Origin of the sequence: Variovorax sp. LjRoot130, from assembly GCF_964253755.1 — a bacterium.
In the GTDB taxonomy this organism is placed as follows: Bacteria; Pseudomonadota; Gammaproteobacteria; order Burkholderiales; family Burkholderiaceae_C; genus Variovorax.
On sequence record NZ_CAXURM020000001.1, the window covers coordinates 3407439 to 3518886 of the forward strand.

Annotated in this window: 110 protein-coding genes (1 of these 110 running past the window's edge); 39 read left to right on the forward strand and 71 right to left on the reverse strand. The window is 66.8% G+C overall.

What is annotated here, in order from left to right; translation table 11 throughout:
• Positions 1-278 carry the beginning of an RraA family protein gene (locus tag ACSQ86_RS16940; RefSeq protein WP_436309248.1) on the reverse strand. The gene continues 391 nt to the left of window position 1, outside the view, so the window shows 278 of its 669 coding nt (coding positions 1-278); the start codon lies at positions 276-278; the stop codon falls past the left edge of the window.
• Between the two features lie 105 nt (positions 279-383).
• On the opposite strand from ACSQ86_RS16940, the gene ACSQ86_RS16945 reads away from it, so the two are divergent.
• Positions 384-1313, forward strand: coding sequence for a LysR family transcriptional regulator (locus ACSQ86_RS16945; protein WP_436309249.1), 930 nt, complete (start codon positions 384-386; stop codon positions 1311-1313).
• A 27-nt stretch (positions 1314-1340) separates the two neighbouring features.
• Here ACSQ86_RS16945 and ACSQ86_RS16950 read toward each other — a convergent pair whose 3' ends face one another.
• A complete protein-coding gene (locus ACSQ86_RS16950; RefSeq protein ID WP_436309250.1) occupies positions 1341-2237 on the reverse strand; it encodes an amino acid ABC transporter substrate-binding protein in 897 nt (298 codons plus the stop codon).
• Between the two features lie 343 nt (positions 2238-2580).
• Here ACSQ86_RS16950 and ACSQ86_RS16955 point away from each other — a divergent pair, with 343 nt between their 5' ends.
• Genes ACSQ86_RS16955 through ACSQ86_RS16975 form a run of 5 tightly spaced genes read left to right on the forward strand, consistent with a single transcriptional unit; the run spans position 2581 to position 6678 of the window.
• Positions 2581-3387 carry an NAD(P)H-dependent oxidoreductase gene (locus ACSQ86_RS16955; protein ID WP_436309251.1) on the forward strand — a complete coding sequence of 269 codons (807 nt, stop codon included), beginning with the start codon at positions 2581-2583 and terminating at the stop codon, positions 3385-3387.
• Positions 3388-3420: 33 nt separating this feature from the next.
• Positions 3421-4596: an NAD(P)/FAD-dependent oxidoreductase gene (locus ACSQ86_RS16960; protein WP_436309252.1), complete on the forward strand. Its 1176-nt coding sequence runs from the start codon at positions 3421-3423 to the stop codon at positions 4594-4596.
• Between the two features lie 12 nt (positions 4597-4608).
• Entirely contained in the window at positions 4609-5382 is a 774-nt protein-coding gene (locus ACSQ86_RS16965) for an SDR family NAD(P)-dependent oxidoreductase (RefSeq protein WP_093107912.1), read from the forward strand.
• Positions 5383-5386: 4 nt separating this feature from the next.
• Positions 5387-5839, forward strand: a complete 453-nt coding sequence (locus ACSQ86_RS16970) for a VOC family protein (protein WP_436309253.1) — start codon at positions 5387-5389, stop codon at positions 5837-5839.
• Positions 5836-6678: a LamB/YcsF family protein gene (locus tag ACSQ86_RS16975; RefSeq protein WP_436309254.1), complete on the forward strand. Its 843-nt coding sequence runs from the start codon at positions 5836-5838 to the stop codon at positions 6676-6678. Before ACSQ86_RS16970 ends, ACSQ86_RS16975 begins: the two co-directional genes overlap by 4 nt.
• A 67-nt stretch (positions 6679-6745) precedes the next feature.
• On the opposite strand, the gene ACSQ86_RS16980 is transcribed toward ACSQ86_RS16975, so the two are convergent.
• A complete protein-coding gene (locus tag ACSQ86_RS16980; RefSeq protein ID WP_436309255.1) occupies positions 6746-7471 on the reverse strand; it encodes a helix-turn-helix domain-containing protein in 726 nt (241 codons plus the stop codon).
• Between the two features lie 81 nt (positions 7472-7552).
• On the opposite strand from ACSQ86_RS16980, the gene ACSQ86_RS16985 reads away from it, so the two are divergent.
• The gene (locus ACSQ86_RS16985; protein ID WP_436309256.1) at positions 7553-8224 is read left to right on the forward strand and encodes a GntR family transcriptional regulator; all 672 of its coding nucleotides are present in this window, start codon (positions 7553-7555) and stop codon (positions 8222-8224) included.
• A gap of 22 nt (positions 8225-8246) precedes the next feature.
• Here ACSQ86_RS16985 and ACSQ86_RS16990 read toward each other — a convergent pair whose 3' ends face one another.
• Entirely contained in the window at positions 8247-8525 is a 279-nt protein-coding gene (locus ACSQ86_RS16990) for a tautomerase family protein (RefSeq protein ID WP_436310282.1), read from the reverse strand.
• A 150-nt stretch (positions 8526-8675) separates the two neighbouring features.
• Here ACSQ86_RS16990 and ACSQ86_RS16995 point away from each other — a divergent pair, with 150 nt between their 5' ends.
• The gene (locus tag ACSQ86_RS16995; RefSeq protein WP_436309257.1) at positions 8676-9623 is read left to right on the forward strand and encodes a Bug family tripartite tricarboxylate transporter substrate binding protein; all 948 of its coding nucleotides are present in this window, start codon (positions 8676-8678) and stop codon (positions 9621-9623) included.
• A gap of 11 nt (positions 9624-9634) precedes the next feature.
• On the forward strand, positions 9635-10645 hold the full coding sequence (locus ACSQ86_RS17000) for an Ldh family oxidoreductase (RefSeq protein WP_436309258.1): 1011 nt from the start codon (positions 9635-9637) through the stop codon (positions 10643-10645).
• 19 nt (positions 10646-10664) lie between these two features.
• Here the strand turns inward: ACSQ86_RS17000 and ACSQ86_RS17005 are convergent, their stop codons facing one another.
• The gene (locus ACSQ86_RS17005; protein ID WP_436309259.1) at positions 10665-11546 is read right to left on the reverse strand and encodes a transporter substrate-binding domain-containing protein; all 882 of its coding nucleotides are present in this window, start codon (positions 11544-11546) and stop codon (positions 10665-10667) included.
• Between the two features lie 90 nt (positions 11547-11636).
• Here ACSQ86_RS17005 and ACSQ86_RS17010 point away from each other — a divergent pair, with 90 nt between their 5' ends.
• On the forward strand, positions 11637-12815 hold the full coding sequence (locus ACSQ86_RS17010) for an NAD(P)/FAD-dependent oxidoreductase (RefSeq protein WP_436309260.1): 1179 nt from the start codon (positions 11637-11639) through the stop codon (positions 12813-12815).
• A 12-nt stretch (positions 12816-12827) separates the two neighbouring features.
• On the forward strand, positions 12828-13451 hold the full coding sequence (locus tag ACSQ86_RS17015; protein WP_436309261.1) for an aldehyde dehydrogenase family protein: 624 nt from the start codon (positions 12828-12830) through the stop codon (positions 13449-13451).
• On the opposite strand, the gene istB is transcribed toward ACSQ86_RS17015, so the two are convergent.
• Together istB and istA are read right to left on the reverse strand one after the other, a co-directional pair.
• Positions 13432-14196: an IS21-like element helper ATPase IstB gene (gene istB, locus ACSQ86_RS17020; protein ID WP_436303544.1), complete on the reverse strand. Its 765-nt coding sequence runs from the start codon at positions 14194-14196 to the stop codon at positions 13432-13434. The genes ACSQ86_RS17015 and istB overlap by 20 nt on opposite strands.
• Positions 14193-15800 (reverse strand): IS21 family transposase, encoded by a 1608-nt coding sequence (gene istA, locus ACSQ86_RS17025; RefSeq protein WP_436303543.1) that lies wholly within the window; start codon positions 15798-15800, stop codon positions 14193-14195. The genes istB and istA overlap by 4 nt, the downstream gene beginning before the upstream one ends.
• A 139-nt stretch (positions 15801-15939) precedes the next feature.
• Here istA and ACSQ86_RS17030 point away from each other — a divergent pair, with 139 nt between their 5' ends.
• From ACSQ86_RS17030 to ACSQ86_RS17040, 3 genes are all read left to right on the forward strand, one after another.
• A complete protein-coding gene (locus ACSQ86_RS17030; RefSeq protein ID WP_436310283.1) occupies positions 15940-16860 on the forward strand; it encodes an aldehyde dehydrogenase family protein in 921 nt (306 codons plus the stop codon).
• Between the two features lie 68 nt (positions 16861-16928).
• The gene (locus tag ACSQ86_RS17035) at positions 16929-17720 is read left to right on the forward strand and encodes a helix-turn-helix domain-containing protein (protein WP_436309262.1); all 792 of its coding nucleotides are present in this window, start codon (positions 16929-16931) and stop codon (positions 17718-17720) included.
• Between the two features lie 164 nt (positions 17721-17884).
• On the forward strand, positions 17885-19282 hold the full coding sequence (locus ACSQ86_RS17040) for a GMC family oxidoreductase N-terminal domain-containing protein (protein WP_436309263.1): 1398 nt from the start codon (positions 17885-17887) through the stop codon (positions 19280-19282).
• 153 nt (positions 19283-19435) lie between these two features.
• Here the strand turns inward: ACSQ86_RS17040 and ACSQ86_RS17045 are convergent, their stop codons facing one another.
• A complete protein-coding gene (locus ACSQ86_RS17045) occupies positions 19436-20413 on the reverse strand; it encodes an IS5 family transposase (protein ID WP_436309264.1) in 978 nt (325 codons plus the stop codon).
• Between the two features lie 57 nt (positions 20414-20470).
• On the opposite strand from ACSQ86_RS17045, the gene ACSQ86_RS17050 reads away from it, so the two are divergent.
• The 5 genes from ACSQ86_RS17050 (at position 20471) to ACSQ86_RS17070 (ending at position 24756) form a co-directional block, all read left to right on the forward strand.
• Entirely contained in the window at positions 20471-20779 is a 309-nt protein-coding gene (locus ACSQ86_RS17050; RefSeq protein WP_436309265.1) for a GMC oxidoreductase, read from the forward strand.
• 51 nt (positions 20780-20830) lie between these two features.
• Positions 20831-21976 carry a branched-chain amino acid ABC transporter substrate-binding protein gene (locus ACSQ86_RS17055; protein ID WP_436309266.1) on the forward strand — a complete coding sequence of 382 codons (1146 nt, stop codon included), beginning with the start codon at positions 20831-20833 and terminating at the stop codon, positions 21974-21976.
• A gap of 26 nt (positions 21977-22002) precedes the next feature.
• Positions 22003-22851: a pyrroline-5-carboxylate reductase gene (gene proC / locus ACSQ86_RS17060; protein WP_436309267.1), complete on the forward strand. Its 849-nt coding sequence runs from the start codon at positions 22003-22005 to the stop codon at positions 22849-22851.
• 74 nt (positions 22852-22925) lie between these two features.
• The gene (locus ACSQ86_RS17065) at positions 22926-24236 is read left to right on the forward strand and encodes an NAD(P)/FAD-dependent oxidoreductase (RefSeq protein ID WP_436309268.1); all 1311 of its coding nucleotides are present in this window, start codon (positions 22926-22928) and stop codon (positions 24234-24236) included.
• A gap of 142 nt (positions 24237-24378) precedes the next feature.
• The gene (locus tag ACSQ86_RS17070) at positions 24379-24756 is read left to right on the forward strand and encodes a PH domain-containing protein (RefSeq protein WP_093107968.1); all 378 of its coding nucleotides are present in this window, start codon (positions 24379-24381) and stop codon (positions 24754-24756) included.
• A gap of 35 nt (positions 24757-24791) precedes the next feature.
• On the opposite strand, the gene ACSQ86_RS17075 is transcribed toward ACSQ86_RS17070, so the two are convergent.
• The 19 genes from ACSQ86_RS17075 to ACSQ86_RS17165 form a co-directional block, all read right to left on the reverse strand.
• Positions 24792-25127, reverse strand: a complete 336-nt coding sequence (locus tag ACSQ86_RS17075) for a hypothetical protein (protein WP_436292791.1) — start codon at positions 25125-25127, stop codon at positions 24792-24794.
• 42 nt (positions 25128-25169) lie between these two features.
• Positions 25170-26012 (reverse strand): ATP adenylyltransferase family protein, encoded by an 843-nt coding sequence (locus ACSQ86_RS17080; RefSeq protein ID WP_436292790.1) that lies wholly within the window; start codon positions 26010-26012, stop codon positions 25170-25172.
• 45 nt (positions 26013-26057) lie between these two features.
• A complete protein-coding gene (locus tag ACSQ86_RS17085) occupies positions 26058-27422 on the reverse strand; it encodes a sigma-54-dependent transcriptional regulator (RefSeq protein WP_093107974.1) in 1365 nt (454 codons plus the stop codon).
• Positions 27419-29251, reverse strand: a complete 1833-nt coding sequence (locus tag ACSQ86_RS17090) for a sensor histidine kinase (protein ID WP_436309269.1) — start codon at positions 29249-29251, stop codon at positions 27419-27421. Before ACSQ86_RS17090 ends, ACSQ86_RS17085 begins: the two co-directional genes overlap by 4 nt.
• A gap of 91 nt (positions 29252-29342) precedes the next feature.
• Positions 29343-30338 (reverse strand): cytochrome d ubiquinol oxidase subunit II, encoded by a 996-nt coding sequence (locus tag ACSQ86_RS17095; protein WP_436309270.1) that lies wholly within the window; start codon positions 30336-30338, stop codon positions 29343-29345.
• Complete coding sequence (locus ACSQ86_RS17100) at positions 30335-31753, reverse strand: cytochrome ubiquinol oxidase subunit I (protein ID WP_436309271.1); 1419 nt, start codon at positions 31751-31753, stop codon at positions 30335-30337. Before ACSQ86_RS17100 ends, ACSQ86_RS17095 begins: the two co-directional genes overlap by 4 nt.
• 46 nt (positions 31754-31799) lie before the next feature.
• Entirely contained in the window at positions 31800-32453 is a 654-nt protein-coding gene (locus ACSQ86_RS17105; RefSeq protein WP_436309272.1) for a DUF6781 family protein, read from the reverse strand.
• 10 nt (positions 32454-32463) lie between these two features.
• A complete protein-coding gene (gene phbB / locus ACSQ86_RS17110; RefSeq protein ID WP_214699133.1) occupies positions 32464-33216 on the reverse strand; it encodes an acetoacetyl-CoA reductase in 753 nt (250 codons plus the stop codon).
• A gap of 39 nt (positions 33217-33255) precedes the next feature.
• Positions 33256-34440 (reverse strand): acetyl-CoA C-acetyltransferase, encoded by a 1185-nt coding sequence (locus ACSQ86_RS17115; RefSeq protein WP_436309273.1) that lies wholly within the window; start codon positions 34438-34440, stop codon positions 33256-33258.
• A gap of 48 nt (positions 34441-34488) precedes the next feature.
• Entirely contained in the window at positions 34489-35958 is a 1470-nt protein-coding gene (locus tag ACSQ86_RS17120) for a PHA/PHB synthase family protein (protein WP_436309274.1), read from the reverse strand.
• 12 nt (positions 35959-35970) lie between these two features.
• Positions 35971-37305, reverse strand: a complete 1335-nt coding sequence (locus ACSQ86_RS17125; protein ID WP_436309275.1) for an NAD(P)/FAD-dependent oxidoreductase — start codon at positions 37303-37305, stop codon at positions 35971-35973.
• 32 nt (positions 37306-37337) lie between these two features.
• Complete coding sequence (locus tag ACSQ86_RS17130; protein WP_093107992.1) at positions 37338-38681, reverse strand: dicarboxylate/amino acid:cation symporter; 1344 nt, start codon at positions 38679-38681, stop codon at positions 37338-37340.
• An 18-nt stretch (positions 38682-38699) separates the two neighbouring features.
• Positions 38700-39644, reverse strand: a complete 945-nt coding sequence (lipA, locus tag ACSQ86_RS17135) for a lipoyl synthase (RefSeq protein ID WP_436310284.1) — start codon at positions 39642-39644, stop codon at positions 38700-38702.
• Between the two features lie 10 nt (positions 39645-39654).
• Positions 39655-41937 (reverse strand): NADP-dependent malic enzyme, encoded by a 2283-nt coding sequence (locus ACSQ86_RS17140; RefSeq protein ID WP_436309276.1) that lies wholly within the window; start codon positions 41935-41937, stop codon positions 39655-39657.
• 42 nt (positions 41938-41979) lie between these two features.
• A complete protein-coding gene (locus tag ACSQ86_RS17145; protein WP_436309277.1) occupies positions 41980-42774 on the reverse strand; it encodes an alpha/beta fold hydrolase in 795 nt (264 codons plus the stop codon).
• 11 nt (positions 42775-42785) lie between these two features.
• Positions 42786-44552, reverse strand: a complete 1767-nt coding sequence (gene lpdA, locus ACSQ86_RS17150) for a dihydrolipoyl dehydrogenase (RefSeq protein ID WP_436309278.1) — start codon at positions 44550-44552, stop codon at positions 42786-42788.
• Between the two features lie 13 nt (positions 44553-44565).
• Positions 44566-46161: a dihydrolipoyllysine-residue acetyltransferase gene (gene aceF / locus ACSQ86_RS17155; RefSeq protein ID WP_436309279.1), complete on the reverse strand. Its 1596-nt coding sequence runs from the start codon at positions 46159-46161 to the stop codon at positions 44566-44568.
• A gap of 13 nt (positions 46162-46174) precedes the next feature.
• Positions 46175-48847, reverse strand: coding sequence for a pyruvate dehydrogenase (acetyl-transferring), homodimeric type (gene aceE, locus ACSQ86_RS17160; protein ID WP_436309280.1), 2673 nt, complete (start codon positions 48845-48847; stop codon positions 46175-46177).
• 301 nt (positions 48848-49148) lie between these two features.
• A complete protein-coding gene (locus tag ACSQ86_RS17165; protein WP_436309281.1) occupies positions 49149-49373 on the reverse strand; it encodes a hypothetical protein in 225 nt (74 codons plus the stop codon).
• A 172-nt stretch (positions 49374-49545) separates the two neighbouring features.
• Here ACSQ86_RS17165 and ACSQ86_RS17170 point away from each other — a divergent pair, with 172 nt between their 5' ends.
• Positions 49546-50214 (forward strand): nitroreductase, encoded by a 669-nt coding sequence (locus ACSQ86_RS17170; RefSeq protein ID WP_436309282.1) that lies wholly within the window; start codon positions 49546-49548, stop codon positions 50212-50214.
• Positions 50215-50223: 9 nt separating this feature from the next.
• On the opposite strand, the gene ACSQ86_RS17175 is transcribed toward ACSQ86_RS17170, so the two are convergent.
• Positions 50224-51048, reverse strand: coding sequence for a crotonase/enoyl-CoA hydratase family protein (locus ACSQ86_RS17175; RefSeq protein WP_436309283.1), 825 nt, complete (start codon positions 51046-51048; stop codon positions 50224-50226).
• 97 nt (positions 51049-51145) lie between these two features.
• Here ACSQ86_RS17175 and ACSQ86_RS17180 point away from each other — a divergent pair, with 97 nt between their 5' ends.
• A complete protein-coding gene (locus ACSQ86_RS17180; protein ID WP_436304447.1) occupies positions 51146-51538 on the forward strand; it encodes a DUF488 domain-containing protein in 393 nt (130 codons plus the stop codon).
• Positions 51539-51631: 93 nt separating this feature from the next.
• On the opposite strand, the gene ACSQ86_RS17185 is transcribed toward ACSQ86_RS17180, so the two are convergent.
• Positions 51632-52534: an SDR family oxidoreductase gene (locus ACSQ86_RS17185; protein WP_093108013.1), complete on the reverse strand. Its 903-nt coding sequence runs from the start codon at positions 52532-52534 to the stop codon at positions 51632-51634.
• 103 nt (positions 52535-52637) lie between these two features.
• Here ACSQ86_RS17185 and ACSQ86_RS17190 point away from each other — a divergent pair, with 103 nt between their 5' ends.
• Positions 52638-53513: a CoA transferase gene (locus ACSQ86_RS17190; RefSeq protein ID WP_436309284.1), complete on the forward strand. Its 876-nt coding sequence runs from the start codon at positions 52638-52640 to the stop codon at positions 53511-53513.
• A 9-nt stretch (positions 53514-53522) separates the two neighbouring features.
• On the opposite strand, the gene ACSQ86_RS17195 is transcribed toward ACSQ86_RS17190, so the two are convergent.
• The gene (locus tag ACSQ86_RS17195) at positions 53523-54503 is read right to left on the reverse strand and encodes a Bug family tripartite tricarboxylate transporter substrate binding protein (protein ID WP_436309285.1); all 981 of its coding nucleotides are present in this window, start codon (positions 54501-54503) and stop codon (positions 53523-53525) included.
• Between the two features lie 94 nt (positions 54504-54597).
• Between ACSQ86_RS17195 and ACSQ86_RS17200 the strand changes: the two genes are divergently transcribed.
• Positions 54598-55107 (forward strand): hypothetical protein, encoded by a 510-nt coding sequence (locus ACSQ86_RS17200; protein WP_436309286.1) that lies wholly within the window; start codon positions 54598-54600, stop codon positions 55105-55107.
• Positions 55104-56456: a GAF domain-containing protein gene (locus ACSQ86_RS17205; protein WP_436309287.1), complete on the forward strand. Its 1353-nt coding sequence runs from the start codon at positions 55104-55106 to the stop codon at positions 56454-56456. Before ACSQ86_RS17200 ends, ACSQ86_RS17205 begins: the two co-directional genes overlap by 4 nt.
• On the opposite strand, the gene ACSQ86_RS17210 is transcribed toward ACSQ86_RS17205, so the two are convergent.
• The 3 genes from ACSQ86_RS17210 to ACSQ86_RS17220 all read right to left on the reverse strand — a co-directional run bounded on the left by ACSQ86_RS17210 (position 56453) and on the right by ACSQ86_RS17220 (position 59421).
• The gene (locus ACSQ86_RS17210; protein ID WP_436304451.1) at positions 56453-57169 is read right to left on the reverse strand and encodes a hemerythrin domain-containing protein; all 717 of its coding nucleotides are present in this window, start codon (positions 57167-57169) and stop codon (positions 56453-56455) included. The two genes, ACSQ86_RS17205 and ACSQ86_RS17210, sit on opposite strands and share 4 nt — an antisense overlap.
• A gap of 144 nt (positions 57170-57313) precedes the next feature.
• Positions 57314-59062 (reverse strand): esterase-like activity of phytase family protein, encoded by a 1749-nt coding sequence (locus ACSQ86_RS17215; protein WP_436309288.1) that lies wholly within the window; start codon positions 59060-59062, stop codon positions 57314-57316.
• Complete coding sequence (locus ACSQ86_RS17220) at positions 59059-59421, reverse strand: hypothetical protein (RefSeq protein WP_436304453.1); 363 nt, start codon at positions 59419-59421, stop codon at positions 59059-59061. The genes ACSQ86_RS17215 and ACSQ86_RS17220 overlap by 4 nt, the downstream gene beginning before the upstream one ends.
• A 183-nt stretch (positions 59422-59604) precedes the next feature.
• On the opposite strand from ACSQ86_RS17220, the gene ACSQ86_RS17225 reads away from it, so the two are divergent.
• Positions 59605-60051: a universal stress protein gene (locus ACSQ86_RS17225; protein ID WP_436304454.1), complete on the forward strand. Its 447-nt coding sequence runs from the start codon at positions 59605-59607 to the stop codon at positions 60049-60051.
• A gap of 18 nt (positions 60052-60069) precedes the next feature.
• Here ACSQ86_RS17225 and ACSQ86_RS17230 read toward each other — a convergent pair whose 3' ends face one another.
• Both ACSQ86_RS17230 and ACSQ86_RS17235 read right to left on the reverse strand, forming a co-directional pair.
• Positions 60070-60942, reverse strand: coding sequence for a hypothetical protein (locus ACSQ86_RS17230; protein WP_436309289.1), 873 nt, complete (start codon positions 60940-60942; stop codon positions 60070-60072).
• 130 nt (positions 60943-61072) lie between these two features.
• The gene (locus ACSQ86_RS17235) at positions 61073-63415 is read right to left on the reverse strand and encodes a YgiQ family radical SAM protein (RefSeq protein ID WP_436309290.1); all 2343 of its coding nucleotides are present in this window, start codon (positions 63413-63415) and stop codon (positions 61073-61075) included.
• Between the two features lie 165 nt (positions 63416-63580).
• Between ACSQ86_RS17235 and ACSQ86_RS17240 the strand changes: the two genes are divergently transcribed.
• Positions 63581-64534 carry a bifunctional helix-turn-helix transcriptional regulator/GNAT family N-acetyltransferase gene (locus ACSQ86_RS17240; protein ID WP_093108033.1) on the forward strand — a complete coding sequence of 318 codons (954 nt, stop codon included), beginning with the start codon at positions 63581-63583 and terminating at the stop codon, positions 64532-64534.
• Here the strand turns inward: ACSQ86_RS17240 and ACSQ86_RS17245 are convergent.
• The 3 genes from ACSQ86_RS17245 to ACSQ86_RS17255 all read right to left on the reverse strand — a co-directional run bounded on the left by ACSQ86_RS17245 (position 64524) and on the right by ACSQ86_RS17255 (position 67103).
• Positions 64524-65306: a 3-hydroxybutyrate dehydrogenase gene (locus tag ACSQ86_RS17245; protein WP_436309291.1), complete on the reverse strand. Its 783-nt coding sequence runs from the start codon at positions 65304-65306 to the stop codon at positions 64524-64526. The two genes, ACSQ86_RS17240 and ACSQ86_RS17245, sit on opposite strands and share 11 nt — an antisense overlap.
• 103 nt (positions 65307-65409) lie before the next feature.
• A complete protein-coding gene (locus ACSQ86_RS17250; protein ID WP_436309292.1) occupies positions 65410-66609 on the reverse strand; it encodes a patatin-like phospholipase family protein in 1200 nt (399 codons plus the stop codon).
• 44 nt (positions 66610-66653) lie between these two features.
• Positions 66654-67103, reverse strand: coding sequence for a CHRD domain-containing protein (locus tag ACSQ86_RS17255; RefSeq protein WP_436309293.1), 450 nt, complete (start codon positions 67101-67103; stop codon positions 66654-66656).
• A 106-nt stretch (positions 67104-67209) separates the two neighbouring features.
• Between ACSQ86_RS17255 and ACSQ86_RS17260 the strand changes: the two genes are divergently transcribed.
• Positions 67210-67755 carry a DUF924 family protein gene (locus ACSQ86_RS17260; protein WP_436309294.1) on the forward strand — a complete coding sequence of 182 codons (546 nt, stop codon included), beginning with the start codon at positions 67210-67212 and terminating at the stop codon, positions 67753-67755.
• Here the strand turns inward: ACSQ86_RS17260 and ACSQ86_RS17265 are convergent.
• The gene (locus ACSQ86_RS17265; RefSeq protein ID WP_436309295.1) at positions 67752-68642 is read right to left on the reverse strand and encodes a YihY/virulence factor BrkB family protein; all 891 of its coding nucleotides are present in this window, start codon (positions 68640-68642) and stop codon (positions 67752-67754) included. The two genes, ACSQ86_RS17260 and ACSQ86_RS17265, sit on opposite strands and share 4 nt — an antisense overlap.
• Before the next feature lie 77 nt (positions 68643-68719).
• On the opposite strand from ACSQ86_RS17265, the gene ACSQ86_RS17270 reads away from it, so the two are divergent.
• From ACSQ86_RS17270 to ACSQ86_RS17300, 7 genes are all read left to right on the forward strand, one after another.
• Positions 68720-69307, forward strand: a complete 588-nt coding sequence (locus ACSQ86_RS17270; RefSeq protein WP_436304463.1) for a chromate transporter — start codon at positions 68720-68722, stop codon at positions 69305-69307.
• Positions 69304-69903: a chromate transporter gene (locus ACSQ86_RS17275; RefSeq protein ID WP_436309296.1), complete on the forward strand. Its 600-nt coding sequence runs from the start codon at positions 69304-69306 to the stop codon at positions 69901-69903. Before ACSQ86_RS17270 ends, ACSQ86_RS17275 begins: the two co-directional genes overlap by 4 nt.
• Positions 69904-69923: 20 nt before the next feature.
• Positions 69924-70889: an aldo/keto reductase gene (locus ACSQ86_RS17280; RefSeq protein WP_436304465.1), complete on the forward strand. Its 966-nt coding sequence runs from the start codon at positions 69924-69926 to the stop codon at positions 70887-70889.
• A 91-nt stretch (positions 70890-70980) separates the two neighbouring features.
• Complete coding sequence (locus ACSQ86_RS17285; protein ID WP_139191699.1) at positions 70981-71151, forward strand: SoxR reducing system RseC family protein; 171 nt, start codon at positions 70981-70983, stop codon at positions 71149-71151.
• A 121-nt stretch (positions 71152-71272) separates the two neighbouring features.
• Positions 71273-71710, forward strand: coding sequence for an Hsp20/alpha crystallin family protein (locus tag ACSQ86_RS17290; RefSeq protein ID WP_436309297.1), 438 nt, complete (start codon positions 71273-71275; stop codon positions 71708-71710).
• Positions 71711-71724: 14 nt separating this feature from the next.
• Positions 71725-72105 carry an Hsp20/alpha crystallin family protein gene (locus ACSQ86_RS17295; protein ID WP_436304467.1) on the forward strand — a complete coding sequence of 127 codons (381 nt, stop codon included), beginning with the start codon at positions 71725-71727 and terminating at the stop codon, positions 72103-72105.
• A gap of 65 nt (positions 72106-72170) precedes the next feature.
• Positions 72171-72482: a hypothetical protein gene (locus ACSQ86_RS17300; protein ID WP_436304468.1), complete on the forward strand. Its 312-nt coding sequence runs from the start codon at positions 72171-72173 to the stop codon at positions 72480-72482.
• Between the two features lie 14 nt (positions 72483-72496).
• Here ACSQ86_RS17300 and rlmB read toward each other — a convergent pair whose 3' ends face one another.
• Both rlmB and ACSQ86_RS17310 read right to left on the reverse strand, forming a co-directional pair.
• The gene (rlmB, locus tag ACSQ86_RS17305) at positions 72497-73249 is read right to left on the reverse strand and encodes a 23S rRNA (guanosine(2251)-2'-O)-methyltransferase RlmB (RefSeq protein ID WP_093108057.1); all 753 of its coding nucleotides are present in this window, start codon (positions 73247-73249) and stop codon (positions 72497-72499) included.
• Positions 73250-73270: 21 nt separating this feature from the next.
• Positions 73271-73972, reverse strand: coding sequence for an ABC transporter ATP-binding protein (locus ACSQ86_RS17310; RefSeq protein ID WP_436304470.1), 702 nt, complete (start codon positions 73970-73972; stop codon positions 73271-73273).
• Positions 73973-73988: 16 nt separating this feature from the next.
• On the opposite strand from ACSQ86_RS17310, the gene ACSQ86_RS17315 reads away from it, so the two are divergent.
• Positions 73989-74642 (forward strand): arylesterase, encoded by a 654-nt coding sequence (locus ACSQ86_RS17315; protein WP_436309298.1) that lies wholly within the window; start codon positions 73989-73991, stop codon positions 74640-74642.
• Between the two features lie 77 nt (positions 74643-74719).
• On the opposite strand, the gene ACSQ86_RS17320 is transcribed toward ACSQ86_RS17315, so the two are convergent.
• Together ACSQ86_RS17320 and ACSQ86_RS17325 are read right to left on the reverse strand one after the other, a co-directional pair.
• Positions 74720-74923 (reverse strand): hypothetical protein, encoded by a 204-nt coding sequence (locus ACSQ86_RS17320; protein ID WP_093108061.1) that lies wholly within the window; start codon positions 74921-74923, stop codon positions 74720-74722.
• A gap of 69 nt (positions 74924-74992) precedes the next feature.
• The gene (locus ACSQ86_RS17325) at positions 74993-76186 is read right to left on the reverse strand and encodes a cystathionine beta-lyase (RefSeq protein WP_436309299.1); all 1194 of its coding nucleotides are present in this window, start codon (positions 76184-76186) and stop codon (positions 74993-74995) included.
• 48 nt (positions 76187-76234) lie between these two features.
• Between ACSQ86_RS17325 and ACSQ86_RS17330 the strand changes: the two genes are divergently transcribed.
• Both ACSQ86_RS17330 and ACSQ86_RS17335 read left to right on the forward strand, forming a co-directional pair.
• Positions 76235-77050, forward strand: a complete 816-nt coding sequence (locus ACSQ86_RS17330; protein WP_436304473.1) for a helix-turn-helix domain-containing protein — start codon at positions 76235-76237, stop codon at positions 77048-77050.
• Positions 77051-77121: 71 nt separating this feature from the next.
• Positions 77122-77565, forward strand: a complete 444-nt coding sequence (locus tag ACSQ86_RS17335) for a VOC family protein (protein WP_436309300.1) — start codon at positions 77122-77124, stop codon at positions 77563-77565.
• A gap of 4 nt (positions 77566-77569) precedes the next feature.
• On the opposite strand, the gene ACSQ86_RS17340 is transcribed toward ACSQ86_RS17335, so the two are convergent.
• The 20 genes from ACSQ86_RS17340 to ACSQ86_RS17435 form a co-directional block, all read right to left on the reverse strand.
• Positions 77570-78094 carry a phosphoribosyltransferase gene (locus tag ACSQ86_RS17340; RefSeq protein ID WP_436304475.1) on the reverse strand — a complete coding sequence of 175 codons (525 nt, stop codon included), beginning with the start codon at positions 78092-78094 and terminating at the stop codon, positions 77570-77572.
• Positions 78095-78243: 149 nt separating this feature from the next.
• Positions 78244-79575 (reverse strand): adenylosuccinate synthase, encoded by a 1332-nt coding sequence (locus ACSQ86_RS17345; RefSeq protein ID WP_214697900.1) that lies wholly within the window; start codon positions 79573-79575, stop codon positions 78244-78246.
• Between the two features lie 20 nt (positions 79576-79595).
• Positions 79596-80747: an ATP phosphoribosyltransferase regulatory subunit gene (locus ACSQ86_RS17350; protein ID WP_436304476.1), complete on the reverse strand. Its 1152-nt coding sequence runs from the start codon at positions 80745-80747 to the stop codon at positions 79596-79598.
• 44 nt (positions 80748-80791) lie between these two features.
• Positions 80792-80980: a DUF2065 domain-containing protein gene (locus ACSQ86_RS17355; RefSeq protein WP_093108272.1), complete on the reverse strand. Its 189-nt coding sequence runs from the start codon at positions 80978-80980 to the stop codon at positions 80792-80794.
• 94 nt (positions 80981-81074) lie between these two features.
• Positions 81075-81974 (reverse strand): protease modulator HflC, encoded by a 900-nt coding sequence (gene hflC / locus ACSQ86_RS17360; RefSeq protein ID WP_436304477.1) that lies wholly within the window; start codon positions 81972-81974, stop codon positions 81075-81077.
• 10 nt (positions 81975-81984) lie between these two features.
• Positions 81985-83322 carry an FtsH protease activity modulator HflK gene (hflK, locus tag ACSQ86_RS17365; RefSeq protein ID WP_436304478.1) on the reverse strand — a complete coding sequence of 446 codons (1338 nt, stop codon included), beginning with the start codon at positions 83320-83322 and terminating at the stop codon, positions 81985-81987.
• A gap of 76 nt (positions 83323-83398) precedes the next feature.
• The gene (hflX, locus tag ACSQ86_RS17370) at positions 83399-84568 is read right to left on the reverse strand and encodes a GTPase HflX (protein ID WP_436304479.1); all 1170 of its coding nucleotides are present in this window, start codon (positions 84566-84568) and stop codon (positions 83399-83401) included.
• Positions 84569-84622: 54 nt separating this feature from the next.
• Positions 84623-84868 carry an RNA chaperone Hfq gene (gene hfq, locus ACSQ86_RS17375; RefSeq protein WP_093108079.1) on the reverse strand — a complete coding sequence of 82 codons (246 nt, stop codon included), beginning with the start codon at positions 84866-84868 and terminating at the stop codon, positions 84623-84625.
• Between the two features lie 185 nt (positions 84869-85053).
• Positions 85054-86400 carry a ribosome biogenesis GTPase Der gene (gene der, locus ACSQ86_RS17380; protein WP_436309301.1) on the reverse strand — a complete coding sequence of 449 codons (1347 nt, stop codon included), beginning with the start codon at positions 86398-86400 and terminating at the stop codon, positions 85054-85056.
• A gap of 18 nt (positions 86401-86418) precedes the next feature.
• Positions 86419-87561: an outer membrane protein assembly factor BamB gene (gene bamB, locus ACSQ86_RS17385; protein WP_436304481.1), complete on the reverse strand. Its 1143-nt coding sequence runs from the start codon at positions 87559-87561 to the stop codon at positions 86419-86421.
• Positions 87558-88253, reverse strand: coding sequence for a YfgM family protein (locus ACSQ86_RS17390; protein ID WP_436304483.1), 696 nt, complete (start codon positions 88251-88253; stop codon positions 87558-87560). The genes bamB and ACSQ86_RS17390 overlap by 4 nt, the downstream gene beginning before the upstream one ends.
• Positions 88254-88259: 6 nt before the next feature.
• Positions 88260-89570 (reverse strand): histidine--tRNA ligase, encoded by a 1311-nt coding sequence (hisS, locus tag ACSQ86_RS17395; RefSeq protein WP_436309302.1) that lies wholly within the window; start codon positions 89568-89570, stop codon positions 88260-88262.
• Between the two features lie 8 nt (positions 89571-89578).
• Entirely contained in the window at positions 89579-90871 is a 1293-nt protein-coding gene (ispG, locus tag ACSQ86_RS17400; RefSeq protein ID WP_093108089.1) for a flavodoxin-dependent (E)-4-hydroxy-3-methylbut-2-enyl-diphosphate synthase, read from the reverse strand.
• Positions 90868-91806, reverse strand: a complete 939-nt coding sequence (locus tag ACSQ86_RS17405; RefSeq protein ID WP_436304485.1) for a helix-turn-helix domain-containing protein — start codon at positions 91804-91806, stop codon at positions 90868-90870. The genes ispG and ACSQ86_RS17405 overlap by 4 nt, the downstream gene beginning before the upstream one ends.
• On the reverse strand, positions 91799-92632 hold the full coding sequence (pilW, locus tag ACSQ86_RS17410) for a type IV pilus biogenesis/stability protein PilW (RefSeq protein ID WP_436309303.1): 834 nt from the start codon (positions 92630-92632) through the stop codon (positions 91799-91801). The genes ACSQ86_RS17405 and pilW overlap by 8 nt, the downstream gene beginning before the upstream one ends.
• A gap of 4 nt (positions 92633-92636) precedes the next feature.
• Positions 92637-93797 carry a 23S rRNA (adenine(2503)-C(2))-methyltransferase RlmN gene (gene rlmN, locus ACSQ86_RS17415; RefSeq protein WP_436304487.1) on the reverse strand — a complete coding sequence of 387 codons (1161 nt, stop codon included), beginning with the start codon at positions 93795-93797 and terminating at the stop codon, positions 92637-92639.
• Between the two features lie 19 nt (positions 93798-93816).
• Positions 93817-94236, reverse strand: coding sequence for a nucleoside-diphosphate kinase (ndk, locus tag ACSQ86_RS17420; protein WP_436292747.1), 420 nt, complete (start codon positions 94234-94236; stop codon positions 93817-93819).
• Between the two features lie 150 nt (positions 94237-94386).
• A complete protein-coding gene (locus tag ACSQ86_RS17425) occupies positions 94387-96021 on the reverse strand; it encodes a pseudouridine synthase (RefSeq protein WP_436304488.1) in 1635 nt (544 codons plus the stop codon).
• Positions 96018-96821, reverse strand: a complete 804-nt coding sequence (gene scpB / locus ACSQ86_RS17430) for an SMC-Scp complex subunit ScpB (RefSeq protein ID WP_436309304.1) — start codon at positions 96819-96821, stop codon at positions 96018-96020. The genes ACSQ86_RS17425 and scpB overlap by 4 nt, the downstream gene beginning before the upstream one ends.
• Before the next feature lie 129 nt (positions 96822-96950).
• Positions 96951-97967 (reverse strand): RluA family pseudouridine synthase, encoded by a 1017-nt coding sequence (locus tag ACSQ86_RS17435; RefSeq protein WP_436306312.1) that lies wholly within the window; start codon positions 97965-97967, stop codon positions 96951-96953.
• A 23-nt stretch (positions 97968-97990) separates the two neighbouring features.
• Between ACSQ86_RS17435 and ACSQ86_RS17440 the strand changes: the two genes are divergently transcribed.
• Positions 97991-98800 (forward strand): outer membrane protein assembly factor BamD, encoded by an 810-nt coding sequence (locus ACSQ86_RS17440; RefSeq protein WP_436304490.1) that lies wholly within the window; start codon positions 97991-97993, stop codon positions 98798-98800.
• Between the two features lie 37 nt (positions 98801-98837).
• On the opposite strand, the gene ACSQ86_RS17445 is transcribed toward ACSQ86_RS17440, so the two are convergent.
• Together ACSQ86_RS17445 and ACSQ86_RS17450 are read right to left on the reverse strand one after the other, a co-directional pair.
• Positions 98838-100838 (reverse strand): ATP-dependent DNA helicase, encoded by a 2001-nt coding sequence (locus ACSQ86_RS17445; protein WP_093108104.1) that lies wholly within the window; start codon positions 100836-100838, stop codon positions 98838-98840.
• Positions 100838-101041 (reverse strand): DUF465 domain-containing protein, encoded by a 204-nt coding sequence (locus tag ACSQ86_RS17450; protein WP_093108106.1) that lies wholly within the window; start codon positions 101039-101041, stop codon positions 100838-100840. Before ACSQ86_RS17450 ends, ACSQ86_RS17445 begins: the two co-directional genes overlap by 1 nt.
• Before the next feature lie 89 nt (positions 101042-101130).
• Between ACSQ86_RS17450 and ACSQ86_RS17455 the strand changes: the two genes are divergently transcribed.
• Positions 101131-101946: a PP2C family protein-serine/threonine phosphatase gene (locus tag ACSQ86_RS17455; protein ID WP_436309305.1), complete on the forward strand. Its 816-nt coding sequence runs from the start codon at positions 101131-101133 to the stop codon at positions 101944-101946.
• Positions 101947-101967: 21 nt separating this feature from the next.
• Here the strand turns inward: ACSQ86_RS17455 and ACSQ86_RS17460 are convergent, their stop codons facing one another.
• From ACSQ86_RS17460 to ACSQ86_RS17485, 6 genes are all read right to left on the reverse strand, one after another.
• Positions 101968-102618: a hypothetical protein gene (locus ACSQ86_RS17460; protein ID WP_436309306.1), complete on the reverse strand. Its 651-nt coding sequence runs from the start codon at positions 102616-102618 to the stop codon at positions 101968-101970.
• Positions 102615-103712, reverse strand: a complete 1098-nt coding sequence (gene zapE, locus ACSQ86_RS17465; protein ID WP_093108112.1) for a cell division protein ZapE — start codon at positions 103710-103712, stop codon at positions 102615-102617. Before zapE ends, ACSQ86_RS17460 begins: the two co-directional genes overlap by 4 nt.
• A 4-nt stretch (positions 103713-103716) precedes the next feature.
• Entirely contained in the window at positions 103717-105147 is a 1431-nt protein-coding gene (lpdA, locus tag ACSQ86_RS17470) for a dihydrolipoyl dehydrogenase (RefSeq protein ID WP_436304494.1), read from the reverse strand.
• 11 nt (positions 105148-105158) lie between these two features.
• Complete coding sequence (gene odhB / locus ACSQ86_RS17475; protein ID WP_436309307.1) at positions 105159-106433, reverse strand: 2-oxoglutarate dehydrogenase complex dihydrolipoyllysine-residue succinyltransferase; 1275 nt, start codon at positions 106431-106433, stop codon at positions 105159-105161.
• Between the two features lie 51 nt (positions 106434-106484).
• A complete protein-coding gene (locus ACSQ86_RS17480; protein ID WP_436304496.1) occupies positions 106485-109370 on the reverse strand; it encodes a 2-oxoglutarate dehydrogenase E1 component in 2886 nt (961 codons plus the stop codon).
• Between the two features lie 167 nt (positions 109371-109537).
• A complete protein-coding gene (locus ACSQ86_RS17485; protein ID WP_436304497.1) occupies positions 109538-111448 on the reverse strand; it encodes a propionate--CoA ligase in 1911 nt (636 codons plus the stop codon).

Here is a 111448-nt window from a genome sequence, read left to right on the forward strand (position 1 = left end):
TCGCCCCAGCAGGAGATTCCGTCGACGCCGCCGGCGATGACCAGCACCCGTTCGTTGCTCGTGACCTCCGCGATGACGGGGGAGATCAAGTGCACGGTGGGCTTGGCGTCGGTCTTCGGGCCGAGCTGGATGGTGCTGGCGCGGCCCACGATCTTCGGGCAGGACCACAGCGGACGCAGTCCGTAGGTGGCGCCGGGCAGTTGAAGGAAATCGAGCGCGTCGGAGACAGTGTTCGTGTCCAGCGCGGCCAAGCGAACAAGCAGGGAGGGAGGCGTCATGGAATAGCGGTGTGAAGCAATCGGAGCTCCACTTTCGGCCGATGCCATTCATCTGTAAATTCCGAATCTCGGAACCCATCCATACGATTAACCTATGACCCAGCCATGATCAACTTCCGCCTCATCCGCCATCTCTGGCTGTTCCTGATCGTGGCCGAGGAGAAGAACTTCACCCGCGCTGCAAAGCGCCTGGGCATGTCGCAGCCGCCCCTGACCGAGCAGATCCAGGTTCTCGAACAGTCGCTGAAGATGCGCCTCTTCGAGCGCTCACGCAAAGGAGCCCAGCTCACGCCGATGGGCGCGGCCATCCTGCCGGCCGTGCGCAAGTTCGCCGAGCAGCTGCAGCGGCTGGAGCTGGCCGTGCAGGAGGCGGCCGCGGGACAGACAGGCCTGCTCACCATCGGCGCCATCAGCTCGGCAATGGTGGATGTCCTGCCCGCACTCCTCGAGCAATTGAAGGCCGACCTCCCCTCGCTCACGGTGTCCGTGCGCGAGATCGACAGCGTGGATGCCATCCCCCTTCTGGAAGGCGGCGACATCGACCTGGCCTTCGCACGGCTGGAAGGGGACTTGGGCGCGGACATCGCATCGGTGCCCCTCACCCAGGATCGGCTGTCGGTGGCCCTGCCCAAATCGCATGCGCTGGCGCAGTTGCCGAGGATTCGCCTGGCCTCGCTCGCGCAGGAAGCCTTCGTGATGTTCTCCCGCCAGGTCAGCCCGGTCTACTTCGACAGCCTCGTCGCTGCCTGCCTGGCGAACGGCTTCTCGCCGCGCGTGATCCACGAGGTCCGATCGATCTCGTCCCAGGTCGCTTTCGTCGGATGCGGACAGGGCATCGCGCTGGTGCATTCGTCCTTCAAGCGCCTGGCGCCGGAGAACGTCGTTTTCCGGCCGCTCAAGGAGCGCCTGAACGTCGTCACCACGGCGGTTGCATGGAGCAGCACGCGTCCAAATCCGGTCGTCGACACCATCATCGCCAAGCTGGGCGCTGTCTCGGCGCCCTCTCGCAAGGCCGCCGGGGCTAAAGACTCCTGAGCTCGCTGAGTAGCCCGAGCTGCCGATTCAGACGCCCCGGTTGTTCGGGTTCCTGTAGGCCTCCTTGACGGCGTTCGGCATCGGGAGGTTGATGTTCGCTCCAGTCGGAGGCACTGGACGGGTGAACCACTTCGCATAGAGCTCATTGATCTCTCCATTCTTCATGAGCGAAGTGAGCGTCGCATCAACCAGCGCCTTGAACTGCGGATCGTCCTTGCGATACATGAACCCATAGGGCTCTTCTCGCAGACGCTCTTCAAGAATTTTGTACTCACCCGGATTGTTCGTTCGAGCGATCAAGCCCGCGAGCTGCACGTCTTCCACGATCATGGCCGCCGCGCGGTCGGAGGAAAGGAGCAGGAACGCATCTGCGGTGTCCTTCCCTGAGATCTCGTTGATCTCCAGCTTCTCGTTCTTGCGGTAAGCACGAAGCAGCTGGATCGAGGTGCTCCCGGTGACGGTGGCCACCGTCTTTCCCTCGAGTTGAGCCATGCTGCTGACTCCCGAGCTCTTCTTGACGGCGGCGGCCACGCTGGCCACGAAGTGCGTTGGTGCGAACTCCACCTGCTGCGCACGGGCGACGGTGTTCGTCGTCGTGCTGCACTCGAGGTCGACGGCGCCGTTCTGCACCAGTGGGATGCGGTTGGTCGGCGTGACGATGGTGTAGTGCACCTTCAGGTTCGGCATACCCAGCTTGGCCTTCACCGCGTCGACAACCTTCATGCAAAGGTCGGCAGAGAAGCCGACCGGGTTGTCGTCCGAACTCAGCTTGTACGAGAACGGAAACGATGCCTCGCGTCCACCGAGATTGATGACGCCTGTTTCCTTGATCTTCTGCAAGGTGTCCTTGGTCTGCGCATGCGCCGCACCCAGTGCCTGCAGCCCCACGATGGCAACGACGGTGATGGTCTCGAGAAGTTTCATGACGGCTTTCAGAAGTGGTTGACCTGCGGCGGGGCCAATGCCCTGTGGCCGACATTCTGAGATTTGATTGATGGAGTCATGAAATAGTTATTACTGATCCCTCGATCACGGATTGGTATCGCCATGCCGCCGGGCACGGCGATCAGTCGTGACCGTTGTAGTAGGCCTGCAACTGGACTTCGCTCTCGGGCGTGCACGACCCGCCGTCGACGACGATGCTCTGCCCGGTCACACGCAGATGGAGAGCCGCAGAGCGGCCGACGTTTTGACTATGCAGAAAACCGCGGCCGGGGTGCGTCATACCATCTAGCGGCGCCGATCCCCCGCCCGCACAATTTCCGGCATGAACTGTCTGATCGTATTTGCGCATCCCGAGCCGGCATCCTTCAACGCAGCGCTCAAGGACCTCGCCGGTGGCGAGTTAGAGCGCCAGGGCCACACGGTCGTCGTCAGTGACCTGTACCGCATGCGCTGGAATTCGGCCTTGGGTCCTGCCGACTTCGCAGGCGAGCGTGCAAACCCCGACTACCTGGATCTCTCCAGGGAACAGGAGCATGCATTCGCGACCAACGCATACAGCGCAGAAGTCGCGGCCGAGCAGGCCAAGGTCGCAGCCGCCGACTTCATCCTGTTTCATTTCCCGGTCTGGTGGTTCTCGATGCCCGCGATCCTCAAGGGCTGGATCGACCGCGTCTTCAGCCGAGGCTTCGCGTACTCCGCGGGGCGCAAGTACGAATCCGGGCACTTCAAGGGCAAGCGGGCGATGCTTTGCATCACAACAGGGACGGCGTCCACCCTCTACGAAGCCAACGGCATCGACGGCGACCTTCACCATGTGCTCTGGCCCATCCACAACGGGATCCTGGGCTACACCGGCTTCACCATACTCCCACCCTTTGCCGCCTGGATGCCTGCACGCGTATCGGCAGCGGAGCGCCAGGCCTACCTCGACGCGTTGGCCGAGCGCCTGCGCAGCATCGACCGGACCGAGCCGCTCTTCTTCCATCCCTGGAGCGACTACGACAAGTCGCAGCGACTCAAGCCCGGTGTCCTCGCTCGGTCTGGCGTGCAGTGGAACCCGCGCGCCGGCCAGACATTCGAGCAATCGGCGTCGGACTTCGCACAACGGCAGCGGCCGGTTCGGGCCTGATTTCGCCGTTCATCCATTTGCTCTCCCTCGGTCATGCCATCAGCGAGTTCAGGCCGCGTCGTTATTGTCGGCGGCGGCATCATTGGCAGCTTCTGTGCGTGGTCACTGCGCCAGGCCGGCTTCGCGGGATCGATCACTGTCGTGGAGAAAGACCCGACGTACCAGTACTCTTCGACAGCCCTGTCTGCCGCTTCGATACGCACACAGTTCGGGACACCCACGAATATCCAGATGAGCCTGTTCGGGGCTCACATGTTTCGCAACATCAAGGCCGTGTTCGGAGAAGAGGCGGACATCGGATTCCAGGAAAAGGGCTACCTGATCCTTGGGGAGAGCGATCAGATCGCCGAGCGGGTGGCGGCGGCCGAGATGCAATGCGCCCAAGGTGCACGCATCCTCGCGCTGGACCCCGACGAACTCGGCGTGCGCTTTCCTGGAATCAGTTTCGACGGCGTCGGCATCGGAACGCTGGGCGTGCAGCACGAAGGCTGGTTCGATGCCTGGAGCCTGCTGTCCACGGTGCGTCGATCGGCGCGTCAGCACGGCGTCCACTACGTGCAGGCGGCGGTCGAGACGTTGGAGACGCATCACGCCAGGGTCACCGGCGTCGGGCTGTCGAATGGAGAGAAGATCTCCTGCGATTTCTGCATTCTGGCGGCGGGCGCGCTATCCGGCCGGTTGGTCGCGTCACTGGGCATCGCGCTGCCTGTTGTGCCCAAGAAGCGCACGGTGTTCTGCTTCAAGACGCCGTTCAGGCTGGAAAACTTCCCGATGCTGTTTGATTCAAGCGGTATCTGGGTTCGTCCTGAAGGGGACGGCTACATCGGGGGCATCCAGCCACCGGCCGAGAAGGACGCGGACGCCGATGGGGATTTCGAGCCGCATCACGAGCTCTTCGAGGAGCTCTTCTGGCCCTTGCTTGCCACCCGTATTCCGGCCATGGAGGAACTTCGGCTCCACCGTGCATGGGCGGGGCACTATGAAGTCAATACGCTGGACCACAACGGGGTCGTCGGCGCCCACGATGAACTCAGCAATCTCATCATGGCGACCGGATTCTCCGGCCATGGGGTCATGCATGCGCCAGCCGTGGGTCGAGGTGTTGCAGAACTGGTCACAACAGGAGAGTTCCGGTCCATCGACATGACCCCGTTGGGCTGGGGCCGAATTCGCAGTTCAACACCATTGTTTGAAACCATCGTCTACTAAGAGGAAGTCGAAATGAGGCTTGCAGGAAAAGTTGCTGTCGTGACAGGAGCTGCGCGCGGAATCGGGCGCGCGACGGCCGAACGTCTCTTGGCCGAAGGGGCCAAAGTGGTTGTCTCCGACGTCAACGTGGACCAGTTGCACAAGACGGCCGGTGAGATCGGCACGCCAGATGCCGTTCTGGCGCTACCCGCCGACGTTGCGAAGAAGAGCGAGGTGGTTCAGCTCGTCGAGGCGGCCGTCCAGCGCTTCGGCGCCGTCGACATCATGGTGAACAACGCCGGCATCGCGCCGGTGGTTGATTTTCTGGACGTCACCGAAGAACTCCTGGATCGCGTGCTGGACGTCAATCTCAAGGGCGCCTTCTACGGGACGCAGGCAGCAGGCCGCCAGATGATCAGCCAAGGCAAGGGCGGCGTGATCATCAACATGTCGTCGATCAACTCCGGGCTGGCCAACCCCAACGTGGCGCCCTACGCCATCTCCAAGGGCGGCATGAACCAGGTAACTTCCACCGCGGCGGTGGCGTTTGCGCCCCATGGCATCCGTGTCGTGGGCGTCGGCCCCGGGACCATCATGACCGACATGGTGGCCGGGGCGTTCGTCAACAGCGCGGGCCATCATGCGATCCTGTCGCGAACCCCGCTGGGCCGCTACGGCCAGGCATCGGAAATCGCGTCGGTCGTCGCCTTCCTCGCCAGTGACGATGCGTCGTACCTGACCGGGGAAACCGTGTATGTGGACGGAGGCCGGCGCGTGCTGAACTATGTCGTACCGGTCAAGGACTGAACCCATGTCGACCTTGTTCAACAAGTTTCACCACATCTGCATCGTGGTGTACGACATCGACAAGGCGCAAGCCTACTACGAGTCCATCGGCGTGGGCCCGTGGGTCGAATATCCGCCTCTGGTCGAGTATGAGGAGCTGGAGGTTCCCAGCAAGGCCGGCTTCCTGTCGCTCAAGTACAGGATCTGCAACCTGCCCGACGTTCAGATCCAGCTGTGTGAGCCTGGCGATGAACCCTCGCCCCAGCGCCTTCACATGGACAGCAAGGGAGAAGGTGTCTTCCACATCGGCTTCGAGGTTGCGGACGCGGATGCCGCCGAGGCGCAGGCCAAAGGCGCGGGCCTGCCGGTGCTGATGCGCGGGCGCCGCGCCAACCGTACGGGCTTCACCTACTACGACTCGGCGCAGGGCGCGGGCGTCACGCTCCTGACGCGTGCAACGAATCTGCCCGGCAAGTGACGGCTGGCGACGTTTTCGCTGACACACGAAAAGCGGCGGTTCCGGCGCTGACGAAGCAACTCGATGTGAAGGACGCAAGGATGCGGATCGATCTGAATTCCGATCTCGGGGAAGGTTACGGGCCTTGGGTCATGGGGGATGACGCGCTCATCCTGGACTGCGTCACCAGCGCCAACATCGCCTGTGGCGGTCATGCCGGCGACGCGGAAACCATGTACAGGACGCTGCGCATGGCCGCAGACCGTGGCGTCAAGGTCGGGGCCCATCCCGGCTATGCGGACCGTGAAGGTTTCGGCCGGCGCGTGATTCCGATGCAAGCCGCCGAGATCGGCAGGATGGTCGTGGCGCAGGTTGGCGCGCTCGCCGCAATGGCGCGATTGGCGGGCACGCGAGTGAGCTACGTCAAGCCGCATGGCGCGCTGGGCAATCTCGCGGCCGCTGACATGACGGTGGCGAAGGCCATCGTTTCCGTGGTGAAGTCCGTTGACCCGACGCTCGCGATACTCGCCATATCCGGCACGGAGCTCGAGCGCTCCGCGCGTGAGCAAGAAGTTCAGGTGTTCTCCGAGATCTTTGCCGATCGCGCGTATCTGCCCAACGGCCAACTGGTGCCGCGCAGCCAGACCGGTGCCATGCTGCATGACGCCAAGGAGGCCGCGGATCGCTTGATCGGCTACCTGAAAACCGGAAGGATGCCGGTGCTGGGCGCCGAGCCTATTGCGTTGAACGCCGACTCGATCTGCGTCCACGGCGACAGTGCCGGAGCCATCGAGATGGCGAGACTCGTCCGGATGCGGTTGGAGGCCGAGGGTGTCACCGTGGCCTCCTTTGTCGGCTAGCCGCTGGCGATGGATGGAGCCGTGGTGGGGTTTGGAGAGCCGCTGTTCAGGATCGCCTGATGCCCCGTCACTTCGCGCGCGCAGCAGCGCGGTACTGCTGTGGGGTGAACATGGTGGCAGCCTTGAACTGCCTCGAAAAGGCGCTGTGGTCGGTGTACCCACACTCTGTCGCGATGTCGGTGATGCTGTCCTGGCCGTTCTCCAGTTTGCAGCATGCGCGATCCAGCCGCATCCGCATCATGATCTGCTTGGGCGCCATGCCGAACACCTCCCTGCACAAGCGCTCCAGCGTATCCATTGACAGGTTCACGGCCACCGCAATCTCGCTGATCCGCAGGTTCTGTTGATCCGGGGCCTCCAGCATCTTCAGGAAGTCGAGTAGCCGCTTGTAGCTTGCGTGCTTTTCGTCGGGACGCGAAAGTATGCGCGACACGCCGATCAGCCCGACGACCTGCCCTGCCTTGTCCGACAAGGGAAACTTCGAGCTGAGGCACCACTGTCGGCGCCCATCCGCCGAGAAGAAAAGACGCAGCACGTCGACCACGGGCTTGCCGGTGCTGATCACTTCTCGGTCCTGCGTGAGTGTGGTCGGCCCGGTGAAGCCGAACAAGTCGTCCGAGGTGAGTCCGACCACCTCTTCCTTGCGCCTACAGCCGCTGTGGTTCAGCAAGGTACTGTTGACCACCAGGTACCGTGCCTCCCGGTCCTTGACGTAGAACAGGACGCTGGGAAGGTGGTCGAACATCTTCTCCAGGAGGGAGAGATCGAGCTTCATCTCGATCGCGCGCAGCAAGGTTTCCTTGTCCAGCATGGGTAGGGGCACCATCCAGGTTGATCGGATCCTATTTTGGATTCGAAAGTAAGATAGTGGCCCGTGAAGGTTTGGATGCGAGGTCTTGTGATGGCTGACGAGTCGGCGAATGGCGTGCTTGTATTGTCTGCAGATTCAGTCACGAGCGCACTGCGTGACATGATTCTGACCGGGTCCCTCGGCTTAGGGGTCCAGCTCAAACAAGAGGCGCTGGCCAAGCGCTTCGGTGTCAGTCGCATCCCCGTTCGCGAGGCCTTGAAGCGGCTTCAGGCCGAAGGCCTTGTTCAGCATACCCCGCACCAAGGCTCCATCGTCGCGACCCAGTCCGTCCCCGAACTGCTTGAGACCCTGGACATCCGGATCGGCCTGGAAACGCGTGCTCTGAAGCTTGCGATCCCACTGATGAAGACAGCTGACCACAAGGCGGCGCGCGAGATCATGGCCAGGTACGACGCAAGCGACTCGCCTCTCGAGTGGGCGGAGCTCAACCTCGAGTTTCATCTGTGCTTGTACAGGGCCTGCGGGCGGCCCAGGCTTCTGAAAATGATCGAAGAGATCGTGCGCGGGATCGGCATTCACCTCCGCGCCCAGCAGTCGTACAAGGCCGGACGAAAGTCCCCCCAATCCGAACACCGCGAGATCCTCAAGGCTTGCGTGGCTCGTGACATTCCCTTGGCCATCGAACTGCTGGAGAAGCACATCGAACACACGCAAAGAGCGCTTCAGGACGATTGATCCGAGAACGCGCAGATGAACCTCAGGTCGCCGGCGCTCCCAAGAACTTTCCGCCCACCGCCCAATCCGACGGCTTCACGTCCTCGAACACAACGTGGACCGTTTCCGGTTTGCAGCCGCAGTGAGCAACCATCGATTGCGTGATCTCCTCGGCAACCTTCTGTTTTTGCTCCTGCGTTCGGCCTGCGGACAGTTCGATGCGAATCATGGGCATTGCTTTTCCTTTAGGGTTTGACTCTGGACAAGATTTCCGAGCAAGGCTTATTATCAGAGATTGGATCCTATTATGGATACCAACCATCTGACTTGCACCCTTGATCGGTATCAAGCGCGCTTGCGGGATGTCCCGGTCGTCTTGCCTCAAACACGCTCATTTAGGAATGTCATGGCACACCAATCACAGATCGGAAGTCGGCGCCGCGCGTTGAAAAAAATCTCCGTTTCAATCGGCATGGGCATCGCGATCGGCGCGCTCCACATGTTCGCCAGCGCGCAGGACCCCTACCCCTCCAAGCCGATACGGCTGGTTGTGGCCTATGCGGCCGGAGGCGGCACTGATGTCGCCGCCCGGATCTTTGCCGAGTCGCTGTCGCGGGTGCTGGGCTCGCCGGTCATCGTCGAGAACAAGGTCGGCGCAAGCGGAAACATTGGCGGCGACTTCGTTGCGAAGGCGCCGGCCGATGGCTACACGCTGCTTTTCGGTGCCATGGCGAATCTCGCGATCAATCCGTACCTGTACAAGGACATGAGCTATTCGCCAGAACGCGACTTCACGCCGATCGCACAGGTCTTCGACACCAACCATGTTGTCGTGGCAGGCCCGTCGTCGAAGCTCACGAGCTTCAAGCAGATGGTCACCGAGGCAAAGGCCAATCCCGGGAAGCTCACGTACGCCTCGGCCGGCGCGGGATCGTCAACCCACATCGTGGCCGAGCTGGTCGCTCAAGCCACCGGCATCAAGATGGTTCACGTTCCCTATCGAGGCAATGGTCCCGCGCTGGTGGACGTCATGTCCGGCCAGGTCGATCTGATGTTCGACCAGGTGCCCAATTCGACGCCATTCGTGGCGAGCAAGAAGATCAACGCGCTGGCGGTCACCTCCGCGAAGCACCTGCCGGCAATGCCCGAGGTTCCGACGGTCACGGAGCTGGGGTATCCGCAACTCGAAATCTCGTCGTGGACCGGCTTGTTTGGTCCTGCAAGATTGCCCGCCACGGTGGTTTCGAAGCTGAACGACGCCACCAACAGGGCACTGGCAGACCCGGAGACACGGGCAAAGCTCGAGAAGGCGGGTGCCATTCCCACCCAGTCCACCCCACAGGCCATGGCCAAGCTGCTCCAAAATGACAGCAAACGCTTTGGCGCGCTGGTCCAGAAGGCCGGCATCAAGGCGGACTGAGGCCAGCGGGCATGAACGTCCACGTCTCCGAGGCCGAACTCGTCGACCTCATCTCGCGGGTTCTACAGCGCGCAGGCGTGATCGATTCCACTGCGCATGCGGTCGCGCTGACCGTTGCCGCAGCGGAGCGCGACGGCGCGCACAGCCACGGCGTCATTCGGCTGGAAGGCTATCTGGGTTCGATCTCGAGCGGCTGGGTCGATGGCCAGGCCGTTGTCTCTGTCCGCGATCAGGCTCCTTCCGTCGTTCACGCCGACGCGGCCAATGGCTTTGCACAGGGAGCGCTGCAAGCCGCGCGTTCCATGCTCGTTTCAAAGGCCCGCAGCCAAGGCATCGCCAGCCTTGTCATCTCCAACTCCCATCACTTCGGGTGCCTCTGGCCGGACGTGGAACCGTTCGCGGAAAGCGGGCTGGTGGCGATGTCCTTCGTCAACAGCCGCAGCCGGATGGTGGCGCCCGGCGCGCAGCGAAAGGTTCTTGGAACCAACCCCATGGCCTTCGCGGCGCCCAGAGCGAACTTGCCACCCCTGGTTTGGGATCAGGCATCCAGCGTGATGGCTCACGGCGACGTGATCATCGCTGCGCAAAAGGGAGTTCGTTTGCCCCCGAACACCGGCGTCGATCGAGACGGGAATGCCACCGATGATCCGACGGCGGTGCTGGACGGCGGCGCCCTGCTTCCCTTCGCATCTCACAAGGGGCTGCTGATCGCACTTCTTGTGGAGGTCCTGGCCGCCGGATTGACCGGCAGCCGGTTTGGCTTCGAGGACGAATCCGCGTCGTTTCCGGGAGCGCAAACCTCCAATGCAGGCCAGCTGGTGATCGCCCTGGACCCCCTGCGAATGGGAGCGTCGCACTTCAGGGAGCGGCTTGACGAACTCTTGTCCGTGCTGTTGCAAGCAGGAACGAGGCGCTTGCCTGGTCAACGGCGCTATGAGCAGCGAGAGTCGTCAAGGCGAGAAGGCATCAAGCTCGCCCGAGGCCGTTACGAAGAACTCCAGAGAATGGCGGCTGCTGCCTGAGGCATCGGGAGAGGACGATTCAAACGCCCTTGTCCGTGGGATTCCTGTACAGCGCCTTCGTCGCCTCGGACATCGGGAACTGCAGGTTCACATTGCGGGGCGGAATCGGCGAAGTGAACCACTTCGCGTACATCGCGTCGATCCTGCCGGTTTTCATCAGATCGGTGACGGTGGCGTCGACGAGCGCCTTCAACTTCGGATCGTCCTTGCGAAACATGATGCCGTACGGCTCCTGGCGAAGTGCCTCGGGCAGGATCTTGTACTCGGCGGGCGTCTGCGAGGCTGCGATCTGTCCGGCCAGCAGCACGTCGTCCATCACGAAAGCGCTGGCGCGGTCCGATGCGAGCAGAAGGAAGGAATCCGAATGATCCTTGCCATAGATTTCGCTGACTTCGATGCTCTCGGTCTTCTTGTATGCACGCAGCAAGGGAATGGATGTGGTGCCCGTCGTCGTCGCGATCGTCTTGCCTGCAAGGTCGGCGAAGCTGTTGATGCCCGAGCTCTTCTTGACCGCGGCACTGACGCCGACGACGATGTAGTTCGGACTGAACGCAACCTGTTGCTGACGGGCCATGGAATTGGTGGTCGATCCGCATTCCAGGTCGACGGTGCCGTTCTGCACCAGCGGTATCCGGTTCTGCGAAGTCACCGTCTGGTACTTCACGGTGAGATTTGCAACGCCCAGCTTCGACTTGACTGCACTGACGACCTCCTTGCAGATGTCGATCGCAAAGCCCACGGGCTCTTCGCCGGTTCCGAGAACATAGGAGAAGGGAATCGACGAATCGCGGTGGCCGATCGTGATGGTCCCTGCAGCCTTGATCTTCTCGAGCGTGTCGCCCGGTTGAGCCGACGAGGCCCCTGCCGCCAGGGCCAGGCAACAAAGTGCAAGTAAACGCATGTTGATCCTCTGTTACTCAATGATGAGTTGCATTGGATCCAATCCGGGATACACTGTCAAGCCCAGTTCACTCCGAAACCAAGATTTCCCATGGACTCATCAACCCCGACCACCTTCGATGTTGCAGTCATCGGCGGCGGCATCATCGGATCGAGCGTCGCCTACTACCTTCTCAAGGCGTCGCCTGGTCTTTCGGTCTGCGTGATCGAGCCGGATCCCACCTACGAGTTCGCATCCGCGCTTCGGGCCTCGGGTGGATGCCGCGTCCAGTTCACCTGCCCCGAGAACATCGAGATGTCGAAGTACAGCATCGATTTCATCAGGGGCTTCGAGGAGACCATGGCGAGCAAGGGTCGCCCTGCACCGGTCGATTGGGTTGAAGGTGGCTACCTTTTCATCGTGCCGCCAGATCAAGTGAAGGGTCTGGAGCGCAATGTGAAGATCCAGCTGGACCATGGCTGCGTCGTGAACCTCATGGACACCGCGGGCCTGAAGGCGAAGTTTCCCTCGATGAACGTGGAGGACCTTGGCGCAGGCGCGCACACCCCTCACGACGGCTGGTGCGACCCCAACGGATTGCTCTGGGGCTTCCGACGCAAGGCGGTTGAGCTCGGTGCGGTCTACATTCAGGAGCGCGTCGTGCAAGCCGATGTGGACGCCGTCAAGGTGAAGTCGGTAGGACTTGGCAACGGTGATCGCGTCGTCGCAAGCTCGTTTGTGAATGCGACGGGCGCGTGGTCGGGCGCACTGGCCGAGAAGTTCGGCATGAAGCTGCCGGTCACACCGCTGAGGCGCTTCGAACACTACTTCAGCGCGGGCTCGCCAGTTGAATTCCTTCCTTATGTCAAGGACACGGCGCGGCTTGCCTTTCGCTCCGAGGGCAAGGGATTTTCTGGTGGACTTGTCGATGGCGACGAACCCCGCGCCTTCAATTTCGAAGTGGACCATGACTACTTCGAGCGTGTGGTGTGGCCCGCCGTCGCCCATCGATTCCCTGCATTCGAAGCGGCGAAGTGCCATCGAACCTGGTCGGGCCTCTACGAGCAAAACGAGCTCGACGGCAACCCGGTCATCGGTGCATGGAGCAAGCTGCCCAATCTCTATACCGTCGCCGGATTCTCAGGCCACGGGATGATGCACGCGCCGGCAGCGGGCCGAGGAATGGCTGAGCTCATCCTGAAGGGCAGGTTCGAGACCATCGATCTCTCAAGACTTGGCTACGAGCGCATCGAGAAACAGCAGCCGTACGCGGAAGCAGGCATTCTGTAGTCCGAGAGCAGCATGTACAGCGACAAGATCGAACTCTTCATCGACGGCCAATGGATGCCGGGTGCCGACCGGATCGAGGCGCCTATCGTCAATCCGGCAACGGGGGAGCGCATTGCGTCGCTGGCCTGCGCCGGCGCAGTTGACCTCGACATGGCGCTGGATGCGTCCGCCCGTGCCTTCGAGCAGTGGAAGACGACCACGGCCGCGCACCGATGGGAAATTCTGAACCGTGCCGCGTCGTTGATCGATGAGCGAAAAGCGAACATCGCACGGGTCCTGACGACCGAGAACGGCAAGACTGTTTCCGAGGCCACAGGAGAGCTTGGGTTCTGCGTCAACGCTACTCGCTGGTATGCAGAAGAATCCAAGAGGGCCTACGGCCGCGTCATCCCTTCCCGACACCCTGCGGTGCGCCAGACCGTCCTGAAAGAGCCCGTGGGGCCTGCGCTCGGCTTTGCCGCATGGAACTTTCCCGCGGGCAACGTCACACTCAAGATCGCGGCAGCACTGGCGGCCGGCTGCTCGATCATCGTCAAGCCCAGCGACGAGACCCCGATGGCCACCCCAAACTGCTCCACTTATGGCCGGTCAAACTGCTCCAGGCAGGACGGTCGGATTATGACGATTCGGGTGTGATGGCGATGCGCGCGGCGGCCTCCTTCAGACGGTAGCTCTTGCCCTCGAACTCCAGCATTGCGCAGCGGTGCATGAGCCGGTCCAGGATGGTGGTGGCCATGGTGGCGTCGGCGAGGTACTTGCCCCAGTCCTGCACCACCCGGTTGGAGGTGATGACGATGGCGCGGCGCAGCTTGTAGCGCTGGTGCACGATGGCCTGCAGCAGTTCGGCGCTCACGTCGGCAATGCGCCGGGCCAGGAACATGTCATCAAGGACCAACAGGTCTGGCTCGATCCAGCCCTTGAGCTGTTCGGCCTGTTCCGCCGTGCTGGCCAGCCCGTAGCGGGCGAACTCGGAGTCGGCCTCCACGTAGCGCACGTCATAGCCCTGCAACGTGGCCTGGTAGGCCACCGCCTTGGCCACGTGGCTCTTTCCGGTGCCGGGCTTGCCGACGATCAATGCGTTGGCCCCCTCGCCGATGAACTTCAGGGTGTGCAGCTCGAAGCAGGCGTTGCGCGGCAGCTTGGGATTGAAGCGCCAGTCGAAGTCCGCCAGCGTCAGGCGCTCGGCCAGGCCTGAGCGCTTGAAGCGGCGCTCCATCAATCGTGAGCGGCGCCGGTCGAGCTCGTCTTGCAGCATGGCGGCCAACGTCTCCAGGAAGGGCTGCTGGGCGGCCTGGGCCTGCATCACGCGGGTGGACAGGGTGTCGGCGATGCCGGACAGGCGCAGCTCGCGCAGGGCGCGTTCGATCTCGGTCATGTTCATGGCTGGGCGATCTCAGTGGGGTGGGAGGTTGTGCCGCCCGAGGTGGCGGTGGCGGCGTGGGCGAACAGATCGCCGTATTCGTCGGCGCTGCGAATGAGCTCGTGCTGCTGGGTGAGCGTTGACGCCGACTGTGTCGGCGTGCCGGCCTGCAGGGCGGCCAGCGCGTCGGCCACCAGCCGCTCGGTGAGTGCCTTGACGTGGCGGTAGCTGTGTACGCCTTGCTCCATGGCGGCAGCGCAGGCCGCGTCGATGAAGTGATTGGGGTAGCGCTTGGCCAGATTGACGATGCCCCAGAGCTTGCGCTGGCCCACGCGCCCCTCGATGGCGAACAGCATCTGGCACAGCCGAGAGGCCTGCGGCCCGATGGCTCGGGCCTGGGCCAGGATGAAGCGCGTCTCGCGAGAGGGGTTGAACACCCGCTCGGCCATGGGCAACACCACGGTGCCGGGGCGATCAACCCGGGCGTGGGTGCGCAGCAAGGCCTGGGTGCGCAGCTCGCGGATCTCGATGCGCCGCTCGAACAGCCGCACCAGCACCTTGGTGCCAATCGGGGCCGGGCGCGCGGCGTAGCTGCTGTGGTCGATGCGCACGCAGCTGTCGTCGCAGACCGTGCGCTGCACCTCGGTGAAGTACTGCATGCGCGTGGCTGGCAGCGGCTGCAGGTGGGCGCGCTCCTCCTCGAACATGGCCTGCACCTGACGCCGCTCGGCGCCGTGGATGCGCGAGGCGGCCCACTTGGACTCCCAGTGTTCCAGGAAGGCGTTCTGCTCTTCGATGGTCTCGAAGCGCCGCCCCTTGAGCGCGGTGGACTGGGTATGTTGGATCGCGTTCTCGACCGTCCCCTTGCGATTCGGATCCCGGACCCGAGCCGGGTCGGCCACCACCTCGTAGTGGGCCAGTGTGGCGGCGTAGACCGGATTGAGCGCAGGCTCGTACAGGTCGGGCTTCAAGACGCCCTCCTTCAAATTGTCCAGCACGACGTAGTGGGTCGACCCGCCAAAGTAGGCCCAGGCCTGCTCGTGCAACTCAGCCCAGACTTGCTGGCTGGACTTCCAGATCACGCGGCGGAAGCTGCGCCGCGAGTAGCGCAGCGTGGCCACGAACAGGCGGGGTTTGCGCCAGCGCTCGGTGCTCGGCACCCGGGTGGGGGCGCCTTCACCGTAGTCGACCTGCATCTCCTCGCCGGGCGCAAAGCTCAGACGATCGAACTGCTCGGGCTCCTTGTGGCGAAGCTGGGCGCAGAAGCGCTTGACGGAGTTGTAGGCGCCGTCAAAGCCATGTTGGTCGACCAGGTCCTGGTAGATGGCCGTGGCGTTGCGGCCCAGGCGCAACTGGGCGTCGATGAAAGCGCGGTGGGGTTCGCACTTGGAGGTGGCCAGCGGCGGCGCTACCGACCTGGAAGTCGGTGGCCAGGGTGGAGCAGTTTGACCACCGGAGTCGGTGGCCACCCCGGGGCAGTTTGCCGGATCGGCGGCGAAGCGCTGCTGATACGCCCGGATGGTGTGGCGCGAGATGCCGGTGATTCGCGCGATCTCGCGCTGGGTGGCGCCGCCCTTGAGCAGCGTCCAGATGGTGGTTTGCAGATGTGGCTTCAAGACGTTCACTCCGTTGTTCCCCTCGCTCAGAGGGGGTGGAAAGTAACGTCCTGCCTGTCGAGCTTCGCGGCGCCCGACGCACCGTGTTCAATGCGTCAGATCACCGTGGCCAGGGTGGAGCAGTTTGGGTGGCCATAAGTGGGGCACTTTGGGTGGCCGCCGGGGCGAGACGCCGGGCACTGCTGCCGCGATTGCCCAGTGCTTCCACGACGCCGGTGTGCCTCCAGGGTTATTGAACTTGGTGTTCGGCGAGCCCGCGGCGATCTCCGAGCATCTCATTCGTTCGCGGATTCCGAAGAAGGTTTCGCTCACAGGCTCGACGCCGGTCGGGAAGCTGCTGCAGAAGCTCGCAGCCGATACGCTCAAGCGCTGCACGATGGAGCTTGGCGGGCACGCGCCGGTCATCGTCTTCGAAGATGCGGATCTCGAGCAGACGCTGGACGTGCTCGTCGCTGCGAAGTTCAGGAACGCCGGGCAGGTCTGTACCTCGCCAACGCGGTTCTTCGTACATGAGCGCATCCACGAAGCTTTTGTCGAAGGCTTCGTGCAGCGCACAAAGCGCATCAGGGTCGGCGATGGACTCGATCCCGCGTCCACCATGGGGCCCCTGACGCTCGAGCGGCGACTCAGCGTCATCGATGACTTCGTCACGGATGCGACCGGGAGGGGCGCCACCCTGCTGCACGGTGGCACGCGTCTTGAGCGGCGCGGCTTCTTCTATGCACCCACCGTCCTTCGCGATGTTCCGGACGATGCAAGGATCATGGTCGACGAGCCATTCGGCCCTGTCGCGCCGATCACATCGTTCAAGGACTTCGATGAAGTCATGCATCGCGCCAACGCCCTCCCCTTTGGGCTGGCCTCTTACGTGTTCACCAGGAACGCGGCGACGGCGCGCAAGGCCGGAAATATGCTGGATGCGGGTCAGGTCGCGGTCAACCACACCTCCGTTCATGAGCCCGAAACGCCCTTTGGCGGTGTCAACGAATCGGGGTACGGCTCGGAGAGCGGAATCGAAGGACTGGATGCGTACATGCGGACCAAGCTCGTCACCGAGAAGTTCGAATAGCGCCATCCGGGCGGTGCCGACAACTGTTTCTCGGATCCCGGGGAAGTCTGCAATCGGGAGACACACACATGGCAGCCGACAGCTTGCATCTGCACCCGGACCTCCTCGATTGGATCATCCAAACACCTCGTCTGATGGAGCAGATCTTCGACAGCCTGCCTGACGTGTTGTTCTACATCAAGGATGTCGAGGGGCGCTACCTTTGGGTCAACAACGCGTTGATCGTGCGAAGTGGCTTGCGCGAGAGAGAGCTGGTCATCGGCCAGACTTCCGATCAGCTCTTCCCTGTCCCCGGACCGGGAACCTTGAGCCAAGATCTTCTCGTCATCCGCAGCAAGCTCCCTACTCGCGAGCACCTTCGGCTCTATCGCACGGCTTCCGGGGACCGCTTCTGGTGCCTGAGCTCCAAGTTCCCATTGATGAATGCCGCGAAAGAGGTCGTTGGATTGATTGGCATCTCGCGCGACCTCCCGCGCCCGAACGAGCGCCATCGAAACTACCACCGGCTCGAGAAGTTTCTCGAGTACATCGATCGCCGGCTCGAACACAACGTTCTGATTTCCGAAGCGGCCAAGCACGCTTCGTTCTCGGACGACACACTCGCTCGGCTGGTCCTCGAAGTGTTTCAGATGACGCCCAAGCAGTTGCTGATGAAGAAGCGCATCGACAGAGCCTGCCGGCTGCTGGAAGACACCAATGATCCGATCACGCTTGTTTCCGGTGCGTGCGGCTACGCCGACCAGAGCGCCTTCGCAAGGCAGTTCAAGGTTGCCACCCACATGACGCCGGCTCGGTACAGGTCAGCTCACAAGCCGTTCACCTCGATTCGACTCGAGCTCAACAGGGTCGGTGGCAACTAGCAAGACGGCGTCGAACGCTCTTTCCGGTCCGTGCTCGACCGGCGGGCCTGGCATGGCTCTCGGTTTGTGCCGAAACCCGCACGTTGGCACCCGGGTGCGGAGGTATCGCCTGCAGCTCCCGGTCCATAGAATTTTCTTCACTCATTTGGAAGGTGACCTGCATCTTGACGGCTCTCGGCAGAAGCGAAACTGCTCGCTTCGACTACATCATCGTCGGATCGGGTCCGGCCGGATCGGTGCTCGCGAGCCGCTTGAGCGAAGACCCTTCCGTGACTGTCCTTCTTCTCGAGGCAGGCGGCTCCGACCGAAGCCCGGTCATCCAGATGCCGGCGGCCGTGCCCTTCGCCTACATGAGCAAGGAACTCGGCTGGGGCTATCAGGCTGGCCCCGAGCCCCATCTGGATGGCCGTTGGATCGACGAGAAGCGAGGGCGGGTCATCGGAGGCAGTTCATCGATCAACGCGATGATCTTCAACCGCGGCAATCCGCTCGACTATGACGGTTGGGCCCAGAACCGGCTTCCCGGTTGGAGCTGGAGCGACTGCCTGCCGTACTTCAAGAAGATGGAGACCTTCGCGGAGGGTGGAAGTGAATGGCGCGGTGACCAAGGTCCGTTGCAGATCTCGCGTTGCAAGGCCGACTTCCCGCTCTATCACCAGTTCCTGCGTGCGGGCGAGCAAGCCGGATTCCCACTCGCCTCGGACCATAACGCGCGGAGCCAGGAAGGCCTCCACATCGCCCAAGCCTACATCCACGGGGGCGTGCGCTGGAGCGCCTCGCGCGCGTACCTGAAGCCTGCAGAGCGAAGGCCGAACCTTCAAATCCGATCGCGAGCAACAGTCTCGAAGGTGCTGTTCGAAGGCCAGCGCGCCATCGGCGTCGTGATGCGCCGGGGAGATGCCGAAGAACGCCTCGAATGCAACCGGGAGGTCATCCTGTCTGCGGGGGCGTTCGGCTCTCCGCAGTTGCTCATGCTCTCAGGCGTGGGCGATCCGGATCAGCTGCGCGAGCACGGCATCGACGTCCGCGTAGCGCTACGGGACGTCGGCATGCACCTGGAGAATCATCCAGGGGTCAATCTGCAGTTCGCAACAGACACCCATCACTCCATGGTGTCTCGACTCGGCTTCGCAGATCGCGCCTGGCTCGGACTGGAATGGGCCTTGTTTCGCAAGGGCCTGGGCGCAACGAACTTCTTCGAGGCGGGCGCCTTTCTTCGGACGAGGCAGGGCCTGGCGTTCCCGAACATGCAGTTCGAGTTCCTGCCCTTGGTTCGACATGTCGAGAACGGCAAGCTGAAGGCGCGCCCGGGATTCAACTTCTGGATGGATCTGTCGCGCCCTGCAAGTCGCGGACGGGTGCGCCTGCAGAGTGCCGACCCCGGCGCGGCACCGTCGATCGTCTTCAACCATCTGGCGGAGACTTCGGATCTCGAAGACCTCGTCGATGGCGTCGCGCTCTGTCGGAACATCGTCGCGCAGTCCGCGCTCGCCAGCGTCAGCAAGGCGGAGTTGATGCCGGGGACACATGTGCAGTCACGGGCAGACCTAGGGCAAGGCTGATCAAGCCACTCTTTTTGTTGAACAGTGGTACTGGCTTGCCGGCGACATGAATTCCGTCGATTTCATGGGACTGTGATCGATTGTGGGGCGCAATCGAAGGCAAATCAGCCCGTTCGGGCTCTGACTGCGGGCCATTGGCCCGCTCCTGGTTCGCTATGCACGCATTTGTGCCAACAGTGGTCGCCTCGTGAGATAGATGTTGGCCATCGCCAGCGTCACGAACGCCCGGGTCGCGTTCTTCGCCAGTCCGCGATACCGAACCTTGTCGAAGCCCCACAACCGCTTGACCACCGCGAAGACATGTTCGACCCGGGCGCGAATCCTGGACTTGTTGCGGTTCTTCGCCTTCTTCACCTCATCGACTTCGCACCCCGCCTTGCGCGTGCGCTGGTTGGTGAAGTCCAGTGCGTTCGGCGCCTTGCCTCGAATCAGGTTCTTCTGGCTCGCATACGCGCTGTCGCCGTAGACGCGGCGCTCGTTGCCGTGCAGCAGGTCAGGCAGCGGGTGTTTGTCGTGCATGTTGGCCGCCGTCACCACGGCGCTGTGCACCAGCCCGCTCTGACTGTCCACGCCGATGTGCAGCTTCATGCCGAAATACCATTGCTTGCCCTTGCGCGTCTGGTGCATCTCGGGGTCTCGCGCCTTGTCGGCGTTCTTGGTCGAGCTCGGTGCGCCAATCAGCGTAGCGTCCACGATGGTCCCGGTCTTGATTTGGAAGCCGCTGGACTGCAGCACCTTGCCGACCTCGGCAAACAGCTGCTTGCCCAGGTCGTGCTTTTCCAGCAGATGGCGAAACTTCAGCACCGTGGTCTCGTCAGGCACCCGCTCCACACCCAGGTCGATGCCCACGAAGCTACGCAGGCTGGCAATGTCGTACAACGCCTCCTCTACCGCGTTGTCGGCCAGATTGAACCAGTGCTGCAGCAGATGAATGCGCAGCATGCGCTCCAGTCCGATCGGACGACGCCCATTGCCGGCCTTGGGATAGTGCGGCTCGATCACTGCGCACAACGCAGCCCACGGCACGATCGCGTCCATCGCATCCAGAAAGTCTTCACGCTTGGTGCGACGGCGAAATCGCTCGAATCCCGCACCCTGGTCCGCCGCCATCGCCAATGTCTGCTGCTTCATTTTCGGCACTCACGCTGTGACTGTGCCTTCGACACAGCAATCGCCGGGCCAGGGGACTTGATCAGTCTTGCCCTAAGGCGTTGGGTCGCCGCGAATCTCGGGACGAGCTACCACCCTTCGGGAACCTGTCGGATGGGCACGGGCGACGGATCGGTGGTCGATGCCCAGGGCCGTGTGCACGGCACCTCGGGATTGCGGGTCGTGGACGGCTCCATCTTGCCGCGCACCGTCACCGGGAACATCAGCGCAGCGATCTACATGGTCGCCGAAAAAATCGCCGACGCGATGCGCGGACGCCCGCCGATGCGCAGTCATACAGGTCCGCGCGACGAGCATGCCGAGGCGCATGCGGACGCAATCCACTGACCCACCCCAGCAAGCTCAACCTTTCTCAACCCCCGTCCAGGAGCATCCTTCATGCGTACTCACCTCACCTCAGTCGCTGCCGCCGCGGCCATGGCGTTCGCAGCCACATCGATCCATGCGCAGGAACTCGTCGTCAAGATAGGACACGTCGCCCCAACCAGCGGCTCCGTCGCGCATCTCGGCAAGGATCTGGAGAACGGCGCCAAGATGGCCATCGAGGAGCTCAATGCCAAGGGTGTCTCCATTGGCGGGAAGAAAGCCAAGTTCGTGTTGCTCACCGAAGATGACGCTGCCGACCCGAAGCAAGGCACGGCTGTAGCGCAGAAGCTCGTGGACAGCAACGTCAACGCGGTCGTCGGCCACCTCAACAGCGGGACCACCATCCCCGCTTCCAGGCTCTACAGCGAGGCCGGCATTCCGCAGATCAGTCCGACAGCGACCAATCCCAAGTACACGCGGCAGGGCTTCAAGACCGCCTTCCGCCTGGTGGCCGATGACGCACAGCTGGGCGGCACGCTGGGCCGCTACTCGGTCGATACCCTCAAGGGCAAGAAGATCGCCGTCATCGACGATCGCACTGCATACGGACAAGGCGTGGCCGACGAGTTCGAGAAGGGCGTGAAGGCCGCGGGCGGCATGCTCGTGGGCCGCGAGTTCACGACGGACAAGGCCACCGACTTCAATGCCATCCTCACCAAGATCAAGGGCAACAAGCCCGACGTGATCTTCTTCGGAGGCATGGATGCGGTTGGGGGCCCGATGATCCGGCAGATGAATCAACTTGGTATCAATGCCAAGTTCGTGGGTGGCGACGGCATGTGCTCGGGCGAACTCGGGAAGCTCGCGGGCGGCAACCTGGCCGACGAGCAAGTCTGGTGTGCCGAGGCGGGCGGCGTCGAAGGGGACGCCAAGAAGGCGATGGCAGACTTCCAGGCTCGCTACAAGAAAAAGTATGGCGAAGAGGTGAAGCAGTACGCACCCTACGCTTACGAAGCCGTCCTGATCTTCGCCGACGCCATGGTCAAGGCAGGCTCCGCTGATCCGGCCAAGTATCTGCCCGTGCTTGCAAAAACCGATGGCTACAAGGGAGTGATCGGCAACGTGTCGTTTGACCCGAAGGGCGACATCAAGAACGGCTCCCTCACGCTCTACAGCTTCAAGGGCGCAACCCGCTATCAGACGTCGGTGGTTCGCTGAAGCGCGCGGTCGACCCGAGCTTGACCATGACGCAACAGGACCTTCGCGCCAAGCGGCCAGCACTTGCTTTCATCGGTGGCGGGCAGATGGCTTCCGCCCTTGCAGGCGGACTCATCAAGGCGGGCTGGGCAGCTTCGAATATCGTCATCGTCGAGCCCGTGGAGGCCCAGCGCACACGACTCGTCGACTCGTTGGGAGTTCGGGTCATCAGCGTCTCGGACGCAGCGTTGGGCGCGGCCGACGTGGTCATCTGGGCCGTCAAGCCACAAATGCTTCGGGACGCGGTGGCTCAGACGGCTCCATTCCTGGGTGCGCCGCTGCACATCAGCATTGCGGCCGGCGTGAGATCCGAAGATCTTGCCGCATGGCTTTCGTCGCGTCGTGTCGTCAGGGTCATGCCAAACACCGCCGCCCTGGTTGGAGCCGGCGTGTCCGGCATCGTCGCGCTCGAAGCCGTAGGCGACGAGGATCGCAGGCTTGTCACCGAGATCCTCTCGGCCACCGGATATTCCTTCTGGGTGGAATCAGACGAGCGCCTCGACGCCGTCACCGCGGTCAGCGGGAGCGGGCCCGCCTACGTCTTCCATTTCATGGAGAGCTTCCAGGCCGCAGCTCGGGCATTGGGCTTCAGTCAGGCGGAAGCCCGGGACCTGGTGATCAAGACGACCGCCGGCGCAGTGGAACAAGCGAGCACGAGCGATGTCGACTTTTCAACACTTCGGCAGAACGTCACCTCGAAGCGCGGCACCACCGAAGCCGCGCTTGACGTCCTCGAGCGCCATGAGGCCGGCAAGGCGCTGGAAGCAGCAGTCCGCGCGGCCTATGCGCGTGCCGGTGAGCTATCACGTGAATTGGGTGCCTCGCCCCAGGCTTGAGAGTCGCGGGCCTCGGCCCCGGCCGCCTGTGGCGTCACCTTGGACTTCACGCAGGGCTGATGGCACGAAGCGCGATGCTGGCTGGCGAGCAGCCGCAGCCTCCTGAAACGGCATGGCAGCTCACCGCCCCGCCCCTGCCCCCGTTGTTCACCTCGTTGCAAAGCGACGTCGAGACCGACGTCGTCGTCGTTGGGGGCGGCTTCGTGGGCTTGATGGCCGCCATAACCCTGCGGGAAGGTGGCCGCCACGTCGTGCTGATCGACGCGGTCGAGCCAGGTTGGGGCGCTTCCGGGCGGAACAACGGGCAGGTCATCCCGGGGTTCAAATGCGATCCAGATGAACTCAAGTCGCAGTTCGGCGCACAGGCCGGCGAACGGCTCGCCGAGTTCGGAGGACACGCTCCTGATCTCGTGTTCGACACGATCGCCAAATACGACATTCAGTGCCATCCGGTGCGCAATGGCTGGATCCAGCCGGCCTATGCCGAAGGCGGCGTGGAGCGGATCCAGCGGCGATACGCCCAATGGGCAGCACGTGGCGCGCCGGTGAAGATGCTGGATGCGAAAAGTCTGCCCGATGTACTCGGCACGCCGATTTTCCGAGCCGGCTGGATCGACCATCGAGGCGGAAGCATCAATCCACTGGCCTACGCTCGCGGTCTGGCGAGCGCGGCGTCGGGGGTCGGCGTTCAAATCTGCATCCACACGGCAGCGCTCACGATGCGACGCGAGGACACGCGTTGGTCCATCGCATGCTCGGGGGGCACAACGATTCGCGCACAACAGGTCGTCGTTGCAACTGCCGCCTATGCGGACAACCTCGTACCAGGCTTGCGCCGCTCCATGGTGCCGGTGCGCACGGCACAGGTCGCCACCGCTGCGCTTCCTCCATCGGTGCTCGAGACCATCCTGCCCGGCCGACAATGCGCTTCGGACACCCGAAGGTTGCTCACGTCGTTCAGGATCTCGCCTGACGGTCGTCTCGTGATGGGAGGTTCCGGTGCGACGGCCTCTCTGGATCACTCGTCGGTCGTTCCGCGTCTGCATGCCGCCGCTACGGAGATGTTCGGCCATCTCGGGCGATTGAATTGGGAGCTGGCGTGGAGCGGCTTTTTCGCGGTAACCAAGGACCACATCCCGCATGTCCATGAGACCGCGGACGGCGTCATCTGCGCGTTGGGGTGCAATGGACGCGGCATCGCCATTTCTACAGCGATCGGCTCGCTTCTCGCGCAACGGCTGCTTGGCATGAACGTCGCGGACATGGCGTTGAAGCCGACACCCATGAAGAGCTTCGCATTCCACGCGTTTCGCCACCTTGGCGTGGCCTTGGCAACGCGATATTACGGAATGCGCGATCGAATCGACGGCCGATTCTTGGGATGACCACGATTCGTTGTTCTTCTGGAATAGGATCGCGAAGCGTGCATCAGACTCCACCGTCTGCGTAGAGGGTGGCTCCGCGCCCGCGCAGCTCTTAAAGACCGGCGACGGTCGCGTGTATTGAACGAGTTTGGAAGGAGCAACCTTGGGACTACTTGATGGAATGCTTGGCAACGCGGCCAAGATCGACCCTGCAAAGATTCAGCAGGAGTTCAGCCAGATCCTGGCGAAAGGGGAAGTGGTCGAGCACGCCTACCAGCTCATCCGCGATTACTTCGTGTTCACCGACAAGCGCTTCGTCCTGGTCGACAAGCAAGGCATCACGGGAAGCAAGGTCGAATACCACTCCATTCCCTACAAGAGCATCACGCACTTCAGCGTCGAGACCGCCGGTACCTTCGATCTCGACGCCGAGCTCAAGATATGGATCTCGGGGACGGCCGCTCCGATCCAGAAGCAGTTCAACAAGAAGCTCAGCATCTACGAGGTGCAGAGCGTGCTTGCGAGCTACGTGCTCAGGTGAGCTGAGCCTCGCGGGACGGGGCGCCACGCTCCGACTCAGTCGGTGCGGCTGGCCGGCAGCACGATGGTCATCAGCAGCCTGGTGTCTTCCAGCGCATGCAAGCCGTGCGGCACGCCGCCGGCGAGGTACATCACCTGATCGGCCTCGAGCAGCTTCACGCTGCCGTCGAACTGCACCTCGACCCTTCCGCGCATGCACTGCAAGGTCATCGACGTCGAGACGGCGTGCGACGGGACCTGCTTGCCGGCCGGCAGCACCAGCCACATGATCTCGATGTCGCCGGCCTTCAGGAGTGCACAGGTCTCCGCCGCCTGCACGTCGAGCGCGCCGAGATTCACGACCTGACCGGATGATGCGTGGGGGAGTGCCATGCGGGGCAGTTTGGCAAGGTGGGCTTACGTTGTCCAGATGGGTCATACGTCATGAGGCACGTCCTGCGGCATCGCCACCGCGCGCAGCACCTGCATTGGTCCCACTGCGTGGACGCGGTCCAGTTCCTCTTGCGAACGCAAGAACAATGAGCCAGCGAAGCCGAGCCCGTTCACGGAGATCGATTCGAAGCATGCGCGCGAACGCGGCACGACGAGCATCCAGCCTCGGCGAATCAGCAGGTTGTAAGGTGCCGACTGAACTTCGCCCTCTTCGGCGGCGACAGCGGAAATGCCGCACCGATGAAGCAGCTCGCGATAGAGGACATGCAACTCGGGAGCCGTCGCCTGCGGCGCCAGACGTGCGAACGCATGCCTGAACGGCAGCGGTGAACCGCTGCCGAGCACCCGCTCCATCGGCACTTGGTCCGGGCTTTCGCGTGTAAGCGGGAGCGGCACAAGCTGCAGGTGCTTATGCCGCTGGCTGGCCCCGGCTTCGACGCCCCCGTTGTAGAAGCCGAGTCCATCGACCTCGCTCAGGCAGGCGATGAGCGCCGCGAAATCCTCAACGGTAAGGAGGCGCTCCTGGCGTTCGAAGCGGCGCGTGACGAGCAGCACATGGCCGGCGAGCAGTTGGAACTTGTTCAGCAGAATGTAGTGCGAAGGCGCGAGGTCACCTACGAACAGAGAACGGTCGTAGTCGCCGAGTGGATCCGTGGCCGCCGCGACATGGCGCGCCTTGTCCTTGCGCGCGAGGCTCGACACCGTGCGCACGACGAACCGAACGCCATCGCTGTCGAGGAGGATGGTCTGAGTCTCGATCGGCTGCAGTGCACCGTCTGCCAGGGCGCGCTGCCTTGCGTTTTGGACGACGGACAGGGAAAACATGCCGTCATTCTCGACCCGTTCCGAGCAACGAGGCACGCCCAGGCGCTAAGACTTGAATTCTTCCGCCGTGATACCGAGCTTGCGCAGCTTGTCGTGCAGCGTCTGCCGCGCGATCGCCAGCGCGCTGGCGGTGGCCGGCTGGTCACCCTGGTGCTTGCGCAGCGCCTCGACGATCACCGCCCGCTCGAAGGACTCGACCTGCTGCGGCAGTCCGCGCGGCAAGGCCGGCATGCCTTCGGCGTTGCCGCGCGCCTGCGTCAGGCGCTCGCCCAGCAGCCCGAGCACGAAGCGGTCGGCCACGTTACGCAGCTCGCGCACGTTGCCGGGCCAGGCGTAGGCCATCAGGTCGGCCACCTGCGCGCCGCTCAGGATCGGCGCGACGCGCTCATAGCGCGCGGCCGCCAGCAGCGTGAAATGCTCGAACAGCAGAGGGATGTCCTCGCGCCGTTCGCGCAGCGGCGGCAGCTCGATGAAGGCAACGCCGAGCCGGTAGTACAGGTCGGCCCTGAACTTTTGCTGGTCGCTCATATCCTTGAGGTCGTCCTTGCTCGCGGCCACCACGCGGCAGTCGAAGGGAATGGCCTTGTTGGAGCCGATGCGCTCGATGGAGCGCTCCTGCAACGCACGCAGCAGCTTGATCTGCACCGCCATCGGCATGCTCTCGATCTCGTCGAGAAAAAGCGTGCCGCCGTTGGCGTATTCGAACTTGCCCACGCGCACGCGGTTGGCGCTGGTGAAGGCGCCGGCCTCGTGGCCGAACAACTCGCTCTCGGCCAGCGCCTCGGGCAGGCCGCCGCAGTTGAGCGGCACGAAATGCTGGCGCCGACGTTCGCTGTGCTCGTGCAGGCAGCGGGCGACGAGCTCCTTGCCGGTACCGGTTTCGCCGTAGATCAGCACGTCGGCCGAGGTCTCAGCCAAGGTCATCACGGTGCGACGCACCTGCTGCATCTGCGCCGAGCGGCCGATCAGCACTGCCTGGATGCCGTGCCAGTTCTCCAGCGCATCACGCAGCGCGCGCACCTGCAGCGTGAGCTGCCGGCGCTCGATGGCGTGGCGCACGATGGCCACCAGCCGCTCGGAGCTGAAAGGCTTCTCGATGAAGTCGTAGGCGCCCTCGCGCATGGCCTGCACTGCCATCGCGATGTGGCCGTGGCCGGTGACCAGGATGACGGGCAGCTCGGCGTCGGCGTTGTGGAGTTCGAGCAGCCATTCGGTGCCGCTCAGGCCCGGCAGGCGCACGTCGCAGACCACGATGGCAGGCACGCCGAAACCGATCTGCGCGCGCGCGCGTTCGGCGCTCGCGAAGGATTCGACCTCGAAACCGGCCAGGGTCAGCACCTGGGTCGTGCTGATTCGGACGTCTTCGTCGTCCTCGACCAGCAGCACCCGGATGGCAGGGGCTTCACTCACTTTTTGATCACTCCTGTTGAAGGGATAAGAACGCTGTGAATCGCAGCCGGCAGGTCGACCACGAAGCAGGCACCGCCGTCCGGCAGGTTGGCGGCACGCAGCGTGCCGTCCATGGCCCGCACCAATTGTGCCGAGATCACGAGGCCCAGGCCCAGCCCGGTGCCCGCCGGCTTGCTGGTGACGAAGGGCTCGAACAGGCGCGGCAGGATGTCGGGCGGAATGCCCGGCCCGGTGTCGCTCACGCGCAGGATCACGCGGCCGTCCTGCGGTCGCGCTTCCAGGCGCAGCGTGCGCCGCGGCGATGCCTGCATGGCGTCGATGGCGTTGCGCATCAGGTTGACGAGCACGCTACCCAACGCGGCCTCTTCGGCCATGACGCTCAGGGTGGCGGGCTGCACATCGACCTCGATGACGATGCCGTTCTTCTTCGAGGCTTCGGCGACGATGACCTGCGCGTCGCCCGCGACCTGCACCATCGGCACCGGCGCGAGCGGCAGCTCGCTCTTGTGCGCGAAGGTCTTGAGCTGCGAGGTCAGGCGCGCCAGGCGATCGACCATGCCGCGGATGCGCTGCAGGTTGCCGCGCACGTCATCGAAGCGGCTCTTGTCGAGCAGGATGGCGGCGCTTTCCGAGAGGGTGCGCATCGCCGTGAGCGGCTGATTCAGCTCGTGCACCACGCCGGCCGACATCTGGCCCAGCGCCGCCATCTTGCCGGCATGCACCAGCTCGCCCTGAGCCGCGCGCAGCTGGGCGGTGCGCGCGACCACGGTCGACTCGAGGGAGTCGTGCGCCGCCTGCAGCGCGGCCTGGTTGGCCAGCTTCTGCCGCACGGCGCGGCGGCGCTGCCACAGCGTGACGGCGATCAGCAGCAGCACCGCCATCGCCAGGCTCGCTGTGATGGCCGCGTAACGTGCACCGACGCGCACCGGTGCCAGATCGTCGAGCACCACCAGCTGCCAAGGCGCCCCGCGCAGCGCGCGCGTCGAAGCGAGCTGATCCACGCCGTCGAGCGCGATGACCTGCACGTTGCGCGCCAGCGCCTCTTTCTGCGTCCATTGCAGCGGCTGCAGGCCGGCCTCGCCGTAGGGGCGCGAGCGCTGCACCTCGGCGCGCTGCGAAGCGTCGAGCGGCCACAGCGGCCGGAACTTCAGGTCCTCGCGGGTGGCGAGGATCACCACGCCGCGCTGGTCGATCAGCACCACGTTGCCTGGCAGCATGCGCCAGGCGCGCTCGGACTCCTCGAGATTGACCTTGACGGCCACCACGCCGCGCGCGGGCTGGTCGTGGCGCAAGGCGTACGAGAGGTAGTAGCCGGGCTTGCGGCTGGTGATGCCGACGCCGTAGAAGCGGCCCCTGCCCTGCCCCAGCGCATCGATCACGTAGGGCCGGAACGACAGGTCCTGGCCGATGGTGGTGCCGGGCCGGTCCCAGTCGGAGGCCGCCAGCGAGGTGCCGGCGGCGTCGAGCACATAGAGCATCTCCGCGCCCGCGGTGGCGTTGACGCCGTCGAGGTAGCGGTTGACCGCGTCGCGCAGCCTCGAGTCCGACGGCGTGCCGAGCAGCGCCGGAACGATGGGCGTCATCTCCAGCAGCGCTGGCAGATACTCGAAACGGGCCAGGTCGGCATCGAGCCCGGTCGCGAGCATGTCGAGCCGGTGGTCGGCCGCCTCGCGCAGCCGCGCCAGGCCGTTCTGCATGGCGAGGTGATGGCCGGCGACGGCGGCCAGGGCCACCAGCGCCAGCGCGCCGCACCAGCGCGGCAGGCCGCGCCAGCGTCTTTGAGTGTCGGAAGGCAAGTCGAAGCGCCGGGCCGGCTCCCGTGAATTCATGAACCCGTTATTGCACAAGGCCGCGCGGGCCGCATCAGTGGCTGCCCGGTGGCGCGTGTCACGGGTGGTTTCATTCAGGCCCAGAGTCTGCTCAGGCATAGCGCAGTTCGCCAGTCTTGCCGCGGAAGACCCGGTAGGAGAATACGGTGTAGCCCACGATGGCCGGCACCGAGATGCACACGCCCACCAGGATCACCTTGAGCGCCGGTGCGCTGCTCGCCGCCTGCCAGATCGTGAGCTGGCCGATCACCACGTAGGGATAGATGCTGTAGGCCAGCCCCAGGAAGCCGAGTACGAACACCATGACCAGCAGCACGAAGGGCAGCCAGCACACCGGCCCGCGCACCATGCGCGTGTTCAGCAGGCCGCGCACGGCGAGCAGCGCCGCGCCGGTCATGAGCGGAATGGCGGCCAGCGCCAGGATCTCGGGCAGCGCGAACCAGCGCTCGCGCACCTCGGGGCTGATCCAGGGCGTGGCCATCGAGATCAGCAGCATGCCACCGACCATCGGCGCCCAGGCGGTGCGTGCCCATTGCACGGCGCGCTCCTGCAGCCCACCCTCGGTCTTCATGATGAGCCAGGCCGCGCCCATCAGCACGTAGGCCATCGGCAGCGCCACGGCGATGGCGGCGGCGAACAAGGGATAGTTCCAGCCGGATCCGAAGCCGCTGATGTAGCGCCCGAGCATCCAGCCCTGCGCCACCGAGGCCAGGGTGGAACCCGCGAAGAAGAGCCGGTCCCAGGTGCGCTTGTGGCTGTCGCGCGCCTTCACGCGGAAGTCGAAGGCCACGCCGCGCAAGGTGAGGCCGACGAGCATCAGCGCCACCGGCAGGTAGAGCTCGCCCAGCACCAGGCCGTGCGCCTTCGGGAAGGCAACCAGCAGGATGCCCACGCCCAGCACCAGCCAGGTCTCGTTGGCATCCCAGAACGGGCCGATGGAGGCGACCATCACGTCCTTCTCGGCGTCGCTCGCGCGGTGCATGAGCATGCCCACGCCAAGGTCGTAGCCGTCGCTGACCACGTAGACCAGCATCGAGGCGCCCATCAGCACCATGAAGATCACCGGCAACGCGGCGTCGAAGCTCATGCGCGGCCTCCTTCGGCCATCGGCGCGGTGATCGCGGTGATCGCGCCCGGCGGCGTCGCGGCCCGCTCGACGGCCTCGGTCACTAGCACCTCGTCGGGCTTCTCGGCCATGTACTTGAGCACCGCGACGTACGCCACGATGAGCGCGAGGTACAGCGCGATGTAGAGCGCGAGCGTGAGCCCGATCATCGCGGGCGGCACCTTCGACACCACGTCGGCCGTGCGCACCAGCCCGTAGACGATGTAGGGCTGGCGGCCGATCTCGGTGACGTACCAGCCCGCCACCGTGGCTATCCAGCCCGAGAAGGTCATCCCCGCGAACAGCCACAGCAGCGCGCGCGGCAGCAGCGCCGGTTGCCAGCGTGCGCGGCGGTACAGCCACCAGCCGAGCCAGCTGGTCGCGAGCATCAGCACGCCCATGCCGACCATGATGCGGAAGGCGAAGAACATCGGCAGCGGCGGCGGATGCGCGCCGGCAAAGTCGTTCAGGCCGCGGATCTCGCCGTCGGCCTCGTGCGTGAGGATCAGGCTCGCGCCATTCGGCACCGCGATCTCGAAGCGGTTCCTGCGCGCCTCGGCGTCGGGAATCGCGAACAGCAGCAGCGGCACGCCGCGCCCGGTCTCCCACACGCCTTCCATGGCAGCAATCTTGGCGGGCTGGTGCTTGAGCGTGTTGAGGCCGTGCATGTCGCCCACGACGATCTGCACCGGAATCAGCACCGCCGCCAGCGTGAGCCCTACCCGCATCACGCGCGCCGCGCTGCGCTGTCCCACGCCGCGCAGCACCTGCCAGGCCGACAGGCCGATCAGCAGGAACGCGCAGGTCAGCGCGGAGGCCAGCAGCATGTGCACGAAGCGGTACGGAAACGACGGGTTGAACACCACCGCCGGCCAGCTCGCGACATGGAATTCGCCGTTCACGACCTCGTGGCCCGCGGGCGTCTGCATCCACGAGTTGAGAGCAAGAATCCAGAAGGCCGACAGCGTGGTGCCGAAGGCCACCATGAAGGTCGACAGCAGGTGCACGCGCTCGCCGACCTTGCCGTGGCCGAACAGCATCACGCCGAGAAAACCCGCCTCCAGGAAGAACGCGGTGAGCACCTCGTAGCCCAGCAGCGGCCCCGCCACGTTGCCGACGCGCTCCATGAAGCCCGGCCAGTTGGTGCCGAACTGGAAGCTCATGGTGATGCCGCTGACCACGCCGAGCGCGAAGGTCAGCGCGAACACCTTGGTCCAGAAGCGGTAGGCGTCGAGCCAGCCCTGCGCCAGCGGTGCATTGCCGCCGCCGCGCGTGCGCAGCCAGCGCCAGCGCAAGAACAGCAGCAGCCAGCCCAGTGCGATGCTGATCGTGGGGAACAGGATGTGGAAGGTGATGTTGGCCGCGAACTGCATGCGGGCGAGGATCAGGGCGTCCATCAGGTTCCTTTCGGGCCGGCGGCGGCGCGGCCGCCGCCGGCCTGGGTCATCGCTTCGCCGCCCCGCCCTGCTTCAAGGCTTCCGACATGCCGATGAGCACGCCGCTCACCAGCGCCGAGTAGCTGTCGATCAGCGCCTGCGAGGCGCGCAGGCCCATCGCGCGGCCGTCGCGCAGGCTCTTCTGCGTGTCTTCCATGAGCTGCTCGAGCGCCGCCGTGGCGCGCGCGCCGGTGCCGGTGCCCTTGCCCTGCATCGCCTGGAAGACGCCGCTCCACGGACCGTCGGCCGGCGCCGCCTTGCGCACGCTGGCGAACAGCGTCTCCTCCATCTTCTCGATGTCGGCGAGCGCCTTCTTGAGCTGCGTCTCGCGCAGGCTCACGCCCCGGTCGACCAGCTGTTGCAGCGCGCGCTGGTTGGCCAGCACGGCCTGCTCCAGCGCGCCGTCCATGCCGGCAAAGACCTTGCCGAGCAGGCCTTCCACATCGGGCACGGGCAGCTTGCTGCCGGCCGCGCCGGCCGAGGCCGTCCTGGTGACCGTGCCCAACACCTGCCGGATGTTCGCCAGCGTGAGCTCGCGGCCCTGCAGCGCCTTGAGCGTGGCCTCGTGCACCGCCTTGCGGACGGTCTCGCCCTGCTTGGCGGAGGCCTCGGAGAACTTCTTGATCAGTGCGACCTGATCGATGCCGTTTTTGAGGATCATGGTCGTTTGCTCATTGCATGTGCTGGCCGCCATTGATGGCGATGTTGGCGCCGGTCACGAACGCCGCCTCTTCCGAGGCGAGGTAGATGATCAGGCCCGCCACCTCCTCGGGCTTGCCGAGACGGCCCACGGGGATGTGCGGCAGGATCTTGCTGTCGAGCACTTCCTTCGGAATGGCCGTGACCATCTTGGTGCCGATGTAGCCCGGCGAGATGGTGTTCACGGTGACGCCCTTCTTCGCCACCTCGAGCGCCAGCGCCTTGGTGAAGCCATGCACGCCGGCCTTGGCGGCCGAGTAGTTGGTCTGTCCGAACGCGCCCTTCGAGCCATTCACCGAGGACACGTTGATGATGCGGCCCCAGCCGCGGTCCACCATCCCGTCGGCCACCTGCTTGCTCATGTTGAACAGGCTGTCGAGGTTGGTGCGCAGTACCGCGTCCCAGTTGATGCGGTCCATCTTCTTGAAGGTCATGTCGCGCGTGATGCCGGCGTTGTTGACCAGCACGTCGACCGGGCCCAGCCGCTCCTGCACCTCCGACACGGCGCGCGCGCACGAGTCGAAGTCCGCCACGTCGCAGGGCACGGCCAGAATCTCATAGCCGCGCTGCGCCATCTGCGCCACCCACTCGGCGTGCGACTTGTTGCCCGGCGAATAGGTCACCGCGAGCTTGTAGCCTGCATCGACCATCTTGGTGGAGATCGTCTCGCCCAGGCCACCCATGCCGCCGGTGACCAGGACCACTTGTTGCTGCTTCTCGCTCATCTGCTTTCTCCTTGGTACGTTGTGACTTAAGAAAATCGGTCAGGCGCGCTCGACGGCCAGCGCCACGCCCATGCCGCCGCCGATGCACAGCGAGGCCAGGCCCTTGTTGGCGCCGCGGCGGCGCATCTCGTGCAGCAGCGTCACCAGCACGCGGCAGCCCGAGGCGCCGATGGGGTGGCCGATGGCGATGGCGCCGCCATTGACGTTGATGCGGCTGGTGTCCCAGTCCATCTCGCGGTTGACCGCGCAGGCCTGCGCCGCGAAGGCCTCGTTGATCTCCATCAGGTCGAGGTCCTGCGCCTTCCAGCCGGCCTTCTTCAGCGCCAGCTGCGAAGCGGGCACCGGGCCCATGCCCATGAGCGACGGGTCCAGCCCTGCGCTCGCGTAGGCGCGGATCACCGCGAGCGGCTGCAGGCCGAGTGCGGCGGCGCGCGAGGCCGACATCACCAGCACCGCGGCCGCGCCATCGTTCAGGCCCGAGGCATTGCCGGCCGTCACCGAGCCGGTCTTGTCGAAGGCCGGGCGCAGGCCGGCGAGCGCATCGGCGTTGGTCTTGCGGTTCACGAACTCGTCGGCCGCAAAGACGAAGGGGTCGCCCTTCTTCTGCGCAATGCTGAAGGGCAGGATCTCGTCGTCGAAGCGCCCCGCGTCCTGCGCGGCCGCGGCCTTCTGCTGCGAGGCCAGCGCCAGCGCGTCCTGCATCTCGCGCGTGATGCCGTACTTCTTCGCCACGTTCTCGGCCGTGGTGCCCATGTGGTACTGGTTGTAGACGTCCCACAGGCCGTCCACGATCATGGTGTCGACCAGCTTCCAGTCACCCATGCGCTGGCCGTTGCGCGAATTGGGCAGCACGTGCGGCGCAGCGCTCATGTTCTCCTGGCCGCCGGCCACCACGATCTCGGCGTCGCCGCACTTCACGGCCTGCGCCGCCAGCATCACGGCCTTCAGGCCCGAGCCGCAGACCTTGTTGATGGTGAGGCCCGGCACGCCGATCGGCAGCCCCGCCTTGATCACGGTCTGGCGCGCCGGGTTCTGGCCCGAGCCGGCCGCGAGCACCTGGCCCATGATCACCTCGGACACCGCATCGCCCGGCACGCCGGCCTTGGCGAGCAGGCCCTTCACCACGTGCGCGCCCAGCTCGGGCGCGGCCGTGCCGGCGAGCGAGCCGCCGAACTTGCCGACCGCCGTGCGTTGCGCGGCCACGATCACGATATCGTCTGACATGAGAGTCTCCTTGGGGGTTGATGCGAAGGGAATGACGACGGCCCGGCTTCAGGCCGCCTTGGCTTTGACATAGCGCCCGGGAGCGGGCTCGATCACGGGAAAATCCGCGCTGCCCAACGCGCGGCGGGCGGCGACCTTCGCGCCGGCATGCGCGGCGAGCCAGTCGCTCCACGCGGGCCACCAGCTGCCGTCGATGCTCTGCGCGCCATCGAGCCAGGCGCCGGCGTCGGACGCGAGATCGCCGACCCAGTGGTTGCGCTTCTTCTTCGCGGGCGGGTTGATCACGCCCGCGATGTGGCCGCTGGCGCCGAGCACGAAACGCGTGTCACCGCCGAGCAGTTGCGTGCCGGCATAGGCGGTCTTCCACGGCACGATGTGGTCGTCGCGCGAGGCGTAGACGAAGGCCGGCGCATCGACGCGCGATAGATCCACCGGCACGCCGCACTGCACCGTGCCGCCGGGTACGCGCAGCCTGTTCTCCAGGTAGGTGTTGCGCAGGTACCAGCAGTACATCGGCCCCGGCAGGTTGGTGTCGTCGCCGTTCCAGTACAGCAGGTCGAAAGCCGGCGGCGCCTTGCCTTTGAGGTAGCCGTTGACCACGTAGGGCCAGATCAGGTCGTTGGCGCGCAGCGCGGCGAACACGGTCGCGAGCTCACGGCCCTTGAGCAGGCCGCCGCGGCCGATGGTGGCTTCGCGCGCGGCCACCATGGCCTCATCCACCATCAGGCCCAGTTCTCCGGTGTCCGAGAAATCGAGCATCGCGGTCAGCAGCGTGACGCTGGCGGCCGGCGTTTCACCGCGCGCGGCGGCTACGGCAAGCGCGCTGCCCAGCAGCGTGCCGCCGATGCAGAAGCCCAGCGTGTTGACCTTGTCGGCACGGGCGATGCTCCGCGCGACATCGAGCGCCCGCAGCACGCCTTGCTCGACGTAGTCGTCCCAGCCCAGATGGCCCTGCTCGGCCGAGACATTGCGCCACGACACCAGGAAGACGGTGTGGCCCTGTTCGACCGCATAGGCAACCAGCGAGTTACCCGGCTGCAGGTCGAGGATGTAGAACTTGTTGATGCAAGGCGGCACGATGACCAGCGGGCGCTTGTGGACCTTCGCCGTGGACGGCGTGTACTGCACGAGCTGCATCAACTCGTTCTCGAACACCACGCTGCCGGGGCTGGTCGCGACGTTGCGGCCGACCTCGAAGGCCTCGTCGTCCGACATCGAGACGCGGCCCTTCGCCACGTCCGCCAGGAAGAGACGCGCACCTTCGAGCAGGCTCGCACCGCCGGAGTCGAGCGCGGCCTGCATCGCCTCGGGGTTGGTGGCGAGGCTGTTGGCCGGGTTCATGGCATCGACGACCTGCCGCAGCGCGAAGTCCATCTGTGCCTTGCCGCGCGCGTCGAACGGCGCCGCCTCCAGCGCACGGCGCATCAATGCGCCGAACTGCGTGTGCCCCTGCGACAGGCCCTGCTGCCAGGCTTGCAACCACGAGGTCGCATCGAGATCGGGTGAGGGTTGGGTCATGGCCGTGACTGCTCAATGCAGCTTGACGTGGGGTTCGGTGCGCCGCGTGATGAGGCGGGCGAGCGTGTCGAGCGAGACCTTGACGACGCCGTGCAGCGCCAGCTCGTGCATCTTGTAGAGCGACATGTACATGAGCCGCGCGAAGCGGCCTTCGATCATCAGGCTGCCGCCGACGGGACCGCCCATCATGTTGCCGACGGTGCTGAACTCGCCGAGCGACACCAGCGAGCCGAAGTCGCGGTAGCGGTAGGGTTTGAGCGCATTGCCCGCCATGCGCCGGCGGATCTGCGCCGCGACGTGCGAGGCCTGCTGGTGCGCCGCCTGCGCGCGCGGCGGCACCAGGCCGCCCTTGCCGTCGTTGGCCTCGGGCCAGTCGCAGGCCGCGCAGTCGCCGATGGCGAAGATGTCGGCATCGCGCGTGGTCTGCAGCGTCGGCAGCACCGCGAGCTGGTTGCTGCGGTTGGTTTCGAGTCCCGCGATGTCCTTCATGAAATCGGCCGCCTTCACGCCCGCGGCCCACACCACCAGCTCGGCCGGCAGCGTGCGGCCGTCGGCCAGGCGCACACCCTCGGGCAGCACCTCCGCCACCTTGGCCGAGGTGTGCACGTCCACGCCCAGCTTGCGCAGGAGCGCCTCGGTGGCGGTGGACATGCGCGGCGGCAGCGCGGGCAGGACGCGGTTGGCGGCCTCGATCACGCTGACCTGGATGTCCTTCTCGGCATCCACGCGGTCGAGCCCGTAGGCCACGACCTCGCGCGTGGTGCGATGCAGCTCGGCGGCCAGCTCCACGCCGGTGGCGCCCGCACCGATGATCGCCACGTGCAGCTGCTCGGGCCGCAGCGGCGCGGTCTGCGCGTGCGCGCGGATGCAGGCGTTGACCATGCGCTGGTGAAAGCGCTGGGCGTCCGCTTTCGACTCGAGCCGCAGCGCATGCTCGCACACGCCGGGCGTGCCGAAGTCGTTGCTGAGGCTGCCGATGGCGACCACCAGCGTGTCGTAGCCGAAGGCGCGCGCCGGCGTGACCAGCCGGCCCTCGTCGTCCAGATAGGGTGCGACATGCACCTCGCGCCGCTCGCGGTCGATGCCGGTGAGCTCGCCGAGCCGGAAGCGGAAACGATGCCAGTGCGCCTGCGCGAGGTAGTCGACCTCGTGTGCGCTCAGGTCCATGCTGCCCGCGGCGATCTCGTGCAGCTTGGGCTTCCACACGTGGGTGCGGTGCTTGTCGATCAGCGTGATGTCCGCCATGCCGCGCTTGCCCAGCGTATCGCCGAGACGCGTGGCCAGCTCCAGACCGCCGGCACCGCCGCCCACGATGACGACGCGGTGCCTTTGCACGGGGCTGTTCATGGTTGGCTGCTCCGTACAGGCATGTGCTCGCTTCAGCGCGGCTGGGCCACGGGCATGTGGGTTTCGACCTGATCCAGCACTGCCTCGGGCGCGTCGGCCTCGGCCGGCGTCTCGTTGTCCAGGATGCGCTTCATGCGGGCGGCGTCCAGGTCGTTGGTCCACTTGGCGACCACCACCGTGGCGACGCCGTTGCCGATCAGGTTGGTCAGCGCGCGGGCTTCCGACATGAAACGGTCGATGCCCAGGATTAGCGCCAGGCCCGCCACCGGCACGTGCCCCACTGCCGACAGCGTGGCGGCCAGCACGATGAAGCCGCTGCCGGTCACGCCGGCCGCACCCTTGGACGTCAGCAGCAGCACCAGCAGCAGCGTGATCTGTTGCGTCACGGTCATGTCGGTGTTGGTGGCCTGCGCGATGAACACGGCCGCCATCGTCAGGTAGATCGAGGTGCCGTCGAGGTTGAACGAGTAGCCGGTCGGGATGACCAGGCCGACCACCGACTTCTTGGCGCCCAGGTTCTCGAGCTTGGCCATCATGCGCGGCAGCACCGATTCGCTGGAGGAGGTGCCCAGCACGATCAGCAGCTCTTCCTTGATGTACTTGATGAACTTCCAGATCGAGAAGCCGTGCGCCCGCGCGATGCCGCCGAGAACGACGAAGATGAAGAGCAGGCACGTGGCGTAGAAGGTCGCCATCAGCTGGCCGAGCTGCAGCAGCGAGCCGACGCCGTACTTGCCGATCGTGAATGCCATCGCGCCGAAAGCGCCGATCGGCGCCACCTTCATGATGTAGCCGACGATGACGAACAGGACGTGGGAGAACTTCTCGATGAAGTCGAACACCAGCGTACCGCGACCGCCGAACTTGTGCAGCGCGAAGCCGAACATCACGGCGAACAGCAGCACCTGGAGGATCTCGCCCTTGGCGAACGCGTCGACCACCGTGCTCGGGATCACATGCAGCAGGAAGTCGACCGTGCCCTGCATCTGTCCAGGCGCTGTGTAGGCGGCGATCGCCTTGGTGTCGAGTTGGCTCACGTCGATGTTCATGCCGGCGCCGGGCCGCACGATGTTGATGATGACCAGCCCCACCACCAGCGCAATGGTGCTGACGATCTCGAAGTACAGCAGCGCCAGGCCGCCGGTCTTGCCGACCTTCTTCATGTCCTCCATGCCGGCGATGCCGACCACCACCGTGCAGAAGATGATCGGCGCGATGATCATCTTGATGAGCTTGATGAAGCCGTCGCCCAGCGGCTTCATTGCCGCGCCGGTCTGTGGATAGAAATGGCCCAACAGCACGCCGATGACGATCGCAGTGATGACCTGGAAGTACAGGGACTTGTAGAAGGGCTTGGATACGGGTTGGTGGTCCACGAATGTCTCCTAGAAAATTCAGACGCCGGCGGCATGCGCCTGCCGGTCGGCGTGGTAGCTCGACCGCACGAGCGGTCCGCAGGCGGCATGGGCAAAGCCCATGGCGTGCGCCTGCTGCGCAAGGGTTTCGAACTGCGCGGGGGCGACGTAGCGGTCCACCGGCAGGTTGCCGGGGCGCGGCTGAAGGTACTGGCCGACGGTGAGCATGTCAACACCATGGTGGCGCAGGTCGCGCATCACCTCCAGCACTTCGTCGTCGGTCTCGCCCAGGCCCAGCATCAGGCCCGACTTGGTGGGCACGCCGGGGCAGCGCGCGCGGAACGACTGGAGCAGCCGAAGCGAGTGCATGTAGTCGGCGCCGGGTCGCGCCTGGCGGTACAGGCGCGGCACGGTCTCGAGGTTGTGGTTCATCACATCCGGCGGGTCGGCCGCGAGGATGTCGAGCGCGACCTCGGCGCGGCCGCGGAAGTCGGGCGTGAGCACCTCGATCTGCGTGCCGGGCGACTGCCTGCGCACCGCGCGGATGCAGGCGGCGAAGTGCGCCGCACCGCCGTCGCGCAGGTCGTCGCGGTCGACGCTGGTGATCACCACGTACTTCAGGCGCAGCCGAGCGACCGTGTCGGCCAGGTGCTGCGCCTCCTGCGGATCGGGCGGCTGCGGACGGCCGTGGGCCACGTCGCAGAAAGGGCAGCGACGCGTGCAGAGGTCGCCCAGCACCATGAAGGTGGCGGTGCCCTTGCCGAAGCATTCGCCGATGTTCGGGCACGAGGCCTCCTCGCACACGGTGTGCAGGCTGGCTTCGCGCAGTGTGCGCTTCACCTCGCGAAAGCTCTCGCTTTGCGAGACGCGCACGCGGATCCAGTCGGGCTTGGGCAGGGCCGGGCCTGCCTCGGCCACGCGGATCGGTATCCGGCGCGTCTTGGCGGCGCCGCGCTGCGGGCCATGGAGCACGATGTCGTTCATGGCCGAGCCGTCAGGCCGCGCCGCGGTGCGAGTTGGCATCGACCACCGCCAGCGCCGTCATGTTGACGATGCGGCGCACGGTGGACGACGGCGTGAGGATGTGCACCGAGCGCGCGGCGCCCAGCAGGATGCCTCCCACCGTGATGCCGCTGCCGGCCGCCATGCGCAGCAGGTTGTAGGAGATGTTGGCCGCGTCGACGTTGGGCATGATGAGCACGTTGGCTTCGGTGTCCAGCGCCGAGTCCGGGAACTCGTGGTCGAGGATCGACTTGGAGAGCGCCGCGTCGCCGCGCATCTCGCCTTCCACCGCGAGCTGCGGATCGCTCGCCTTGATGAGCGCGAGCGCCTCGCGCATCTTCACGGCCGAGGCCGCATCCGAGCCGCCGAAGTTCGAGTGCGACAGCAGCGCCACGCTCGGCGTCACGCCGAAGCGGCGCACCTCTTCGGCCGCGAGCAGCGTGATCTCTGCGATCTGCACCGCATCGGGGTCGCGGTTGACGTGCGTGTCGCAGATGAAGAGCTGGCGTCCCGGCAGCATCAGCATCTGCATGGCGGCCATGGTCTTGGTGCCTGGGCGCAGGCCGATCACGTCGCGCACATGGCGCAGGTGATCGCCGTAGCCGCCCAGCGTGCCGCACAGCATGGCGTCGGCCCGGCCCTGGCGCACCAGCATCGCCGCGAGCAGCGTGCCGCGGCTGCGCATCTCGGTCTGCGCCACCAGGCGCGAGACGCCGTCGCGGCGCTTGAGCTGGTAGTAGGCCTCGGCGGCGTCGCCGTGCACGGCGGGGTCGAGCAGGTCGACGGCCTCGCAGTCGGCGCCCAGCGCAAGGCGCAGGCCGTACTGCGCGATGCGCTCGGCGATCACCTCGGGGCGGCCCAGCAGCAGCGGCCGCGCCAGGCCTTCGTCCACCACCACCTGCGCGGCGCGCAGCACGCGCTCGTCCTCGCCCTCGGCGTAGACCACGCGCTTGGGCGACTGCTTGGCGGCTGCGAACAGCGGCTGCATGCTGCTGCCCGACTGGTAGACGAACTGCGACAGGCGCTGGCGATAGGCCTTCATGTCGGCGATGGGCCGCGTCGCCACGCCGCTGTCGACCGCGGCCTGCGCCACCGCGGGCGCGACCGCCTCGATCAGGCGCGGGTCGAAGGGCTTGGGGATCAGGTAGTCGCGGCCGAAGCGCAGGCCGAGCGCGCCGTAGGCCTGCGCCACCACCTCGGGAATCTCGGCATGCGCGAGCTCCGCGATGGCGCGCACGGCGGCAAGCTTCATCTCCTCGTTGATGGTGGTCGCGCCCACGTCGAGCGCACCGCGGAAGATGAACGGGAAACACAGCACGTTGTTGACCTGGTTCGGATAGTCCGACCGGCCGGTGCCGAGGATGGCGTCGGGGCGCACGGCCAGCGCGTCTTCCGGCAAGATCTCCGGCGTCGGGTTGGCCATCGCGAGGATGATCGGATCGCGCGCCATCTCCTTCACCATCTCCGGCTTGAGCACGCCGCCGGCCGACAGGCCGAGGAAGATGTCGGCGCCGCCGATCACGTCGGCCAGCTTGCGCGCCGAGGTGTCCTGCGCATAGCGGGCCTTGTTCGGGTCCATCTGCTCCTTGCGGCCGGTGTAGACCACGCCCGCGCTGTCCGACACGTAGATGTTGTGCATCGGCAGGCCGAGGCTCACGATCAGGTCGAGGCAGGCCAGCGCCGCCGCACCGGCACCCGAGGCCACCAGCTTCACCTCGCGGATGTCCTTGTTCACGTGCCGCAGCGCGTTGAGGATGGCGGCGGCCGCGACGATGGCGGTGCCGTGCTGGTCGTCGTGGAAGACCGGGATCTTCATGCGCTCGCGCAGCTTCCTCTCGATGTAGAAGCACTCGGGCGCCTTGATGTCTTCGAGGTTGATGCCGCCGAAGGTGGGCTCCATGCGCGCGATGGTGTCGATGAGCGCATCGGGGTCGGTCTCATCGAGCTCGATGTCGAAGACGTCGATGCCGGCGAACTTCTTGAAGAGGCAGGCCTTGCCTTCCATCACCGGCTTGCCGGCCAGCGCGCCGATGTTGCCGAGTCCCAGCACCGCCGTGCCGTTGGTGATGACCGCCACCAGGTTCGCGCGCGAGGTGAGATTCATGGCCTCGGCCGGATCGCGCGCGATTTCCATGCAGGCGTCGGCCACGCCGGGCGAATAGGCGAGCGCGAGATCGCGCTGCGTGGCCATCGGCTTGGTCGGGTTCACCGAGATCTTGCCGGGCGTCGGAAAGCGGTGGTAGTCGAGGGCAGCTTCGCGCAGGTTGTCGGACATGGTTTTGTCTCCGTGTGTCTGTCTGTACTGAGGGTGTCGGGATCAGCGCGGGGCGAGCGCGCAGGCGTCGCCCAGCCAGCCGTGCAAGCCGCACAACAGCGCTTCCGGTTGGTCCGCGTGCACCCAGTGGCCGGCCTCGGGGATGTGCTCCAGCTGCGCGCAGGGGAACATCGCCTGGATGCGTGGAAGCGAATCGGGTCGCACGTAGTCGGACTCCGCCGCCGCGAAGAACAGGGCCGGCCCGTCGTAGCGTTCGCGCAGCAACTGTTCCGGGAACCCGCAAAGGTCCGGCATGCACAAGGCCGTCGCCATCAGATTGAGCCGCCAGTCGAAACGCTCGTTCTGGCGCCGCAGGTTCTGCATCATGAAGTCCGCAGGTGCGGTGCCACCCAGACTGTCCAGCAGCGCCTGGCTGATCCGCCGGCGGCTTGCCGCGGCAGCGGTGTCCAGGCCTCGCATGGCGGACACATGCGAGGCGAACTGGTCGGCATAGCACTCGGGCGCGATGTCGATCACCGCGACCCCGCCAATGGTCTTTGGGTGGCCGAGCGCCAGGGCCATGGCGGTCTTGCCGCCCATGCTGTGGCCGACGACGAACGGCCGCTCCAGCTGCTCTCTTTCGATGAGAGCCAGCACGTCGAGCGCCATGTCGGTGTACGACATGGTCTCGGCCCACGGCGAAGCACCGTGGTTGCGGGCATCCGGCAGGTAGACGCGGTAGCCGGCGGCCAGCGACTGGGCGATCTGCGTCCAGTTGCGGCCGGCGCCGAACAGGCCGTGCAGGATCACCATGGGAGGCCCCGATCCGAGTGCCTCGAAGGCAAGTTGAACTGGCATGGCAGCGCGTCCTACTTCTTCTTCACCGGCGGCAGATCGGTGCAGACGCCCTCGAACAGCTCGGCCGCCATGCCAATCGATTCGCCCAGTGTCGGATGCGGATGGATGGTCTTGCCGATGTCGCCGGGCTCGCAGCCCATCTCGATGGCCAGGCACAGCTCGCTGATCAGGTCGCCCGCATGCGTGCCGACGATGCCGCCGCCGACGATGCGGTGCGTGGCCTCGTCGAACAGCAGCTTGGTGAAGCCTTCGTCGCGCCCGTTGGCGATGGCGCGGCCCGACGCCGCCCAGGGGAACACGGCCTTGCCGACCTTCAGGCCCTCGGCCTTGCACTGCTCCTCGGTCTTGCCGGCCCAGGCCACCTCGGGGTCGGTAAAGGCCACCGAGGGGATCTGCCGCGCATCGAAGAACGCCGCTTCGCCGTGCGCCGCCTCGGCCGCCACGTGGGCCTCGTGCACGGCCTTGTGCGCGAGCATGGGCTGGCCGACGATGTCGCCGATGGCGAAGATGTGCGGCACGTTGGTGCGCATCTGTTTGTCGACGTCGATGAAGCCGCGCTCGGTGACGGCCACGCCGGCCTTGTCGGCGCCGATCTTCTTGCCGTTGGGACTGCGGCCCACGGCCACGAGCACGAGGTCGTAGACCTGGGCCTCCTTCGGCGCCTTCTCGCCTTCGAAGCTCACCTCGATGCCAGCCTTGGTGGCCTTGGCGCCGACGGTCTTCGTCTTGAGCATGACGTGGTCGAAGCGCGGCGCGTTGAACTTTTCCCACACCTTGACGAGGTCGCGGTCGGCGCCCTGCATCAGGCCGTCGAGCATTTCGACCACGTCGACGCGTGTGCCCAGCGTCGAGTACACCGTGGCCATCTCGAGCCCGATGATGCCGCCGCCGACCACCAGCATGCGCTTCGGAATGCTCTTGAGCAGCAGCGCGCCGGTGGAGTCGACGACGCGTTCGTCCTCGGGCATGAAAGGCAGCTCCACGGCCTGCGAGCCCGCGGCGATGATGGCCTTGGCGAACTTCACCACCTTCTTCGCGCCGCCCTCGCCCACCACCTCGACATGGTGCGGATCGAGGAAGCTGCCGACACCGGTGACGACCTCGACCTTGCGCGCCTTCGCCATGCCGGCCAGGCCGCCGGTGAGCTTCTTGACCACGCCGTCCTTGAAGCCGCGCAGCGCGTCGATGTCGACCTCGGGCGCGGTGTACTTGATGCCGTGGTGGCCCAACAACTTGACTTCGTCCATCACGCTTGCGGTATGCAGCAGCGCCTTCGACGGGATGCAGCCGACATTGAGGCACACGCCGCCGAGCGTGGCGTAGCGCTCCACGAGCACCGTCTTCATGCCGAGGTCGGCGCTGCGGAAGGCGGCCGAGTAGCCGCCGGGGCCGGCGCCGAGCACGAGCACCTCGCACTCGATGTCGGCCTTGCCGGCGTAGCTGCCGGCCGTGGGCGCCGGCACGGACGCGGGTGCGGCTGCAGTTTCGCTCCCTCTCCCGCTTGCGGGAGAGGGTTGGGGTGAGGGTGAGGCCGCCGCCGCCGTCTCGATCACCAGGATCACCGAGCCTTCGCTCACCTTGTCGCCGAGCGCGACCTTCAGCTCCCTGACCGTGCCCGCATGGCTCGACGGAATCTCCATCGAGGCCTTGTCGGACTCCACCATGATCAGGCCGGTATCGACCGCGATGACCTCACCGGGCTTGACCAGCAGCTCGATGACCGCGACATCCTTGAATTCGCCGATGTCGGGGACCTTGACTTCCACCATGTGTGCCATTTGGGAGCTTCCTTCAGAACAGCACGCGCCGCAGGTCGGCGAGCACGTTGGCGAAATAGACGTTGAAGCGCGCGGCGGCAGCGCCGTCGATCACGCGGTGGTCCCACGACAGCGAAAGCGGCAGCGTGAGGCGCGAGGTGTAAGTCTTGCCGTCGGAAGAGTGCTGCTTCCAGTAGCTCTTGCACACGCCCATGATGGCGACCTCGGGCGCGTTGATGATCGGCGTGAAGTAGATGCCGCCGATGCCGCCGAGCGAGCTGATGGTGAAGGTGCCGCCCGACATCTGATCGGGCTTGAGCTTGCCGTCGCGCGCGAGCTTGGCGAGCTCGCCCATCTCTTTCGCGATCTCGGGCACGGTCTTCCTGTCGGCATCGCGGATCACCGGCACCATGAGGCCGTTGGGCGTGTCGGCCGCGAAGCCGATGTGCCAGTAGTTCTTGAGCACCAGCGCATCGCCGTCGAGGCTGGCGTTGAACTCCGGGAACTTCTTCAGCGCCGCCACGGCCGCTTTCATCATGAAGGGCAGCATGCTGATCTTCACGCCCGACTTTTCCAGCTCCTTGTTCATCTGCACGCGGAAGGGTTCGAGCTCGGTGATGTCGGCCTCGTCGTGCGTCGTCACGTGAGGAATGACGACCCAGTTGCGGTGCAGGTTCGCTGCGCTGATCTTCTTGATGCGTGACAGTTCCTTGCGCTCGGTCGGTCCGAACTTGGCGAAGTCGACCTTGGGCCAGGGCAGCAGGTCGATGCCGCCGACGCCACCGCCCGCAGGGGCTGCAGCGGCCTTGCCAGCGGCCGGCGCGGCAGTTGCACCGCCACCCGTCGCGAAGGCCTCGACGTCGGCGCGCACGATGCGGCCGTGCTCGCCGGTGCCCTTGAGCTTTCCGAGATCGACACCGAGTTCGCGTGCGAGCTTGCGCACGGCGGGGCCGGCGTAGGCGAGCGCGAAGGCAGCTTCGTCGATGGCGCCGCCGGCGGCTGCAGCGAACTGCGCCGGTGCGGGCGCGGCAGATGTTGCCGGCGCCGGTGCAGCGGCGCTCGCCGCAGGCGCATCGCCGGTCGCGAGCGACAGGATCACCGAGCCCTCGCTGACCTTGTCGCCGATCTTGATGCCGATGGCCGTCACCACGCCCGAGAGCGGCGCGGGCACGTCCATCGTGGCCTTGTCGGATTCGAGCGAGACGAGCGGGTCCTCGGCCTTCACCGTGTCGCCGACCTTCACGAAGATCTCGATGACGGGCACGTCCTTGAAGTCGCCGATGTCGGGCACGCGCACCTCGGCCACGCCGGCCGGCGCGCTGGTGGCCGACGGCGCCGCACTGACGCTGGGCTTGGCGGCTTCGGCGGGAGCGGGCGCAGCCGCGCCGCCCTCGGCCTTGAACGTCATGATGACGCTGCCCTCGCTGACCTTGTCGCCCAGCTTCACGGCAATGGACTCGACCACGCCGCCGCGCGGGGCGGGCACATCCATCGTGGCCTTGTCGGATTCGAGCGAAACCAGCGGGTCCTCGGCCTTCACCGTGTCGCCGGGCTTCACGAAGATCTCGATGACGGGCACCTCGCTGAAGTCGCCGATGTCGGGAACCTTGATGTCGATTGCGTTGCTCATGTTCTGCCTTGCCTCAGACGGTCCAGGGGGCGGCGCGCTCGGCTTGGAGCCCGTATTTCTCGATGGCCTCGGCCACCACGGTGTGCTTGATCACGCCGTCGTCGGCCAGCGCCTTGAGCGCGGCCACCACCACGTGCCAGCGGTCGACCTCGAAGAAGCGGCGCAGCTTGCGGCGGTAGTCGCTGCGGCCGAAGCCGTCGGTGCCCAGCACGGTGTAGCGCCGGCCCGCGGCCTGCACGTACTCGCGCACCTGGTCGGCGTAGTTGCGCATGTAGTCGGTGGCTGCGATGACGGGGCCGTCGTGGCCGTCGAGGCATTGCTCGACATGGCTCCGGCGCGCGGGCTGCGTGGGGTGCAGCCGGCTCCAGCGTTCGGCGGCCATGCCGTCGCGGCGCAGCTCGTTGTAGCTGGTGGCGCTCCACACGTCGGCCGCGATGCCGAAGTCGCTCTTGAGCAGCTCGGCCGCGAACATCACCTCGCGCAGGATGGTGCCGCTGCCCATGAGCTGCACGCGGTGGCCTTTCTTCGGCGTCTTGCCGCCATCGCTCAACTGGTAGAGGCCCTTGAGGATGCCCGCCTCGCTGCCCTCGGGCATGCCGGGGTGCGGGTAGTTCTCGTTCATCAGGGTGATGTAGTAGTACACATCCTCCTGCTCGGCGTACATGCGGCGCATGCCGTCGCGCACGATGGCCACCACCTCGTAGGCAAAGGTCGGGTCGTAGGAGACGCAGTTGGGAATGGTGCCGGCCAGGATGTGGCTGTGGCCGTCCTCGTGCTGCAGGCCCTCGCCGTTGAGCGTGGTGCGCCCCGCGGTGCCGCCGAGCAGGAAGCCGCGCGCACGCATGTCGCCGGCCAGCCAGGCCAGGTCGCCCACGCGCTGCAGGCCGAACATCGAGTAGTAGATGTAGAACGGAATCATCGGCACGTTGTTCGTGCTGTACGAGGTGGCCGCGACGATCCAGCTGGACATCGCGCCGCCCTCGTTGATGCCTTCCTGCAGCACCTGCCCGTCCTTCGACTCGCGGTAGTACATGAGCTGGTCGGCGTCCTGCGGCTTGTAGAGCTGGCCGAGCGAGGACCAGATGCCGAGCTGGCGGAACATGCCCTCCATGCCGAAGGTGCGCGACTCGTCGGGCACGATGGGCACCACGTGCTTGCCGATGGCCTTGTCCCGCACCAGCGTGCCGAGCATCTGCACGAAGGCCATGGTGGTGGAGATCTCGCGCTCGCCGGTGTCCTTGAGCAGGCGCTCGAAGGTGGCCAGTGGCGGAATCTCGAGCGCGGTCGACTTGCGGCGGCGCTGCGGCAGGTAGCCGCCGAGCGCGGCGCGGCGCTCGCGCAGGTACTTCATCTCGGGGCTGTCTTCGGCGAGCTGGATGAAGGGCACGTTGGGCAGCTCTTCATCGGACACCGGGATCTGGAAGCGGTCGCGGAAGCCGCGCAGCGCGTCCTGCGTCATCTTCTTGGCCTGGTGCGCGATCATCTGGCCCTCGCCCGATTCGCCCATGCCGTATCCCTTCACCGTCTTGGGCAGGATCAGCGTGGGCTGGCCCTTGTGCTTGACGGCGGCGGCATAGGCGGCGAACACCTTCTCCGGGTCGTGGCCACCGCGGGTCAGCGCCCAGATCTGCTCGTCGCTCATGTCGGCGACCAGGGCCTTCGTCTCGTCGTACTTGCCGAAGAAATGCTCGCGCACATAGGCGCCGCTCTTGCTCTTGAAGTCCTGGTACTCGCCGTCGACGCACTCTTCCATGCGCTGCAGCAGCTTGCCGCTCTTGTCCTTGGCGAGCAGCGCGTCCCAGCCGCTGCCCCAGAGCACCTTGATGACGTTCCAGCCGGCGCCGCGGAACACGCTCTCGAGCTCCTGCACGATCTTGCCGTTGCCGCGCACCGGGCCATCGAGGCGCTGCAGGTTGCAGTTGATGACGAACACGAGGTTGTCCAGGCTCTCGCGGCCCGCGAGCGAGATGGCGCCGAGCGATTCGGGCTCGTCCATCTCGCCGTCGCCCATGAAGGCCCAGACCTTGCGCGGCGCTGTGTCGGCGAGGCCGCGGCCGTGCAGGTACTTGAGGAAGCGCGCCTGGTAGATCGCCATCAGCGGGCCGAGGCCCATCGAGACGGTGGGGAACTGCCAGAAGTCGGGCATGAGCCAGGGGTGCGGGTACGACGGGATGCCGCCACCATCGGCCTCCTGGCGGTAGTTGAGCAGCTGCTGCTCGCTCAGGCGGCCTTCGAGGAAAGCGCGCGCGTAGATGCCGGGCGAGCTGTGGCCCTGGATGAAGAGCAGGTCGCCGCCATGCGTGTCGGTGGCGGCATGCCAGAAATGGCCGAAGCCAATGTCGTAGAGCGTGGCCGCCGACTGGAAGCTCGCGATGTGGCCGCCGAGTTCGGACGAGTCCTTGTTGGCGCGCAGGATGATCGCCATCGCGTTCCAGCGGATGATGGAGCGCAGGCGGTGTTCGATCTCGCGGTTGCCGGGAGACTTTTCCTCCTTCTCGGGCGGGATCGTGTTCTTGTAGGCCGTGTTCAGCGAACGGGGCACGTACACGCCGTCGCGGCGGCCCTCGTCGACGAGGCGATTCAACAGAAAATTCGCGCGCTCGCTGCCGCGGTGTTGTTGAACCGCGCCAAGCGCGTCGATCCACTCGCCAGTTTCCGTGGGGTCAAGGTCACCCATGGTGCTCATCGGTTTGTCTCCTGTGTCATGGCCAGGATCCGCATCGGGCGACGCGGTCGGCCTTGGTACAGAGCAATCGATGTGCCACGCGGCGCGCGGCGCGCAAAGCACGCTAAGTCGTTGATTTCATGAGGGATGAGCTGTGGATGGGGCGAGTGCTCCGCCGATGATCCGGATGCGGAGCGAAGAGGCCGTCCGAATCACCGGACCGGTGATCCGGGCAAACCCTGGGGTCACTCAGGCGTGCGAGACGGAGATCGCCGTGCTCCATCACGCCGCGGTCAGCATGCGGATCAGGGCGACTTGGCGACTAGCGCCGCGGAAAGCGCTTGATCATGCTGTGTCCCAGCGAGGTGATGGCGATGACAGTGGCCGGCGGCTGGTCGTAGCCGTCCAAGGTCCGCACGGGTTTGGGGATGGACGCCTTGACGTGACCCGCGAGGCTCAGCACGCGCACGGCATCGACGTCCGAACCGTGGTTGACGGCGACCGGCAGATCGTGTTCTGCCAAACGATGAAGCAGGATGATGGGCACCCGGCGAGTATGCCGGGTCGCGGCGTCAGGTCTGCGACGGGCTTGTAGGCGAATACAGGAGGCAACGCGCGTCGATGCCTGACTGCCGGCCCGCCGCGAAGGCCGGTAGGCGCCGGCAAGCGCTGACGGCGCGGAGCGTATAGGCTTGGCTCATTTTTTTGCGGGCCGATCCATGCACGTTCAAGAGGCTGTTGCGAGCCGCCATTCCATCCGGGCTTTCCTGCCGACGCCGGTCGACCGCGAGACGATCCGCCGCGTGCTGACAGCCGCCGCACGCGCGCCTTCCGGCGGCAACCTGCAGCCTTGGCACATCGACGTGCTCGCGGGGGACGCGCTGGCCGAACTCAGGCAGCGTATGCAGGCGCGGCTCGTTGCCGGCGAAACGGAGCCCGCCGCTTACGACATCTATCCCAGAGAGCTGCGCTCGCCCTGGCGCGAGCGGCGCTTCCAGGTCGGCGAGGCGATGTACGCGCGCCTGGGCATTCCGCGCGAGGACAAGGCGGCGCGGCGACGCTGGTTTGCCAACAACTACGGATTCTTCGGCGCGCCGCTCGCGCTGTTCTGCTCGGTCGATCGCTCGATGGGCCCGCCGCAATGGTCGGACCTCGGCATGTACCTGCAGACCGTCATGCTGCTGCTGCGCGGCGAAGGGCTCGACAGCTGTCCCCAGGAGTGCTGGGCGGTCTATCCGGACACGGTGGCCAGCGTGCTGCGACTGCCGCCCGAACGCATGCTGTTCTGCGGCATGTCCATCGGCCACCGCGATCCCGAGCATCCGGTGAACGCGCTTGTCAGCGACCGGGCGCCCGCCGACGAGTGGCTGCGCTTCCACGGCTTCTGACGAAAGCGTTCAGGGTTCCGGCACAAAACGCGGCGCGCGCCGCTCGATGTTGGCACGCACGGCCTCGGTCTGGTTGGCGCTGCCGACCAGCGCCTTCTGCTCGACCGATTCGGCCAGCAGCAGGTCGGCGGCGCTGTGCGCCATTGCCGCGTTCAGGAGCCGCTTGCCGGCGCGGATCGCATCGGGACTCTTCTGCGCGATCTCGTGCGCCATCTGCAAGGCATCGGCCAGCGGATCGGCCGACACCCGCGTCGCGAAGCCGAGCGCCACCGCCTCCTCGCCCGAGAAGATGCGGCCGGTGAAGGTGAGCTCGCGCACCACGTCGGTCCGCGCCAGCTCGCGCATCAGCACCATGCCGCCCATGTCGGGCACCAGGCCCCACTTGATCTCCATCACGGACAGCTTGGTGTCGGGCGCGACGAGCCGCACATCGGCACCCAGCGCGACCTGAAGGCCGCCGCCGAAGGCCACGCCGTGCACCGCGGCGATCACCGGCACCGGCACTTCGCGCCAGACCATCGCCACCTGCTGCGCGGCGTTGGCGATGCCGTGCGTGCGCGCGAGCAGGTCCGCAGCGGCGCCTGACCCGATCACACCGCTCGCGCCGCCCTGCCCCATGCGCTCGAAGGACTGCATGTCGAGCCCGGCGCAGAAGGCCTTGCCGCGGCCTGCAAGGACCACCGCGCGCACGCGCGTGTCGTCGCTAAGCCGCGTGCCGGCATCGATCAGCGCATCGAACATCGCGGGGTCCAGTGCGTTCATCTTGTCGGCGCGCGAGAGCTGGAGTTCGACCACGCCATCGGCGTGGCGGATCGATTCGATGCGGTCGTTCATTGGATGTCTCCGGGTTGGATCGACGCAAGTATCGGCGCCCGGCGATGATGGCGCCTGTCGCGCAGCCAACAGTACAGTCCATCCAGGAGGAATGCCCATGGCCATCCGCATCGTTCGCCTCGGCTCCGAACGCGCACCCGGCGAGGGCCTGCGCATCGGCACCGTGCGCCGCCCGCCGCGCGGCGTGCCGAAGACCGAGTTCGCCTCGCAGAACTGGTACGACGTCTGGTACCCGAATCTCGCGCCCTCGGTCGAGACCATGAAGATCGCTCAGGCCGCCGAAACCCCGGCGCAATGGGCTGCCTTCGGCCGCAAGTTCAAGAGCGAGATGGCCGAGGCCGACGCCAGCCGCAGCCTCGACCTGCTGGCGGCACTGTCGCACCAGAGCGCGTTCTCGATCGGCTGCTATTGCGAAGACGAAGCGCATTGCCACCGCTCATTCTTGCGCGAGTTGCTGGCCGAACGCGGGGCCGACATCGCCAAGGACTGATCCGGCCGCCGCCGGGCCGCCCCAAGGCGGCCGGGCCTCCCCCTCGGGGGGTGGAGTTACACGCAGCGAAGCGGAGTGAAAAGCCGGGGGGCCTTATCTTTGCGCCTTGTCCTTCTGGTTCTGCGCCTCGATGCGCTCGCGCGCCTCCTGCCAGTCGGCATCGCTCCACTGCCGCAGCTCGTAGAAGTTGCCGCCGGTCGCCAGCGCGTTGCCGCCGTCCATCATGATGCTCTGGCCGGTGAGCCAGTCGCACTGGCCCGGCGCCATCAGGAAGGCCGCGAGGTTCTGCAGCTCGCTCATCTTGCCGGTGCGCGCCATCGGGTTGTTGGCCTTGCTGCGCGCGCCGGGCTCCTCGCCCGGGTTCAGGCGCTTGCTCATGCCCTCGGTGGGGATCTCGCCCGGTCCGACGGCATTGAGCCGGATGCCGTGGCGCGCCCATTCGATCGCGAGCGACTTGGTCATCACCTCCACGCCGGCCTTGCTCATCGCCGAAGGCACGACGTAGGGGCTGCCGTTGTCGACCCAGGTCACGATGATGCTCATGACGCTGCGGTACGGGTCGCCCGCCTTCCACTGCCCCGCCTTGGCCTCGGCGATCCAGCGCTTTCCCACCGCCTGCGTGACGTAGAAGCTGCCATGGAAGACGATGTTGGCCACCGCGTCGAAGGCGCGCGGCGACAGGCTCTCGGTCGGCGCGACAAAGTTGCCGGCCGCGTTGTTGATGAGCCCGGTCAGCCCGCCAGATTGCCAGAGGGCTTCGACCATCTCTTCCACGCTCTGCGCGTTGCGAATGTCGACGCCGAAGGCATCGATGCGCCGCCCCGGAAACTGGGTGCGCCATTCGGCCGCCGTCTCCTCGACCACCGCCTGACGCCGGCCGCAGATCGCAACGTCGGCGCCCAGGCCCAGGAAGCGCTCGGCCATCGCCCGGCCGAGGCCGGTGCCGCCGCCGGTCACGAGAATGCGCCGGCCGGCCATGAGATCGGATTGGTACATGTGGGTCTCCTTGTCTTGGGTTTGAGGGCTGTGCAAGCCGCATCGTAGAGCGGCCGGCCCGAGCCGGTAAGCTCCCAAGGTGACACCGCCGAGGACACCCAGCATGCCGACTTCCCCTGCCCCCGCCTTCGCACCGCTCGCCGGCGTGCGCGTGCTGAGCCTCGCGCTCAACCTCCCGGGCCCCGCCGCGCTGCTGCGCTGCCGTGCCATGGGCGCGAGCTGCGTGAAGTTCGAGCCGCCGACGGGCGACCCGATGGGCCACTACAACAAGGCCGCCTACGCCGCGCTGCACGAGGGCGTCGACGTCCGGACTGCCGACCTCAAGACGGAGGCCGGCCAGGAAGAGCTGCATCGCACGCTCGAAGAAACCGATGTGCTGCTGACTTCGTTTCGCCCTTCGGCCCTCGACAAGCTGGGCCTGGGCTGGGCGGCGCTGCATGCGCGCCATCCGGCGCTCTCGCAGGTGGCGATCGTCGGCGCACCCGGCGCGCGCGCCGAGGAGCCGGGCCACGACCTCACCTACCTGGCCGAAAGCGGCCTCGTCACCGGCACCGAGCTGCCGCCCACGCTCTATGCCGACATGGGCGGTGCCGTGCTCGCGAGCGAGGCGGTGCTGAAGGCCCTGCTCCATACCCGTGTCGCGCCGGGGACGGGCGCGTACCTCGAAGTCGCGCTCAATGCCGCGGCCGACTGGCTCGCGCTGCCGCGCACCTGGGGCCTGACCCGGCCCACCGGCGCGGTCGGCGGCGCGCATGCGGGCTACCGCGTCTACCCCTGCGCCGATGGGCGCGTGGCGGTGGCTGCGCTGGAGCCGCACTTCGCCGCGCGCCTGTGCGAAGCCGCCGGCGTGGCCTCGCGCGACATGCTGGCGCCAGGCACCCGCGAAGCGCTCGCGGCCTGGCTGCGCACGCGAACGCGCGCCGAGCTGGAGGCGATGGCCAGCGAGCGCGACGTGCCGCTGCTCACGCTGGCCGACTAGGGCCCTTGTTCAGAGCTTGATGCCCGCGCCTTTCACCGTCGGGCCGAGCACGCCCACCTGCTCCTTCACGAAGCTCTCGAAGCGCGCCGTGCTCTCGGGCTTGCCGCCGATGCCCAGCTCGACGAGCTTCTTCTGCACCTCGGGCATCACCAGCACCTCGTTGCAGGCGGTGTTGAGCCTGGCGACCATGTCCGCGGGCAGCTTCGCCGGCCCGCTGAGCCCGAAGAAGTTCTCGAGCACCAGCTTGGGCTGGCCGAGTTCCACCACCGTCGGCACCTCGGGCATGAGCGGCGAGCGTGCCGTGCCGGTCACCGCGATCGGCACCAGCTGGCCGCTCTTGAAGAAGGGCACGTAGGCGGTGATGACGTCGATGCCGACCGGGATCACGTTGGCGATCAGGTCGGTGGTCATCGGCGCGCCGCCGCGGTAGGGCACGTGCACCAGGTTGGCGCCTGTCGTCTTGCGGATCAGCTCGCCGTGGATATGGCCGATCGATCCGGGACCGCCCGAGCCGAAATCCAGCCGCCCTTCCTTGCGCGCTCGCGCGTCGAGCTCGGCATAGCTCGCGATGCCCGAGGGCTTGCTCGCCATGATCGCCAGCGGAGCCGAGCCCAGGTAGGCGACGTGCGTGAAGGCCTGCAGCGGATCGTAGGGCTGCTTCTCCAGCGTGAAGGGTCCGAGCGCGATCGGCGTCGTGTTCGAGAGCATGAAGGTGTAGCCGTCGGCCGGCGCCGCGGCCACCAGCGCGCCGCCGATGGTGCCGCCGGCGCCGGGCTTGTTGTCCACCACGACGGGCTGGCCCAGCTTCTTGCCGAGCTGCTCGGCCATGACGCGCGCCAGGATGTCGCTCGACCCGCCGGGCGGGAAGGTCACGATGATCTTGATCGGCTTGTCGGGCCACTGGGCAAAGGCCGGCAGCGCCAGCGAGGCGGCGCCGGCGGCCAGCAGTTGAAGCGCGCCGCGGCGCGTGGAGCGGGTGGTGAGGGTCATGGCGCTTCCAAGCAAAAGCGATGCCCGCGCGCAAATCATGCGGCGAAGCGCCGCTTTGAACCACAATGCCCCTCTTCCCGCTCCAGCTCCTTTCATGACCGCCGCCCCTCCACCGCTGCTGCTGAGCCCCGATCGCATCGCGATGATCGGCAAGGGCGTGTCCGCCATCGTGGCTTCGCGCAACGCTGCGCTTCGCCCGAGCCTGATGCGCGCCGTCGGCACCGGCATCTCGGCCGAGGGCTCGGAGATCACCGTGTACCTCGCGCGCACCCAATCGCGCCAGCTGCTGCAGGACCTGGCTGCCACCGGCCATGTGGCCGTGGTGTTCAGCGAGCCGCTGAGTCACCGCACCGTGCAAGTCAAGGCCAAGGCGGTGCGGCTTCGCGCTGCCGACGACAGCGACCTGCCGGTGCTGCGCCGCTACCTGGCCTCGATGGAACACGAAGTGGGCTGCGTGGGCTACGGCGCCGTCTTCGTGCGCGCGATGCTCGCCTGCGAACTCGGCGACGTGGTCGCCGTGAGTTTCTGCCCCACCGAGGCCTTCGACCAGACGCCCGGCCCGCGCGCAGGCAGCGCCCTGCCCGCTTCGTCCGCCGCGCCATGACCGCAGGCATCGCGCCCTCGCTGCCCGCAATCCGCGCCTGCTTCGAGGGCGCGATCCCGGCCATGATGGCGACCTGCGCCGAGGATGGCACCCCCAACGTGGCCTACATCTCGCAGGTCTATTACGTGGACGAGCGCCATGTCGCGCTGTCCTTCCAGTTCTTCAACAAGACGCGCCGGAACATCCTGGCCAATCCGCACGGCAGCGTGCTGGTGATGGATCCGGTCACGGCCGGCTTCTACCGACTGCAGATGCGCTACCTGCGCACCGAAACCGAGGGCCCCCTGTTCGAGGGCATGAAGGCGCAGCTCGCGGGCATCGCCTCGCACTCGGGCATGGCCGGCGTGTTCCGGCTGCTCGGTTCCGACATCTACGAGGTCGAGGCCGTCGAGCGCCTGGAAGGCGAATGCCTGCCGGCAGCGCCGCGCCCGGGCCTGCTCGCCGGCGTGCGGCGCGCGGCTGAAGGCCTGGCCGCCTGCAGCGCGACCGACGAGCTGCTGCAGGCCGCGCTGGCCGCGCTCAACGACCACCTGGACATCCGGCACGCGATGGTGCTGATGCTCGACGCGGCGACGCAGCGCCTCTATGCCGTGGCGAGCTGCGGCTACGCGACCTCCGGCGTCGGCTCCGAGATCGAGATGGGCCATGGCGTCATCGGCGTGGCCGCGCGCGAACGCACGCCGGTGCGCATCGGCCACATGACGAACGCGGCCGCCTACAGCCACGCCGTGCGCAGCAGCATGCGCGAGAGCGAACCCGGCCTCGCGCTCGACACCGAGATCCCCTTCCCGGGCCTGGCCGAGCCGCACAGCCAGCTGGCCGTGCCCATCCTCTCGACCGGCCGGCTGCTCGGCGTGCTGTTCGTCGAGAGCCCGCTCGACATGCGCTTCGGCTTCGAGGACGAGGATGCGCTGGTCGCCATCGCGGGCCACCTCGGCGCGGCGCTCGATCTGCTGCACACCGTGGCCGAGCCCGCGGCGCCCGAGGAGCCCGTGGCGGCGGCTGCGCCCTCGGCCAGCGGCCCGCCCTTCCCGGTGCGGCACTACCTCGCCAACAACAGCGTCTTCATCGGCGAGCGCTACCTGATCAAGGGCGTGGCCGGAGCCATCCTCGGCAAGCTGCTGCGCGAGCACGCGCAGCAGGGCCGCTCGGAGTTCACCAACCGCGAGTTGCGGCTCGACCCGGCCATCCGGCTGCCCGACCTTTCGGACAACCTCGAGGCGCGCCTGGTCCTGCTGCAGCGCCGCCTGGTCGAGAACTGCCCGCACATCCGCATCGAGAAGACCGGGCGCGGCCGCTTTCGCCTGCGCGTGGACCGGCCGGTCGCGCTCGAAGAGATCCCTGCTTAGGCGGCAGGCAGGCCCAGGCTCGCGCCGAGCTTGGCCCATTCGCGTTCGCTCAGGTGCGGGCGCACCACGTCGAGTGCAGCCGCGAAGGCCGGCGCCGGCGCATGCGCGCGCATGTCGGCCAGCATGGTGGCACGCTCGGCGGGGTTCATGAAAGGCACCAGCCAGCGCAGCACGAACATCATCTCATCGGGCGGGATCGATGCGACCAGCGCGTTGTGGATCTCGATCAGCTCGGCATCGGTGTAGCGCGCCCACAGCACCGCGTTGTGCGCCGTTTCCTCCACGTGCATGTGCTCGAAGTTGTGGGCGACGAAGAGCGAGAGCGCCCGGTACAGCGCGAGCGCGCCGGCCGCCCGGTTCGCCGCGCTGTCATGCAGCAGCGCGGCGGTCTGGTTCGCGAGCACCGCGATCTCTTCCTCGTGCTGGGCATGCTCGTGGGCGATCTGGCCGCTGGCGCCGGGTGCGCGAGCCTCCATGGCAGCATGCACGAACTCGTTCTCGTGCCGCAGGTGCGAGCGGCAGAAGTCGAGCAGCTGCATCACGCGCTGCGCAACCTGCGCCAGTTCGAGTGCATCGTCGCTGTCCATCCGCCCGACGGCCAGCAGGGTGTCGGCCATCAGCGCGCGCAGCGCCTTGTGGATGCCGGCGTAGAGGTCGACGCGGGGCATGGCCGCCTGGGCGACGTTGCGCATCTCGCGCTGATCGATGTTCATGGGGTGTCCTTCTTTTCGGTGAGCGGCCGGTGCACCATGCACCGGCCTGCTGGAAAAGAAGTCTAGGAATCCGAGGCCCGCGGCGCCGCTAAGAATTGCTTAAGCAATCCCTCACGAAACCTTAAATTTCGCGAGGCCCGGGCTTCAGGGCGCCGGAGGCCGCAGCTCGCCGAGCTTGCGCTCGAAGCGCAGCAGCCAGATGCGCGTCGGCCGCTCCAGCTCGCTGCCGCGCATGATGCGCGCACCGACCGCGCCCGCCGGGCAGCCGCTGACGATCGCGCCGGCGGCGTCCACGGTGCAGTCTTCCATGCTGCCAGCCACGCGCTGGCCGCTGGCGTCCAGGAGCATGGTGCCGAGGCCGAAGTCGTTGTCGTTCACCAGCGCCAGCGTGTTCTCGTCCACCAGCGTCAGGCCCTCGGCCTTCTCGGCCAGCCAGCCAAGCGCGTTGAGGTCGAGCAGCTCGGTCTTCTTCATCGGGACCACGGTGGACCAGTCGGCAGCGCCGGACACGGCCTGCGTGATGCTGCTGATCTCGAGGTTGTGGTCCAACGCCGCGATGTCGGTCGCGTTGGCCGGAATCTCGACCAGCATCAGCTTGTTGAACACCTTGGCATCGCTCTTGCGCGCACCCTGCTCGATCACGACGAAACGGCCGCCGCCCAGGCTCACCATGTCGCCGAGCTTGGCGTTGCCGGTGCGATCCTTGTCGTACTGGCTGCCGTCGATCGGGTAGGCGTACATCTTCGAGGTCTCGGTGGCCGGGTCGAACTCGAGCCGGCGCGCGAACTTGGCGATGTGGCGCACGTCGGTGTTGGTGCCGCCCGGCGGCTTGGCCTTGATGGACTTGCCGGCACCGTCCTTCGGATCGATGGGGCTTTGCAGGAAGCCGTGCAGCTTGCCGCCGGCCGCCTCCAGCGCAAGGCCTTCCATGCCGCGGTTGGGCCGCCGCTGCGAGAGCACCGCGGGCAGATCCGCTGCGCCTGCACCGGGGCCGTACTTCTTCTCGACCACGCCGCTGGCGATGTTGATGCGCGCGATGAAGGGGCCGTACTCGTCGCTGGTCCACAGCACGTTGCGGGCCTTGTCGAGCACCATCGTCTCCGGGTCGAGGCCGTTGGCGTCGAAGCCGGCCTTGGCGGCGTCGAACACGTAGTTCTCGGTCAGCGGCGTCTCGCCGGTGGAGCCCACGCCCGACTGCGGCGGCAGGCCGGTGAGCTTGCGCGCGGCATCGAGCCTGAGCGGCGTGCTCGACTGCAGCACCGCGCCGTTCTTGCCGACGGTGACCACGCCGAAGCTCGGCGCAAAGGACGGCGCCGGGAACACCTTGCTGATGTTGGTGGCGCCGCCGCCGCCGGGCACGGGCGCCGTCGGGCCGTCGCCGTTGGGGCCGCGGTCGGTGATGGCGTAGAACTCCAGTGCGCCGTCGGCCGCCGTGCCCTTGAAGGCCAGGCCCGAACCGTAGGCCGGCAGGAAGCCGTCCGCGAACTCGGCGCGGGTCTTCTCGTTGCTGCCTTCGTAGGGCACGTAGAACTTCTTGTCGGCCTGCAGCTGATGGCGCGTGACGTTCACCGCGATGCTGCCGAGCGCGTTGGTCTGTGTCGAAGCTTCGGTCACCGGCGTGCCCAGGTTGGCGGCCAGCGTGTTCTCGAAGTGTTCGCGCGCCAGCAGGCGGCGGCCGGCATCGATCACGCGCGTGCTGTACGGGCTGGGCAGAGCTGCGAGCAGCGTGCCGAGCTTGGCGTCGAAGGCGCTGGCCTCGGCGTCGAAATCGAGCAAGCCGGCCGTGAGCGCCGCCTTCAGCGCATCGGTGATCTTGATGCCGTTGGAGGGGTCGCCGTCCTCGTCGAAGCTCTGCAGCGCGAACAGGCGATTGACCACCTTGTCGGCCTTCACGCCGGCCGCGGTGGCTTGCAGATTGGCCAGCGTGAGCTGGGTGATCGCGGCACCGCAGGTCGCGCGCTGCCGAGCACGAGCGCACCCAGGCTGAAGCGCACCGTCTCGCCTTCCTTGCAGACGAATTCGCCCTTGGCGGAGGTGACTGCCTTGGCGGACGAGCCCGCCACGAAGTCCAGGCCTTCGACGGCGGAATCGAGGAACACGCCGGTGACACTCTTGGCTGCAGGCGGTGCATCTCCACCGCCCGACGACGGCGCGAAACCGCCCCCGCCCCCGCCTCCCCCGCCGCCGCATGCCGTCGCCACCACGCCGGCAGTCATCGCTGCCAGCCACCCCATCCTCGATCGCTTGTTCATTCTTGTTCCTGCTGGTTCGACCCGCGCACCGTGCGCGAGCCCCGGGGATCAAGGCGAAGCTTTGTGACGCTGCGGTGAAACGCTAGGCTGGCCCGCCTAGAACGCGCCGGATGCCTTGCTCGGCACCGGTCCGCGCATTAACCTGCAAGCAGGGGCGGGGCCCCTCCCGCCCGGGAGACCGCCATGTATGAACGCATACTCGTCGCCACCGACGGTTCCGAGCTCTCGGAACAAGCCGTGACCAGCGCGATCGACCTGGCCATCCTGATGAAAGCCGAACTGGTTGCCGTCAAGGTGGTGCACCACTACCCCACCGGCTATTTCGAGGGCTCGCTGCTCTTGAACCAGATGGAAGTCACGCGCCTGCAGGAACAAGCCGATGCCGAAGCGCAGCGCGTGGTCGATAAGGTGAAGGAAAAGGCGCTGGCCAAGGGCGTCGAGAGCACCAAGGCGGTCGTCATGAAGTCCGAGCTCGTCTCGGAAGCCATCATCGAAGCCGCCCGCAACTACCGCTGCGATCTGATCGTCATGGCATCGCACGGACGGCGTGGCATCAAGCGCCTGCTGATGGGCAGCGAAACGCTGCACGTGCTGACGCACTCGCACACGCCGGTGCTGGTGCTGCGTTAAGCGGATAACAGGGTCTGGTCAGCGCGCCGCGCCGGCGTCGCGCTGCCGGTCCTCGTGCTTGTGCGCGAGGTAGGTTGCGAGGTCGATCTCGTGCAGCTGCTCCGGATATTGCTCGATGGCTTCGAACCAGCGATGCAAGCGCTTCTCCGAGCGCTTCGCTGCCGGCACCTTGAGGCCGGCCAGGTAGGCATCGAGGGTGAGGAAGTAGCGCATCGCGTTGCGCTCCATCAGGCCGCGCAGTCCGCGGATGTATTCGGGCTGGCCGTTCGGCGCCTTTCCGACCACGGTGAAACCCACCTTGTGGCTGCCGAAGGTCGCGAGGTAGGCCATGGTGGCGTAGCGCGCCATCATGTTGTGGTCGTAGGCGTAGCCGAAGTGCAGGAAGGTCTGGCGCTCGCCGAGCGGCGTGGCTTCGAGCATCACGCGGTAGCGGCTGGTGCCGAGCGGCCCTGCTTCCGCGGACAAATCGATCGCCAGGTAGTCGCGCGTGGCGCTGGCGGTGCGATGGGTGAAGGGGAGCTCGAAGGCCTGCTCCACCGGCGTGTCGTAGCGCCGCACCACGCTGAGCGTGAGCACGTCGCCGTCCGGCTGCCGGGCCACGCGGCAACGCCGGTTGTTGATGTGCAGGCGCAGCATCTCGCACCACTGAGACGCATTGCCGAGCGCGGCGCGCACCTCGCCCAACGGGTGATCGACGACGGCATAGATATCGCCTTGGAGCCCGTTCTCCGTTTCCACCGATTCCAGATGCATCGGCCGCTTCAGCGGGCTGCGTGCGAGCTGGCCGGCCAGCTTCTGGTGCAGCTCGCGCAGGGCCTGCGCCGAGCCGGCCTCTTGCGCAATTGCCTGCGCGCCGAGCGCCCAGGCACCCAGCGCGAGCCACAGGACCATGCGAGATACGCAGCGACACGAAGCGGCCAAGAAGCTGTTCATGTCCGACACCATACAACGGCTCGGCTTTCAGCCGCTGCCGGCGCGCCTGCGCCGCGTGCGCGAGAGACAGGCTTAGAGGCCGCAGCGCTCAGCGGCTCTTGCGCAGCGGCTTGCCGCGCCCGGCGCCGTTGTCGCGCGGCGGCAGCCCGGTGTGCTGCGTGAGGATGCGGCCCTTGACGGGCTGCACGGGCTTCAGCTCGACCGTGGTCGAGTTCTTGCGCCGCGCGCTCTGGTAGCTGCCGTCGGTCAGCGGCTGATAGGTCGGGATCAGGTGGTGCTTGCCGTTGCCGATCAGGTCGGCGCGGCCCATCTTCTTGAGCGCCTCGCGCAGCAGCGGCCAGTTGTTGGCATCGTGGTAGCGCAAAAAGGCCTTGTGCAGGCGGCGGCGCTTGTCGCCGCGCACGATGTCCACCGTCTCGCTCTCGCGGGTGATCTTGCGCAGCGGATTCTTGTTGGTGTGGTACATCGTCGTCGCGGTGGCCATCGGCGACGGATAGAAGGTCTGCACCTGGTCGGCGCGAAAGCCGTTCTTCTTGAGCCAGATCGCGAGGTTCATCATGTCCTCGTCGCTGGTGCCCGGATGCGCGGCGATGAAGTAGGGGATCAGGTACTGCTTCTTGCCCGCCTCCGCGCTGAACTTCTCGAACATCTGTTTGAACTTGTCGTAGCTGCCGATGCCGGGCTTCATCATCTTGGTGAGCGGGCCCTGCTCTGTGTGCTCGGGCGCGATCTTCAGGTAGCCACCCACATGGTGCTGCACCAGTTCCTTCACGTACTCGGGCGACTGCACGGCCAGGTCGTAGCGCAGCCCCGAACCGATCAGGATCTTCTTGATGCCCTTCAGCGCACGCGCGCGGCGATAGATCTTGATCAGCGGGTCGTGATTGGTGTTGAGGTTCGGGCAGATGCCCGGGTACACGCAGCTGGGCTTGCGGCAGGCCGATTCGATCTCGGGGCTCTTGCAGCCGATGCGGTACATGTTGGCCGTCGGCCCGCCGAGGTCGGAGATGGTGCCGGTGAAGCCTTTCACGCTGTCGCGGATGGCCTCGACCTCCTTGATGATCGATTCTTCCGAACGGCTCTGGATGATGCGGCCCTCGTGCTCGGTGATCGAGCAGAAGGTGCAGCCGCCGAAGCAGCCGCGCATGATGTTCACGCTGAAGCGGATCATTTCCCAGGCCGGGATCTTGGTCGCGCCGTCGTGGCTGCCGTGCTCGTCGGCGTAGCGCGGATGCGGGCTGCGCGCGTACGGCAGGTCGAACACGTGGTCCATCTCTGCCGTGGTGAGCGGGATCGGCGGCGGGTTGATCCAGACGTCGCGCGCGGTCGTGCCCTCGCCATGCGCCTGCACCAGGGCCCGGGCATTGCCAGGGTTGGTCTCGAGGTGCAGCACGCGGTTGGCATGGGCATAGAGCACCGGGTCGGCACGCACCTGCTCGTAGGAAGGCAGGCGGATCACCGAGCGCTCGCGCGGCGGGACCTTGAGCTTGCTGCGACCCTGCAAGGCCGGGTTGGGCACGAAGTTCAGCGGCTTGATGGCTGGGTTGACCGAAGCAGCCGCCTGCGCCGCAGCGGCCACCGCCTCGGCCTCGTCTTCCTTCGCACAGGTCGCGCCATTCGCCTTGGCCTGCTCCGAGACCATCAGGTAGGGGTTCACATGGGCTTCGACGCGGCCGGGCTCATCGACGCTGGTCGAGTCGATCTCGAACCAGCCTCGGGCCGACTCGTCGCCATTACGGCGCACGAAGGCGGTGCCGCGCACGTCCGTGATCTGCGCCACGGGCTCGCGCGCGGCCAGGCGGTGCGCGATCTCGACGATCGCGCGCTCGGCATTGCCGTAGAGCAGCAGGTCGCACTTGGCGTCCACCACGATGGATCGGCGCACCTTGTCCTGCCAGTAGTCGTAATGGGCGATGCGGCGCAGCGACCCTTCGATGCCGCCGAGCACGATCGGCACCTCGTTCCAGGCTTCCTTGCAGCGCTGCGAATAGACGATGGCCGCGCGGTCGGGCCGGCCGCCGCCGACGTCGCCGGGCGTGTAGGCGTCGTCGCTGCGGATCTTGCGGTCGGCCGTGTAGCGGTTGATCATCGAATCCATGTTGCCGGCGGTCACGCCGAAGAACAGGTTCGGTTTGCCCAGTGCCTTGAAGGGCTCGGCGCTGTGCCAGTCGGGCTGCGCGATGATGCCGACGCGGAAACCCTGCGCCTCCAGCATGCGGCCGATCACCGCCATGCCGAAGCTCGGATGGTCGACGTAGGCGTCGCCGGTGACGATGACGATGTCGCAGCTGTCCCAGCCGAGCGCGTCCATCTCCGCCCGCGAGGTGGGCAGGAATTTCGCCGTGCCGAAGCGGGCTGCCCAGTACTTGCGGTAGCTGGTCAGCGGCTTCGCAGCACGCTGGAAGAAAGAGACGTCGACAGGGGCGTTCATCGGGGGAAGGGGTGGCGGCTGGACATGCCGCGGTGGCCCGTTTTCAGGCAACCGGCGATTTTACGGGTTCGGGGTGGGTCTGTCGCCCTAAAGGCCTTGGCGGGGCGCGAAGGCGAGCCCCGCAAATACTTGCTCAAGTCAACTATTCAATTGACAATAGCAAGCATGTCCGTCGAAACACCTTTTCTTTCCGACGTGGCCGCCGTCAAGGCGGTGCGCCAGTTCAACCGCTTCTATACGCGCCGCATCGGTGCCCTCGACCCCTACCTGGGCAGCGAGATGTCGCTGACCGACGTGCGCGTGCTCTACGAGCTTGCCCACCGCGAGAGCGCGGTGGCGAGCGAGATCGGCAAGGACCTCGGGCTCGACGGCGGCTACCTGAGCCGCATCCTGCGCCGCTTCGAAAGCGCCGGCTGGCTCACGCGCGAGACGCATCCGAAGGATGCCCGCCAGAGCCTGCTGCGCCTCACGGAGGCCGGCCATGCGGCCTTCGCCCCACTGCAGCAGAAATCGCGCGACGAGGCACGCGCCCTGCTCTCAGCGCTGTCGGCGCCGCAGCAACGCCAGTTGATCGATGCGATGCACACGGTACAGGCGCTGATCGAACCCGCGGCCAACGCGCCGGCCAAGCCGCGCACCGCCGTGCTGCGCGATCCGGGCCCCGGCGACATCGGCTGGGTGGTGCAGCAGCATGGCGAGATCTATGCGCGCGAGTACGGCTGGAACGGCGAATTCGAAGCGCTGGTGGCCGAGATCGCAGGCCAGTTCCTGCGCAAGTTCCAGCCCGAATGGGAGCGCTGCTGGATCGCCGAGCTCGACGGCGAGCGCGTCGGCGCCGTGTTCCTGATGCGCAAATCGGCCACCGTCGCCCAGCTGCGGCTCCTGATCCTCACGCCGCAGGCGCGCGGCCTGGGCCTGGGCGCCCGGCTCACCGACGAATGCATCGCTTTCGCGCGCCACAAGGGCTACAAGAAGATGCTGCTGTGGACCAACAGCTGCCTGAGCGCCGCACGCGGCATCTACGCTGCGCGCGGCTTCAAGCTGGTCAAGTCCGAGCCCTACGAAGGCTTCGGCCAGCAGCTGGTCGGCGAGACCTGGGAGCTCAAGCTCACTGCATGAACCAGCCGTGGCTCACGACCAGCGACTGCCCGGTAAGCGCATTGGTCGGAAAGGCCGCGAACATCAGCGCCACGCGCGCCACGTCGTCGGTGGTGGTGAACTCGCCATCCACCGTCTCCTTGAGCATCACGTTCTTGATCACCTGCTCCTCGGTGATGCCCAGCGTCTTGGCCTGCTCGGGAATCTGCTTCTCGACCAGCGGCGTGCGCACGAAGCCCGGGCAGATCACGTTGGCGCGCACGCCGTGCCTGGCCCCCTCCTTCGCGACCGTCTTGGCCAGCCCGATCAGGCCGTGCTTGGCCGTGACGTAGGGCGCCTTGAGCAGCGAGGCTTCCTTGGAATGCACCGAGCCCATGTAGATCACGCTGCCGCCGCGGCCCTGCGCGTACATGTGCTTCAGGCAGGCCTTGGTGGTGAGGAAGGCGCCGTCGAGGTGGATGGCCAGCATCTTCTTCCAGTCGGCGAAGCTGAACTCCTCGACCGGATGCACGATCTGGATGCCGGCATTGCTGATCAGGATGTCGATGCCGCCGAAGGCCTTGGCGGCCTCCTCGACGGCGGCATCGACCTGTTCTTCGCTGGTGACGTCGACGCCGACGCCGATCGCCTGCGCGCCGGCCTCCTTGAGCTCGGCAGCGGTGGCGTCGGCCGCCTGCTTGTTGAGGTCGGCGATCACGATCTTCGCGCCTTCCTGCGCGAACAGGATGGCGATCTCCTTGCCGATGCCGCTGGCCGAACCGGTGATGAAAGCGACCTTGTCCTTGAGTTGCATGGGATCTCCTTGGGATGAACGGTGAAGAGAGGATGGCGCGTGCAAGCTGCGTGCCTGTGACGCAGCCTGCGCCCGAAGTCTTGAATGAAGCTGACCAGTGCCCTCAGCGACCCGCCGGAATGGCCGGCACCCGCATCGGATGGCGAACGCGCGGCGCGCTGGGCTGGGCCAGGTCGAAGGTGGTGACGCCGTTGACCTGCGAAGCGCTCTGCAGCAATTCCGGATGCTCCAGCGTGTTGCAGATGTCGCGCAGGCCGGACTCCCAATGCTCGTCGACCGAGGCGCGCGAGAACTCGTAGTCCTTGGAGTCGAGCTCGTAGGGCTTGTCGCGGTAGATCAGGTGCACGATCTCGATCGGCTGGTGCGTCAGCTGGGCGCACACGGCGGCGACGCTGGCGTCCTTGCGCAGCGCGGCGGGCAGCCTGGCGATCAGGTCGGCCACCGCCTGCTGCAGGTTCATGTTCGAGGCCATGGCGTCGGTGTTCATGCGCGTGCGGCTCGAGTAGGTGATGTCCTTCTGCCGCTCCAGGGTCTCGGCCAGCGTGCGCGGCATGGTGCCGCGGGCGCTGAACAGATCGACCTGCAGCACCATCAACGGCTCGCTGCGCGGATGCGTGTCGAGCACGTACTGCAGGGGCGTGTTGGAAACGATGCCGCCGTCCCAGTAGTCCTCGCCCTCGATGTGCACCGGCGCGAAGCCGGGCGGCAAGGCGCCGCTGGCCATGATGTGCTCGGGGCCGATGCGCTGCTTCTTGTTGTCGAAATAGACCGAGTTGCCGCTGCGCACGTTGACCGCGCCCACGCTGAAGCGGATCTCGTCGTCGTTGAGGCGGTCGAAATCCACCAGCCGCTCGAGCGTGGACTTCAAGGGCGCGGTGTCGTAGTAGCTCAGCACCGGCGCCGCGCCGCCGAGCAGCAGCGCCGGGCTGCGGCGCGGCGTGAAGAAGCCCGGCACGCCGAATACCGCGGCGGAGGTGGCGCTCCACTGGTTGAAGAGCGCGCGGTCGCCCCAGCCCGGCGGCAGGCGCTGGGCCGGGCCCGATGAGACGAGATCCCAGAACTCGCGCAGGCGGGCGACGCGCAGCTCGGGCGCGTTGCCGGCGATCAGCGCGGCATTGACCGCGCCGATCGACACGCCGGCCACCCAGTCGAGCTCTTTGTGCTTCTCGAACACGCCGGCGTACACGCCGGCCTGGTAGGCGCCCAGCGCGCCGCCGCCCTGGAGCACCAGGGCTTTCTTGGTGGTCGTGATGTCGACGCGAGGGGTGGAGGGATGCGAGTTCGGTTTTTTGGCGGCGGGCATGGATCAATTTGACACCATGCGCACCGCCGCCGCGGCTCGCAGGGCTACATCTTCGGCAGCATCTGCCCGCGGATTTCGCCGCCAGGATTGGCCGCCGTGTGGATGTTGGCGTACCACTTGCCGGCCATGAGGTCGGCGGCCTGGGCCGGCGTCAGCGTGGCCTGGCCCTCGATCGGGCTGGCCGGACTCGCGAAGGGCAGCACGATGCCGGCATTGTCGCCGGCTGCGGCCGGACCGTGGAAGTGCGCCCCGGTGGCCGGACCGCTCAAGCCGGTATAGACGATCTTGTACTTGAGGACATTGGTGTCCTTGTTCAGCCAGGCCTCGGCCAGGCCGCTGCCGCGCGTCATGTTGGGGGGCACCTGGCTGGCCGCATTCATGCTGCCGCTGAAGCTCGCCGTGTTGGACTTCGACATCATTCCGCAGCCCGCGAGTATCGCGGTCGCGGCGCCAGCCACGAGGGCCATGCGCAAGAGGGTGCCATATCTGTTCATTGCGAATCTCCGTCAGTTTCAAGAGCACCCAGCATAGACAGCGCCCGGCGGGCAGCGTGTCGGCCACGAGCCCGACTTCGGGGCACCCGATGGCATCATCGAGCCCATGAAATCCCTGCCCACAGCCCACGATGTCGCGACCTTCTGGACCGAGGCCGGACCGAAGCGATGGTTCGCCAAGGACGAGGCCTTCGATGCCGAATTCAAGTCGCGCTTCGAAGCCGCCCACCATGCCGCCGCCACCGGCGCGCTCGACGCCTGGGCAGCCGATGCCGAAGGCGCGCTCGCCCTCATGGTGCTGCTCGACCAGTTCCCGCGCAACGCATGGCGCAACAGCGCCCACATGTTCGCCACCGACGGCAAGGCGCGCGCGATCGCGGGTATGGCGATCGAGGCCGGCCTGGACCGACAGGTCGAAGCCGCGCTGCGGCCCTTCTTCTACCTGCCCTTCATGCATTCGGAATCGCTCCAGGACCAGGAGCGCTCCGTCGAGCTGAATGCCACGCTCGACGCCAACACGCAGCGCTACGCGGTGCTGCACCGGGACATCATTGCGCGCTTCGGCCACTTTCCCCATCGCAACAAGGCGCTGGGCCGCGAGACCACGCCGGAGGAGCAGGCGTTCCTCGATGAGGGCGGCTTCGCCGGCTAGGCGCGCGTCGGCGAGGAAGGCGCGCCCGGTCGCGCGACGTCGCGCAGCGATCCGTACTTGTGCGCGTAGACCCAGGTGAACTCGGCGCCCAAGAGGAAGATCTGCGCCGAGTAGTAGACCCACACCAGCACCACCACCAGCGAACCCGCGGCGCCGTAGCCCGAGGCCACGCTGCTCTTGCCGATGTACAGGCCGATCAGGTGCTTGCCCACGGTGAACAGCAGCGCCGTGACCGCGGCCCCCACCCCCACGTCGCGCCATTGCACGCGCACGCGCGGCATGATCTTGTAGATCATCGCGAAGCCGACGGTCACCATCGCGAAGCTGAAGACGAAGTTGACCGCCTGCGCGAGCGTCGCCCAGCCGCCGAAGACCGGCGCCCACCACTTGCTGAGCGCCGCCAGCGCCGCGCTGGCCACCAGCGACACCATCAGCAGGAAGCCGATACCCATGATCATGCCGAAGGACAGCAGGCGCACGCGCAGCAGGTTCAGCAAGCCCTTGCCGCTGTCGCGCGCGGGGGCGCGCCAGATGCGGTCGAGCGCATCCTGCAGTTCGCCGAACACCGTGGTCGCGCCGATCACCAGCAAGGCGATGCCGATCACGGTGGCGATGATGCCTTCCTTCGGCTTGTTGACAGCCTCCAGCATGCCCTGCACCGCCCGCGCGCCCTGCTCGCCCATGAGGCCCGAGAGCTGCGTCATGATCTCGCCGCGCGCCGCTTCCTGGCCGAACACCAGGCCGGCCACCGAGATCACGATCAGCAGCAGGGGCGCCACCGAGAACACCGTGTAGTAGGCCAGTGCCGCGCCCATGCTCGGCGCGTAGTCGGCCTTCCAGGACATGAGGGCCTGCTTGCAGAGATCGAAGAGTTCGCGCGGCTGCATGGCGCGAGTGTCGCAGCATGCGCAGCGCCGGCGTGTCGGCAAACGGCCCGCCCGACCTGCCCCGATAATCGAGCGCGATGCACCCGGCCCCTACCGATGCGGCGGCACCCGACCGCCCGCAACCCCGATCCACCCGCGACCTCTTCGTTTCGTTCACCTGGCTCGCATTGCAGGGCTTCGGCGGCGTGCTCGCGATCGTGCAGCGCGAGATGGTCGAGAAGAAACGCTGGCTCACAGCCGACGAATTCCTCGAGGACTGGGCAGTCGCCCAAGTGCTGCCGGGGCCGAACGTGATCAACCTGGCGCTGATGATCGGTGACCGCTACTTCGGCCTGCGCGGCGCCGTGGCCGCGGTGGCCGGCATGCTGACCGTGCCGCTGGTCGTGATCCTTGCGCTGGCCGTGCTCTACGCCCACTACGCCGGCAACCCGCAGGTCGCCGGCGCCTTGCGCGGCATGGGCGCGGTGGCCGGCGGGCTGATCGCCGCCACCGGCATCAAGCTGATCCCGGCGCTGCGCCGGCATCCGCTCGGCTTCGGCGCCTGCCTGGGTTTCGTGGCCCTGGTCTTCGCTGCCATCGCGTTCGCGCGCATTCCGCTCGGATGGGTGCTGCTGGCGGTGGGCGGCGTGGCTTGCGTGTGGACCTGGAAAAAGATCAAAGCATGACCATTGCCATGCACTGGCACGACTGGCTGGCCCTTTTCGGCCAGTACCTGCTGCTCTCGCTGCTCTCGATCAGCGGCGCCATCACCACCGTGCCCGACATGCACCGCTACCTGGTCGCCCAGCACGGCTGGCTGACCGACGCGCAGTTCAGCTCCTCGGTCGCGATCGCGCAGGCCGCGCCGGGGCCCAACGTGCTCTTCGTGGCGCTGATGGGGTGGAACGTGGGCCTCAATGCCGGCGGCGGCATCGGCGCCGGGCCCCAGGCCTGGGGGCTCGGCCTGCTCGGACTCGCGATCACGATGGTCGGCATCATGCTGCCGAGCACCACGCTGACCTACGTCGCGACGCGCTGGGGCCATCGCAACCGCACGCGGCGCGAGGTGCGCGCCTTCAAGCAGGGCATGGCGCCGGTGGTGGTAGGCCTGCTGATCGCGACCGGCTGGGTGCTCGCCGCCGGTAACCATGGCGGCGGTGCGCCCGCCTGGCACCTCTGGCTGCTGACCGGCGTGGCAGCATTTATCGTCTGGCGCACTCGCATCCATCTGCTCTGGCTGCTCGGTGCCGGGGCGCTGCTGGGCGCGCTGGGCTTCATCTGAGTCTTCAAGGAAAGCATCTCATGCAACTTCGCCCCCTCGGCCGCTCCGGCCTCCAGGTCTCGCCGCTCGCCTTCGGCGGCAACGTCTTCGGCTGGACCGTCGACGAGGCGCTTTCGTTCCGGCTGCTCGATGCCTGGCTCGATGCCGGCTTCAACTTCGTCGACACCGCCGACGTCTACTCGAGCTGGGTGCCGGGCCACAGCGGCGGCGAATCGGAAACCATCATCGGCAAGTGGCTGCGCCAGACCGGCAAGCGCAACCGCGTGGTGCTCGCGACCAAGGTCGGCAAGCCGATGGGCGAAGGCAAGAAAGGGCTTTCGCCGGCCTACATCCACGAGGCGGTCGATGCGTCGCTCAAGCGCCTCAAGACCGACCACATCGACCTCTACCAGTCGCACGACGACGATGCCGAGACACCGCTGACCGACACGCTCGGCGCCTTCGCCGACCTGATCAAGGCCGGCAAGGTGCGCGCCATCGGTGCCTCGAACTACAGCGCGCCGCGGCTGGCGGACGCGCTCGACGTCGCCGAGCGCGAAGGCCTGCCGCGCTACGAGAGCCTGCAGCCGCTCTACAACCTCTACGACCGCGCCGTGTTCGAGGACGCGCTGGAACCGCTGTGCCTCGAACGCGGCGTCGGCGTGATCAACTTCTACGCGCTCGCGGCCGGTTTCCTCACGGGCAAGTACCGCAGCGAGGCCGACGCCGCCAAGAGCGCGCGCGGCGCGAACACCACGAAGAAGTACCTCAACCCGCGCGGCCTGCGCATCCTGGCCGCGCTCGATGCGGCGGCCAATGCGCATGGCGCGACGCCGGGCCAGGTCGCGATCGCATGGCAGATCGCGCGCCCCTCCATCACGGCACCCATCGCGAGCGCCACTTCGCAGAAGCAGCTCGACGAGTTGGTGGCCGCGGCCAGCCTTGCGCTCGATGCCGAAACCATCGCCGCGCTCGACGCCGCGAGCGCCGAGACCGCGGCGCGGTAGGCACCCTCCCACACGCATTGGCGGCACCAGCCGCCGTGCCTGGCCGATTCCCCGGACACACTGGTTCGATCCAAACATCGGAGAGAGAACCATGTCCTTTGCGCTCTACCTGATCGGTTTTCTGATCTTCCTGGCCGGTGTGGCCTGGGGCGCCTCGGTGGCCGGCGTGCCGACGCTCTACATCGGCATCGGCGCGCTCATCCTGCTCGGCATCGGCATCTTCACCGCCGTGGGGCGCACGCGCAGCAAGGATCCTTCCTGAGCTTTTTTTAGCGCTGCCCCGCTCTTGAAATCCGCGCGGGCCGCTCCCACCTCCTTGACCGGAAGCGCCGGAGGCGTCTCCGGCGCTCCGTTTGTCTCTTCAGCCAAATGGAGGTTTCGCCATGTATCGATCCCTGTTCCCACGCGATCTGTTCGCCGAGATGGATCGCCTGCAACGCGAAATGCAGCAGGCCTTCGATCTGTCTCCAAGCATCCGAGGTTTGGGCCGCGGCGGTTTCCCGGCCCTGAACGTCGGCGGCACGCCGCAAACGGTAGAAATCTACGCCTTCGCCCCCGGCATTGATCCGGCCGCGCTCGAGGTCCAACTCGACCGTGGCTTGCTGACCATTGCCGGCGAGCGCAAGTCGTTGCTGCCGGAAGACGACTCGCCTTCCACCGTGCACATCCACGAGCGTTTTGCGGGCAGCTTCCGCCGCGTTCTCACGCTGCCGGAAGACGCAGACTCCGACGCCGTCGACGCCAAGTACCGCGACGGCATCTTGCACATCACGATCCAGCGGCGCGCTTCCGCGCAGCCCCGTCGCATCGCCATCCAATGAAAGGAGCACTTGCCATGAACGAGCTTGACACCCTCGCCCGCAAGGACAAGGCGGGCTACGGCGAGGCGGCGCTCACGCCGCCGGTGGACGTGGTGGAGGACAGCACCGGCATCACGCTCTATGCCGATCTGCCCGGCGTCTCCAAGGACAAGCTGCGGCTCCAGGTGGAGTCCGACACGCTCACCATCGACGCCGAGTCGGACCTGGCCGTCCCCGAAGGCCTGCAATCGAGCCACGCCGAGGTCGGCCTCGCGCGCTTCCACCGCGTCTTCACGCTGAGCAAGGAGCTCGACACCGAGAAGGTCTCGGCCGAGCTGGCCAACGGCGTACTGACGCTGCGCATCCCCAAGGTGGAACAGGCGCAGCCGCGGCGCATCGACGTCAAGGTAGCCTGAGCGCTCGGACCGCCCCCGGCGGTCAAAGTGCAAAGTAGGCCCATGCGGAAGGTTTAAGCTTCCGCATGGATCAATTCGGCCATCGGAACAAAAAGACCTTGAGCGAGGAAATCATGGATGAAGACGGCGAAGTCAAACGCGTCGTCTATGCGGACTGGGAGATTCGCGTCTGCCTGAGTGCCCTGGGGGTCGATGGTCAGACGGCCGGACATGCCGATCTGTGGCGAGAAGGAGCCCACCTGTGCCGCGTTGCGCTGTCGGGCCGCTTTGAGGACGACGCGCAGGCCTGCGACGCCTTGGAACGCAAGGCCAGGGATTGGGTCGACGACTGGAGTTCCCGCGACCACACCGGCAACACCGGCTTCGTCAGCCTTTAGGTCCTGAACAGGCCCTAAGCCGCGAGGCTGCGCTGCCGCATCGCTTCGTAGAGGCACACCCCGCTCGCGACCGAGACATTGAGGCTCTCTACCGCGCCGGCCATCGGAATGCTCACCAGCTCGTCGCAAGTCTTGCGCGTGAGCTGCCGCATGCCCTCGCCCTCGGCGCCCAGCACCAGCGCGAGCGGGCGCTTCAGGTCGCTCTGGTAGAGCGTGCCCGGCGCGTCGTCGCTGGTGCCGACACACCAGATGTTGCGTTCCTTGAGTTCGCCCAGCGTGCGCGCGAGGTTGGTCACCATGAAGTACGGCACCGTCTCGGCCGCGCCGCTCGCCACCTTGGCCACGGTGGCGTTGATGCCGGCCGCATGGTCCTTGGGGGCGATCACCGCATGCGCGCCCGCGCCGTCGGCCACCCGCAGGCAGGCGCCCAGGTTGTGCGGGTCGGTGACGCCGTCGAGCACGAGCAGCAAGGGCACGGTGCCGGCCGCCTCGAGGCCTTCGAGCAGCTCGTCGAGCGAATGGGTCTGCGGGATCGGCTCCACGCGCGCAGCGACGCCCTGGTGGCCATGGCTGCCGCTGAGCTTGGCCAGGCGCAGGCCGTCGGCCTCGACCAGCCGCACGCCGGCCTCCTGAGCACGGGCGACGAACTGCCGCATGCGCGCATCGCGCCGGCTGGCATCGAACAGCACCTCGATCACCGATTTGGGCGCGGTCTTGATGCGCACGCCCACGGCATGGAAGCCGAAGATCACTTTGGGGGAAGACATGTGGGGATTATCGAGCCGGGTTCAGACCCCGTTTTCGTCCCCGGGGACCACGCGTCCGGCCTCGATCGTGATGCGGCGCTCGCACTGCGCGGCGATGCCGCGGTCGTGGGTGACGAGCACGAGCGTGGTGCCGAGCTCGCGGTTGAGGTCGAACATCAGCCGCATCACCTGCTCGCCGGTCGCGAAGTCGAGACTGCCCGTGGGCTCGTCGGCCAGGAGCAGCGCCGGCTGCACGACGAAGGCGCGGGCCAGCGCCACGCGCTGCTGCTCGCCGCCCGAAAGCACCTTGGGATAGTGGCGCAGGCGCTGGCCGAGGCCGACGCGGCCGAGCATCTCGGTGGCGGCCTTTCGTGCGTCGCGGCGGTCGGCCAGTTCGAGCGGCAGCATCACGTTCTCGAGCGCGCTCAGGTTGCCGAGCAGCTGGAAGCTCTGGAACACGAAGCCGACCTTGCGGGCGCGCAGCGCGGCGCGCTCGTCCTCGTCGATCGCGAACAGGTCTTCGCCCGCGAGCCTCACCGTGCCGCGGGTGGGTGTGTCGAGGCCCGCGACGATCGACAGCAGCGTGCTCTTGCCCGAGCCCGAAGCGCCGACGATGGCGGCCGTCTCCCGGGCGCCCAGCGTGAAGTCGATGTCCTGCAGAATGTCCAGCGTGCCGGCGGAGTCGGTGACAGACTTGAAAACGTGTTCGACGGCAACAATTGCTTCGGATCGGGTACTGGACATTGAAAGGTTTCGCGTGGTGAATCGACGTCACTTTATCTTGACCGGTGCGCTCGCCGGCAGTGCGGGGTCATGGCTCCATGCCCAGGCCCAGCCCGCGGCCGGCAGGAAGCCCGTGATTCTCGTCGTCGGTGACTCGCTTTCCGCCGAATACGGCCTCAAGCGCGGCGAGGGCTGGGTCCCGCTGCTGGAGAAGCGGCTGGCCGAACAGAAGATCGCCGCGACCGTGATCAATGCCAGCATCAGCGGCGACACCACGGCCGGCGGCCGCGCCCGGCTGGCGGGCCTGCTCGCGCAGCACAAGCCGACGCACATGGTGCTGGAATTGGGCGCCAACGACGCGCTGCGCGGCCTGCCGCTCACCAGCACCGAAGACAACCTGACGCAGATGACCAAGGCGGCGCAGGCCGCCGGCGCGCAGGTGCTGATCGTCGGCATCCAGGTGCCTCCCAACTACGGCCGTGACTACACGCGGCGCTTCGAAGCGGTCTTTACCAAGGTGGCGGGCAGCACCAAGTCGCCGCTGGTGCCCTTTCTGCTGAAGGGCGTGGCGGACGGCCCCGACGCGGCGGGCCTGTTCCAGGCTGACCGCATCCATCCGACGGCCGCGGCCCAGCCGCGCATGCTGGACAACGTGTGGCCGGCGTTGCGCAAGCTGCTCGCCGGCATGTGACCCGAAAAGGAAAAAGCCGCCGCAGGCCCTGCCCGCGGCGGCTTTTTCGTGGGTACCGTGAATCCGGGTCGAACGGATCAGCCGTTCTTGGTCGGCAGATTCGGGATGGTGGGCGGATCGTGCTCCAGCGAGGCCACGTCGGTTTCCGGATCGCCCTGGGCCAGGCCTTCGCTGCTCGGGCTGAGCTTGCGGGCGGCCTTTTCCCGCAGCTTGTCTTCCTTCTTCTTTTTCTTGGCCAACTCCTTCTGGCGCTTCTCGTAGCCGTAATTGGGTGTTGCCACTGCTTCTCCTTGAGGCGAGGCAGTCACGATGACTGCACGTGTCCGACTGTACGCGATAACCGACGCGCTTCAGAGGGCCGCGAGGGCCTGTTCGAGGTCGGCGCGCAGGTCGTCCACGTCCTCCAGCCCGACTGAAAAGCGCACCAGCGTGCCCTTGTGCGGCCAGCGCGCAACGCTGGCATCGCGCATGAGGCCGATGTCGTAGGGCACGACCAGGCTGATCGGCCCGCCCCAGGAATAACCAAGCCGAAAAAGTTTCAGGCTGTCACAGAAACGATCGACCTGCTCGGCGCTGTAGCGGGCATCGAACACCACCGAGAACAGGCCGGCCGCGAGGTCGCTCGCGCCGCACAGCCGCAGCCAATGCGCATGGCCCGGCGAGCCCTCGAGCGCCGGATGCAGCACCTGCGCGATCTCTGCACGGCCGTCGAGCCACATGGCGAGTTCGCGCGCGCTGCGGTCGTGCGCCTGGTAGCGCAGCGCGATGCTCGGCAGCGAACGCAGCAGCGTCTCGACATCGCCGACGCCGATGCCCAAGCCCATGCGCATGTGGCTCAACTTGAGCGCGCGGTGCAGCCGCTCGTCGCGGGTGATGACGCTGCCCATCAGCACGTCGCCGCCGCCGCTGGGGTACTTGGTGAGCGCCTGGACCGAGATGTCGACGCCCTGCCCGCTGCCGTTGAAATCGAAGGGCGCAAAGGCGAGACCGGCGCCCCAGGTGTTGTCGAGCGCCGTGATCACGCCGCGCGCGCGGCAGGCGCCCACGAGCGCCGGCAGGTCCGGGAATTCCATCGTGACCGAACCCGCGGCCTCGACCCAGACCAGCCTGGTGCGATCCGACAGCTTGGCCGCGAGGTCGGCCGGATTCATCGCGTCATACAGCCTGTGGGTGATGCCGAAGTTGGCCAGCTCGCCGTTGCACAGCGCCTTGTTCGGGCCGTAGGCGTTGTCGGGGATCAGCACCTCGTCGCCGGTCTTCAGGAAGGCAAAGGCCACCAGCGCGATGGCTGCCAGCCCGCTGGGCGCGAGCAGGCATTCGGTGCCGCCTTCCAGCGTGGCGAGCCGCTCCTCGAGCGTGAAGGTGGTCGGCGTGCCGTGCAGGCCGTAGGTGTAGCCGGCCTTGGTCTTCCAGTCGCGCGCGCGCATCGCCGCGACGTCGGCGAAGAACACGGTGGAAGCCTTGAACACGCCGGGCTGGGGCGCGGCGAATTTCGCGGGCGGGGTGTAGGGATGGTGGATCAGGTCGGTGATGGGCTTTCGCATGCCGCCATGCTAGTCGACGCGAAAAGCCGGGTGCCGGACAATGGCCCGATGCTGCTGACGCGCGCTCCCGCCTCCTGGCTGCGGCCTTACGTCCGATCGATGTGGGCGATGGTGCCTGCCGCCACGGTGTCGAACACGCCGCTGCGCGAACACGTGCTGCCGACCGGCGACATGCACCTGGTGTTCCGGCTCTCCGGCCCGCCGCTGCGGCTGTTCGCCGATGCCGAGGACCGCACTGGTTACACGGTGGGCTATGCGATCGTGGGCGGCGCGCGTTCGGCCTTCTACGCGCGCGACGTGTCGGGCGCGACGCATTCTGTGGGTGCGCAGCTGCGGCCCGGCGCGGCCCGCGCGCTGTTCGGCCTGCCCGCTCATGAACTGGCCGAACGCCACACGCCGCTCGATGCGCTCTGGGGCACAGCGGCCGCGCATGCCCTCGAACGCATTCATGCGGCCGGCGCCCTCGAAGCGCAACTGGAAGTCTTCGAGGCCCTGCTGACCGAGCGCCTGCGGTCCCGCCCGCAAGCCATGCACCCCGCCATCGCGCAGGCCCTGGCCCGGCTCGGCGGCGGCGCGCCCATCGGCGAACTGGTAGCAGCCAGCGGCTACAGCCACCGGCGTTTCATCTCGCTGTTCCGGGACGCTGCCGGGCTCCCGCCCAAGCGCCTGGAACGGGTGCTGCGCTTCCAGCGCGTGATGGCCGCATGGACCGGCGCGCACACCCTGCCCTGGGTCGACCTCGCCCTGCAGGCCGGCTACAGTGACCAGCCCCATTTCAACCGCGACTTCCTTGAGATCACCGGCATGACGCCGCAGGCCTATGCCCGAGCCGCGCCCGCTTCGCCGAATCACGTGCGGGCCTGAGGTCAATTTCCTTCAAGACGGGTAGCGTGCGGCATGCGCAGAATCGCGACCAGACCCCACAGGAGACCCCGATGGCCACCCACGAACTGTTTGCCTACCTCTGCGTGAACGACACCGCGGCGGCGATCGCCTACTACGGCGAGGTGTTCGGCGCGCGCGAGAAGTTCAGGCTGACCGAGCCCAGCGGCCGCATCGGCCATGCCGAGCTCGACTTCGACGGCGCGACGCTGATGCTCAGCGACGAGTTTCCGGAGTACGGCATCCTTGGCGCCAAGGCGATCGGCGCCACCGCCGTCACCATCCACCTGCACGTGGACGATGCAGACGCCGTGATCGAGCGCGCGCTGAAGGCCGGCGCCACGCTCGAGATCCCGATACAGGACCAGTTCTACGGCGAGCGCTCCGGCTCGTTCCGCGACCCCTTCGGACATCGCTGGAACGTCGGCCACAGCATCGAGGAGGTGTCGACCGACGAGATGCAGCGGCGCTACACCGAGATGCTGAAAACGGATTGAGCGGTCAGACGGACCACTTCTCCAGCAGCTTTTCCGCACCCATCGAGTCATAGCCTTCGAAAGGCTGATGGATCCATGGGTTGGTCTGCAGGAACTCGACCGAATAGTCCGGCGTGAAGGTCGACAAGGCCTTGGTCCAGATCACGGCGCTGCGCAGCTCGGTGATCGGCGGGTACTTGGTCCTGAGCATGTCCACCACGGCATGCAGCGTGTAGCCCGAGTCGGCGAGGTCGTCGACCAAGAGCACCTTGCCGGCGATCTCGCCCTTGGGCGTGGTGATGTAGCGCGCGATGTCCAGGTGGCCCTGGATCGTGCCGGCATCGGCGCGGTAGGAGCTGGTGGACATGATCGCCAGCGGCTTGTCGAAGATGCGCGACAGCACGTCGCCCGGCCGCATGCCGCCGCGCGCCAGGCACAGGATGGTGTCGAACTCCCAGCCGGACTGGTGCACCTTGATCGCGAGCTTCTCGATCAGGTTGTGGTACTCGTCGTAGCTCACGTAAAGGTGTTTGCCGTCTTCGGTCAACATGCGCTCTTCTCCATCATTGCTTCGGTAGGGGTCTCGATGTCTTCGCGGGAAACACCGCGGAACCGGCTTTGCCGGCCCGCTGGTGTTGCCCCCTGCAAGGGGGTTGGCGGAGCGACACGACGTGCGCGCAGCCTGGGGGTGTGCGTCATTCAGTCGGCGAGATAGGGGTGGCGCATCATGATCGTGTGATCGCGGTCCGGGCTGGTCGACACCATGTGGATCGGCACGCCCGTGACCTGCTCGATGCGCTGCAGGTAGAGCCTCGCGTTGACCGGCAGCTTGTCGTACTGGGTGATACCCACCGTGCTCTCGCTCCAACCCTCGAGCTTCTCGTAGACCGGCGTGCAGCGCTCGATTTCGTCGGCGCCCATCGGCAAGATGTCGGTGTACTCGCCGTCGAGCTGGTAGCCGGTGCACAGCTGCAACTCCTCGAGGCCGTCGAGCACGTCGAGCTTGGTGATGCACAGGCCGCTCAGGCCGTTGACCTGCGCCGAGCGCTTGAGCAGCGCCGCGTCGAACCAGCCGCAGCGGCGGCTTCGGCCGGTGGTCACACCCTTCTCGGCACCGACCGTGCTCAGGTGGTAGCCGACGGTGCCCGGCGTCGCCCAGTCGAGCTCGGTCGGGAAGGGCCCGCCGCCGACGCGCGTGCAGTAGGCCTTGGTGATCCCGAGCACGTAGTGCAGCATGCCCGGACCGACGCCCGAGCCGGCGGCCGCATTGCCCGCCACGCAGTTGCTGGAGGTCACATAGGGATAGGTGCCGTGGTCGACGTCGAGCAAGGTGCCCTGCGCGCCTTCGAACAGCAGGTTGGCGCCGGCGCGGTGCGCGTCGTTGAGCTCGCGCGAGACGTCGGCCATCATGGGCTTGAGCAGCTCGGCATGGCGCATCGCCTCGTCGTAGACGGCATCGAACTCGATCGCGGGCGCGCTCAGCACTTGCGTCAGCACGTGGTTGTGCAGGTCGAGCAGCACGCGCAGCTTGGCGGCGAAGCGCTCGGGATGCTTCAGGTCCTGCACGCGCAGCGCGCGGCGCGCGATCTTGTCCTCGTAGGCCGGGCCGATGCCGCGGCCGGTGGTGCCGATCTTCTCGACGCCGCCCTTCTCGCGGTAGGTCTCGCGCGCGATGTCGAGCGCCGCATGGAAAGGCAGGATCAGCGGGCAGGCTTCGCTGATGCGCAGGCGCGATCGCACCTCGACGCCGGCCTTTTCCAGCCCCTCGATCTCCTCGAACAGCTTGGCCGCCGAGAGCACCACGCCGTTGCCGATGTAGCACTTGACGCCGGGGCGCATGATGCCGCTCGGGATCAGGTGCAGCGCGGTCTTGACGCCGTTGATGACCAGCGTGTGGCCCGCGTTGTGGCCGCCCTGGAAGCGCACGACGCCCTGCGCGCTCTCGGTCAGCCAGTCGACCAGTTTGCCCTTGCCCTCGTCGCCCCATTGGGTGCCGACGACGACCACGTTTCGTCCGGTGGTAACGCTCATGATGTTCCGCTTAAGAAGATTCAGATGGCTTGCACGCGCCACTGCCCGTCGCGCTCGACGAGCTCGCGGTCGCAGTGGAATTCGTCGATTTCGCTTTCGTGGCCGGGCAGCACGCAGACCACGGTCTCGCCCTGGCTGCGCAGTTCGGCGATGGTCTTGCCGAGGCCCGCGGCATCGCTCCAGGGCGCGCGGATCGCGGCCCGCAGCGGCCGCGCCGGCAGCACACCGACCAGCTCGCGCACGTCGAGGCTGAAGCCGACCGCCGGGCGGTTGCGGCCGAACACGGCGCCCACCTCGTCGTAGCGGCCGCCGCGCACCAGCGCGTCGCTGGCGCCGTCGGTGTAGATGCCGAAGCGCATGCCGCTGTAGTAGGCGTAGCCGCGCAGGTCGGCCAGGTCGAAGCTGACGCGGGCGCCGTCGAGCCGGCTCGCCAGCTGCTTCAGGTCCGACAGCGCTGTGCGCACGCCGGCCGAGGCCGGGAGCACGCGATCTGCCTCGTCGAGTACCGCGGCATCGCCGTAGAGCTGCACGAGCGCGAGCAGACCTTCGCGCGACGCTGCCGGAAAGCCCTCCGTGAGTTCGCGCAGGGTGCTCGTGTCCTTGGCCGCCAGTGCCGCATGCACGCGCGCGATGGCCGCCGCATCGACCGGCACGCCGGCGAACAGCGCGCGCACGATGCGCGCATCGGCCAGGTCGACGATGACCGGGCCCTGCACGCCGGCTGCGTGCAGGCAATCGAGCCCGAGGCGCAGGACCTCGGTATCGGCTTCGAGCCCCGCATGGCCGTAGATCTCGGCGCCGAACTGGAGCGGCTCGCGCGTCGCGTGCGGGCGGTCGGGCCGGGTGTGCACCACCGGGCCGCAGTAGCAGAGCCGCGCCACGCCGCGGCGGTTGAGCAGGTGCGCGTCGATGCGCGCGACCTGCGGCGTGGTGTCGGCGCGCAGGCCCATGCTGCGCCCGGACAGCTGGTCGACCAGCTTGAAGGTCTGCAGGTCGAGCGCCTCTCCGGTGCCGGAAAGAAGGGATTCCAGGTGCTCCAGCAGAGGCGGCATCACCAGCTCGTAGCCATAGCCACGGGCGGTATCGAGCAGCTGGCGTCGAAGTTCTTCGATGTGGCGCGCCTCGGAAGGCAGCACATCGGCAATGTGATCCGGGAGGACCCAGGCGGACATGGGGATCGGGGGCGTGGTTAAACCGGGATTCTACCGGCCCCGGGTCACCCCAGAATCCAGAGCAGGAAGAGGCCCAGCAGGATGCTGCACAGGCCGAAGAAGCGCAGCTGCCCGTCGCGCAGCTGCAAGAGCTGGCTGAAGCCGCGCCGCCAGCTGCCCGGCGAAAAGAAGGGCAGGAGGCCTTCGATCACCAGCACGAGCGCGAGGGCGCTCCAGAAGGTTTCTGCGCTCACGCCTAGGTCGCCGCCGGGCCGCCCCAAGGCGGCCGAGCCTCCCCCTCGGGGGGTGGCGAAGCACACGAAGTGGCAAGCCGGGGGGCAGTCACGGTTATCGACGAGGAGCAGCCGCGGCCGCGCCCGACCCCTGCATCGCGCGGAAGAAGTCCGACGAAGGGTCCAGCACCATCACGTCGCTCTTCTTGTTGAAGCTCTGCTTGTAGGCGTCCAGGCTGCGATAGAACAGTGCGAACTGCGGATCGCGGCCGAAGGCGCCGGCGTAGGCAGATGCCGCGCTGGCATCGCCCTCGCCCTTGATCTTCTGCGCGTCGCGGTAGGCGTTGGCGACGATCACCTCCCGCTGGCGGTCGGCATCGGCACGGATCTTTTCGCCTTCAGCGAAGCCGGTCGAGCGCAGCTCGTTGGCCACGCGCTTGCGCTCGGCCTCCATGCGGCGGTAGACCGATTCGGTGATCGCCTCGACGTAGTCGACCCGCGTGATCCGCACGTCGATGATGTCCACGCCCCAGGGCTTGGCGCCCTTCACCACGGCCAGCACTTCGCGCTGGACGTCGGCCATCAGGGCCTCGCGGCGCACCGAGATCAGGTCGCGCACGGTGCGCTTGTTGACGTTTTCCTGGAAGGCGTTGCGCACCACGCGGTTGAGCTGCATGGCGCCAGCGTTCTCGTCCAGGCCGACGTTGCGGATGTACTCCGAGGGGTTGGTGATGCGCCAGCGCACGTACCAATCGACCACCACGCGCTGCTTCTCCGCCGTGAGCATGGGCTCGGGGTCGAGGCTGGACAGCGTGAGCAGGCGCTTGTCGATGTACGACACGTTCTGGAACGGCGGCGGCAGCTTGAAGTTCAGGCCCGGCTCGGTGATCACTTCCTTGATCTGACCAAGGGCGTAGACGATGCCGAACTGGCGCTGGTCGACCACGAAGAGCGTGGAGCTCAGGAGCGCGAGCACCACGAGGATCGACGATGCGATGAATCCGATTCTGTTCATGAGTGTTTCCTCAGCGCACGTCGCGGTCACGCGAGCGGCCGTCGCGCGCACGCGCGTCGCCGGATGAAGGCGGTACGACCGGAATCACGGACGACTGCGGCGGCGCGGTGCCGGCGACGTTGGGACTGGCGCCGTCGACCGGAGTGCCGGCGGCGCTCTGGCCGCTCATCTGCACCAGCTTGTCGAGCGGCAGGTACAGCAGGTTCGAACCCTGCTTGGAGTCGACCAGCACCTTGGTGGTGCTGGCGTAGATCTGCTGCATGGCGTCGGTGTACATGCGGTCGCGGGTGACCTGCGGCGCCTTCTGGTATTCGGTCAGCACCGAGGCGAAGCGCTGTGCATCGCCCTGTGCCTGCGCGATGATCCGCGCCTTGTAGGCCTCGGATTCCTCCTTCAGGCGCGAAGCGGTACCGGTGGCACGCGGCACCACGTCGTTGGCATAGGCCTGCGCTTCGTTCTTGGTGCGTTCGCGTTCCTGCCCGGCCTTGAGCACGTCGTCGAAGGAGGCCTGCACCTGCTCCGGCGGGCGCACGCCGCCCTGCTGCAGGTTGATGCCGACGACCTCGACGCCGACCTTGTAGCGGTCCAGGATGGTCTGCATCAGGGCGCGCACGCGCGGCGCGATCTGGTCGCGTTCCTCGGCGAGGGCCGCGTCCATCTTCATCTTGCCGACCACTTCGCGCACCGCCGTTTCGGCGACCTGCACCACGGTGTCGGCCGGTGTCTTGCTCTCGTAGAGATAGGCGCGCGCATCGCTCAGGCGGTACTGCACGGCGAACTTGATCTCGACGATGTTCTCGTCTTCGGTCAGCATGGCCGATTCGCGCAGGCCGGTGGAACGCACGATGGTGTCGCGCCCCACGTCGGTGGAGCGGATCTGGGTCACGACCACGAGCTCGTGGCGCTGGATCGGGTAAGGCAGCCGCCAGTTGAAGCCGGCGCCCACGGTTGCCTTGTAGCGGCCGAACTGCGTGATCACGGCCTGCTGGCCTTCGTTGACGATGAAGAAGCCGGTGCCCAGCCAGATCAGCACGGCCACCGCGGCGACCAGGCCCAGGCCGACGCCCGCATTCTTCATGTCGGGCTTGAGGCCACCGCCGTTGCCGCCGTTCGGGCGCCCGCCGTTGCCATTGCCGCGGCCGCCGAACAGGCCGCCGAGCTTGCGGTTGAAGTCGCGCCAGAGTTCGTCGAGGTCCGGCGGCCCCTGGTTCGGGCCCTGGCCGCGCGGGCGATTGTTGTTGCCGGGCGGAGGCGTCGGCTCGTCGTCGGGGCGGTTCGCATTCGGACGGTCGCCGTTCGAGGAGGGCTCATCGCCCCGGCCCCATCGTCCGTCGTTCAGGTTGAACATGCCCTGAAATCGTCTCCACACTGGCTTTGCATTCATTCGGTTCTGTTCTCTCGTCAGTGAGGGGGGATTGTGCCAATCAGTTGGCGGCATCGTGCAATTCGGTGTCGTACTCTGGGGTCATGGCCTCGTTCATCGACTGCGACCGTTGCGCGAGTTCGGCGCGGAGCGCCGGAACCCCCTCGCCGGTGTGGGCGCTCAGGAAGACGCGAAGCATCTGCGCGCCATCGACGTCGATCTCGTCGCGCAGATGCAGGGGGTGTTGCGTACTTTCAAGTGCATCGAGCTTGTTGAACACCAGGAGCTGCGGCACCGTGTCGGCGCCGATTTCCTTGAGCACTGCCTGCACCTCGGCCATCTGCTCGGGATGGTGGGGGTTGGAAGCGTCCACCACATGCAGCAGCAAGTCAGCATCGACCGCCTCCTGCAAGGTGGCCTTGAAGGCATCGATCAGGCCGTGAGGCAGCTCGCGAATGAAACCCACGGTGTCGGAGATCGACACCTTGCGGCGAGCATCGCCCAGGTACAGGTGCCGCGTGGTGGTATCCAGCGTCGCGAACAGCTGGTCGGCCGCATAGGCGCGCGCCTTCACCAGCGCATTGAACAGCGAGGACTTGCCGGCGTTGGTGTAGCCGACCAGCGAGATGTTGAAGGTGTCGCGCCGCTCGCGCTGGCGGCGCTGGGTGCCACGCTGGCGATGCACCTTGGCGAGCCGTTCGCGCGTGCGCTTGATGGACTCGCCGATCATCCGGCGGTCGAGTTCGATCTGCGTTTCGCCCGGGCCGCCGCGCGTGCCGATGCCGCCGCGCTGGCGCTCCAGGTGAGACCAGCGCCGCACCAGCCGCGTGCTGAGGTACTGCAGCCGCGCCAGTTCGACCTGCAACTTGCCCTCGTGCGAACGTGCGCGCTGGGCGAAGATTTCGAGGATCAGGAAAGTGCGGTCGTACACCGCCACCCCGAGCTGGCGCTCGAGGTTGCGCTGCTGCGCCGGGCTCAGCGCCTGGTCGAAGACCACTTCGCTCGCGCGATGCAGATCGGCCAGCTCGCGGATTTCGTCGGCCTTGCCGCTACCGACGAACAGCGCCGCATCGGGCGCCTTGCGTTTGCACACCAGGCGCGCGACCGGCTCGAGGCCTGCGGTCTGCGCGAGCAGGCCAAGTTCCTCGAGTTCGCCGTCGAAATGGGGCAACCCGAAATCGACACCGACGAGTACGACGGCGCCCTCTTTCCGGGAAATCAGTTCAGACAAGCGGAATCAAATTGGAAGAAAGCGCGGCGGGCGAGCCGCCGCGCTCCGTGCCGATCAGGCGGCTGCTTCGTCGTTCTCGGCAGCCGAGAAGTTGACGGCCCGACCCGGCACGATGGTGGAGATGGCGTGCTTGTAGACCATCTGGGTCACCGTATTGCGAAGCAACACGACGTACTGGTCAAACGACTCGATCTGACCTTGCAGCTTGATGCCGTTGACCAGATAAATCGAAACCGGCACGTGCTCGCGACGCAAGGTGTTCAGGAAGGGGTCTTGTAGGAGTTGCCCTTTATTGCTCACGATATTCTCCGTGTTCAAGAGTAGTTGTTGGAACCGGTCACCTTAACACAGCACTTCCGCACTGCAGCACGAAACCCGAATAGCCTTCCAAAAATAACGGCACCTAAAAGCGGGAACTTCGGGCGCCGGCATCGCTCAACGGTGGTCAATGGAGGCCAAGCGCCCCATCCGGGGACACGAGGCCTTCAGCCCTCCTTGTCTGCGTACGGATTGTGCGAGGTCTTGAGCTCGATGCGCAAGGGCGTGCCGACCAGGTCGAATTCCTTGCGGAAGCGCCCCTCGAGAAAGCGCTTGTAGGCGTCGGTGACGTGTTCCAGCGAGTTGCCGTGGATGACGATCACCGGCGGGTTCATGCCGCCCTGGTGGGCGTAGCGCAGCTTGGGCCGGAACATGCCGGACTTCTTGGGCGCCTGGAACTGCACCGCCTCCATCAGCAGCCGCGTGAGCACCGGCGTGGACATCTTGCGGGTGGCCGACTTGTGAGCCTGGGCGATGGCCTGCCAGACCGGCCCCAGCCCCTGGCGCTTGATGGCGGAAATGAAGTGCAGCGCGGCGAACTTGAGGAAGGGCAGCCGGGTCTCGATCTGGCGCTGGATCTGCTCGCGCTGGTAGCTATCGATCGCGTCCCACTTGTTGATTGCGATCACCACCGCGCGCCCGCTTTCAAGGATGTAGCCCGCGATATGGGCGTCCTGATCGGTCACGCCCTGCGTGGCGTCGAGCAGCAACAGGACCACGTTGGCCGATTCGATCGCCTGCAGGGTCTTGACCACCGAGAACTTCTCGATCGCCTCGAACACCCTGCCCTTGCGGCGCAGCCCCGCAGTGTCGATCAGCTCGAAACGCTGGCCGTTGCGCTCGAAGGGCACGGCGATCGCGTCGCGCGTGGTGCCGGGCAGGTCGAAGGCGACCAGGCGCTCCTCGCCGAGCCAGGTGTTGATCAGGGTCGACTTGCCGACGTTGGGGCGGCCCGCGACCGCCAGCTTGATCGGCTTGTTGTTGGTCTCTTCCTCTTCGGCCTCCTCGTCGGGATCGGGCAGCCCGAGCGGCTCGAGCGCGAGTTCGACCAGGCTGCGGATGCCTTGCCCGTGCGCCGCCGAGACGCCGTGCACCTCGCCGAAGCCGAGTTCGTAGAAGTCGACCAGCTTCGCGCCATCCTGCATGCCTTCGGCCTTGTTGGCCACCAGCACGCAGGGCTTGCCCAGCCGGCGCAGTTCATTGGCGATGTCGTGGTCCTGCGCCGAGATTCCCTCGCGCGCATCGACCACGAAGATCACCACGTCGGCCTCGGCCACGGCCTGGCGCGTCTGCTTGGCCATCTCCTTGAAGATGCCGCTGCCCGCGTCGGGCTCGAAGCCGCCGGTGTCGATCACGATGAACTCGTGCTTGCCCTGGCGGCCGTTGCCGTAGTGGCGATCGCGCGTGAGGCCTGCGAAGTCGGCGACGATGGCGTCGCGCGTCTGGGTGAGGCGATTGAACAGCGTCGACTTGCCGACGTTGGGACGCCCGACCAGCGCAATGACCGGTTTCATGGTCGGGCTCTCGATCGATTATTCAGGCCGATAGCCGAACACGCCGCCATTGCGGGTGACGACCACGACCGTGTTGCCGGAAAGCACCGGCGTCGCGGCGATGGCCGAGCCATCGGGGGTGAGGCGGTTCAGCGGCGCGCCGTCCTCGCGCGAGATCAGATGCACGAGGCCGGTGCTGTCGCCGATGACCAGCGAGCGGCCGACCGCGAGCGGCGCGGTCAGGGTGCGGTACTTGAAACTCTCGATCTGCCAGGCGCGCTCGCCGTCGGCGCGGCGCCAGGCCACCACATTGCCGTTTTCCTCGGTGCCGTAGACGAAGCGGTCGTCGCCGCTCACGCCGTCCGCGCCCGTGGCGGGCTTGCTCCAGAGCAGCGCGCCGCGCGAGGTGTCCACACAGCCGACGCTCGCATAGTAGGCGCGCGCGCAGACGACATCGCCGACACGGCTCACGCTGCCGGTCAGGTCGACCAGGCGCTCGACGTCGTTCGTGCCGCGCGGTGCGGCGATCGGCGATTCCCAGCGCGAAATGCCGTTGGCCGGATTGATGCCGGCGAGCCGGCCGCCGATACCGCTCACCAGGGTGTCGCCCACGGCGATCAGCACCCCGGGCCTCTTCAGCACCAGGTTTTCGGCGGTGCGCTGCTGTGCCCAAAGGCGACGACCGCTCTGGCCATCCCAGGCGCTGGTGCTGCGGTCGGCAGCCTGCACGAAGACGCGACGGCCGGCCACCAGCGGCGCGGTGTACGCCTGGGCCGTGAGCCGCTGCTTCCACAGCACCTTGCCGCTTTGCATGGCGACCAAGTCGTTGTTGGCGGTGACGACGGCAACCAGCGATCCATCGCTGCCCACGCCGGCCACCAGCGGCGCACCGGCACTGGCGCGCCACGATTCCTGCCCCGAACGCGCATCGATCATGACCACCGTGCCGTCGGTGGCGGCCACCGCCACCATGTCGCCGCTCACGTTGGTCGCCAGCGGGAAGCTCACCGCCGGAATGCGCACGCTCCAGGCCTGGCGAACGCCCAGGAGTGCCGGGTTGGCCGACAGTTCCGCGGGCTTGGGCCTGGGCGTGCCCGAGCAGGCCGCGAGCGCGGCGACCACGACCGCGGCCGCACCAGCGCGCAGGATGAATGCAGGAGTCACGAAACGCTTGAAATTCATGGTGTGGTCTTGGCAGGGGTGGCGGTGCCGGCAGCGGCCGGTGCCAGGCTCTTCGGGTCGACGCCGACGGCGTTGAGCTTGATCTCGACCAGGCGGCGGTAGTCGGTGCCGGGCGCGAAGGCGGTCCAGGCCTTCTGGTACTCGGCCTTGGCCTCGCCGCGCTTGCCCTGCGCCAGGTGGATGTCGCCCTTGCGGTCGGCCACCAGCGCTTCGAACTCCTTGGGCACGTTGCCCGAAAGTTGTTTGAGCGCCTCGTCGTAGGACTTGGCTTCGAGCAGTTCGGCGGCCAGGCGCAGCTTGGCGACGGCCTGGTAGCCCGGATCGACGGCATGCTCGGCCACCCACGCGAGCGCTGTGCGCGAGGCGTCGGCATTGCCCTTCTCGTTCAAGGTCTTGGCCGCCAGCAGGCCGGCCTGCTGGGCGTAGGCGGTGCCGGCGAACTTCTCCTTCATGTCGGCCAGCGCGCGCTCGATGCGAGCCACGTCGCCCGCCTGCGCGCTGCGTTCGATCTCGTCATAGAGCACCGAAGCGCGCGCCGCCTTGTCGCGCTGGAAATACTGCCAGCCGTTCCACGCCATGAAGGCGCCGGCCGCCAGCAGCACGAACCAGGTGATCAGCGTGCCGTAGGTGTTCCAGAAATGCCGGAGCTGGTCGAGCTGCTCCTGTTCTTCAAGGTCGAGATGGGTTGCCATGCGCTGTCAGTTGTTGGGAGCCGGGGATTGTAGGGTGGCGGCCCAGGCGGGCAGCTCGGCCAGCGGGCGGGCAGTCTGCGCCCCGCTGCCGTCGCGCAGCGCCTTGACCGTGACCTCGCCGCGCGCGAGTTCGTCGGCGCCGAAGACCAGTGCGTGCGCGGCGCCGCTGGCGTCGGCCTTCTTGAACTGCGACTTGAAGCTGCCGAGGCCGTCGGCGGTGGCCGCGTGCATCTGCACGCGCACGCCGGCATCGCGCAGCTGCTGCAGCGTGCGCAGCGCGACCGGCATCGCCGCCGCATCCGGCACCACCGCGTAGGCATCGGGGGTCGAAATGGGAACCGCCGTCCCCTGCTCCTTCAGCAACTCGAGCACACGCTCCACGCCGATCGCCCAACCCACCGCCGGCGCGGGCTTGCCGCCGAGCTGCTCGAACAGGCCGTCATAGCGCCCGCCAGCGCACACCGTACCCTGCGAGCCGAGCCGGTCGGTCACGAATTCGAAGACGCTGAGGTTGTAATAGTCGAGGCCGCGCACCAGCCGCGGGTTGATGGTGTAGGCGATGTCGTTGGCGTCGAGAATGGCCTTCAGCCCCTCGAAGTGCGCCAGCGACTCGGCGCCGAGAAAGTCGATCAGCTTCGGCGCCGACTCCACCACCGCCTTCATCGCCGGATTCTTGGTGTCTAGGATGCGCAGCGGATTGCTGTGCAGGCGGCGCCTGGCATCCTCGTCGAGCTGGTCGGCGTGCGCGTCGAAGTGCGCGATGAGCTGGGCACGGTGCTCGGCGCGCTCGGCCGGCTGGCCCAGGCTGTTGATTTCCAGGCGCACGTCGGTCAGGCCGATGGCCTTCCACAGCCCGCTGGCCAACAGGATCAGTTCGGCATCGACGTCCGGCCCGGCGAAACCCAGCGCCTCGACGTCGATCTGGTGGAACTGGCGGAAGCGCCCACGCTGCGGCTTCTCGCGCCGGAACATCGGGCCGATGGCCCACAGGCGCTTGCCGCCGTCGTAGAGCATGTTGTGCTCGATCGCGGCGCGTACGATGCCGGCGGTGTTCTCGGGGCGCAGCGTCAGGTGGTCGTTGTCGCCGTACTTGTCCGAGCGGTCGTGAAAGGAGTACATCTCCTTCTCGACGATGTCCGTGACCTCGCCGATGCCGCGCACGAAGAGCGCCGTGTGCTCCAGGATCGGCGTGCGGACGTTGCGGTAGGCATAGCGCGCCATCAGCTCGCGCACGGTGGCCTCGAGCCACTCCCAGCGCGCCGATTCGGGCGGCAATATGTCGTTCATGCCTTTGACGGCATTGAGTTTTTCAGCCATTGCTTGTGTCAGGCGACTTCGGTGGCGTGGCCGCCGAAACGCTTCTCGATGTAGTTTTCGACCAGTTGATGGAACTCGGCGGCGATGTTCTCGCCGCGCAGCGTGAGCGCCTTCTCGCCGTCGATGAAAACCGGCGCCGCGGGCGCTTCGCCGGTGCCGGGCAGGCTGATGCCGATGTCGGCATGCTTGCTCTCGCCCGGGCCGTTGACGATGCAGCCCATCACGGCCACCTTCATCGTCTCGACGCCCGGGTACTTGGTGCGCCAGACCGGCATCTGCATGCGCAGGTAGTCGTCGATCTCTTTGGCGAGTTCCTGGAAGGTGGTGCTGGTCGTGCGGCCGCAGCCCGGACAGGCGGTGACGCTCGGCACGAACACCCGCAGGCCCAGGGCCTGCAGGATCTCGTTGGCGATCAGCACCTCCTGCGTGCGCGATTCGCCCGGCTGCGGCGTCAGCGAGACGCGGATCGTGTCGCCGATGCCTTCCTGCAGCAGGATCGACAGCGCCGTGGCCGAAGCCACTGTGCCCTTGGTGCCCATGCCCGCTTCGGTCAGGCCCAGGTGCAGCGCGTAGTCGCAGCGCTTGGCGAGTTCGCGGTAGACCGAGACCAGATCCTGCACGCCGCTGACCTTGCAGCTCAGGATGACCTGGCTGCCGTTCATGCCCATCGATTCGGCGAGCTGCGCGGAATCGATCGCCGAAGTCACCAAGGCCTCGTACATCACCTGCTTCGCGTCCCACGGCTCTGGGCGCTGGCTGTTGATGTCCATCAGGCTGGACAGCAGTTCCTGGTCGAGGCTGCCCCAGTTGACGCCGATGCGCACCGGCTTGTTCCAGCGCATGGCCGCATCGATCATCTGGCCGAACTGGCGGTCGTGCTTGTCGCCCTTGCCGACGTTGCCGGGGTTGATGCGGTACTTGCTGAGCGCCTCGGCACAGGCCGGATAGTCGGTGAGCAGGCGGTGGCCGTTGTAATGGAAGTCGCCGATCAGCGGCACGTCGACGCCCATGCGATCGAGCTGTTCGCGGATGTAGGGCACCTGCGCCGCCGCTTCCGGCGTGTTGACGGTGATGCGCACCATCTCCGAGCCGGCCAGCGCCAGTTCCTTGACCTGGATCGCGGTGCCGATCGCGTCGACGGTGTCGGTATTGGTCATCGACTGCACGCGCACCGGGGCGTCGCCGCCCACGGTGACGGTGCGCGGCCCCCAGACCACGCTGGCCTGGCGCGAACGGCGCGGCCGCGGCGCAGCGGACTCGATCGGCAGGCAGCTCAGGGGGCTCGACGTGTCGTCGTTCATGGCTTGACCTCGAAACGCGCGACGCCGCCCGAACGCGTCAGGGGCGCCAGGTCGAAAGCCTTGCCGCGCACTTGCACCTCGATACCCGAGGCACGACCGACGACCACCGACAGGGGTGGCGCGCCCGTCACCCCGACGGTCTCGCCGGCCTGCACCGTGCGCCGCAGCAAGGACTTGCCGTTGCCTTCGTTCACCGTGACCCACGAGTCTTCGCGCGCGACGAAGACGATCAGGCTGGCACCGGCCACGGCAGGCGCTGCTGCCGCCGTCTGGGCCGCAGGTGCCGCCGGTGCCGCTGCCGGCGGAATGATGGGCGCTGCAGGAGCCGCAGCGGCAGCGACTGGTGCCGCGGGTGGTACCGCCTCGACGACCGTGCCGCTGACCACTGCCGACCGTTCCGTCGACGGCGAAGCCTCGATGTTGTTGCTGGCGGCCGTCAGGCGAGAGATCGACTCGCCGATCCGATCGAAGACCGACTGCGGCAGCCAGAACAGCACCGCGGCGCCGATCAGCAGCAGCAGGACCACGATCAGCAGCGCGCGCGACGGTTGCCCGTTCGAACCGCCGACGCCGCCCGAGCGCGGCGCGGCCGAGCGCAGGCTCTTGCTGATGGTGCGGTCGGCCTCCGCCAGGCCCGCGGGCTGCGCGCCGGGCAGCTTCGCCAGCACAGGTGCCGGGTCGATCCGCAGCGCCCGGCACACGCTCGCGGCCAGGGCACGCGCGAACACTGGATCGGGCAAGGCGTCGATGTCGTCGGCCTCCAGTGCCGCCAGCTTCTGCGTCGACACCTTGAGCGCGGCCGCCACCATGTCGATGTGCAGACCGTGGGCCTCGCGCGCCTCGCGCAGCATGTCGCCGGCCGTCATGAAGGTGCTGTCGCCGCTCACCAGCGGCACCGCGGCCGAAGCCCCGAATTCGCTGGCCTTCTCAATCATTGAAATTCCCGCGCTCGTACGCAATCGCCTCCCGCGACTGGGGGAAGCGCCGCTGCAACTGGCTCGCGAGTTGCGTGATCGCTTCACGGTTGTTGAGGCGGCGTTCGATCTTGATGCCGAGCCAGAGCGTCTCGGCATTGGCCGACGGACTGTTGTTGACGCGGCGGATGTAGAACTGCGCGCGCGACCAGTCCTCGCGCTGCGCGAGCAGCGAGGCCAGATTGAAGCCGACCACCGGGTTGCCGGCATCGAGTTCGTAGGCCTGCGTCAGGCTGCGCTCTGCCTCGGCACGCTGGCCGGCGCGGAGCTGGCACACGCCCTGCGTCATGAGCGTCTTGGAACGGTCGCCGTAGGTGGGGATGGCCAACGCAGCCGAGAACTGCTGCTGCGCGTCGCCGAAGCGGTTCTGCTGGCACAGCAGCCATCCGTAGTTGTGCAAGGTGTTCGCCTCGCGCGGGTTCAGCGCGATCGCGCGGCGGAAGCTGTCTTCGGCCTGAGGCGCATCGTCGAGACGCATGTAGACCAGGCCGCGCAGGTTGTAGGCATCGGCGAAGGTCGGATCGTTGGCCAGGGCCTGCTTGATCTCGTCCAGCGCCACGGTGGTCTGCCCCTGCTCGAAGTAGCCGATGGCCAGTTCGACGCGCAGCCGGGCGCGCTTGCGGGCGTTGGTTTCGTCCGAGTCCGTGATGATGGGTGCGGCATTGCTGCTGCCCGTGCCCGGCGCGGAAGGGTCCTTGGTAGCGCAGCCGGCGAGCAGGAACGCGGCCGCAAGGCCGAAGAGCGCTTGCATCACTCGCTGGTGCACGATCGGAAAGGCCTGGCTCATCGGTTCATGGCTCCTGGGCAGTGGAAGTGGCGGCCTTCTTGCGGGCCGGGTGCAGCACGACGGTGCGCCGCTGCGCCATGCGCTCGGCCGCATGGGTCCGGTCTTTCACGTCGCCCGCCAGCTGGCCGCAGGCCGCATCGATGTCGTCGCCGCGCGTCTTGCGCACGGTGGTCACGATGCCGGCTTCGCTCAGCACCTTGGCGAAGGCCAGCACGCGCGGCTGCGGCGAACGCAGCAGGCCGGACGCCGGGAAAGGATTGAAAGGAATCAGGTTGAACTTGCAGGAGATCCTCTGCGAGCGCACCAGATCGACCAGTTGGCGCGCATGCTCGGGCTGGTCGTTCACGCCGTCGAGCATGCAGTACTCGAAGGTGATGAAGTCGCGCGGCGCGTGCGCGAGGTAGCGCTGGCAGGCCTCGAGCAGCTCGGCGATCGGGTACTTGCGGTTGAGCGGCACCAGGTCGTCGCGCAGCGCGTCGTTGGGCGCATGCAGCGACACCGCGAGCGCCACCGGGCAGTCGGCGCCGAGCCGATCGATCATCGGCACCACGCCCGAGGTCGACACCGTCACGCGGCGGCGCGACAGGCCATAGGCGTTGTCGTCGAGCATGGTGCGCAGGGCCGGCACCAGCGCCGCATAGTTCTGCAGCGGCTCGCCCATGCCCATCATCACGACGTTGGAGATCACGCGCCCTTCCTGATCGGCAGTGCGCTTCAGGTGCCGGCGCAGGAAGTGTTCGGCGAACCACAGCTGGGCGACGATCTCGCCCGTCGTCAGGTTGCGGCTGAAGCCCTGGTGCCCGGTCGAGCAGAAACGGCAGCCGACGGCGCAGCCGGCCTGCGAAGAGACGCACAGCGTGCCGCGGTCGTCCTCGGGAATGAACACGGCCTCGACCGCATTGCCGTCGCCGACGTCGAACAGCCACTTGATGGTGCCGTCGGCCGATTCGTGCTGCGTGATCATCGGCAGCGCCTCGACGCGCGCGCTGCCCGCGAGCTTCTCGCGCAGCGACTTCGCAAGGTCGGTCATGTGCGCGAAATCGCTCGCGCCGCGCTGGTGGATCCAGCGGAACAGCTGGGTGGCGCGGAAGCGCTTCTCGCCGAGCTTTTCGCAGAACGCAGCCAGCCCCTCGAGATCGAAATCGAGCAGGTTGGCCGTGGTCATTGCGTGGGAAGGCTCCGCCTCAGCGTGCCTTGAGCTCGGGGAAGAAGAAGCCGATTTCGACCTTCGCGGTGTCGACGGCGTCGGAGCCGTGCACGGCGTTGGCATCGATGCTGTCCGCGAAGTCGGCGCGGATGGTGCCCGGGGCTGCCTTCTTGGGATCGGTCGCGCCCATCAGGTCGCGGTTCTTGATGATGGCGTCCTCGCCCTCCAGTGCCTGCACGAACACGGGGCCGGAGATCATGAACTCGACCAGATCCTTGAAGAAGGAACGCTCCTTGTGCACCGCGTAGAACTGCTCGGCGTCGGCGCGCGACAGATGCACCAGCTTGGCCGCCACGATCTTGAGGCCGGCAGCCTCGAAGCGGGAGACGATCTTGCCGATGACGTTCTTCGCCACGGCGTCGGGCTTGATGATGGAGAGGGTGCGTTCGATGGCCATTGAGTTGCTTTCCTGAGAGCTTGGATTTCGATGAGTTCCGTCAAGCCGCAACGCTTCGGTTGCACTGCCTTGACAAAGCCTCTGATTTTAACCGGCGCGCTCGACACCACCCGTGACGGGCCGGTGAAAGACCGCGACCGATGCGCGATTTCAGCGGCCGCGGCGCCGCCCGCCGCCCTGCCCGCCGAAATTGCCCCCGCCCGCACCGGGCGGGCCGCCGCGTCGCGGGCCGGAACGCTGTTCCTTGCGCTGGCGCGAGAAGCTGTCGGCCCCGATATAGCCGAGCGAAGTCTTCATCGGATCGGGCTGGTTGGCGCCGCTCGGCGGACGATCCTCGCCGCGGTTGCCGCCCTGTCGGTCGTCGCGGCGGTTGCGGCGGCCCTGCTGCGGTGGACCGCCATTGCCGCCTCCCCGATTCCGGTCGCCCCGCGCCGCCGGACCGCTGCCCAGCGGATTCGGGATCGGCGGCTCGCGGCCTTCGGCCTGCGCGCCGCCGCCGTTGTTGCGATTGCCGCGGCGCTTGCGGTTGCGGTTGTTGCGGCCGCCGCCCTCCGGGCCCGGTCCCTTCGGGCCGCCGCCCGCGCGTCCCGGCCGTTCGCCGGCACCGCCGGCTGCCTGGAACAGCGCGCGGATGTCACGCTCGTCGAGCTCCATCCAGGCGCCGCGCTTGAGACCGCGCGGCAGCACCATCGCACCGTAGCGGATGCGGATCAGGCGGCTGACCGCGTGGCCGACCGATTCGAACAGGCGACGCACTTCGCGGTTGCGGCCTTCGGAAATGGTGACGCGGTACCAGCAGTTCGAGCCTTCGCCGCCGCCCTCTTCGATGGTGCCGAAGTGGGCCATGCCGTCGTCGAGCCGCACGCCTTCGAGCAGGCGCTGCTTTTCCTCGCTGCTGAGGGCACCCAGCACACGGACCGCGTACTCGCGCTCCAGCCCGAAGCGCGGGTGCATGAGCTGGTTGGCCAGTTCGCCCGAGCTGGTGAAAAGCAGGAGGCCTTCGGTATTCAGGTCGAGGCGACCGACCGATTGCCACTTGCCCTGCTGGAGGCGCGGCAGCTTGCGGAACACCGTCGGACGGTTCTGCGGATCGTCGTGCGTGACGACTTCGCCGACCGGCTTGTGGTAGGCGATCACGCGCGCCGGCGGCGGCGCGATGCGGTAGCGGATCGGCTTGCCGTTGATCTTGACCTGGTCGCCGAACTGGATGCGCTGGCCGATGTGGGCCGGCTCGTTGTTGACGGAGATGCGGCCCTGCAGGATGAGCTGCTCCATCTCGAGCCGCGAGCCGAGGCCGGCCTGCGCCAGCACCTTGTGCAGCTTGGGCGAATCGGCTTCAGGCAGCAGCACGCGCTTGAGCGGCGGGACCTCGGGGCTTTCCTCGTCGGCATCGAACTGGCCCGAGATGACATCGGCAAAACGGATCGGCTCGGGCGGCGGGGCATTGCGCTGCTCGCGCTCGGCGGCGCGGCGAGCCCGGTCGAGGTCGTCTTCCTCCTCGTCCGGCTCTTCCTCGTCGTCCAGGTCGTCCTCGGCCACGTTCTGCGCTTCACCGGCCGCCGGCGGGGTGAATTCGGCCGCTTCCACCGCCATCTCGACGGGGGCCTGGCCAGCGGGCTTGCGCCGGCGCGGCCGCCGCTTGCGAGGCGCCTCCGCCTCGCCTGCGCCTTCGGGGCTCGGCTCGGTCACGCCGTCCGCGGGCTGTGCGGGGGTCGCCGCCGCACGATCTTCGGAAACAGGTTCGGCCGGCAGCGTCGCTGCATCATCGGGATCGGATGGGCTCATGGTCGGGTTCCGGAGGAGACGACGGTGATGTCAACCTCATCGGGCTCGGCATCGGGCTCGATGGGGGACGAGGACTGGAGTTCAGGCTCGGGCTCGGGCTCGGGCTCGGGCTCGGGCTCGGGCTCGGGCAAGGTTTCGGGCTCGGGCTCGGGCAAGGTTTCGGCAACCGCCTCGGTTTCGGCCTCGCTCACGGCCTCTGCGGTCTCGACGGAAGACTCGTCGATCGGCAAGGCCGGCTGGTCGCCGCCGGACGCCTGTTCGAGCGCGTCGATCAAGGCACCCTGCTGCGCCGGCGATTCGATGACCGGCAATTGATCCAGCGAAGCCAGGCCCAGGTCGTCGAGAAACTGGCGCGTGGTCGCATAGAGCGCCGGCCGGCCGACCGTCTCGCGATGCCCGATCACCTCGACCCAGTTGCGGTCTTCGAGCTGCTTCAGGATCAGCGAATTGATGGTGACGCCGCGGATGTCTTCCATGTCGCCGCGCGTGACCGGCTGGCGGTAGGCAATGATTGCCAGCGTTTCGAGCGCGGCGCGGGTATAGCGCGGCGGCTTTTCCGGGTGCAGGCGATCGAGATGGTCGCGCAGTTCGGGACGGCTCTGGAAGCGCCAGCCGGTGGCGACGCTCACGAGCTCCAGGCCGCGTTGCGACCAGTCTTCCTGCAGTTCGAGCAACAACGACTTGATCGTGTCGGCGCCCAGTTCGTCGTCGAACAGCACGCGCAGTTCGCGCACCGGCAAGGGCTGCGTCGAACAGATCAAGGCGGTTTCGAGAATGCGCTTGGCATCCGCCGTATTCATGGTTCGCGGTATCCGGGAAAAAGGCGCCACGAAGGACGCTTGATTTCAGAAGGATGAAGAGGCGCTGCCGGCCCGCAGGCGCTTTGCAGCAAGGCCGGCATCGGGTGGCCGGCGCGGCCCTCGGGGCCGTCAGGCACGATTGTAATCCAGCCCCCAGGCCTGCAAAGCCTGCACCAGATCGGGCGGGGGCGGCGCGCGAAACTCCATCGGCTGATGCGTGACCGGATGCACGAACGCGAGCCTGAAGGCGTGCAGCGCCTGCCGTGCGAGGCCGGCCGCGGCAGCGCCGCCGTAGAGCGTGTCGCCGACCAGCGGATGGCCGATCGAAGCCATGTGCACGCGGATCTGGTGCGTGCGCCCGGTCTCCAGCGTGCAGCGCACGGCGCAGCCCTGCTCGTTGCTGTCCAGCGCTTCGATCAGCGTGCGCGCGGGCTTGCCCGAATGCCGCTGCAGATCGACCGCCGCCATGCGCAGCCGGTTGCGCGGGTCGCGCCCGATCGCGGCGTCCACGTGGCGCGCAGCGGCGCCCTGCCAGCTGCGATGCGCGAGCGCGAGGTATTGGCGCGTGACCTCGCGTGCCGCAATCAGCGCCACCAGCGCATCCATCGCGCAACGGCTGCGCGCGACCACCATCAGGCCGCTGGTGTCGCGGTCGAGCCGGTGCACGATGCCGGCGCGCGGCAGCAGCGCGGCCCGCGGGTCCAGGGCCAGCAGGCCGTTGAGCAGCGTGCCGCTCCAGTTGCCGGGTGCCGGATGGACCACGAGACCGGCCGGCTTGTCGATGACGCGCAGGTGTTCGTCCTCGTGCAGCACGGTGATCGGCATCGGTTCGGGCCGGAAAGCCTGGCTCTGCGGCGTGGGCCGCAGCTCGATGCGCCCGGCAGCGCCCGCATGCACCGTGGTCGAAGCCTTGGTGAGCACGCGCCCCTGGATCGCCACCATGCCGGCTTCGATCAGTTGCTGCAGGTAGCTGCGCGAAAACTCGGGCACCAGCGCGGCCAGCGCACGGTCGAGCCGCTGCCCATGCTCGTCCTGGCCGAACAGGAAGTTGCGAATCTCGCTCGGCTCGGACAGCTCCGCGCCCTCGTCGTGCTCGACCGCGCCTGGGGATTCGTCCAGGGGGTCGGCCGATATAATTGACGGCACCTGTTTCACGAAAGCCTTATGTGATGTTTCGCGCCAAATTATCGGTTGTCCCCGGCTGGCTGGCTCTTTGCGCGGCCGCGTGGCTCGTGGCCGGCTGCTCGTCGACCACCGTCGATCGGACCGCGAACTGGAGTCCCAACCGCATCTACTCCGAAGCCAAGGAAGAAGCCAGCTCCGGCGCCTACGACAAGGCCGTGCCGCTGTTCGAGAAGCTCGAAGGCCGCGCCGCCGGCACGCCGCTCGCGCAGCAAGCACAGCTGGACAAGGCCTATGCGCAGTACAAGGCCGGCGAAAGGCCCGCGGCCATCGCGACCCTCGATCGCTTCATCAAGCTGCACCCCGCCAGCCCCGCGCTCGACTACGCGATCTACCTCAAGGGCGTGATCAACTTCAACGACGACCTCGGCCTGTTCGCGTGGATGACGCGGCAGGACCTGTCCGAACGCGACCAGAAGGCAGCCAAGGAGTCCTTCGAGGCGTTCAAGGAACTGATCACCCGCTTCCCGGAATCGCGCTACACGCCCGATGCGCGCCTGCGCATGAACTACATCGTCAACTCGCTGGCCCAGTACGAAGTGCATGTGGCGCGCTACTACTACACGCGCGGCGCCTACCTGGCGGCCATCAACCGCGCCCAGCTGGCCCTGGCCGACTACCGCGAAGTGCCGGCGCTCGAAGAGGCGCTGTACATCATGGTCCAGTCCTACGACGCGCTCGGCCTGACCGACCTGCGCGACGACGCCAAGCGCGTGCTGACCAGCAACTACCCGAAGAGCGAATACCTGACGCGCGGCTTCAGGGCCAAGGACGACCCCTGGTGGAAGCTCTGGTAACGACTCCAACAAAGGCCCTTTCCGGGCCTTTTGATTTTCAGCCCGCGAGTTCCAGCAGCGCGGCGTCGAACGCGTCTTCGCTGTCCAGCCTGCGCATCGGCGGCAAGGCCGCCAGCAGCCGCCGCCCGTAGCCCATCGCGACCAGCCGCGTGTCGCAGATCACCAGCACGCCCCTGTCGGTTTCGCGCCGGATCAGGCGCCCTGCGCCCTGCTTGAGGGCCACGGCCGCTTCCGGCAGCGAATAGTCGCTGAAGGCGCTGCGACCTTGCGATTCGAGGCGCTGCGAACGCGCTTCAACGAGCGGATCGTTCGGCGGCGGAAAAGGCAGCTTGTCGATCACGACCAGCTGCAGCGCATCGCCAGGCGCATCGAATCCTTCCCAGAACGAGGCCGAGGCCACCAGCACGCAGCCGGCACGCCCGTCGGCCGCACCTTCGCGGAAGCGGTCCATCAGCGCGCGCTTGGGCAACTCGCCCTGCACCAGCACCTCCGGCCGGCGCCCGGCTTCCAGCCGCTCGAACTGCTGCTTGATGGCATCGCCGATGGTGCGCAGTGCACGCAGCGTGGTCGTGAGCACCAGCGTGCGTCCGCCCAAGGCCTCGGCGCCCCGGGCCGCGAGCGTCGCCACCTGCACGCTGTGTGCCGGATCGCTGGGTTTGGGAAATGCGCGCGGAACGTAGAGCGCAGCCTGGCGCGCGTAGTCGAAGGGACTCTGGACGCGCAGCACCTCGGCGTCGTCGAGCCCGCAGGGTTCGGTGAACCAGCGCAGCTTCGGATCGTCGCCGAGCGTGGCCGAGGTGAACACCCAGGCACGTCCCTGTTCTTCCGGATCGACCGCGTCGGCCTTGAGCACGCGCGTGCGCACCGCCTCGGCAATATCCAGCGGCGACTCCACCAGCCGCAGCTGCGTGCCCACGTCCACCCATCGCACCGATTCCGCGGGGCAGGCCTGGGCAAAACGGGTCGCGCGTTCCGCGAGCTGTTCCGCGCGCTCGTGCAGGCGCACGAAATCGGGCGAGAGTTCGCTCACCGTGTCGAGTGCCCGCGCTGCGTGCTCGAAGGCCTGCTGCAGGGCGTCGAGCGCGGCCTGCCAGGCCTCGGCAGGCACGGCCTCCGGCGACGCGCCTGCCCAGCGCAGCTTGGCACCGGGCCACTGCTTGCCAGCCGCGAGCCGCAATTCGCGCGCGCCGCGTTCGACTGCAGCCACCAGCTGCTGCCAGTCGACCAGCCCGCGCGCCTGCTGCAGGCCGGCGGCCAGCATGTCGCGCGCGAAATCCAGCGCCTGCCCGCTGCCGAGCTGCACGCCGAGGAACTGCACGCCGGTCTCGTTGAGCTGGTGCGCTTCGTCGAACACGACCACGCGCACGGTCGGCAGCAGTTCCGCCATGCCCGATTCACGCACCGCCAGGTCGGCGAAGAACAGGTGATGGTTGATGACCACCACGTCGGCCGCCATCGCCTCGCGGCGCGCCAGGTTGACGTGGCAGGGCTTGAACTGCGGGCATTGCGCGCCCAGGCAGTTCTCGCGCGTGGAGGTCACCAGCGGAATCAGCGGCGAGCGCTCGTCCAGGCCCGGCAGCTCGGCCAGGTCGCCGGTGCGGGTGGCCTTCGACCACTGCTCGATCTTCGCCAGCGTGCGAACGCTGCCGCGTTCGGGCAGGGACGCGTCATGGCGCGCCAAGTCGAGGCGATGCAGGCACAGGTAGCTCGCCCGCCCCTTGAGCAGTGCGGTGCGCACCGGCAGGCCCAGCGCCTCGACCAGCCGCGGCAGATCGCGCCCGAAGAGCTGGTCCTGCAGCGTCTTGGTGGCAGTCGAGAGCAGCACGCGCTCGCCGCTCAGCAGCGCCGGCACCAGGTAGGAGAAGGTCTTGCCGACGCCGGTGCCGGCCTCGACCACGAGCACGCCGCCCTGGTCGATGGTGCGGGCCACGGCCAGGGCCATCTGGGTCTGGCCTTCGCGCTCGCGGAACTGTTCGGCCGCGTGCGACAGCACACCGTCCTGCGCGAAGGCGTCGCGCACCATTTGATCGAGCGACATCAGGCGGGCTCTTGCGGATCGAGCATGCGCTCCAGGCGGACGATCTGGTCGCGCAGGGCGAGCCGCCTTTTCTTCAAGCGCCGCAGCAGCAGTTCGTCCTGCGGCACGGCCTCGACGAGTCGGTCGATGGTGGCGTCCAGGTCGGCGTGCTCGATGCGCAGTTCGATCAGCTGACGGGAAAAGGAGTGAAGATTGGAGTCCAACGGGGGCGATGCGAAGACGATGCAACGGCGATTCGGGCTTCGCGCGGGGTTGACTCGATAATACGTCTTCGTTTCCATCACACGACCACATGAAAGACCGAGCCACCGTCGCCTCCGCGCCCACGACCCCAGGCTTTCGACTCGCAGCGGCCACCGGTCTTCACAAGGGGGACCGCCCCTACCAGCAGGACCAGGTCCTGATCATGAACCACCCGCGCACGCCGGGTTGCGTGCTCGGCGTCGTCGCCGACGGCATGGGTGGACGCAGCGGGGGGCGCAAGGCATCGGACCAGGTGCTGATGACGGCACGCCAGTTGTTCTCGCGCTACAAGCCGGGTCGCGACGAGGCCGTGGCCATACTGCGGCAGCTGCTGGAAGACGCCAACACGGTGATCAAGCTCACCGCGATCTCCAGCGAGGAGGAGCCGCACAGCACGCTGGCGGCGTTCCTCATGAATCCGGGAGGCGACTGCGTCTGGATCCATGCGGGCGATTCGCGCATCTACCATTTCCGCAACGGCCAGCTGATCAAGCGAACCAAGGACCACTCCTACGTGCAGGCGCTGGTGGACCGCGGCGAGATCAGCGAGGCGGAAGCCAACATCCACCCGCAAGGAAACATCCTGCTCGGCTGCCTCGGCATGAAGTCCACGCCGCCGCCGGTCGACATCCACCTGGTTCCCAAGCTGGAACCCGACGATCTGCTGATGGCCTGCAGCGACGGGCTCTGGCACTACTTCACGCCGGAGGAGATGGGCAGGGTGCTGCACGAACAATCGCCGCGCGCGGCAGCCGAACTGCTGGTGTCGGAAGCGCGGCGCCGCGCGCGCGGCACCGGGGACAATATTTCGCTGGTCGTGCTGAAGCTCGAAGCGCTTCCGGTGCCTGCGGACGCTGCGGACTGAGGCCGAGCCGCCGGCACGCGCTCAAGGCGGCGTCGGCAAGGACGGCGAACGGGCCTTGTCCTTCGTCTTCTCGGCGTTGCGGCGCTCGCGATCGGCGCGATGCTCCTCTGCCTTCTGCTGCTTGCGCTCGTAGGCTTCGCGCTCGACCGGCGCCTCGGCACGCCGGGCAGCAGCCTTGGCCTGGTTCTCGGCATGCGCGCGCTGCTTGTCTTCGAGCTCGCGTTTCCGCAGGGCGGCATCGGAGGCCAGGCGGGCGCGGCTCGTCGCATGATCGGCCGAGCGCTGCTCGCGCTCCTCCTGGTTCTTGATCGACTGCTCGCGCTGCGAGGGTGTGTCCTGCGGGCGCGGGCTGGCCTTTTTTTCCTCGAGCCGATCGAGCGCAGCGGCCCCGCGGCGCTTGCGTTCGATGTCGTTGATGGCGGCTTCCTGGCGCTTGATGTCGTCGGTGGCGGTGCGCCGGCGCCGGCGACTGTCTTCCAGGCAGCCCTCGACCGCAAACTTCTGGTAGCAGGCCTTCTGCTCGGTCTGGAAGCGTCCTTCGACCACCTTGCGCTCCTGCGACAGGCGCGCTCGCTCCGCTTCGAAATCGGTGTTGCCGGTCGTGGCGGTGGACTGCGCCCACAGTGGCAGCGCGGTCAAGGCCATCAAGAGTGCAAGGACGGTGTTCTTCATGTGAGGCGGGTGTCGACGACGCGGCGCTCGAGCGCGAGGAATTCGGCCGACTGCATTTCGTTGAGTCTGGACACGGTGCGAGGAAATTCGTGGGCCAGCGGACCCTCGGTGTACAACGCCTCCGGCGGAACCTCCGCCGACATGATGAGCTTCACGCGCCGATCGTAGAACACGTCGACCAGCCATGTGAAACGACGTGCTTCAGAGGCCATGCGCACCGGCATGTACGGCACGTCGGACAGGAGCACGGTGTGGAACTGGGTCGCGATCTCCAGGTAGTCGTTCTGCGAACGCGGACCGCCGCACAGGGTCTTGAAGTCGAACCAGACCACGCCGCCGGCCTTGCGGCGCGCGTGGATCTCGCGCGACTCGATGTGCAGCACGGGGTTCTCGTCCGCGCTTTCGGCGAGGCGCTCGAAGGCGTGGCGCATCTCCTTGTCGGCCGCCGCGCCGTTGGGCGTGAGGTAGAGGCGTACCTGCTCCAGCGTGCGGCGACGGTAGTCGGTGCCGTTGTCGACGCTGATCACCTCGAGCCGCTCGTTGAGCAGCGCGATCGCGGGCAGGATGCGGTCGCGATGCAGCCCGCCGGGATAGAGATCGTCGGGCTTGAAATTCGAGGTCGTGACGAAGCCCACCCCGTTCTCGAACAGCGCCGTCAGCAGCCGATGCAGGATCATCGCATCGGTGATGTCGGCGACATGGAACTCGTCGAAGCAGATCAGCTTGTAGCGCTTGGCGATCCGGCGCCCGAGTTCGTCGAGCGGGTTGACCGTGCCCTGCAGCTCGGCCAGCTCGCGATGGACCTCGCGCATGAACTCGTGGAAGTGCAGCCGGGTCTTGCGCCTGAGCGGGACCGCGTTGTAGAAGCAATCCATCAGGAAGCTCTTGCCGCGCCCCACCCCGCCGTACATGTAGACGCCGCGCGGAATGTCCAGCCGGTTGATCAGCTTCTTGAGCGCATTGGAGCGCCGCGCCTTGTAGTCGCCCCACTCGCTCGCGCAGCGATCGAGCGCTTCGACAGCGCGCAGCTGCGCGGGGTCGCTCTGGTACCCCCGCGCAGCCAGCTCCGCTTCGTAAGCCTGTTTGACGCTCAAGTGGTCAGAAATTGAGCGTGCGCTTGTCGACGGCCAATGCAGCTTCCTTGGTCGCTTCGGACAGCGATGGATGCGCGTGGCAGATGCGCGCGATGTCCTCGGCGCTGGCCTTGAACTCCATCGCCACCACCGCCTCGGAGATCAGCTCGCTGGCCATCGGGCCGACGATGTGAACGCCGAGAATCTCGTCGGTCGCCGCATCGGCGATGAACTTGACCATGCCGGTCGTGTCGCCGAGCGCACGGGCGCGCCCGTTGGCCATGAACGGGAAGGTGCCGGCCTTGTAGGCGCGGCCTTCGGCCTTGAGCTGCTGCTCGGTCTGGCCGACCCACGCGATCTCGGGCGAGGTGTAGATCACCCACGGGACGGTGTTGAAGTTCACGTGCCCGTGCTGGCCCGCGATGCGCTCGGCCACCGCCACGCCCTCTTCCTCGGCCTTGTGCGCGAGCATCGGGCCGCGCACCACGTCGCCGATGGCCCACACGTTCGGCAGGCTGGTCTTGCAATCGTCGTCGACCACGATGGCGCCGCGCTCGTCGAGCTTCAGGCCGACCGCCTCGGCGTTGAGGCCGATGGTATTGGGTACGCGGCCGATCGAGACGATGAGCTTGTCGACCTCGAGCGTCTGCGCTTCGCCCTTGGCATTGGTCCAGGCAACGCTGACGCCCTTCTTGCCTGACTTGACCTCGCCCACCTTGACGCCGAGCTCGATCTTCAGGCCCTGCTTGGTGAAGGCCTTGTGCGCTTCCTTGGCGATCTGCTCGTCGACCGCGCCGAGGAAAGTCGGCAGCGCTTCGAGCACCGTGACCTCGGCACCCAGGCGGCGCCAGACCGAACCCATTTCGAGGCCGATGACGCCGGAGCCGATCAGACCCAGCTTCTTGGGCACGCCGGTTATGCGCAGCGCGCCGTCGTTCGAGAGGATGTTCTCCTCGTCGAAGTCCGCGCCCGGCAGCGGGCGCGGATTGGAGCCGGTCGCCAGGATGATGTGCTTGCCCTCGATGGATTCCTCGGCCGTGCCCGTCACCTTCAGCTCATAGCCGGCGCCGGACGCCTTCACGAAGGAGCCGCGGCCGTGGAAGAACGTGACCTTGTTCTTCTTGAACAGGTAGGTGATGCCGTCGTTGTTCTGCTTCACGACCGCGTCCTTGCGCGCCAGCATCTTGGCCAGATCGAGGCTCAGGCCCTCGACCTTGATGCCGTGGTCGGCAAAGTGATGCCCGGCGTGGTCATAGTTCTCGGACGACTGCAGCAGCGCCTTCGAGGGAATGCAGCCGATGTTGGTGCAGGTGCCGCCCAGTGCCGGGCCGCCCTTGCCGTTCTTCCACTCGTCGATGCAGGCGACGTTGAAGCCGAGCTGCGCTGCGCGGATGGCCGCGACGTAGCCGCCGGGGCCGCCACCGATGACGATGACGTCGAATTGCTTGTTGGACATCAGGTGGCTCCTCAGATGTCGAACAGCAGGCGGGCAGGATCTTCCAGCGCCTCCTTCATGGCCACGAGGCCCAGCACGGCTTCACGGCCGTCGATGATGCGGTGGTCGTACGACATCGCGAGGTAGTTCATCGGGCGCACGACGATCTGGCCGTTCTCGACCACGGCGCGGTCCTTGGTCGCATGCACGCCGAGGATGGCGGACTGCGGCGGGTTGATGATCGGCGTCGACAGCATCGAGCCGAACACGCCGCCGTTGGAGATGGAGAAGGTGCCGCCGGTCATCTCCTCGATGCCCAGCTTGCCGTCCTTGGCCTTCTGGCCGTACTCGGCGATCTTCTTCTCGATGTCGGCAAAGCTCATCTGGTCGGCATTGCGCAGGATCGGCACCACCAGGCCGCGCGGCGAACCGACGGCGATGCCGATGTCGAAGTAGCCGTGGTAGACGATGTCGTTGCCGTCCACCGAGGCGTTGATCACCGGGTATTTCTTCAGCGCATGCACCGCGGCCTTCACGAAGAAGCTCATGAAGCCGATCTTGACGCCGTGCTCCTTCTCGAACTTCTCCTGGTAGCGCTTGCGCATTTCCATCACCGGCGCCATGTTGACCTCGTTGAAGGTGGTCAGGATGGCGTTGGTCGCTTGCGACTGCAGCAGGCGCTCGGCGATGCGGGCGCGCAGGCGGCTCATCGGCACGCGCTCTTCCGGACGCTCGCCAAGATCCGGCGCGCGGGCAGGCGCAGCGACCTGCGGCAGCGCCGTCTTGGGCGCGCCCGTCGGGATGGCCACCGGCGCAGTCACCTTGGCCGTGACGCCGGAGGCGACCGCACCGAGCACGTCGCCCTTGGTGACGCGGCCGTCCTTGCCGGTGCCGGCCACGTCGCCCGTCGTGAGCTTGTTGTCGGCCAAGAGCTTGGCTGCCGCGGGCATCGCGACATCGGACTTCGAGCCACCGGCCGGGGCGGCAGCGGCGGCTGCCGCGGGAGCCGCAGCGGCCGCTGGCGCTGCCGCCGGAGCAGCGGCGGGCGCGGCTGCCGCGCCCTTGCCCTCGGTGTCGATCTTCGCGATCAACTGGTCGGCGACGACGGTGGCACCGTCGCCCGCCACGATCTCGGCCAGCACGCCGGCGGCCGGGGCCGGAACTTCCAGCACGACCTTGTCGGTCTCGATCTCGATCAGGATCTCATCGACCGCGACGGCTTCGCCGGCCTTCTTCTTCCACTGCAGCATCGTGGCCTCGGCCACGGATTCGGACAACTGGGGGACTTTGACTTCAACGATAGACATTACTGATGTGCTCCGCTTCGTGTTTCTTCGTAGGTGTGAATGTGGTTCTTCTTACTTGGTCAGCACGAAGCCCTTGAGCTTGGCAAATGCGCCGTCGACCAGCGCCTTCTGCTGTTCCTGGTGCAGGTGCGAATAGCCGACCGCGGGCGATGCCGAGGCGGCGCGGCCCGAGTAGCCGAGCTTCTGGCCTTCCAGCATGTTCTCGTGGATGTAGTGCTGCACGAAGAACCAGGCGCCCTGGTTCTGCGGCTCGTCCTGGCACCACACCACGTCGACGAGGTTCGGGTACTTCCTGAGTTCCGCGGCGAAGGCCTTGTGCGGGAACGGATAGAGCTGCTCGACGCGGATGATCGCCACGTCGTCGGCGCCCTTTTCCTCGCGCTTCTTCGCCAGGTCGTAGTAGACCTTGCCGGAGCAGGCGATGAGGCGCTTGACCTTCTCGGCCTTCAGGTCCTTGTTGTCGGGAATGACGGTCTGGAAGCTGCCCTTGGTGAACTCGGACAGCGGCGAGGTCGCGTCCTTGTTCCGCAGCAGCGACTTGGGCGTCATGATGACCAAGGGCTTGCGCAGGTTGCGCACCATCTGCCGGCGCAGCACGTGGAAGATCTGGCTCGCGGTGGTGGGCTGCACGACCTGCATGTTGGCGTCGGCCGACAGCTGCATGAAGCGCTCGAGGCGCGCCGAGCTGTGCTCGGGGCCCTGCCCTTCGTAGCCGTGCGGCAGCATCAGCGTGATGCCGTTGACGCGGCCCCACTTCACTTCGCCCGAGGCAATGAACTGGTCGATCACGACCTGCGCGCCGTTGACGAAGTCACCGAACTGCGCTTCCCAGATCACCAGCGTGTTCGGATCGTTCGACGCGTAGCCGTATTCGAAGGCGAGCACCGCCTCTTCGGAAAGGATGGAGTCGATGACGACGAAGGGCGCCTGGTTGTCGGCCACGTTCGAAAGCGGCACGTAGGTGCCCTCGTCGAACTTCTCGCGGTTCTGGTCGTGCAGCACGGCGTGCCGGTGCGTGAAGGTGCCGCGGCCGCTGTCCTCGCCCGAAAGGCGCACCGGATAGCCGCTGGCCACCAGCGAGGCGAAAGCCATGTGCTCGCCCATGCCCCAGTCGACGTTGACGTCGCCGCGGCCCATGGCCGCACGGTCGTCGAGCACCTTCTTGACCAGCGGATGCACGGTGAACTTTTCCGGCGCCCTGGTGATGCGCTCGGCCAGGCGCTTCCATTCCGCGGTGGGAATGGCGGTGTCACCGGCGTCGGTCCACTTCTTGTTGAGGAAGGGGCTCCAGTCGACCGCGTACTTGCTCTTGAAGTTGGTCAGCACCGGATTGGTGGTGTTCTTGCCGGCGTCGAAGGCTGCGCGCTGCGCCTTCACCATGTCGTCGCCGAGCGCATCGCCCAGGCCCTGGGCGGCGAGTCTCTCGGCATAGAGCTTGCGCGTGCCCGGGTGCGCCGCGATCTTCTTGTACATCAGCGGCTGGGTGAGCGAGGGCGTGTCCTGCTCGTTGTGGCCGAGCTTGCGGAAACAGATGATGTCGACCACCACGTCCTTCTGGAACTCCATGCGGAATTCGAGGGCGAGCTGGGTCGCGAGCACCACCGCTTCGGGGTCGTCGCCGTTCACGTGCAGCACGGGCGCCTCGACCATCTTGACGATGTCGGTGCAGTACAGCGTCGAGCGGCTGTCGCGCGGGTCGCTGGTGGTGAATCCGATCTGGTTGTTGATCACGATATGGACCGTGCCGCCGGTGGAATAGCCGCGCGTTTCGGCCAGCGCCAGCGTTTCCATCACGACGCCCTGCCCTGAGAAAGCGGCGTCGCCGTGCACGATCACCGGCAGCACCTGCTTGCCGAGCGGGTCGGCGCGGCGGTCCATGCGCGCGCGCACGGAGCCTTCGACCACGGGGTTCACGATCTCGAGGTGCGAGGGGTTGAAGGCCAGGCTCAGGTGCACCGGACCGCCGGGCGTCGAAACGTCGGAGCTGAAGCCCTGGTGGTACTTGACGTCGCCGCTGGGCAGGTCTTCAGGCGCCGTGTGGTCGAACTCGGCGAACAGGTCGGCCGGCATCTTGCCGAGCGAGTTGACCAGCACGTTGAGACGGCCGCGGTGGGCCATGCCGATCACGATCTCCTGCACGCCCTTGACGCCGGCCTGGCTGATCAGCTCGTCCATCGAAACAATGAAGCTCTCCCCGCCTTCGAGCGAGAAGCGCTTCTGGCCGACGTACTTGGTGTGGAGGAAGCGCTCCAGGCCTTCGGCCGCCGTCAGGCGTTCGAGGATGCGCTTCTTCTGCTCGGTGCTGAGCTTCGGATTGGTCCGCGCGCTCTCGAGCCTCTGCTGCCACCAGCGCTTGTGGTTCTGGTCGGTGGTGTACATGTACTCGACGCCCATCGTGCCGCAGTAGGTCTCGCGCAGCGCGTTGAGCAGGTCGCGCAAGGACATCGTGTCCTTGCCGAAGAAGGTGTTGCTCGTGTTGAACACCGTTTCGAGATCGGCATCGGTGAAACCGTAGAACGAAGGCTCGAGTTCCGGAATCGACGGGCGCTCCGCGCGCTTCAACGGGTCAAGGTCGGCCCAGCGGACGCCGACGTTGCGGTAGGCCGCGATCAGCTGCTGGACGGCGGTGCGCTGGCGGCCCAACTCCGAATCGGCGCCGCTGGCCTGCACCACCCTCGTGGTGCCCTGCTTGGCGCGCTCGGCGAAGGCATTGATGACCGGCTGGTGCGGCACGTCGCGGGTGGTGCTGCCGTCGGTGGCGGGCACGTGCTGCAGCGCATCGAAGTACGAGCGCCAGTTGTCGGGCACGCTGCCGGGATTGCTGAGGTAGTTTTCGTACATCTCCTCGACATAGGGCGCGTTGCCGCCGAAGAGGTAGGTGTTGCCTTGGTAGGCGTGATAGACGGACGCGCCGGGCGTCGACGATGAATCGCTCATATTCCGCTGACCTTCGCTTCCCTGTAGGAAGCATTAGCTGGTTTAAGAAACCTTCCGCGACACGGCTGAACCGGATGGCGGATGCGACTGTGGCTGGGGAAGGGCCTGAGTACCCTGGCATTGTGCCATGGCAACTACGCGACGGCGGAAAGCGCCTTCGCAAGCCCTCAAGGGGATAGCGATTGCCTGATCTGCTGGAGGGCGCCGGGGTCTTCTATCGTGGTCAGGTCGCCCGGGTCGCGCTGTTCGCACACGGCCTGGATCGCGCGGCGCAGCAGCTTGCCGCTGCGCGTCTTGGGCAGAGCGCTCACGAAGCGCACGCGCGCGGGACGCGCCAGCGCGCCGAGCTGGTCGGCCACCTGCTTCATGATTTCCCCTTCGAGGAGAAGGGCTGCCTGGTCGTCGCCGAGCGCTGCACCATCCTTCGGCACCACGAAGGCCATCGCCACCTGCCCCTTGAGCGCATCGGCTACGCCGACGACCGCGACTTCGGCGACCTTCGCATGGCCCGAGATCGCTTCCTCGATCTCGCGCGTGCCGAGCCGATGGCCGGCGACATTGATCACGTCGTCGGTACGGCCGAGGATGTAGAAGTAGCCGTCCTCGTCGCGGATGCCCCAGTCGAAGGTGGAATACACCAGCTTGCCCGGCACGCTCTTCCAGTAGGTGTTGACGAAGCGCTCGTCGTCCTTCCACACGGTCTGCATGAAGCCCGGCGGCGTCGGCCCCTCGATCACCACCACGCCCTTCTCGTTGGCGCCGCTCAGTTCCTCGCCGGTCGCCTCATGAAGGATCTTCACCTTGTAGCCGTACATCGGAACGCCGGGGCTGCCGAACTTGCTTCGCGTCTGCTCAACCCCGTTGGCCACCGTGAGGATGGGCCAGCCCGACTCGGTCTGCCAGTAGTTGTCGATGATCGGCACGCCCAGGCCCTCGCTGATCCAGCGCGCCGTGGGCTCGTCGAGCGGCTCGCCGGCCAGGAACAGCGCGCGCAGGCTCGAGAGGTCGTACTTCTTCAAGAGCGCCGGGTCCTGCTTCTTGAGCACGCGCACCGCGGTCGGCGCGCTGAACATCACGGTCACCTTGTATTTCTCCACCAGCCGCCACCAGATGCCGCCGTCGGGTTGCCGGTCGAGGCCCTGCGTGGGCAGGCCCTCGTACATGAGGGTCGCCATCCCCGCGATCAGCGGGCCGTAGACGATGTAGCTGTGGCCCACCACCCAGCCGATGTCGCTGGTCGAGAAATAGGTTTCGCCGGGCCGGCCGTCGAAGATGTGCTTCATGCTGGCGGCCAGGGCCACGGCATAGCCCCCGGTGTCGCGCTGCACCCCTTTGGGCCGGCCGGTGGTGCCGCTGGTGTAGATGGTGTAGCTGATGTCGGTCGCGTCCAGCCAGGTGCAGGGCACCTGCGCATCGCGGTGCTTCTCGACCAGCGCGGCCGCCAGATGGTCACGCCCTTCGGTCAGGGCCAGCGGCGCCAGGCCGCGATCGACCAGCAGCACCGACTCGGGCTTGTGCGAGGACTGCCGGATCGCCTCGTCGAGCAGCGGCTTGTACGCAAGCACCTTGCCGCCGCGCGACCCGGCGTCGGCGCTGACGACGACTTTCGGCGTCGCATCCTCGATGCGCGAGGCCAGCGAGCCGCTGGCGAAGCCGCCGAACACCACGCAGTGGATCGCGCCCAAGCGCGCGCAGGCCAGCATCGCGAAGGCGGCCTCGGGAATCATCGGCATGTAGATCAGCACGCGGTCGCCCTTGCCGACGCCGAGCTCCATCAGGCTCGCCGCAAAACGCTGCACCTCGGCATGCAGTTCCTTGAAGCTGTAGCTTTTTTCGGTGCCGGTCTCGGTGGAAACGGCGATCAGCGCGGGCTGATCGCCGCGGGTGGCGAGGTGGCGATCGACCGCGTTGTGGCAGAGATTGGTCGTGCCGCCCGCGAACCAGCGCGCGAAGGGCGCGTTAGAGGCATCGAGGATCTGCTGCGGCGGCGTTTTCCAGTCGATGAGCTTGGCCTGTTCGGCCCAGAAGGCCTCCGGCGCATCGATCGACTGGCGATAGAACTCTGCATAGCGGCTCAT

Bases quoted from the DNA above. Each gene is read 5' to 3' on its own strand.
- ACSQ86_RS17000 (WP_436309258.1), top strand. From the start codon at position 9,635: ATGAACGTCCACGTCTCCGAGGCCGAACTCGTCGACCTCATCTCGCGG.
- ACSQ86_RS17195 (WP_436309285.1), bottom strand. From the start codon at position 54,503: ATGACCCTCACCACCCGCTCCACGCGCCGCGGCGCGCTTCAACTGCTG.
- rlmB (WP_093108057.1), bottom strand. From the start codon at position 73,249: ATGTCTTCCCCCAAAGTGATCTTCGGCTTCCATGCCGTGGGCGTGCGC.
- rlmN (WP_436304487.1), bottom strand. From the start codon at position 93,797: ATGACCACGGCCAACCTGCTCGATTTCGATCTCGAGGGGCTGGCTGCG.
- ACSQ86_RS17075 (WP_436292791.1), bottom strand. From the start codon at position 25,127: ATGGCACTCCCCCACGCATCATCCGGTCAGGTCGTGAATCTCGGCGCG.
- ACSQ86_RS17240 (WP_093108033.1), top strand. From the start codon at position 63,581: ATGTCCGTCGAAACACCTTTTCTTTCCGACGTGGCCGCCGTCAAGGCG.
- ACSQ86_RS16960 (WP_436309252.1), top strand. From the start codon at position 3,421: ATGCCATCAGCGAGTTCAGGCCGCGTCGTTATTGTCGGCGGCGGCATC.
- ACSQ86_RS17280 (WP_436304465.1), top strand. From the start codon at position 69,924: ATGCAACTTCGCCCCCTCGGCCGCTCCGGCCTCCAGGTCTCGCCGCTC.
- ACSQ86_RS17290 (WP_436309297.1), top strand. From the start codon at position 71,273: ATGTATCGATCCCTGTTCCCACGCGATCTGTTCGCCGAGATGGATCGC.
- ACSQ86_RS17010 (WP_436309260.1), top strand. From the start codon at position 11,637: ATGGACTCATCAACCCCGACCACCTTCGATGTTGCAGTCATCGGCGGC.
- ACSQ86_RS17405 (WP_436304485.1), bottom strand. From the start codon at position 91,806: ATGATTGAGAAGGCCAGCGAATTCGGGGCTTCGGCCGCGGTGCCGCTG.
- pilW (WP_436309303.1), bottom strand. From the start codon at position 92,632: ATGAGCCAGGCCTTTCCGATCGTGCACCAGCGAGTGATGCAAGCGCTC.
- ACSQ86_RS17255 (WP_436309293.1), bottom strand. From the start codon at position 67,103: ATGAACAGATATGGCACCCTCTTGCGCATGGCCCTCGTGGCTGGCGCC.
- lipA (WP_436310284.1), bottom strand. From the start codon at position 39,644: ATGAACGACATCGTGCTCCATGGCCCGCAGCGCGGCGCCGCCAAGACG.
- der (WP_436309301.1), bottom strand. From the start codon at position 86,400: ATGAAACCGGTCATTGCGCTGGTCGGGCGTCCCAACGTCGGCAAGTCG.
- ACSQ86_RS17460 (WP_436309306.1), bottom strand. From the start codon at position 102,618: ATGAAGAACACCGTCCTTGCACTCTTGATGGCCTTGACCGCGCTGCCA.
- ACSQ86_RS17260 (WP_436309294.1), top strand. From the start codon at position 67,210: ATGAAATCCCTGCCCACAGCCCACGATGTCGCGACCTTCTGGACCGAG.
- aceE (WP_436309280.1), bottom strand. From the start codon at position 48,847: ATGAGCACCATGGGTGACCTTGACCCCACGGAAACTGGCGAGTGGATC.
- ACSQ86_RS17445 (WP_093108104.1), bottom strand. From the start codon at position 100,838: ATGTCGCTCGATCAAATGGTGCGCGACGCCTTCGCGCAGGACGGTGTG.
- ACSQ86_RS17310 (WP_436304470.1), bottom strand. From the start codon at position 73,972: ATGTCCAGTACCCGATCCGAAGCAATTGTTGCCGTCGAACACGTTTTC.
- hisS (WP_436309302.1), bottom strand. From the start codon at position 89,570: ATGGCTGAAAAACTCAATGCCGTCAAAGGCATGAACGACATATTGCCG.
- ACSQ86_RS17210 (WP_436304451.1), bottom strand. From the start codon at position 57,169: ATGAACATCGATCAGCGCGAGATGCGCAACGTCGCCCAGGCGGCCATG.
- ACSQ86_RS17275 (WP_436309296.1), top strand. From the start codon at position 69,304: ATGACCATTGCCATGCACTGGCACGACTGGCTGGCCCTTTTCGGCCAG.
- ACSQ86_RS17180 (WP_436304447.1), top strand. From the start codon at position 51,146: ATGGCCATCCGCATCGTTCGCCTCGGCTCCGAACGCGCACCCGGCGAG.
- ACSQ86_RS16945 (WP_436309249.1), top strand. From the start codon at position 384: ATGATCAACTTCCGCCTCATCCGCCATCTCTGGCTGTTCCTGATCGTG.
- ACSQ86_RS16990 (WP_436310282.1), bottom strand. From the start codon at position 8,525: ATGGTTGGTATCCATAATAGGATCCAATCTCTGATAATAAGCCTTGCT.
- ACSQ86_RS17225 (WP_436304454.1), top strand. From the start codon at position 59,605: ATGTATGAACGCATACTCGTCGCCACCGACGGTTCCGAGCTCTCGGAA.
- ACSQ86_RS17270 (WP_436304463.1), top strand. From the start codon at position 68,720: ATGCACCCGGCCCCTACCGATGCGGCGGCACCCGACCGCCCGCAACCC.
- ACSQ86_RS17200 (WP_436309286.1), top strand. From the start codon at position 54,598: ATGACCGCCGCCCCTCCACCGCTGCTGCTGAGCCCCGATCGCATCGCG.
- ACSQ86_RS17005 (WP_436309259.1), bottom strand. From the start codon at position 11,546: ATGCGTTTACTTGCACTTTGTTGCCTGGCCCTGGCGGCAGGGGCCTCG.
- phbB (WP_214699133.1), bottom strand. From the start codon at position 33,216: ATGAGCGAGAAGCAGCAACAAGTGGTCCTGGTCACCGGCGGCATGGGT.
- ACSQ86_RS17425 (WP_436304488.1), bottom strand. From the start codon at position 96,021: ATGAGCCCATCCGATCCCGATGATGCAGCGACGCTGCCGGCCGAACCT.
- ispG (WP_093108089.1), bottom strand. From the start codon at position 90,871: ATGAACGACGACACGTCGAGCCCCCTGAGCTGCCTGCCGATCGAGTCC.
- ACSQ86_RS17080 (WP_436292790.1), bottom strand. From the start codon at position 26,012: ATGTTTTCCCTGTCCGTCGTCCAAAACGCAAGGCAGCGCGCCCTGGCA.
- ACSQ86_RS16950 (WP_436309250.1), bottom strand. From the start codon at position 2,237: ATGAAACTTCTCGAGACCATCACCGTCGTTGCCATCGTGGGGCTGCAG.
- ACSQ86_RS17115 (WP_436309273.1), bottom strand. From the start codon at position 34,440: ATGTCAGACGATATCGTGATCGTGGCCGCGCAACGCACGGCGGTCGGC.
- ACSQ86_RS17455 (WP_436309305.1), top strand. From the start codon at position 101,131: ATGAAAGACCGAGCCACCGTCGCCTCCGCGCCCACGACCCCAGGCTTT.
- ACSQ86_RS17285 (WP_139191699.1), top strand. From the start codon at position 70,981: ATGTCCTTTGCGCTCTACCTGATCGGTTTTCTGATCTTCCTGGCCGGT.
- ACSQ86_RS17095 (WP_436309270.1), bottom strand. From the start codon at position 30,338: ATGAGCTTCGACGCCGCGTTGCCGGTGATCTTCATGGTGCTGATGGGC.
- ACSQ86_RS17250 (WP_436309292.1), bottom strand. From the start codon at position 66,609: ATGCCCGCCGCCAAAAAACCGAACTCGCATCCCTCCACCCCTCGCGTC.
- ACSQ86_RS17170 (WP_436309282.1), top strand. From the start codon at position 49,546: ATGCACGTTCAAGAGGCTGTTGCGAGCCGCCATTCCATCCGGGCTTTC.
- ACSQ86_RS16995 (WP_436309257.1), top strand. From the start codon at position 8,676: ATGGGCATCGCGATCGGCGCGCTCCACATGTTCGCCAGCGCGCAGGAC.
- ACSQ86_RS17230 (WP_436309289.1), bottom strand. From the start codon at position 60,942: ATGGTCCTGTGGCTCGCGCTGGGTGCCTGGGCGCTCGGCGCGCAGGCA.
- lpdA (WP_436309278.1), bottom strand. From the start codon at position 44,552: ATGGCACACATGGTGGAAGTCAAGGTCCCCGACATCGGCGAATTCAAG.
- ACSQ86_RS17090 (WP_436309269.1), bottom strand. From the start codon at position 29,251: ATGAATTCACGGGAGCCGGCCCGGCGCTTCGACTTGCCTTCCGACACT.
- ACSQ86_RS17120 (WP_436309274.1), bottom strand. From the start codon at position 35,958: ATGACCCAACCCTCACCCGATCTCGATGCGACCTCGTGGTTGCAAGCC.
- ACSQ86_RS17220 (WP_436304453.1), bottom strand. From the start codon at position 59,421: ATGAACAAGCGATCGAGGATGGGGTGGCTGGCAGCGATGACTGCCGGC.
- ACSQ86_RS17390 (WP_436304483.1), bottom strand. From the start codon at position 88,253: ATGGCAACCCATCTCGACCTTGAAGAACAGGAGCAGCTCGACCAGCTC.
- ACSQ86_RS17100 (WP_436309271.1), bottom strand. From the start codon at position 31,753: ATGGACGCCCTGATCCTCGCCCGCATGCAGTTCGCGGCCAACATCACC.
- lpdA (WP_436304494.1), bottom strand. From the start codon at position 105,147: ATGTCCAACAAGCAATTCGACGTCATCGTCATCGGTGGCGGCCCCGGC.
- ACSQ86_RS17245 (WP_436309291.1), bottom strand. From the start codon at position 65,306: ATGCAACTCAAGGACAAGGTCGCTTTCATCACCGGTTCGGCCAGCGGC.
- ACSQ86_RS17485 (WP_436304497.1), bottom strand. From the start codon at position 111,448: ATGAGCCGCTATGCAGAGTTCTATCGCCAGTCGATCGATGCGCCGGAG.
- ACSQ86_RS17065 (WP_436309268.1), top strand. From the start codon at position 22,926: ATGCTGGCTGGCGAGCAGCCGCAGCCTCCTGAAACGGCATGGCAGCTC.
- ACSQ86_RS17340 (WP_436304475.1), bottom strand. From the start codon at position 78,094: ATGTTGACCGAAGACGGCAAACACCTTTACGTGAGCTACGACGAGTAC.
- scpB (WP_436309304.1), bottom strand. From the start codon at position 96,821: ATGAATACGGCGGATGCCAAGCGCATTCTCGAAACCGCCTTGATCTGT.
- ACSQ86_RS17175 (WP_436309283.1), bottom strand. From the start codon at position 51,048: ATGAACGACCGCATCGAATCGATCCGCCACGCCGATGGCGTGGTCGAA.
- ACSQ86_RS17145 (WP_436309277.1), bottom strand. From the start codon at position 42,774: ATGCCAGTTCAACTTGCCTTCGAGGCACTCGGATCGGGGCCTCCCATG.
- ACSQ86_RS17190 (WP_436309284.1), top strand. From the start codon at position 52,638: ATGCCGACTTCCCCTGCCCCCGCCTTCGCACCGCTCGCCGGCGTGCGC.
- ACSQ86_RS17205 (WP_436309287.1), top strand. From the start codon at position 55,104: ATGACCGCAGGCATCGCGCCCTCGCTGCCCGCAATCCGCGCCTGCTTC.
- ACSQ86_RS17105 (WP_436309272.1), bottom strand. From the start codon at position 32,453: ATGATCCTCAAAAACGGCATCGATCAGGTCGCACTGATCAAGAAGTTC.
- ACSQ86_RS17350 (WP_436304476.1), bottom strand. From the start codon at position 80,747: ATGTCCGCCTGGGTCCTCCCGGATCACATTGCCGATGTGCTGCCTTCC.
- aceF (WP_436309279.1), bottom strand. From the start codon at position 46,161: ATGAGCAACGCAATCGACATCAAGGTTCCCGACATCGGCGACTTCAGC.
- bamB (WP_436304481.1), bottom strand. From the start codon at position 87,561: ATGAATTTCAAGCGTTTCGTGACTCCTGCATTCATCCTGCGCGCTGGT.
- ACSQ86_RS17440 (WP_436304490.1), top strand. From the start codon at position 97,991: ATGTTTCGCGCCAAATTATCGGTTGTCCCCGGCTGGCTGGCTCTTTGC.
- ACSQ86_RS17015 (WP_436309261.1), top strand. From the start codon at position 12,828: ATGTACAGCGACAAGATCGAACTCTTCATCGACGGCCAATGGATGCCG.
- ACSQ86_RS16970 (WP_436309253.1), top strand. From the start codon at position 5,387: ATGTCGACCTTGTTCAACAAGTTTCACCACATCTGCATCGTGGTGTAC.
- ndk (WP_436292747.1), bottom strand. From the start codon at position 94,236: ATGGCCATCGAACGCACCCTCTCCATCATCAAGCCCGACGCCGTGGCG.
- proC (WP_436309267.1), top strand. From the start codon at position 22,003: ATGACGCAACAGGACCTTCGCGCCAAGCGGCCAGCACTTGCTTTCATC.
- hflC (WP_436304477.1), bottom strand. From the start codon at position 81,974: ATGAACAGAATCGGATTCATCGCATCGTCGATCCTCGTGGTGCTCGCG.
- ACSQ86_RS17300 (WP_436304468.1), top strand. From the start codon at position 72,171: ATGGATCAATTCGGCCATCGGAACAAAAAGACCTTGAGCGAGGAAATC.
- ACSQ86_RS16955 (WP_436309251.1), top strand. From the start codon at position 2,581: ATGAACTGTCTGATCGTATTTGCGCATCCCGAGCCGGCATCCTTCAAC.
- ACSQ86_RS17035 (WP_436309262.1), top strand. From the start codon at position 16,929: ATGGCAGCCGACAGCTTGCATCTGCACCCGGACCTCCTCGATTGGATC.
- ACSQ86_RS17045 (WP_436309264.1), bottom strand. From the start codon at position 20,413: ATGAAGCAGCAGACATTGGCGATGGCGGCGGACCAGGGTGCGGGATTC.
- ACSQ86_RS17125 (WP_436309275.1), bottom strand. From the start codon at position 37,305: ATGAACAGCCCCGTGCAAAGGCACCGCGTCGTCATCGTGGGCGGCGGT.
- odhB (WP_436309307.1), bottom strand. From the start codon at position 106,433: ATGTCTATCGTTGAAGTCAAAGTCCCCCAGTTGTCCGAATCCGTGGCC.
- ACSQ86_RS17185 (WP_093108013.1), bottom strand. From the start codon at position 52,534: ATGTACCAATCCGATCTCATGGCCGGCCGGCGCATTCTCGTGACCGGC.
- ACSQ86_RS17330 (WP_436304473.1), top strand. From the start codon at position 76,235: ATGCTGCTGACGCGCGCTCCCGCCTCCTGGCTGCGGCCTTACGTCCGA.
- ACSQ86_RS17325 (WP_436309299.1), bottom strand. From the start codon at position 76,186: ATGCGAAAGCCCATCACCGACCTGATCCACCATCCCTACACCCCGCCC.
- ACSQ86_RS17140 (WP_436309276.1), bottom strand. From the start codon at position 41,937: ATGTCCGACAACCTGCGCGAAGCTGCCCTCGACTACCACCGCTTTCCG.
- ACSQ86_RS17335 (WP_436309300.1), top strand. From the start codon at position 77,122: ATGGCCACCCACGAACTGTTTGCCTACCTCTGCGTGAACGACACCGCG.
- ACSQ86_RS17295 (WP_436304467.1), top strand. From the start codon at position 71,725: ATGAACGAGCTTGACACCCTCGCCCGCAAGGACAAGGCGGGCTACGGC.
- istB (WP_436303544.1), bottom strand. From the start codon at position 14,196: ATGAACATGACCGAGATCGAACGCGCCCTGCGCGAGCTGCGCCTGTCC.
- ACSQ86_RS17235 (WP_436309290.1), bottom strand. From the start codon at position 63,415: ATGAACGCCCCTGTCGACGTCTCTTTCTTCCAGCGTGCTGCGAAGCCG.
- ACSQ86_RS17265 (WP_436309295.1), bottom strand. From the start codon at position 68,642: ATGCAGCCGCGCGAACTCTTCGATCTCTGCAAGCAGGCCCTCATGTCC.
- ACSQ86_RS17480 (WP_436304496.1), bottom strand. From the start codon at position 109,370: ATGAGCGATTCATCGTCGACGCCCGGCGCGTCCGTCTATCACGCCTAC.
- ACSQ86_RS17345 (WP_214697900.1), bottom strand. From the start codon at position 79,575: ATGAGCGTTACCACCGGACGAAACGTGGTCGTCGTCGGCACCCAATGG.
- ACSQ86_RS17055 (WP_436309266.1), top strand. From the start codon at position 20,831: ATGCGTACTCACCTCACCTCAGTCGCTGCCGCCGCGGCCATGGCGTTC.
- hflK (WP_436304478.1), bottom strand. From the start codon at position 83,322: ATGTTCAACCTGAACGACGGACGATGGGGCCGGGGCGATGAGCCCTCC.
- ACSQ86_RS16965 (WP_093107912.1), top strand. From the start codon at position 4,609: ATGAGGCTTGCAGGAAAAGTTGCTGTCGTGACAGGAGCTGCGCGCGGA.